Genomic DNA, 115,343 nt, shown 5'->3' with positions numbered 1-115,343 from the left:
TGGTAGAAAAGAACAAATAGTTGATTGTAGAGCAGTAATGGGTTTAGGTGAAGGGGGAGGTTTAGCCCAAAGAGGAACATTAGCAGAGGCTTTAAGGAATGATGTAATTGTTGTTGCCATGTCTCCGGGTAGGCGACATATAACAAAACCTGTTTGTGAAATAACCTATGGTATTAGAGAAACTGGAATACAAACTAGTGTCCTTGTATTAAATGCTGGATCTGGACAAGCTCCAGATGAAAGTGGAAGATCTTATGGTTCAACATTCGGTATCAAGCCTGAGGAAGCTGCTCAGATAAATAGACATAAACTCTGTGTTGTTCATTTCGGAAATGTTATTAGCCACATTGTTCATAAAGCAAGATTATTATTAAAATACGTGAAAATTCCCACAATAATTGTTTGTCAAGCTCCTTTAGATATGGAAGATCTTGCTAAAGCTGGGGTGAAGACAAGGGATGTTAAACCTGTTGAACCTCAAACTGTAGGGACAGTAGTTGATATAGTTACAGGAGTTGTTAGGGGAGAATCTTGCCCTCAGCACAAAATTGACGAAATTGTTATGAAGATAAAAAAATACTTGAGGTGATGGTTCATGGCATACAAGCCACAATTCTACCCAGGAAGTACAAAAATTGCTCAGAATAGGAGAAACCACATGAATCCTGAAGTCCAATTAGAGAAATTAAGAGATATTCCTGATGATGATGTTGTAAAAATAATGGGTCATAGACAACCAGGGGAAGATTATAAAACTGTCCATCCACCATTAGAAGAGATGGATTTACCAGAAGATTATGTTAGAGATCTTGTGGAGCCTATAAATGGGGCTAAAGAAGGACATAGAATTAGATATATTCAGTTTACTGATTCTATGTATAATGCCCCAGCTCAACCATATGATAGAGCAAGAACTTACATGTGGAGATTTAGAGGAGTAGATACTGGAACATTATCAGGAAGACAAGTTATTGAAATGAGAGAAAGCGACCTTGAAGCAATAGCTAAGAACTTCTTAATTGATACAGCGTTCTTTGATCCAGCAAGATGTGGAATTAGGGGAGCTACTGTCCACGGGCATTCATTAAGGTTAGATGAAAATGGTTTAATGTTTGATGCATTGCAAAGATATATTTATGATGAAAAGACAGGACATGTTCTGTATGTTAAAGATCAAGTTGGAAGACCATTAGATGAGCCTGTAGATGTGGGAGAGCCATTACCAGAAGAGAAATTAAGAGAAATTACAACAATATATAGAAAAGATAATATTGGTTTAAGACAAGATGAGGAGTTATTAACAGTTATAAAAAGAATCCACAGAGCTAGGACATTTGGTGGTTTCTTACCAGTAGAAGATGTCTTTGAAAAATTATAAAAAAATTTTTGGGGTGATAGGAATGGATGCTGAAAAAAGATTATTCTTAAAAGCTTTAAAAGAAAAGTTTGAAGAAGATCCAAGAGAAAAATACACAAAGTTCTATATATTTGGAGGTTGGAAGCAATCAAAAAGAAAAAGAGAGTTTGTTGAGTGGGCTCAAAAATTAGTAGAGAAAAGAGGAGGAATACCATTTTACAACCCAGATATTGGAGTTCCATTAGGGCAAAGAAAATTAATGCCTTATAAAGTTTCTAACACAGATGCTATAGTTGAAGGAGATGATTTACACTTTATGAACAATGCTGCTATGCAACAGATGTGGGATGATATAAGAAGAACTGTTATAGTTGGATTAGACACAGCTCATACAGTTTTAGAAAAGAGATTAGGGGTAGAGGTTACTCCTGAAACAATAAACGAATATATGGAAGTTATTAATCACGCTCTACCAGGAGGGGCTGTTGTTCAGGAGCACATGGTTGAAGTCCACCCTGGATTAGTTTGGGATTGTTATGCTAAGATATTCACTGGAGATGATGAGTTGGCTGATGAAATTGATAAAAGATTCTTAATTGATATAAACAAGCTCTTCCCAGAAGAACAGGCTGAACAAATTAAAAAAGCTATAGGTAAAAGAACATACCAAGTTTCAAGAGTTCCAACATTAGTAGGAAGATGTTGTGATGGAGGTACTATAGCAAGATGGAGTGCTATGCAAATTGGTATGTCATTCATTACAGCATATAAATTATGTGCTGGAGAGGCAGCTATAGCTGATTTCGCATATGCAGCTAAGCACGCAGATGTTATACAGATGGCTAACTTCTTACCTGCAAGAAGAGCTAGAGGACCAAATGAACCAGGAGGAATATACTTTGGAGTATTCGCTGATATAATACAAACTTCAAGAGTTTCTGACGATCCAGTTGAGCAGTCATTAGAAGTTGTTGGAGCAGGAGCTATGTTATTTGACCAAATTTGGTTAGGAGGATACATGTCTGGAGGGGTTGGATTCACACAGTATGCTACAGCATCATATACTGATGATATATTAGATGACTTCTCCTACTATGGTTATGACTACATACAGAAGAAATATGGAGGTTGTAACTCAGTAAAACCAACAATGGATGTTGTTGAAGACATAGCTACAGAAGTTACACTCTACGCTTTAGAACAATATGATGAATTCCCAGCACTATTAGAAGATCACTTTGGAGGTTCACAGAGAGCTGCAGTTACAGCTGCAGCTGCAGGTATATCAGTAGCATTGGCTACAGGAAATTCAAATGCTGGATTAAACGGATGGTATCTAAGTCAAATAATACACAAAGAATACCACAGTAGATTAGGATTCTACGGTTATGACTTACAAGATCAGTGTGGAGCTGCTAATTCATTATCCTTCAGAAATGATGAAGGATCTCCACTTGAGTTGAGAGGTCCAAACTATCCAAATTATGCAATGAACGTCGGACATCAAGGAGAATATGCTGGAATTACACAGGCAGCTCACTCAGCTAGAGGAGATGCATTTGCTCTCAACCCATTAATTAAAGTAGCATTTGCTGACCCAAGTTTAATCTTTGACTTCAGATATCCAAGAAAAGAATTTGCTAGAGGTGCATTAAGAGAGTTTGAACCTGCTGGAGAAAGAGATATCATTATTCCTGCCCATTAATCCCAATTTTTTTATTAATCTAATTTGTTTTAAATATTAAAACAAATAATAACCATCATTAAAAACGATATTAAAGAAAATCTAAACTTAAATCAAAAAAATTTTAACTAAAAATAAATAAAAATAGAAAAATATATAAGAAGAGAACATCTTCTAAAAATTATGAAGAAAGAGATAGCAATAGGTGAGATGTATGGACCCTATTTTAGCTTTAGGTGCAATAGCATTAAGTGGGGCATTGGCAACAATAGCAGGATGTGCTGAAGATATTGAATCTGATGTTGGTTCTCAATCAAATCCAAATTCACAGGTTCAATTGGCTCCACAGATGGGAAATATACACAGATATTACAATAAAGCTATTTCTGGAGAACCTGTAGCTTATGGCCTTTATGTAGCTGTTGCTGGAGGGGTAGCTTATGCTCTAATAAATATGGGACTGCCAATGTTATTAGCTTTAATAGCAGGTACTGGAGTTGCAGCGCTTGTTCATGGGGCTTATGCAATTTCTGCTTATTTGGGAAGAATTGTAGGGCAGTCAAAAAACTTTGGTCAGCCAGTTTATTGGGATATTGTTATGACACATATTGGTCCTATTGTTGGACACGGTTTTATAGCTGTTTTTTGTATGTTACTAATGGCTTATATAGCTAATACAATATTAGGAAACCCATTCCCATTACCATTAATAGCATTAATATTTGGAATTACAGTTGGAGCTATTGGTTCATCCACTGGAGACGTCCATTATGGTGCTGAAAGAGAATATCAAAAATACCCATTTGGAGGAGGAGTTCCAGTAGCTAACCATGGGGATATTGATATAAAAGCTGAAATTGGTTTAAGAAACAGTATGGACTCATCATATTTCTGTGTTAAGTTAGGAGGTCCATTAACAGGGTTATGTTTTGGTTTAATTGTTTTCTTAGATGGTTGGAGAGGAGTTATTGGTGATGTGATAAAAGGTAATGACATAATGGCTTCATCTATCATATCTATAATAATAGGATTAACCATAGTTGCTATATTAGCAATAATAAATAGAAAAGTAGAAGTGTTTGCAAGAGAAAAATATGGGCCATACAAATAGAGGTGATTATGAATGGATATAGCTAACTTAATTATCCCACTAGTAGAAATCACAGTTGCTGGAGCAATTATTAATTCCTCTGTTCATTTTGTTCCTGTTGGAGGAGCTCCTGCAGCTATGGCTACATCTACAGGGGTTGGTACTGGAACCACTCAGTTAGCTGCTGGAGCAGGATTTACAGGATTGTTAGCAGCTGCAGTAATGTATTCTAAAGTAGCTTCTTTAGGGGTTATTGGTTATATTTTAACCCTACTATCTGGAGCTGTAGGATCAATGATTATGCTTGGAGTAACAATGCTTATAGCCCAGCTTATCTATGTCTTTGGAGTAGGAGTTGTACCTGCAGCTGATAAATGTGAAGTAGATCCTATAACAAAAGATGAACAAAAACCATACATAACCCCTGGAACTACTGGACATGGAATTCCAACAGTTTGTTATATTAGTGGGTTAATTGGAGCTGCTCTTGGAGGGATTGGTGGAGGATTAGCATATATTGCTTTAGCTTCAATAGGCTTTAGTCCAGCAGTAGCGGGGATGATAGCTGTAGGATTTTTCTTTATTAATGCAGTACTTGCTTCATATAATATAGGAGGAACAATAGAAGGATTTCATGATCCAAAATTCAAAAAGATGCCTAATGGAGTTATAGCATCTACAGTAGCTTCATTATTATGTGGAATAATCATAATTTTAATGGCTTTATAAGGTGATATCTTATGGCTCATGGTGGAGGAGGTCATGCTGCTGAACTTTATCCAGAAGAACAAATATTTGGTATAGGTATAGCTTTAGCTTTAATTGGTTGTTATTTAGCACATTTTTTATCAGGTTATGGACTTTCCATGCTTATAGGAGGGTTGTTGGTTTCAGCTTCATGTGTTGCTGGAGCAAACACTGTTAGAAAGGTTGCTGCTTATGGTTTGGGTACTGGAGTTCCATCCATAGGTATGCTTAGTTTAGGTATGGGTACTGTATCTGCTATAGCCGGTGTTTTAATAACAAAATCTTTAAACATCCCTTACTTAGCAGGGCCAATATTAGCTTTGGTTATTTCTGCAATAGTTGGATATATAGTTGGAAAATTAACAGTAAAACCTGTAGGAATGAAAATTCCTATAATGGTTAGAAGTATGACTTTCTTATCTATAGCAGGAGCTATGGCATTGTTGGGATATTCTGTAGCTTATGCAGGAAGTTTAGATCCTAATGTATTTATAAATGCTTTAAATGACGGAATTATGGCTATTGCTTTCATAGCATCAGGTATGGCTATTCTACATCCATTTAATGCATGTTTAGGTCCAAATGAAAGCCATAAGAGAACATTAACATTAGCAATAGCTTGTGGATTATTAACATGGTTTATATTCTCTGTAATAAAATTAGATATCGTTTCAGTTGTGGTTTCTATAATACTATGGGCAATAGTTTATGTTAAGTTTGTAAAAATGTCATTTAATGATGCATGCTGTGTCCTTTACATTCCAGAAATTCCTAAAAAAGAACAATAATTTATTTTAAGGTGAAAAAACATGTATGTAGTCAAAATTTGTCCTGAAATTGATGTTGTTATGGATGTTGATTCTGGTCTAGTAGCTGAAATGAGAAAAGACATGTTTATGGTAGATATCATTCCTGTAGAAGAAAGGATTAAAAAATTAGAAACATTGGTTAATGCTTTTGAAAAATCTTTAGATCCTAGAAACCCACCATTGAATACATTCCCTAATAGAGATAGAGTTTATGAAATAGCAGGACATTTTAAAGGATTGTTCTTTGGGTTTTGGATAGCTTTGGTATTTATGTTAATAATTATAGTTGCACTCTATAAAATATTCCCTGGATTATTTAGATAAAAAGGTGAAATCATGGCTAATAAAAAAGAACCTGCTCCTGGATGGCCAATAGTTTCTGGAGAGTATGTGGTAGGAGATCCTGAAAGTTGTGTAGGAGTGGTTACATTAGGTTCACATGGTTTAGAAAAAGCATGTGTAGAAGCTGGAGCAGCTATAGCAGGCCCCTGCCATACAGAAAATCTTGGAATTGAAAAAGTTGTTGCTAACTATATTTCAAATCCAAACATTAGATTTATGATATTGTGTGGTTCAGAAGTTCAGGGACATTTAACTGGACAGTGCTTTAAAGCTTTATGGGAAAATGGTATAGATGAGACTGGAAAGATTGTTGGTGCTAAAGGTGCTATACCATTCTTAGAAAATGTTGGAAAAGAGGCAGTTGAAAGATTTAGAAGGCAGATTATTGAAGTTATAGATTTAATAGACTGTGAAGATATAAATAAAATAACTCAAGCTATAAAAGAGTGTATATCTAAAGATCCTGGAGCTATTGATGAAGAACCAATGATCTTAGAATTAGAAGGTGGAGCTAAAGGAGAAGAAGGGGAAGGAGAATTAAGGCCATTATCTGCAGAAATCGCTTTAATTGAAGCTAGAATGAGAATGATATATGATAAAATAAATGCTACAGCTTTATTAAATAAATATAATTCTGGTTATTACAATGGTAAAATCCAAGGAATTGCTATTGGGTTATTCCTATCATTATTAATATTCTCTCTCCTAAGTATTTAAAATTTAGAGGGATAATATGAGTGAGATTGAAGGCATTCCAAAAATTGTAAAGCCTGACTTAGAATACTGTGACAAAATGTTAGAGAGATTAGAATATAAAGTTGGGCTAATTACAAGAGATCTTGGATTATCTTCTGGAATACATACAAAATCCACTAGCGGATTTATCATTGGAGCAGCTCTAGCTATAGTATTAGTGGGAATTCCTATAATTATAAAAATACTATTATAAGGTGATTTAATGGCTGTCTTAACTCCTTCAAAAGAGTTTAAAGAATTGATGAAAAAATTGGATGAATTAGAGGAAAAAGTTGAAAACACAAATGCTGAAATATTTCAAAGAGCTGGAAAAAAAGTGGGTAGGGATATTGGAATATTGTATGGTTTAGTTTTAGGTATAATAATATTCTCAGTAATTCCTTACTTGCTAAAGTTTATATTATATTTAACAAAAGTTACCGTTGTTGTAAAATAAATTTAAGAGGTGATTTAAATGTTCAAATTCGATAGAGAACAAATGGTTGTTGAAATCGCTGGTAGAAAAATCGGAGGACAGCCTGGAGAATATCCAACAGCATTAGCAGGGACTATATTCTATGCAAGACATAAGATTGTTGAAGATGAAAGAAAAGGAATATTTGATAAAGCTGCTGCAGAAGAATTAATAAATAAACAGGCTGAAATGGAAGAGATTACTGGAAATCCTGCTCTTGTTCAGGTATTCGGAGCTACACCAGAAGCTATAGTTAAATATGTTGATTTTGTTGTTGAAATTTGGGATGGGCCTATATTATTGGATTCTACTGACAAAAAAGCTAGAATGGAAGCTGCTAAAAGAGCTACTGAGGCAGGGTATTCTAAGCAGTGTATTTACAATTCTATCAATGTTTCTATTGATGATGAAGAACTTAAAAACTTAATTGAAAGTGACTTAGAAGCTTCAATTATCCTGTGTTTTGATCCAATGGATTCTTCAGTTGAAGGAAAATTGAATGTTCTATTAAATGGAGGAAAAGCTGCTGATAAAGGGATGTTAGAATTAGCAGAAAAAGCGGGTATTAAAAAACCACTAATTGACGTAGCTGTTACACCTTTAGGAAATGGAGCTGGAAATGCTATAAGAGCTTCATTTGCTGTTAAAGCTAAATTAGGATTACCTGTGGGTAGTGGAATTCATAACGTTCCATCAGCTTGGGATTGGTTAAGACAGTTTAGAAAACAGTTAAGAGAAGCTGGAAAAACTCAATTAGCTAAAGATGTACATCATGTTTGTGATATAGGGGCTAATTTATTACAAGTAATGGCTGCAGGAGACTTTGTATTGTATGGGCCAATAGACAATGCTCAACTAGCCTTCCCAGCTGTTGCTATGGCAGATATGGCTATAGCAGAAGCTGCAAAAGATTTAGGAATAACTCCTGTAGAAAACCATCCATTCAACAAACTATTATAAAAATTTTTTATTCTTTTGAGAGCAACTCAACAACTTTTTTCTCTATCTCTTCTTGATTTTTATTTAATATATTAGCTAAAGCTTCAGCAAATATTTTAGCATATTTTAAAACATATTTTCTTTTCTTTTCCTCTTCAGCCTCTCTTCTTATTTTTGATAAATATTTCTCTAAAGCCCTTGCACATATCATTAGTGCATATCTTATTTCATTATAAATTTCTTCATTTTCATTTTCACTACAAGCTATAGCCTGTTTTCCTGCAGAAGTATATGGAATGAATGTTGATATTAAATTAACAAAAACAGTTATTGGTGCTTCTTCTTTTATTCCATATCTTCTCCAATTTATACTTTTAACAGCTTTGGTTATTCCACATGCTGATGCATCATAAAGTAGAGGAACATGATTAGCAAATCTCATTATTTCCATTTTTTTTCCTTCAGAAGAATCTTTCCCTGCATTACCTCCATATGCTATAGCAGCTTCAACAATAAAAGGAATTCCTTTATATGTTTTAGGATTTCTTGTTATGGCTTTAACAAAATCAGGTTTTAATAAATCTTTTAAAGATTTCTCTATATTCTCTGCACCTATAGGCCTTAATCCAGATGTTGGAGGAGCCATAAATTCCATATTCTGTAAACAATTAACAATTAATTCAGCTTCATCCCAACTTAAGTTTTTAGGATTTTTATCTAAAATCTCTTCAACTTTTTCTTTAAATTTATTCAATTCTTCCTTAGAAATTAATCTTCTCTTTTCTAATAGTTCTATAAATTCTTTTGGAGTTTTAACTATTTCTCTAACTTTTTTATTCAGCTCATTAACATGAGTAGTAGATAGATAATTTTTTTCAGCCCATTCTATAAAATTCTCAGGAATTTTTTTAAATTGATTCTTGTTATTTTCTATCTCATCTTTTGAAAGTTTCTTAAATAGATATTCCATATAGATATATTTTAATGCATATCTTTTAAGATCATCAAGGCTTTCTGGTAAGCTGTTAATAAGGACATTTACAAACTCTATTTCCTCATTACTTAGATAATCACTAAATTTCTTTAAATATTTCTCAATATCTATATTTAAATAACATTTAATCACATTTTTCCAATAAATTGTGTTTTTGAACTTTTCCAATAATAAGTCTCTTAACATATATTGCTTTAACTCATCTATCCTTTTTTGAGAAAACCTTGATAACTCAGAGACTAGCATAGAAGAAACTTTTTTAGCTTTAGTTTTTCTTGCTATATATAAAAGTTCATCAACTGTTAAACCGTGTGGATGTGGTTTCATTTCTTCTGGTTTTTTAGGCATCTCTTTAACTACTCTATCAAATACTACCTTTCCATAAGGATCTTCTAAAATAATTCTTGCATGTGGGGTAGCTAAGCTAATTCTTCTAAGATATTCATAAGCTGACAACTCTCCTCTATTATATGCCACTTCTTTAAATTCCCCTTCAACTCTTGTTCCTCTCCAATTTCCTTTTTTTACTTTTTTACTAACTATCTCTCCTTCATTCTTTTCAACATTCATCTTTACTTCAACTTCATATATCTTTCCATCTCCTAAAGAAGTTTTAATCTTAAGAGGTTTTCCTGTGGTTATTTGAGAAAATAGTAAAACTCCTGCAGCACCTATTCCCTGCTGCCCCCTTGACTGTATAAATCTATGCATCTTAGATCCTGCTAACATCTTTCCAAAGACTTTTGGAATAAATTCTAATGGTATTCCTGGCCCATTATCTTCAACTGCTACTCTATAATGATCACTACCTAACTTTTCTATCTCAACTTTTATCTCTGGTAGTATCCCTGCTTCTTCACATGCATCTAAACTATTTGTTACAAGTTCATGAACTACTGTAGTTAAACTTCTTATTTTTCCACTATATCCAAGCATGTGTTTATTTTTTCTAAAAAACTCTGCCACTGAATGTTCTTTAAATTCTTTAAAAATATCTGTACTCATAATCTCACCCTATTCATAATAATATTCTCCCTTCTCTTTTTGCATAATATCTCTTTGACTACCTTCTTTATTAGCTCTAGGTCTTCCTGTTTCTGGATCTCTTCTAAATGTAATATTCATCTCTTTTAGAAACTTGTTTGCTCCTTCTCTTTTATTTAAAGGTTTAGAGGCATATCCATATCTTCCAGGTTCTCCTGAAAATACAATAAATCTATCTGAGATATAGTCTTGGAATAAAATATCATGATCAACAACAAATATACCAGCCTCTTTCTCATCTGCAGTTCTTCTTATAACCTTAGAAACTCTCAATCTCTGCTCAACATCTAGAAATGCTGAGGGTTCATCTAACAAATAGATATCAGCATCTCTACTGAGACATGCAGCTATAGCAACTCTCTGCAACTCCCCTCCTGAAAGCTCATTAACTTCTTTATCTAAAAGTTTCTCTAATTGTAATGGATTTATTATTTCTGATTTGTAGTAAGAGGAATGTATGTTAGTTATAGAGCTTAAAAGATCTTCAACAGTCCCATCATAATCAGGAGATATGTATTGTGGTTTGTAAGAAACTTTAACTTTCTCATTTATCTCTCCATCATCAGGCTTTATAACACCTGCTAACAACTTTACAAATGTGGTCTTTCCAATACCATTAGGCCCCAAAATACCAATAACTTCTCCTTTATATATCTCTCCATTAGCAACCTCTAATTTAAAATCTCCTAGACTTTTTTTCATGTTAGGGTATTTTAATAATATAGGCCTATTTTTATAATCAATTATAGCTCTTTTTTCAAATATTATTGGCTCTCTTCTAAACTTTATATTCTCCTCTCTTAACTCACCATACAAATATTCATTTATACCCACTCTAACACTTTTTGGTAAAGAGACAATCCCATAAGCTCCCGGTTCACCATACATAATATGAACATAATCTGATAGATAATCTAATACAATTAAATCATGTTCAACAACAATGACTTTATTGAGCTCTCTAACTAGTTTTGCCATATTAAATCTCTGCCTAACATCCAGCCAAGATGATGGTTCATCAAAGAAATATATATCTCCCTCTCTTAAATATGCTGCAGCTATAGCAACTCTCTGCAACTCCCCTCCTGAAAGCTGATCCAAGGTTCTATCTAATATATTTTTTAATTCTAATTTTTCAACAACATAATTAAACTTCCCCTTTTCATCTATTCTTTTTAATATATCTTTTACTTTACCTTTAACTACCTTTGGTAGAACATCTACATATTGAACTTTGTGTATGGCCTTAATTTTTTTCTCTTTTAACATCTCAAAATAACTCTGAAGCTCAGTTCCTTTAAAATATTCTATAACTTTATCATAACTAGGCTCTTCACCATGTTTTCCTAGATTCGGAATAATCTCTCCAGCTAATATTCTTAAAACTGTACTCTTACCTATTGCATTCTGCCCTAATATCCCAACAACACCTTCTCTTGGAATCACCAAACCAAAAAGTTTAAATCTATTCTGTCCATAAGAATGGACTATTTTATCCTCTGTTAATTCCTCTGGAAGGCCTATTATAGATATAGCCTTAAATGGACATCTTTTAACACATATTCCACATCCAGAGCATAACACTTCAGAAATTACTGGCTTTCCTGTTTTTTCATCTATTACTATTGTTTTTTCACCCATCCTTACTCCAGGGCAGTATTTTATACATTCCAAGGAACATTTTTTTGGTTGGCATCTTTCATAGTCAATAATAGCCAATCTCAATCTCCCACCTGAATAGCCTTTAATTTTCTTTCTATAGTGTTTTCTTTATCCCTTCTCTCATCTATTTCTAAGAAACTAACTACCCTATCAACATAATTTAAAATCTCTGTGTGTGCTTCTTTGTAAGCTTTTAATATTTCATCAATATCTCCTTCTAATACAGTACCCATAGCTGATGGAGAAACCTTTAAATTATACTTCTTAAATATCTCTATAGCCCTTTTTATATACTTTGAGACACTAACTTCTCCCATTGGTATTATTTTTACTTCAGCAACAACTTTCCTCATAATAATCACCTAAAATAAATATAATTATTATAAACTATAAAATTTTTGAGTGATAATTATGAGAGTAGAAAGTGTTAAGAGATATTTAAAAAGAAATTATAACAGGTTGCCTGAAGGTTGTAAATACTGTATAAAAGGAGAAAAACTTGTTTTATTTATAACTGGTCTTTGTAAGAATAACTGTTATTATTGCCCACTTTCTGATAAGAGAAGAAAGAAAGATGTTATATATGCAAATGAAAGATTAATAAACTCTGTTAATGAAGCTATAGAAGAGGCTAAACTTTGTAGTAGTAGAGGAGTGGGAATTACTGGAGGAGATCCACTTTTAAAAGTAGATAGAACTATCAAATATTTAAAAGCTTTAAAAAATCACTTTAAAGAGTTCCATTCTCATCTTTACACAGTGCCTGAATCAATAACTGAAGAAAAGCTAAAATTATTAAGTGAATATTTAGATGAAATTAGATTACATCCTACAAAAATATTTAATGAAGGTTATGATGAAGAGTATATAAAATTTTTACTTGAAAAAATAGAACTCTGTAAAAAATATATAAAACATGTTGGGGTTGAAATTCCATCAATTCCAAACATGGAAAAGGAAATATTAAGTTTAGCTTATGCTATTGATGGTAAAGCTGACTTTATGAATATAAATGAATTAGAGTTTTCAGACACTAACTATGATGAACTTATAAAAAGAGGATTTGAACCAAAAGATGATATAAGCAACGCTATAAAAGGTAGTGAAGAAACAGCATTAAAGGTTATTAAAAAATTTAAAGGAAAAATGTTTATTCACTATTGCCCTTCAGTATTAAAAGATGCCATACAACTAAAAAACAGACTAATAAATAGGGCTAAAAATGTAGCTAAACCATATGAAGTTATAACTGATGAGGGTTTGTTATTAAGAGGAATTATGATATTTGATAAAGAGAAAGACATGAAAGAAATAATTGAAATATTAAAGGATAATGAAGTTGAGTTTGAAGTTAAAGAAAATAAAATTTATCTAAATCCATTTATTTTAGAAGATCTAATCAAAGAGATGAAAAGACAGAGATTCCCAATAAAGTTTTCTGCCTATATATCAGAAGTTTATCCTACAGCAGATGCTTTAGAGGTTGAAAGAATACCGCTAATAACTAAAAAATTAAGGCTGAGAAGATGCTAATATTAGCAGGTCTTGGACTTTATGATGAGCAAGATATGACATTAAAAACTCTAAATTTTGCAAAAAAGGCTGATAAAATTTATGCTGAATTTTACACATCCATATTAACTGGAACTAGTATTGAGAAGATAGAAGAAGTTATTGGAAAAAAAATTGAGATATTGTATAGAGAGGATATAGAGAATAGTTATAAAGTTGTTGAAGAAGCCAAAGAAAAAGATGTTATGTTATTAACTGCTGGAGACCCTATGGTGGCTACAACCCATATTGATCTTGTTATAGAAGCTAAGAAAAGAGGAATAAAAGTTATTATTATAAATGCTCCTTCAATATATTCAGCAGTTTCCATTACAGGCTTGCAAATATATAAATTTGGAAAAACAGCTTCTATTGTATTTCCTGAAAAAAACTATTTTCCTGAAACTCCCTATAATGTAATTAAAGAAAACTTAGAAAGAGGTTTACATACTCTTTGCTTATTAGATATAAGAGTTGAAAAAAATGAGAAAAAATTTATGACAGCAAATGAGGCTTTAAAAGTACTATTAGAAATAGAGAAAAAAAGAAAAGAAGGAGTTATTAATTTAGATACAAAAGCTATTGTTTTAGCAAGAGTTGGATCACTTGAACCATTAATTGTCTATGGAAAAATAAGAGATCTTATAGATTATAATTTTGGAAAACCATTACATTCCTTAATCATCCCTGGAAAATTGCATTTTATGGAAGAAGAGGCTTTAAAATATTTAGCTATAAATTTATAAATTTTATTTTTTGTATTCTTCTAGACAGTCTTCACAGAGATATTTACCTTGATAATATTTCACTCTTCCCTGAGCTCCACAGCTTTCACATATTCCTTCAATATACTCTTCTTCAGTTTCATATAAAGTAGGTTTTTCTTTTATAGAGGCATATTCAGCTAAGAGGTTTATAATTTCTGGAGAGACTTTGATAATATCACTTTCAGTTATTATCCCTACTAATTTTCCTTCTTTAACAACAGGCAACCTTTTAATTTTATGTTTAGCCATTAACTTTGCTGCATCATTTATTGAAGCTTCAGGAGAGACAGTAACAAGCTTCTTACTCATAACTTCTTCAACTAGAACATCTTTAGGTCTTAAATTTTTAGCAACAACTCTTTTTAAAATATCCCTCTCTGTTATTATTCCAATGGGATTATTATTTTCAACAATAACTACTGCTCCAATATCATTTTCAGCCATTATATTTGCAATGTCATAAACTGTTTTATCCTTAGTAGCTGTTATAACTGGAAAGCTCATAACTTCAGATACTTGAATATTATAGTCTATTTCCATATGATCACCTTTAATCAGTAAATTGTAATAGTTAAACCAAGATATCTATTTAATATTTAACAGTTTCGGAAAGGTAAAATATTTAAATAAGTTTCTGTTAATGATTTAGTGGTTTATTATCCTGACCCTCAAAAGAGGGTTGGGGTGGTTGATGAGGTAGTTAAGCCCCTCCCCTCTCCACCCAGGAGGGGAGAAAGGGTGATGAGACTACTGAAGCCTTTGGGGATAGAGGTTAAAGGTGAGATTATGCCAATAGCTAAGTTTGTTGTAGCTGATCCCAAAACTGGTAGATGCTATCAAATAGAGGCTGACAATACACCTTTAGTAGGTAAGAAGATTGGAGATATTTTTGATGGCTCTATTATTGGATTAAATGGTTATAAATTACAGATTACTGGAGGAACTGATGATAGTGGTTTCCCAATGAGACCAGATATACATGGTAGTGGAAAAGTTAGAGTTCTACTTTCAGGTCCTCCAGGATTTTGGCCAAAGAGAAAAGGAGAAAGAAGAAGAAAAACAGTGAGAGGTAACACAATAGCTCCTGATATTGTTCAAATAAACTGTAAAGTTATTGAGTATGGAGAGAAACCAATCCCAGAAATTTTAGGATTGGAAAGTAAAGAATAATTATTTTTATTTTTTTCAAAGTAATTTTTAAATACTATTAAAAAGTTTTATCATTATTAATAATGATAAATTTTGTGATTACCATGGAAATTGCTATTGGGCCTATACATTCAGCTATGCTTGAACCACACAGATTAAGGCTAGTTGTAGAAGATGAAATTATAAAAGATGCAGAAATAACAATAGGTGTTAATTATAGAGGAATAGAGTTAATAATGGAAGGACTACCTCCAGAGAAAATATCTATACTATCAGAAAAAATATGTGGAATATGCTCACATATACATGTTTGGACAAATGTTATGGTTGTTGAAAAAGGCTGTGATATAGAAGTGCCAGAAAGGGCTGAGTATATAAGGATAATTGTAGAGGAGCTTGAGAGGTTACATTCACATACACTATTATTTGGGCATATATATGAGGTTCTTGGCTTTGAAACTATGGCATATAGAGCTTTTATGGTTAGAGAACCTATTTTAAAAATACTTCAAGAAATAACAGGAGGTAGGGTACAATACTCTTGCCCTATAATTGGAGGAGTTAGGCCTAGATGTAATATTCAAGAAAACAAGATTCCTTCTATATTAGAAAGATTAGAAAAATTTGAAGAAGATTTAAAGAAACTGTTAAAAAGAACCTTCAATGATCCCATGATATTAGCAAGAATCAAAGAAGTTGGATATTTAGATAAGGAAACTGCAAAAAAATTCCATGCTACAGGACCAACAGCAAGAGGTTCAGGGATAAGAAGTGATATGAGGAAGCTACTTAAAGTGTCATTGTATGATAGGTTTGAATTTGATGAAGTGTTATTTGATGAAGGAGATGTTTATGCAAGATTGGCTGTGAGGTTTTATGAATGTTTTGAAAGTTTAAAAATTATAAGACAGGCTTTAAAAGATTTGCCAAATTTAGATAAAAAAATATATAATCCAAACTATGAGCTAAAGCCTTTTGATCCTATAGATGTATATAATGAGGCACAGAGAGGTCAGGTGTATTACAGTTATGGATTAGATGAGAATTTAAGAGTGAAACATGTAAAAGTTAGAACTCCAACAGCTACAAATTTAGCCTGTATGGAGGCTATTTTACCTGGACATAATGTTTCTGATGCAGAGCTTATAATAGTGAGTTGTGATCCATGTTTTACATGTACTGATAGAATGATAGTAATTAAAGAGTCAAGCCCCTAATACTCATAATGGAAACATTTGATGGTTTTTTTACAATTTTTTTATTTAAACAAATAATGTTGTTAATTTTATTATAAATATTATCTAATGTTTTTTGATCAATTGTTTTTATTAGAAGTGTATCAATGTTATCAAGGTTTGATAATTCATTAATCTTTATTTTCTTCTCCTCACCATTAATAATAATTATAACCTCATCATCTTTCAAACTTAGTAGTTTATTAGCATAATTATTATAATCATTATTCGATAAACTTTCAACTTCTATACTTTTAACTTCACTATTTACAGGTATTCTACTTTTCAAACATTTTATTATCTCCTTCTTAGTTAACTCTTCTACCTCTCTACCAAGAGGAGCTCTTGCTATATAGTCAATATCACATGACTGTAAGAGCTCTTTTAAAATTAGCTCCCCTCCTCTATCCCCATCTGTAAATGCTGTTGTTATTTTCTTTTTACTCAATTCTATAATAGTTTTTGGTACTGAAGCTCCTTCAACTGCTATAGCATTTCTTATTCCATATCTTAAAAGATTTAAAACATCAGCTTTTCCTTCAACTATTATTATCTCATCAGATTTATCTATATCAGGCCCTGCAGGAAGTTTATCTTCTCCATATTCAATAATCTCACTCATCCTTACACTCTCTTTCACCTCCTCTATTATTCTATTTATATCCACATTACTCATCATTTCTTTAAGTATCTCTTTTGCTCTATCTATGATATATTCTCTTTTCTTAATCCTAATATCTTCAATCTTTACAACTTTTAAACTTGCCATACATGGGCCTACTCTATCAACTGTTTCCAATGCTGCAGCTAAAATAGATGTCTCAACTCTATCCAAACTTGATGGAATGGTTAGTTTTGCTATTGATTTTCCATTTATATTTGTTAATTCAACCTCTATCCTTCCAATCCTTCCACTTTTCTGTAGCTCTCTTAAGTCAAATTCTTCTCCCAATAATCCTTCTGTTTGTCCAAATATAGCTCCAATAATGTCATTTTTTTCTACATAACCATCAGCAATTAGTTCAGCATAAATAATATATTTTGTAGTGCCGTAATCCATAATAATCACCAAAGATATTAAATATTAAAAATAATATTTAAAAAATAATAATATTTAAAAGGGTGGTACATTGGAATGTGACAGAAAAGATGCAAAAAAACTTCTGGAACAGCAAAATGCAAAAATTAGAGAAAGAATGAGTAAAATAAAACATAAAATAGCTATATTAAGTGGAAAAGGAGGTGTTGGGAAATCAACAGTAACAGCAAATTTAGCTGTTGGTTTAAGTTTATTAAATAAAAAGGTTGGAGTGTTAGATGGAGATATTCATGGACCAAATATTCCAAAAATACTTGGAGCTAATGGAGAACCAATGGTTGCTGGGGATGCAATATTACCAATAGAAGTCAGTGGAATAAAAACAATATCTATAAGCTATCTTCTACCTGATGAAGCTACACCTGTTATATGGAGAGGTCCAAGAGTTAGTGGGGCTATAAGACAGTTTTTAGCAGATGTTGCATGGGGTGAATTAGATTATTTGCTAATTGATACACCACCAGGAACAGGAGATGTTCAGTTAACAATTATGCAGAGTATTCCTAACATAGATGGAGCTATAATTGTTACAACACCAGATGAGATTTCTTTATTAGATGTGAAAAAATCCATATCTATGTGTAAAATGTTAAATATTCCAATAATTGGGATAATTGAGAATATGAGTGGATTTGTCTGTCCATACTGCAATAAAGAGATAGATATATTTGGTAAGGGAGCTGGTGAAAAAATAGCTAAAGAGTTAGGATTAAGATTTCTTGGAAGAATACCATTAGATGCCAAAGCAAGAGAAGCTCAAGAGAAGGGTAAGCCTATGGTATTAATTGATTGTAGGGCTGGAGAAGCATTTAAAGAGATTGTTAATAAAATTGTTGAAATTGTTGAAAATAAATAAAAATATTTTTTGGTGAAGTATGGTGTTTGATTATATAAGGGAAGAGATTGAAGAATTAAAAGAGGGAAAAGTATTTTCTTTAATTGATGAAGATATGGCATTAAAATTATTTAAATTAGATAATTGGAGAGATTTCTTAGAATTGTTTAAATTAGCTTCTGAAGTTAGAGATATTTTTAAAAAAGAGATTGAAATTACCTCTACAATACATGTAACAAACATATGCCATGTAAATCCAAAATGTCTTTATTGTGGTTTTGCTGCAGGAACTTCTAAGGAAGGCTATTATAATCCTTTTAGACTAACTGATGAAGAAATAAAAGAAGCTGCAATTGCTATAGAAGAAAGTGGGATAAGGAGAGTTAGTTGTTCAACAGCTCATGGTTATGGTGGTAAAGAAGCCCTTAGGGCATTAAAAATTGTTAAAAAATACACTAGTTTAGAAGTTTTAGTTAATGCTGGAGCTGATTTAACTGAAGAAGTTATAAAAGAAATGAAAAAATATGATATTAACACCATATGTTGTAATTTGGAAACAATAAATGAAAAATTATTTAAAAAACTAAAACCTGGTGAAGAGTTAGAGGATAGAATAAGAGTGTGTAAGCTTGTTAATAAATATGGAATAGAATTATCCTCTGGGTTATTAATAGGGGTTGGAGAGAGTTACGAAGATAGGGTAAAACATCTATTTTATCTAAAAAATGAACTTGAAGTAGGAGAAATACCAATAATGGGATTTAATCCATATAAAGGCACACCAATGGAAAATTTTCCAAGATGTTCAGCTTTAGAACAGGCTAAAACAATTGCTATAACAAGATTGATCTTTCCAAATATAAGAATAACCTCTCCCTCTCCAACTATTGGACCTGAATTAATCTATTTCTCATTATTAGCAGGGGCAAGTAATATAGCTACAGTAATTCCCAAAAATTACCCAAGAATAGTTAAAGGAGTAGGTAATCCAAAAGTAGCTAATTTAGATGATACAGTTAAAATAATAGAATCTCTAGGCCTAAAACCTAAGTTAGATTATAATAAATATTACATGTATTTAAAAAGTCAGAAATAGTTTTTTTATATGTTCCATCCTTGTTTTAATGGATGAGCGATTCAAACTCTCATAATAAATGGAGAAGCTTATAAAATCAGCATGTTTCCATCCTTGTTTTAATGGATAAGCGATTCAAACAACGAACAAATTACTGTTTTGGTGTGGTTCAATCCAAGTTTCCATCCTTGTTTTAATGGATGAGCGATTCAAACCTAATTTATCATTAAAATATGCACTTAACAAGATAATGTTTCCATCCTTGTTTTAATGGATAAGCGATTCAAACTTATAATGAAAACAAAAGCAAGAGGTGAAAGGATGGTTTCCATCCTTGTTTTAATGGATAAGCGATTCAAACGAAGATGAGAACACCATCACCCTCACAAGACTCAAGTTTCCATCCTTGTTTTAATGGATGAGCGATTCAAACCCTATGCAACCACTAACTATATTCGCCAAAACTCCTATATAAACCTTTCTTTTTCAACAAGATTTTTCTTACTACCCAATTATTAAAACCTTTATAAAGTTAAGAAAGATTATGCAAATTATTTATAAATATAACGCACAACTGTATCATAAAATATAAACAATTAGAACTTACCTAACTAAAATAAAAACAAACTAAAAATAAAACCATAAAAATAAAAATAAATAACCAAAATAATTAAAAAATCTCAATTTTAATTTGAAAAAATCATTATTACTTTTTCCCGATTTTCTCATACAATTTTTAACAAGAGGGTATATAAAGGCAAGAAAAGTTAATTAGAAAAATTGATAAGAGTTATTAGATAATCTATAATCTCCTTAAAATTCTAAGGCATTCAATAACAATTTTTTTAGCAATTTCATCTAATGTATATGGAGTTATTGGTTCAAAATCTTTGATAAACTTTCCAGTACCTACAACTATATGTCCTTCCCTCTCTAATTTTAATAGTTCAGCTGGACCTTTGCAATAGTAAGCATCTTCAACTTTAATATTCTCCTCTAAACCAAATACACCATTAGTTCCTATAGTCTTAATCCCTTTTTTCCAACAGTATTTTATTATCTCTCTTGTTATAGGTATTGTATCCCCACCTGCTATACATATTATAGTCACATCCCCTTTTATAAGATGAAGATTATCTTTCCCTATATTTACATTATAAGCTTCAACCCTGTTTCCAAAAAATCTCTTTAAAAACTCTACTTTATACTCTCCAACTAACCCACCTAATTTTCTATGTATTATATCATTCTCCTCTATTTTTGCTCCATCAAAAACATATAACTTTTTTACACCACCTCTATGAACCTCTAATAAGTCAAAAGCTACTCTTATTCCAAGCCTACCACAACCAATTAATGAAACTTCTCCTCTTGGCACCAACTTTTTTTCTAACTCTTCAACATCCATACTCCCACAAATTTTTAAATAATATTATTGTTAAAATATAAAGGGTTTGGACAAATTTAAAGGTGAGATTGTGGTTTGCTCTATAATAGTTGGAGGGCAGTGGGGGGATGAAGGTAAAGGAAAAATAATAAGTTATCTCTGCAGTGAAGATAAGCCAAATATAATAGCAAGAGGTGGAGTAGGCCCTAATGCAGGACATACAGTTACTATAGGAGATAAAAAGTTTGGTATAAGAATGGTGCCAACAGGATTTCCTTATAGAGAGGCTAAGTTATGTATTGGAGCAGGGGTTTTGGTAGATCCAGATGTATTATTAAAAGAAATTGAGATGTTAAAAGAGTTTAATGTTAAAGAGAGGTTAACTGTAGATTATAGATGTGGAATAATAGAAGAAAGACACAAAATAGAGGATAGAGAAGATAAGCATTTATCAGAAGAGATTGGAACTACTGGAACTGGTTGTGGGCCTGCTAATAGGGATAGGGTTTTAAGAATCTTAAAACAGGCTAAAGATATTGATGAATTAAAAGATTATTTAGGTGATGTATCAGAGATAGTTAATGATGCTTTAGATGAAGGTAAAGATGTTTTAATTGAAGGAACCCAAGGAACTTTTTTATCACTTTATTATGGGACTTATCCATATGTAACATCAAAGGATACAACAGCATCTTCTTTTGCAGCTGATATTGGAATAGGGCCTACTAAAGTGGATGAAGTTATAGTAGTGTTTAAAAGTTTTCCTACAAGAGTTGGAGCTGGACCCTTCCCAACAGAAATGTCATTAGAAGAAGCTGAAAAACTAGGAATAGTGGAATATGGGACAGTTACAGGGAGAAGGAGAAGGGTAGGGTATTTTGATTTTGATTTAGCTAGAAAAGCCTGTAGGTTAAATGGAGCTACACAAATTGCTTTAACTGGATTAGATAAATATGATAAATCCTGTTATGGAGTTAGAGAATTTGAAAAGTTATCAGATAAAGCTAAAGAGTTTATAGAAAAAATAGAGGATATTACAAAAGTGCCTGTAACTCTCATATCCACAGGTCCAGAGATGAAACAAATTATTGATTTAAGAAAAGAGAAACTTTAACCTTCCCAAATTATTTCTCCACAATTTTCAGGCTTTTTAAATGGTAATTTAGCCCTTTTTAAACTTCTAATAAACTTTTGAACATCATCATCTCCAAATCTTTCTTTTCTTATTAAGAAATCAAAATTTTCTTCACCAATTTTTATAAATTTTAATTTGTAATAATCAGCAACTGTCTTAATACCTATCCCTATATCTGCCCTACCCATAGCTACAGCTTTAGCTACAGAAGAATGAGTTTTAGCTTCTCCAACAATTTTTAATTCATTATAATTAATATTATGTTTCTTTAAAAAGTTTTCAAACAATATTCTTGTTCCAGCTCCTTTATTTCTGCTTATAATTTCAAAATTGTGGATATTTTTAATAATCTCATCTAAGCTTAAATCTTCTCTTAAAATAAATCCTTGCTCTCTAATATAACCCCTAATTAAAACAGCATTTTTTACATTATATTTTTTTAAGTATGGTATGTTGTACCCCTCCTTTTCATCTAATAAATGTATTCCTGCTATATCAGCTTCTCCCCTTTTTATAGCCAATATTCCTCCTAATGATCCTGTATTAATAACCTTAGCTTGAAGATTAGCATCCTTTAAAATAATATCAATCCCTATACAATGACTTCCTATAATGTTTAAAGCTGATGTGTAGCCAAATAAATGAACATCAACATCCTCTTCTTCTAAAATTTCCCTATTTTCGTCAATAACAACATATCCATCAGCTTCTGAAAGTGTGGTTATTGCTCCACTACCCTTAGTTATGGGATAACAAGAGTATTCCTTTCCTTTAACAAGCATGACTGGTAGATACTCAACCCTACCTTTTGCTGATATATATCTCCCTCTAAATTTAGCCTTTATCAAATTCTTCTCATTTCCAAACAATACATCAAAAACAGTTAGACATGATGTAGGATATCCAGGAAGGCCAATTACCAGTTTATTTTTAACTTTTCCAATAATTGTTGGCTTTCCAGGCTTTATTTTTAATCCATGTATTAATATTTCCCCACCTAACATTTCAATAGCCTTTTCTACTAAATCTCCTCTTCCTGCAGAAGTTCCACCACTTAATAGTATAATATCAGCCAATCCTAGCCCTTTATTAATCTTCTCCTTTATATCTTCTACATTGTCCCTTACTATACCTAAAAATACATAATCATATCCAAGATTTTTAATATAACTCATCAGTGTGTAGCTATTTATATCATATATTTTTCCATCTTCTAACACTTCCCCAGGAGAAACTAGCTCATTTCCAGTAGATATAATAGCAAATTTTAATTTTTTATAAACCCTAACTTTCTTCCTTCCTATAGCTGCCAACACACCAATATCTTTTGGTGTTAATAAAGTATTTTTCCTTAACACTAACTCTCCAACCATAACATCAGAACCTGCAAATTGAATGTTTTCCATAGGGGCTATAGGTTTATATATCTTAACTTTATCTCCTTCCCTTTCAGTATATTCAACCATAACAACTGCATTAGCATTTTTAGGTATCATAGCTCCTGTAGCTATTTCTACACATTCTCCTCTTTTTATTTCTATATTCTTAATTTCCCCAGCTCTTATTTCATCAATAACTTTTAATTCTACAGGCTTATCTTCATCAGCATTAAAAGTATCTTCAGCAATTACAGCATAACCATCTACTGTTGCCCTATCAAATGGTGGAATATCTATATCAGAAAAAACATCTTCGGCTAACACCCTATTAACAGCTTCTTCTATACTAACAGTTTCAACATCACCCATTAAATAATCTCTAACAATCTTTTTAGCCTCTTCTATATTTTTTAATGTTAGATACCTCATCCTCTCACTATTTCAAATCTTCCAGCAGAAGAATGCTTTGGAAGGACTTTAATATTTAAATCCATTAAATATCTTTTTGTCTCTGTACCCTCCCCATGGATAAATATCTCCCCAAGATCTTCAACAGTATTAACATCTATTGATAAATAGAAAGAATCATAAATATAATATTTTAACCCATGCTTTTTAAACTCATCAATATGCTTTAAAAAACTAAATCCTTCATATCTAACCTCTATTGACCTTTTATCTTTTAGATATAACAAATTTGTGCCCCCACCCCTTGATGGTGAGATTATGGCATCATAATTCTTTGATAAAATCATTATCTCATTAATATGTCTCTTTTTTATTAAAGGTATGTCAGCAGGGATTATTAAAACCTCATTTCCTCTAATCTCATTAAACCCTTGTTTTATAGCATTGTTTAATCCCTTATATTTTTCCTCTATAACCCTTCCTCCCAAACCTTTTACAAAATCTAATATCTCATTATCCTTACTAATAACATAAACCTCCAAACCTTCCAAAGCTTTAAAAATATCTTTTAACATGTTGAATAGTAAAAATTTTCTTTCTTCTTTATTTAAAAACTCTGAAAGTCTTGTTTTAAGAGAATCCAATGGTGACACTGGAATTAAAGCTTTCATAACTATCACAGGAAAAGTTTAGCATATTGAAATGCTCTTCTATCCCCTATTTCCCCATGTCCTGGATAGATATGTTTAATATCTCTCTGATTTGCTATCTTTTCTAACATTGCTATAGATTCTCTTAATTTTATAATATCTCCAGTAGGAAAATCTGTTCTTCCTACACCATAGGCAAATAAAGTATCTCCTGTTATTAATCCATCTCTATATAAAATTGTTATTGATCCATAAGTATGCCCAGGAGTTCTTATTATTTCTACATCCTCTAACTCAGAAATAGGTAACACTTCTTTTGGAGGTATGAGCTTAGAGTTAAAAAGCTCTGCAAGCACCACATGGTCAGCATTTTTAAGATGTCTTACTTCTTTATCATCTATATAAATTGGGCAGTTATATATTTCCTCTATTAAATGATCTACACCAACATGATCATAGTGACAATGAGTATTTATAACAAAATCTATCTTACTTGTATATTTCTCTATCTCATCAATAATATTTGCATACATTCCAGGATCTATTAGGATATGGTATTTATCTAAGATTAAGTATGTATTACAACTATAACCAAACCCACCTAACTTCACTATCATAACTTTCCCCTTTTTATAATTTAAACAGTATTAATATATAAGTGATAGCATGTTAGAAAAAATATTGAAAGCAGGAGAGATTGCTAAGACTGTTAGAGAAGAAGCAAAAAAAATGATAAAACCTGGAGTTAAACTTTTAGAAGTGGCAGAGTTTGTTGAAAGTAGGATAAGAGAGCTTGGAGGGGAGCCAGCTTTTCCGTGTAATATATCAATCAATAATATTGCTGCACATTACACTCCAAAGATAAATGATCCTCTATATTTTAAAGAGGATGATGTTGTTAAGCTTGATTTAGGGGCTCATGTTGATGGATATATAGCAGACACTGCAGTAACTGTTGATCTATCTAATAGTTATAGAGATCTGGTAAAGGCTTCTGAAGATGCTTTAAATACTGTTATTAAAGAGATAGAAGTGCCTATGAATGTTGGATTAATGGGAAAGATTATTCAAGAGGTTATAGAAAGTTATGGTTATAAACCAATATCTAACCTATCTGGTCATGTTATGCATAAATATGAGCTTCATACAGGGATAAGCATCCCTAATGTTTATGAAAAAACTGATAGATGTATAGATGTTGGAGATCTTGTAGCTATAGAGCCATTTGCAACAGATGGTTTTGGAATGGTTAGAGATGGAGATTTAGGAAATATTTATAAATTTTTACATAAAAGACCTGTAAGGTTGCAGAAGGCTAAAAAATTATTAGATATTATTGAGAAGAAATATCCATATTTGCCATTTGCTGAAAGGTGGATAATAAAGGATGAAAAAGAGAGAATATATTTAAAATCACTTTTAACCTCTTCTTCCATATATGGCTATCCAATGTTAATTGAAAAAAATAATGGTATGGTTAGTCAGGCTGAACATACAATATATATAAATGAAGATGGAAAAGTAATTATTACTACTAAATAAACTGTGATACTATGAAAGTTCTTGGTATTAGTGGAAGTCCAAGATTAGAGGGGACACATTTTGCTGTTAATTATGCTTTAAACTATTTAAAAGAAAAGGGGGCTGAAGTAAAATATCTAACAGTCCATAAAAAGAAAATAAACTTTTGTATTCATTGTGATTTTTGTATAAAGAAAAGAGAAGGATGTGTTTTTAAAGATGATATGCTTGAGTTTTATGAAGCTATGGAATGGGCTGATGGTATTATAATTGGCACACCAGTTTATCAAGGTACAGTTTCAGCACAAATAAAAGCAGTTATGGATAGGACAAGAGCTATATTAGCTAAAAATCCAAATATTTTTAAAAATAAAGTAGGGATGGCAATAGCTGTTGGTGGAGATAGAAGTGGTGGGCAAGAAATAGCTTTAAGAACAATTCATGACTTTTTTATAATAAATGGTATAATCCCCGTTTCTGGTGGATCTTTTGGAGCAAATTTGGGGGCATCTCTTTGGAGTAGGGATAAAGGTAAAGAAGGTGTTAAAGAAGATGAAGAGGGATTAAGAAGCTTAAGAAAGACATTAAAAAGATTTTTGGAAATGTTAGAAGTGAGACCATGATAGGAACACCTCTATTAAAGGGAGCTACAAAATTTTTAATTTTAGGTTCTGGAGAGTTAGGAAAGGAAATTGTTATTGAAGCCCAGAGGTTGGGGATAGAATGTGTGGCTGTTGATAGATATCAGAATGCCCCTGCTATGCAAGTAGCCCATAGAAGTTATGTTATAAATATGAGAGATTATGACGCTCTTTTTTCAATTATTGAAAGAGAAGAACCAGATTTTGTAATTCCTGAAATAGAAGCTATTAATATAGATGCATTATTAGATGCAGAGAGTTTTACTGAAGTTATTCCAAATGCAGAAGCAGTTAAAATAACTATGAATAGAGAACTATTAAGGAGGTTAGCAGCTGAAAAGTTAAAGTTAAAAACAGCTAAATATGAATTTGCAACAAATTTAGAAGAGCTAAAAGAAGCTGTTGAGAAATTAGGATATCCTTGTGTAGTTAAACCAATAATGTCTTCTTCTGGAAAAGGACAGAGCATTATAAAAGATGAGAAAGACATTGAAAAGGCTTATAATAAAGCTAAGGAAGCTAGGGGTTCTTCTGAAAAGCTTATAGTTGAAGAATTTATAGATTTTGATTATGAAATAACATTACTAACAGCAAAATCAGAGGATATAAAATTCTGCGAACCCATTGGACATATTCAAAAAGATGGAGATTATATAATGAGTTGGCAGCCTCATAATATGCCTGATGAGTTAAAAAATGAAGCAAAAAATATTGCAGAAAAGATAGTTAGTGCTTTAGGAGGTAGAGGGATATTTGGAGTAGAGATGTTTGTTAAAAATGATGAGGTTATTTTTAGTGAAGTTTCTCCAAGACCTCATGATACAGGAATGGTCACTATGATCACACAAGAGATGAGTGAGTTTGAAATTCATGTAAGATCTATTCTCACCCTACCAATATCAACAAAACTTCTAACTCCTGGAGCTTCTTATGCTATAAAGGCAAATATAAATAAATATGCTCCAAAATATGATATAAAAGATGCTTTAAAAGTAGAAAATGTTAAAATAAGGTTATTTGGAAAACCAAATGCTACTATAGGTAGAAGAATGGGTGTTATTTTAGCTCACGCTGAAAATGTTGATAAGGCAAAAGAGCTTGTTAAGAAAGCCGCAGAGTTAATAAAAATATGCTGATAAAAATGATACTGGAAAAGAGTAAGATTGAAGTAATGGAGAGATTCATATTTATCTTAGAAATATTAAACCAACATGTAGCAGGTGTAGATGAGAAAGTTATTATTAGACATTTGTTAGAGTATTTAGAAAAGGGAAATATGCTAGATGAAGATATCTTACCAATAGCCAATAAGATTTTAGAAATAGCTAAAAAATCTGGGAATTTTGAAATAAAAAGAGAAGTTAAATTATTATTGTTTGGAGAAAAAGAAAAATTAACAAAAGCTAAAAAAGAAAAAATTAGAAAAATTATTGACATTTTAGAACTTTTAAAGGGGTATATTGAAAATAAACCATATAAAGATTTTGGAGACAGATTAATATTGAATCTAATTAAATTAAAGATATTAAGGTTAGATGATGGGGTTATTTTAGATTATAAAACAGAAGTTAGAAGTTTGGCTAATTTAGCTTTAAATATTGGTAGCTATGAATTGAAGAGTGAAATAGAAAATTATTTATTAGGTAGAAAGAAAAGGAAATTAGATGAAAAATTTTTAGAGAAAAAGAGATTATTATTGGAAACATTAGAGATGGTTAAAAAATATATTGAGAGTAAAGAATATAAATCTGCTATTGATTATGAAGCTTTATTTATCATAACTCTAAAGACCTATAGGATAGAGGAGAATATTCTAAATAATTTTGACAGTGAGATTAATTCAATTCTAAATATAGCTAAGAAAGTTGGAGATTATAAGTTAAGGGAAAGGATAAATATTATTAAAGTTTCTCAGTAAAAGGTGAAAAAATATGAAAATAGCTATACTAGGAGGAACAGGAGATCAAGGATTTGGACTAGCTTTAAGATTAGCTAAAGATAATGAAATTATTATTGGTTCAAGAAAAAAAGAAAAAGCTGAAGCTGCTGCTGAAAAAGCTAGAGAGATATTAAAAAGTAAAAATATATTAGCAGAGATTAAAGGGCTTGAAAATAAAGATGCTGCTAAGGAAGGAGAGATAGTTATAATATCCATTCCTTATGAACATATACTATCAACAATAAAAGAGTTGAAAGATGAATTAAAAGGAAAAATAGTAGTTTCCATAGCAGTGCCTTTAGCTACAGCTATTGGAGATAATCCTACAAGACTACTCTATCCTCCAGATGGCTCAGTGGCTGAGATGATACAGAAAGTTTTAAAAGATAGTAAAGTAGTAAGTGCATTCCAGAACATCTCTGCTAAGATCCTATCAGATTTAGATAGTGAAATAGAATGTGATATCTTAGTTTGTGGAGACTATGAAGATGCTAAGAAGGTTGTTATAGATTTAATAAATAAAATGGGAGCTAGGGCTATAGATTGTGGAAATTTAGAGAAATCAAGGATTATAGAAGGAATAACAGCATTGTTAATAGCAATAAATAAGAAATATAAAATTGATAGAGCAGGAATAAAGATTACTGGGATATAATGCACTTTGGTACTGCTGGAGTTCCTTTAAGGGCTAAAAATGAGTTTGATGGTGCTAAAGTTTTAAAATCATTTAATTTAGATGCTATGGAGTTAGAGTTTGTTAATGGAATTTATATGAATGAAAACTATGCCAAATTCTTAAAAGATCTTGAAATTATATTCTCAGCTCATGCTCCACATTACATAAATTTGAATGCTATTGAGAAAGAGAAGGTTGAAAGGAGTATATATTATATTATAAAATCTAGTAAAGTTTTAAGACACTGTGGTAGAAATTTAGTTTTTCATCCAGGATATTATTTAAAAAAGAGTAAAGATGAAACTTACAAAAATATAAGAGATAACATTAAATTAATATTGGAAAAAATAGATAAAAATATTTCTTTAAGGCCAGAAACTGCAGGAAAAATTTATCAATTTGGAGATATTGATGAAATACTAAATTTGTGCCATGAACTTAACATATTACCCTGTATTGATTTTTCCCATATCTATGCAAGAAGTAGAGGGAAGGTAAATAGTTATGATGATTTTTATAAAATATTGGAGAAAGTAGAAGATATGTTAGGAAAAGAGGCTATAAAAGATATGCATATACACCTAACAGGAATAGAATTTAATAAATCTGGTGAAGTTAAACATCTTCCATTAGAGGAATCAGATTTTAATTATAAAGATGTATTAAAAGCTTTAAAAGATTTTGAAGCTGAAGGAACAGTAATATGTGAGAGCCCATTATTAGAAGATGATGCTAAATTACTAAAAGATTACTATCTCACTCTTTTTTAAACCACTCTGGATATTCTATTAACTTATATCCTCCAAATGGTCCAGATTTACTTTCTATCTTAAATCCCAAAGTTTTTAGATCTTTTATTCTGTTATGAACAGCCACTCTACTTTTCCTATTTATATAGTTTTTTAAAAATTCTCCTGACACATAATCAGAATTTTTTGTAAATATTCTATTTTTTTCTAAAATTTTTCTAGCTTCTTCTTCTCCTATCTCATTTATCAACTTTTTATATATATCTTTAACTCCAATTAGAAGGTTTAATAAAATAAAATGCCCTATATCCAATTTAATATCTTTTTCATAAGCTTTTTTTAGAAATGTCCAAAAATCATATTCCTTTTTTTCAACAAGTTTTTCTATCTCCTCTTTTATATTCATACTTTATCTCCTTTTTTTAGCTAATCTTCTAGCCAAGGCTACCATTCCTATCTCAATTAACCCTACAAAGAAATTTTCTAATCCTCCACAAGCCCATATAGCCTTTCCAAATGTAGTGTTTTTTATTCTCTTCTCATAATCTTCAGGAGTAATATCTTCTCCACTCATCTTTTTTGTTACTATAGCAGCTGCTTCCATTAATTCATTCCAATCTATATCAAGGTGCTCATGCAACTTCTTAAATATATTATAAACAGGGATCTCATATAACTTAGCAAGGGTTTTAACAATATCACAGTTTCTAACAATTCCTACAACCCTATCATCTCTTGATAACACAGGTATGCTAACAACTTTATATTTAACAAATTTTAGCACAACTTCTCTTGCTTCTTCATCTTCATAAGCAATTATAACCTCTTCTTTAGGAAGCATTATTTCTTTTATAGACTTTTTAAACTCAGTAACTCCTAAAAGATCTATTGTAGTTATCCATCCTAATAACCTATCCTCCTCATCTAACACTGGAGCAGAAAATTTTTTATGCTCTTTCAAAAGTTTAATAACTTTCTCTATAGGATAATCCTCATAGATCTTAACAAAATCTTTACTCATTAACTGTTTAACTTTCATGAATATCACTTGATATATATCCATTAATTGCTGAAATAGCAGCAACTTTTGGAGAACATAAATATATATAGCTTTTATCACTACCCATTCTTCCTTTAAAGTTTCTATTTGATGTGGATAAACAAACTTCTCCATCCCCTAGAACTCCTTGATGAGCCCCTAAGCATGGGCCACATCCTGGGCAACATATCATAGCCCCAGCTTTAACAAAAATTTCTATTAACCCTTCTCTTAAAGCATCTATAAAAACTTTTTTTGATGCAGGGATTATAATAAGCTTTACATCTTTATGAACTTTTCTACCTTTTAAATATTTAGCAGCCTCTTTCAGGTCTGATAACCTTCCATTTGTACATGAACCTATGAAAACTTGGTCAATTTCTAAACCTTCAACTTCTGATATAGGTTTTACATTTGCTGGTGAATGAGGTAAAGCAATCTGTTCTTCCATATCAGTTATATCAATTTCAATTTCTTTATCATAATTGTTATCTGACTTTACCACTTCCCTTTTAAGCTTGTTTATCTCTTCTTCATTCATTTTTCTTTCTTTTTTTAAAAATTCAAAAGTTTTTTCATCAGCTTCTATAATCCCTGTCTTAGCACCCATCTCGATAGCCATGTTACAGAGCACGAATCTTCCATCCATGTCCATATCTTTAACTACATTCCCTCCAAACTCTATAGCTTTATATATATTTCTTGTTCCTAGCTCTTTACAAACTTTTAATGCTATATCTTTTGCAGAAACTCTATTATTTTTTCCAACAATATTTACTCTAATAGTTTTTGGCACCTTTATCCATGTTTCTCCAGTAGCATATATATATCCCATATCTGTAGCCCCAAATCCTGTAGCAAAAGCTCCAAAGGCTCCGTGTGTGCATGTGTGAGAATCACCACCAGCAACAAACATGTTTGGTAGAACATAATTTTCTATAAGTATTTGATGACATATCCCTTCTCCTCCTCTATGAAAATATTTTATATTATATCTTTTAACAAATTCTAAAGCCATCTTTTGCATGTTTGCAGCTTTAACAGTGTTTGGTGGGACATTATGGTCAAATACAACAACAATCTTCTCCCTATCCCAAACACTGTCAGCCATCTCTCTCAAAGCTTTATAGGCTAAAGGTGTAGAGCCATCATGTGTCATTGCTAAATCAACTTTAACCTCTACAGTATCTCCAGCTTCAACCTTCTGACCTAACTTCTTAGATAAAACTCCCTCCACTAAACTCAATGTTTCACCTTTTTGTAATCTTCGATGAACATTTTTAACCTATCTAAAACTTTATCAGATACTACATGTTCTAACTTACAAGCTTCTTCATCAGCTTCCTCCTCATTTAAACCTAAGCAAATTATTAAAAATGTTTTTATTGTTTGATGTTTTTCTATTATTTTTTTTGCTATCTCCTCTCCCTCTTTGGTTAAACTTATTCCAACATATGGTTCATATTTAACATACCCAAGCTCTTTTAATCTTTTGGCCATGTTTGTAATAGCTGAAGGGTTTATATTTAACATCTTAGCTAACTCTGTAGTTTTAATTGGCCGTTTATTTTCTTTAACAAACAAATATATCTTTTCTAAATAATCTTCAATACTTCTTGACATTTTACCCCCAAAATTTTTAAATAAGATTTTTTTTCAAATATCCTACTAATTCATCAATCTTTACTCTCACCTGATCTTTAGTATTCCTATCTCTAACTGTTACTGTATTATCTTTTAATGTATCTCCATCCACTGTAATACAGAAAGGCACTCCAATTTCATCAGCTCTCATATATCTTCTACCTATAGATCCTGTATCATCATATTCAGCTAGAATATCATTATCTCTTAACATTCTAACAATATCTTTTGCTATCTCAGGTAATTTATCTCTATTAACTAAAGGAAAAACATAAGCCTTTATAGGAGCTATTTTTGGTTTTAAATTAAGATATATCCTTTCCCCATCTTCAACATAACTATGCTCTAATAGGCAATATATTATTCTATCAATTCCAAAAGAAGGTTCTATAACATGTGGTATAACCTTTTTTCCTTTTATTACTTTTTTAACTTTTTTTATCTTTAAATAATCTTTTAAAATTTCAAATTCTTTTCCATTTATATTTATAATAACTTTTCCTTTCTTATTTATCTCATCTACCAGTTTTTCCTTTTCATCTAAATTAAGGTTTTTTATATACTCATCAATTAATTTTGTATCTTTTTTAAATAACTTACCAACTAACTTATAATTAAGCTCAATATCATAAGTTTCAATAATCTTCTCTTCTTCTTCTATAAATATAGATAACTCTGTATTACTATGATTTGAATGACTTTTCAAGTCATAATCTGTCCTATCAGCAATACCCACACACTCAATCCATCCAAATCTTTCAGTATAAACTTCAGCATCCCAACAGTCTATAGCATAGTGTGCCATTTCATCAGGAAGATGTTGTCTGAATCTAATTTTCTTGTTGTCAATCCCTATACTTTCTAAAAACTCTTTTGTTAATGCTATAAAATAGGCTATAGTTTGATGTCTAATTATTCCTTTTTCTACAGCTTCTCCAAGTGTAATATTTATAACTCCTTTATTGTTGATCTGATTTTCAGCAGGTAATAATGGAACAACAGTGTCTTTTACTTCTAAAAATCTTTCATGATCTTTATTTTCAGGGTGAACAAAATATTCAATTTCAGCTTGTGTAAATTCCCTTAATCTAATAACTCCCTGTCTTGGGGAGATCTCATTTCTATATGATTTACCTATTTGAACTACACCAAATGGTAGCTTATTTCTAAAAAATTGGGCTAACCTTCTAAATTGTATAAATATACCTTGAGCAGTTTCAGGTCTCATAAATCCCTGTCTCTTTCCACTAGCTCCTATAAAAGTAACAAACATTAAATTAAATCTTTTAACATCTCCAAGCTCTCCTTTACATTTTGGGCATCTAATGTTATATTCTTTTATAATTTCATTTAACTCTTTTAGAGATTTCCCTTCAGTATTTATTTTTAAAACCTCTTCAATCAAATGATCTGCTCTATAACTTTCTAAACAATTTTTACATTCTACTACAGGATCAGTGAAGTTATCAACATGTCCAGAAGCTTTTAAAACTTCATAAGGCATTATTGTTGGAGTTTCAATTTCATAAAAACCTTCTTTTATAATAAAAATCTTTCTAAACTCATCTATTATGTTACTCTTTAACAAGCATCCTAAGGGTCCATAATCATAGAAACCTGCAATACCTCCATATATCTCAAAAGATGGCCATATATACCCTCTTCTTTTGCAAAGATCTATAACTTTTTCATACTTATCCATCCCTATCACCAAAAAATTTATATATCCCTTATTAATAACTACATATTACTATTTTGTGCAGGGGTAGCCAAGCCCGGCTAAGGCGCTGGACTTGAGATCCAGTGGGGCTTTGCCCCGCCTGGGTTCAAATCCCAGCCCCTGCGCCATTTTTAATATCTCAACTCAACTATACCTTTATCCCACTCTATATAATGCCCTTTTTGCCCTACTTTTGATAAGTTTATAATTGGAACTATTGATGGTGTGGGCTTTATTCCCATTCTCTTTTGAAAGTCTGTCTGTTCTTGGAAAGTTCCACTATTAACCATAACAATTCCTCTATAAATACCATAACCATTTATATGTATGTGTCCTGTGTGTAAGATATCAATATCTTTATCAATAACTAAATAATCTTTGTGTTCAGGAGCTATTGGACATCTTCCACCATATGTTGGGCATAGAAGTCTTCTTTTTATTAATTCTTTCATTATAGTTGTTGGATTCTCATAACTTGCAGTTCTCACTTGGCTAACAAGATCATCAAAACTTCTACCATGATAGAGAAGTGTATTAAAATCATGAATGTTTAAAACACATGGATTACCTACAAAATAGATATTATCTCTATTAAAGAGCTTAGTTATTTCATCAGGTAATCTTGGCTGTGGTTCAGCAGGTCTTACAGCATCGTGGTTACCTGGGGAGATAATAATGGCTATATGTTCAGGAATCTGTTCAATAAAATTAGCAATTTCTTCATACTGTTTAATAATATCTATCTCATAGAGATCCTCCTCCTGTCCAGGATAAACTCCAACACCATCAACCAAATCCCCAGCTATGCAGATATATTTTAATCTACTAACTATTCTTTCCTCAAAACCATTATTTGTTTCTCCATTTAAAAATCTAATAAATTTTTCAAAATCTTTCTTTAAGAACTCATTACTACCAACATGAATATCAGATAAAAAGCACATGTATATTTCTTCATCAATTCTTTTAGGTTCTTTTGGAGTAGGTGATGGACGAATTATTTCATTAACATACATTACCCCATTTTTAACCATTCCTGTAGCCCCAATAACTTCATCTAATAATATATCATCAGGAAGTTCTCCATTATTTATCTTATCTTTTTGTAGAATCAACAATATTTCATCTTCTAAATCTTCTATTCTAACTAATAAATCACCATTTTTTCTTTGGGATACATCACTGACAAGACCCACAGTAAAAACATCCTCTTCAACTTTCCTAATATCTTTAATTGCCTTAGCTTTCCTTTTAGCCTTTCTCTCTATAAACTTTTTTAGCCTTTCATATCTATCTCTAAAATACTTTATAAAATCCTCTATTGATCCTGTGCATGTTGATTTTCCAGAAACATCAGTGTCTTCATAAATTTTAACTTTAGTTTCTATGTCTTTAGCAATCCAATTAATTCTACTTTTAAAACTTTCTCTTATTTCAATTAAACTTTCATTTTTTGTCTTTTCTTTCTCTTCAATTGTTGGTAATTCTTCTTTAACTTCTTCCTTCTCTTCTTTAGTTTCTTCTTTTTCTTCTCTTTCTTTTATAACCTCTTCTTTTATTTCTTCTTTTTTCTCTTCTTTTTCTCCAGTGTAATAAGAAATAAAATCAAAATCTTTATATTTATTAATAATTTCATCAAGTGAGTTTAAAGTAAATATCTCTAAAAAATTTTTATCTAAGAGAATAAGCTTGTTATTATATCTTTTAAACTCTTTAATTTTTTTTATTATCATCTCTATATCTTCATTTTTTAGTTGTTTTAATGCTTTATAAACATCAGGGGTTAGCAAAACCTCTATTTCCAAAAATTTATTTATCATGTTTCTCACTCTTCATTTTATAGCAGAGGTAGTCTAATGGATGAATTATGAATTTTTTCATACAAATTTCATCAGGATTACAGTATTCTTTTAGACCTTTACCTTTATCATCTTTCCAATTTTTACAGTATTCACAGTGAGTAAATCTCTGATGCCCTACCTTATAACCAATGTTGTGCATTATATAATATCTTGTTTTCTCCTCATTAAAATCATCTACATTCTTAAATATTTCTATCATTTCATCTATAAATTTTTCTATCTCTTCTTCCTTAGCTATATCTAATGCTGATAAATTCACCAAATTTCCATCTTTATCTAAGGGTCTTAAATTAGGGTTAAATTTTGCTGCAAACCAATACACTACAAAACTCCTTCTTGCATAATGAGAAGGAGAACCACCACTTAGGATATCTTCTAAGATTTTTCTAATACATGGAGGATGCCATTCTAATGGGATATCTTTAACAACTTTATCAACTTTAACTCCTCCAAAAGAATATTTAACCTTATCTTTTAAATAAATACTAATCTCATCTAATAACTCTTTAATAATCTCTTCATTAGGAAGTTTTATCTTCCTTGCCATTTCTCCAAGCTCTTTTAGTTCAACTCTTATCATCTCTTTTGCATAAATATCTTTTACCTCACTTATATCAACATATCCATTATTGACATCTAACCTCTCTAAAAATAAATCATTGTTATTTGCTTTTCCAGCAACTTTTATAAATTCCCAAACTCTAACTTTTCTACTTATTTCAACATAATCTTTCATAAGCTCTGAATAGCTCTTAATGAAAAAATTATAATATGGAGTGTGAGACAGTAAAATTATTAGTAAATAATCAATTAAAAAATAAAATTCTCCATAAACTTTTTTTAAAACCTCCAACCCTTCCTTATCTTTATCAATAATAAATTTCAGTTTTTTTAAAATATCTTTTTTATATTTCTTTAAATCATTTAAAAAATCCCTATCCTTAAACTTTTCTAAATACTCTAATATCATTATTTCACTACCTTAATATGTGGATAAGCCAAAGATACATCTTCTTCCTTTTTAACTCTCTCTATAATCCTTTTATATATTTCAGTTTTAACACTGGCTTTTTCAAAAGTATCAACTAAATAGAGAACTCTTACAGCTATGCTAGATCTTGTTAATTTTATCCTTATTATTGGCTTATCCTTTAAAAATCCAGTTAAGATATATCTATTTTTAATCCACTTTTTATACTGTTCTTCCATTGTTTTTCCTACAACATCATAAGCTGAAGAAAAGACTATCTCTTCTATTTTCTTTAAATTACTATCATATGTAAAATGAACCTCTAAACGATCCCAAATATAAGAAGTACCTTTTGTAAAATTAACAATAGTTCTATCAAATATGTATGAATTTGGAACAATTAAAACTCTTCCAGTAGGATCTAATAGATTATCAAGCTCCCTTATATATATGTGTTGCATATCAATGTTAAACACATCTCCAATTCCTACATCTTTTATAGCCACCCTATCCCCAATCTTTATTGTTCTTGTAAAAACAATAATCATCCATCCAGCTAAGTTTAATATAGGCCTTTGTAGGGCATATGTTATAGCAGCACCAATCAGCCCCAAGGAAACGAACAGAGATGGTGTATTTTTATAGAAAACAGCTATTATTAACAAAAAAGTTATAAGATATATGAAATATTTTACTAAAATCTTAAGTGTAAGCACCTCCCCTATATCTCTATTTTTTGAATATTTATCTATCAACTCTGAGCACACATCAATTAAGATCATAGCAGAGATTATAATAATGCCTATGATAATTATCTGCTCTTTATAACTCAAAATTATTGAGATATAGGTGTAGAGGTTTAATAAATACATTAGCAATGTTATTAAAAAAAGTAGAATAACAATTTTTATAAACAGTCCCAGTTTCATAATTATACCTTTAAAGCTTCTTTAACTAACTTAACTCCTTTATCTAATAGTTCTTCAGCTTTCTCTCTACTCTTAGCTTCAACTCTTATTCTTATAAACTCCTCAGTTCCTGAAGGTCTTATCAATATCCAACCATCTTCTAAATTAAATCTCACTCCATCAACAGTTTCTGGCTTAGTTTTAAAAACTTCTTCTCCTTTTTCAATAATATAATTTATAACTTTTACTTTATCTTCTTCTTTACATGGTAATTTTTCCCTTATGTTAAAATAGCTTGGTAATCTATCTAAAAGCTTGTAGAGTTTTTCATCATAGTAATCTAACATTTCTAAAACTCTCAACCCTGTTAATATTCCATCAGGTGTTAAATGAATATCCCCATGTATCCAAGTTCCTGATGGTTCTCCACCAAATACTGCCCCCTCTTCTAACATCTTTTCAGCAACAAAAACATCTCCAACTTTTGTCCTTATAACTTCAGCTTTACCATCTAAAATTTCATCAATTATCATGGATGCATCTATTGTAGTTACAATTTTTTTAGTCTTAGTTTTTTCTACTATGTAGTTACAAAATAATGCCAAAATTTTATCAAAGTCAGCTAACCTACCTTTTTCATCTATTATTACAGCCCTATCTGCATCACCATCATGAGCTATACCAATATAACCCAAAGCTTCAACAACTTTCATTGTTTCCTTTAAATTTTTCTCATCAGGTTCTGGTAATCTTCCAGAGAATCTTCCATCTATGTGGCTGTTAAGGGATATAACTTTACAATTTAAATCAGCTAAAAGATAGGGTGAAACTAAACATCCTGCTCCATTAGCACAATCTACAACAACATTATAGCTTTTTTCCAAATCCACATTATTTAAAATAAAATCTCTATATCTTTTTATTGCTTTACTGTCATCAAAAACTTCTCCAACTTCATTCCAATTAACATACTTTAAATTATTATCAAATATTACCCTTTCTATTTTTTCCTCCTCATATTTATTAAATGCTACTCCATTTTTATTAAACATTTTTATTCCATTATATTCAGGTGGATTGTGTGAAGCTGTTATCATAACTCCTGCATCATACTCTCTACTATTGAAACCTAAAACTGGTGTTGGGGCTATACCTATTTTTGTAACCTCTCCTCCAGAATTTAATATTCCTGCTATAATTGCCGACTCTATCAATTTTCCTGTAGTTCTTGTATCTTTAGCTATAACTATATCTTCATACCCTAAACTTACTAATGCAGAACCCACTTTATAGGCTATTTTTGGGGAGAGATTTCTCATCCTAATTCCTGATGTTCCAAAAAGTTTCATTTTAATCACCTTTTATGTAGATAATAGAGAGAGATTGAAAGAGTTATTATACTTATTGACATGAGTAAAACATCTAATGTATTTTTTATTCCAATACTAAGGATTTTTTTAAATATGCCAACAATTAATGCTAAGATAACAACCTTCCCTAATTTATCTTTCAGATCATCTAAATTATTTATAACTAGTATCTTATTTCCTATCTCACTACATTCAGCAATATCTATTTTACTAATGAAAAGCTCATAAATTCCAAAAGAAAATATCAGCAATACAATAGCTATTAAGTATAAATCTATAGCACTAATAACTGTACCTATCAACTGATCATGAAAATTTTTAACATAATATCCAAATAAGTAAAGTATTACTTTAGGGAAAATTCTTATTATTTCATAACTTGCTATTAAAAATATCATTATAGCTCCCAAAAGACTAAATAAAACTGCTAAAATAGATACTACTTTTGATTTCCATAGAAAACTTTCAAATAATAATTCTATTTTTTTAATTTTTTTATTATCCATATTTATCACTGAAGACAAAATTTAAATATTCATTAATAATATTTCCTTATATATATGAGTTTAATTTTTGGTGAAAATTATGAATATTAAAATAGGAGATTATGTGATGTATATAAATACTGGAACTAAAGGAAAGGTTGTAGATATTGTAGAAGACTATGATGGATTATGGGTTGTTTTAGATAATGGATTAATGTATCGACCACATTTATTAAAAGTAATAGATGAGAAAGATGTCAAGAAAGAGGAGAAGAAAAAGATTGAAATAGAAGAGGAAGAGGACATTTGGGAAGATAAAGATTATGGAGATGCTTGTGGAGCAGGTTAGGTGGGATTTTGAAAGATATTGAAAGATTAGAAAGGGCTAAGAAGCTTATTTTAAAAATTTTAAATGAAAAAGGAAGAGAATATTTATATGATCTGAGTGGGTTATCTGGAGGGTTTCTTATAGAGGAAAATGATAAGGAGCTTTTAACAACATATATTGGTTCTCAATATTTTTTAGAGAAGGTTAATGATTTGGGATTGAAACATTTGGGAGGATCAGTAGGGGATAGATGTATAGCCTTAAATAGAACAACATCAGCTATATTAGCTACAGTGCTAACATTAAAACCAAAGCATATTTATCACTATCTTCCAGAACTCCCTGGACATCCATCTATAAGAAGAGCAGCTGAGATTGTAAATGCGTATTATGAAGAATCTGATAATTTAAATATATTAAAAAAAGCTAATGAGAATAGTTTAGCTGTTATAACAGGAACTACAATGGATTTAAAAGTTATTAACTTAGAGCTGTTTAAAGAAGCTATAGAAATTGCTAAAGAGAAGAGTGCTATTATATTAGTTGATGATGCTTCTGGAGCAAGGATTAGATTACTATATGGTCAGCCACCTGCCTTAAAGCTAGGGGCAGATCTTGTTGTAACAAGTACAGATAAACTTATGCATGGCCCAAGGGCAGGCCTTTTAGCAGGAAAAAAGGAGATTGTTGATGAAATATATATAACAGCATTGAAATATGGTTTGGAAGCTCAGCCACCTATATTAGCTGGTATTTATAGGGCATTAGAAAAATTTAATTTAGATCATCTAAAAAAAGTGTTTAATAGAGCAAAAAATTTAGATTTGTCTAAATTAGATGAACTAGATGTTAATTATGAAAGGACTGCTACAGGTTTTGTAGTTAAAGATGTGAATGAAGAAGTAGGTTTTTATTTATTAGAAAAGTATGGAATATTAACAATATTGGTTTTTGGTGCTCCAGGATCTAGTAGAAATTTGAGAATAGATTTATTTTCAAATGATGCTGAAAGGTTAAGTGATGAATATATAATTAATGCTGTAGTAGATGCTATTAAAAGGTGTAATTATGTATGATGTTATTATAATTGGTGCTGGTCCTGCTGGTCTTTCTGCTGGAGTGTATGCTATGAGAGGTAAGCTCAAAGCTATATGTATAGAAAAAGAGAACCCTGGGGGTAGAATAGCTGAAGCTGGAATAGTTGAAAATTATTTGGGATTTGAGGAGATAAGAGGATATGAATTAGCTGAGAGATTTAGAAAACATGCTGAAAAATTTAAACTACCAATAATATATGATGAAGTGGTAAAGATTGAAAAAGAGAATGGATATTTTAAGGTAATTACAAAGAAAAGTCAATATATAACTAAGAAAATAGTAATTGCTACAGGAACTAGAGCAAAAAAATTGAACATCAATGAAGATAAGTTTATTGGGAAAGGTGTTAGTTATTGTACAATGTGTGATGCATTTTTCTATTTAAATAAAGATGTTATTGTTTTAGGTAGAGATACTCCTGCTATAATGAGTGCTATTAACTTAAAAGATATAGCTAAGAGAGTGATACTAATAACAGATAAAAAAGAGTTAAAGGCAGCAGAACCTATTATGTTTGATAGGTTAAAAGAAGCTAAAAATATTGAAATTATATACAATGCTGAAATATTAGAAATTGTTGGAGATGAGAGAGCTGAAGGGGTGAAGATAAGAGTTAATGGAGAGGAGAAAATTATTAAAGCTGATGGTATATTTATTAGCTATGGACATGTACCAAACACAGATTTTTTAAAAGGCGTAGTTGAGCTTGATAAAAATGGTTTTGTTATTACAGATGAAAACTGTAAAACTAGTGTTAATGGTATTTATGCTGTAGGAGATGTTAGAGGAGGGGTTATGCAAGTAGCTAAAGCTGTAGGAGATGGATGTATAGCTATGGCAAATATTATTAAAGAATTACAAAGAGGAATGTAAAATGGATGTAGCTGTTCTCTATTCTGGAGGGAAAGATTCAAACTATGCTTTATATTGGGCTATAAAAATGGGACATAATGTTAAATATTTAGTTAATGTTGAGAGTGAAAATAAAGAGAGTTACATGTTTCACATTCCAAATGTTCATTTAACAAATTTATCTTCTAAAGCTTCAGGAATTCCTTTAATTAAAATTTACACTAAAGGAGAAAAAGAAAAAGAGGTAGAAGATCTAAAAGAAGGTTTGAAAGAGCTTGATATAGATGCAGTAGTCACTGGAGCCGTAGCAAGTGTGTATCAAAAATCTAGAATAGATAAAATATGTGAGGAGTTAAAAATAAAATCTCTTGCTCCATTATGGGGAAAAGATCCTGAGTGGATTTTAAGAGAGACCTCTAAGTTGTTTGAAGTTATTATTGTAGGAGTTTATGCATACGGTTTAGGAAAAGAATGGTTAGGTAAGGTAATTAATGAAGATAATATAGATAAACTAATAGATATATGTAATAAATATGGAATACATAAAGCTTTTGAAGGAGGAGAAGCTGAGACTTTTGTTTTGGATTCTCCGGTATTTAAAAAAAGGATTGTTATTGAAGAAGCAGAAATTGAATGGCATGAAACTTGGGGAGTTTATCACATTAAAAAAGCTAAATTAGTAAAAAAAGAATAATTATTCAACTTTTAAACCTTTTCTTTCTCTTATTTGCCTAATTAGTTGATCTTGCATTTCTCTTGGAACTCTCTCATATCCTGCAAACTCTAAACTCCATAAACATCTACCTTGAGTAGCTCCTCTAATAGCACCAGCAAATCCAAACATTTCTGCAACAGGACATTTTGCTTTTATAATTGCCATGTCTCCTTCTTGTTCCATATCTAATATTTGTCCTCTTCTGTTGCTTATCTCTCTCATTGCTGCTCCCATGTAATCTTGAGGAGTGCTTATATAAACCATTTGCATTGGTTCTAATAATACAGGTTCTGCCTGCATCATTGCCTCTCTAATTCCAAACCTCATTGCAGGAATCATTTGAGCAGGACCTCTGTGTATAGCATCCTCGTGTAATACTAGATCCATAATCTTAACTTTAACTCCTTGACATTTCTCAGCAGCTAAAGGTCCATTATTCATAGCTTCTTTAAACCCTTGAATTAAAAGCTCTCTAACCTCATCAAAGTGCACAATACCCCTTGTCATATTAACTAAAACATTTCCTTCATATATAGATATAACCCTTCTAGCCTCTTCTGGATCCATTCCAGCCTTTATTAGCTCCTCAACTGTTTTATCATCAGGTTTTTTCTTAAAATCAATATTGCTTAATCTACCTTCTTTATATGCTTGTAAAACTCCCTCTTCTAATGGTTCAACCATTAAGTAAATCTTATTGTGTTTGTTTGGAGATTTACTCTCAATTATTGGAGATGGTTTTGTTACAGTTTCTCTATAAACAACTATTGGTTGCCCTACTTCAACAGGAATTCCTGCATCTCTCTCTATTTTTAGTTTTGTTATAATTTCAATATGTAGCTCTCCCATCCCACTTAACAAGTGTTCTCCAGTCTCTTCATTAATTTCAACTCTTACTGTTGGATCTTCTCTTGCTATTTGTCTTAAAACTTCTATTAATTTTGGTAGATCTTTTGTATTCTTAGCTTCAATAGCAACTGTAATAACAGGCTCGCTTATGTGTTTAATAGCTTCAAATGGCTCTATTATCTTATCTGGAGAGCAGATAGTCTCTCCAGCAGAAGCTTCTTTCAATCCAACTATTGCACAAATATTTCCTGCAGCTATACTATCAACAGGAATTCTCTCTGGACCCATAAAGACAGCTACTTGCTGAACCTTTGCTTTTTGCTGAGCATTAACCATATAAACTTCCATACCTTGTTTAATTCTACCACTGAATAATCTACAAACTGAAACAGCTCCTGCGTGTTTATCCATAATAATTTTTGTTACAACTCCAGCTAAAGGTCCATTAGGGTCACAGTTTAGCATAGCCTTTCCTACATCTGAATTAATATCTCCTTTCCATAGGTGAGGTATTCTGTATTTCTGAGCTTCTGATGGGCTAGGGAGATGTTTAATTACCATATCTAAAACAACTTCATGTAATGGAGCCTTTTCAGCTAATTCTCTTTGTCTATCTTGATTACAATATTCAATAATATCTTTGAATGTTATTCCACTTTTCTTCATAAATGGGACAGATATAGCCCACTTGTGATAGGCTGAACCAAATGCAACACTTCCATCTTCAACTTTAACCAACCACTTGTCTTTAAATTCTTCAGGAGCCATTTTCTTTATTAAGTTATTAACATCTGTAATTATTTTTATAAACCTTGCTTGTAACTCTTCAGGAGTTAATTTTAACTCATTTATAAGTCTGTCTACTTTATTAATGAATAATACAGGTTTAACTCTCTCTCTTAATGCCTGTCTTAAAACAGTTTCTGTTTGTGGCATAACTCCTTCAACTGCACAGACAACCACTATTGCCCCATCAATAGCTCTCATTGCTCTTGTAACATCCCCACCAAAATCAACGTGTCCTGGAGTATCAATTAAGTTAATTAAGTAATCTTTTCCTTCATAGTTATGAACCATTGAAACGTTAGCAGCAAATATTGTTATTCCTCTTTTAGCCTCTTCTTCATCAAAGTCTAATGCTAATTGCTCTCCTGCTAACTCTTTTGAAATCATTCCTGCTCCTGCTAAGAGGTTGTCTGATAATGTAGTCTTCCCATGATCAATATGAGCACATATTCCAATATTTCTTATTCTGTCGTACTTTTCCATTAATTCTTTAATCTTAGCAATCATTTTTGCTCTTTTTCCCATATCCTATTCACCTTAAAAATTTATGAATTTATCTTGCAGATTGAGCAACTCTTTCTGTTTCTTCTTTCTTTCTAACAGCATAGCTCTTTTGTATATCTCCTTTAGCAGCTGCTATTATTTCTTCAGCTAAAGCTACTTCAATAGGTGTTTTACTCTTATGGGCTTTCATATAAGCTCCTAAGGCTATGTTTCTTAATGCTACATCAACTCTCCTGGAGGAGGAACAATCTACAGATTGTAAATATATAATTCCCCCATACTGAATCCTTGTTGTATCTTCTCTTGGACCAGCATTTTCAATAGCATCTACTAAAACTTGGATTGGATTTTGTTTTGTCCTCTTTTCAATAATTTCAAATGCTTCCTCAACAATTTTTAAAGCCTTTAATTTTTTTCCTGTATTTTCCTCTCTTCTCATAACTTTATTAACTAATCTCTCAACAATATTCATTTTATGCTTTTCAAACTGTCTCTTTGTGAATCTTCCTGCAGTATGTGGAACATAAATAGGTGTTAAATTAATATAATTCCTTAAACCTGGATCCCTAACAACAACATCTTTTGTACTCCACTTTCCAAATATCTTAATTTCATCCAATTCCATATTTTCACCTTTTTATCTCTTAATTTTTTCCTGTCTTCCTCTAACCAATTCTTTTAATGAGTTCTTACCAACCATAATTACTTTATATTTAACCCCAGGAATATCCCCTTTAGCTCTTGGCCCTTTAGGTCCACCAATACCCTCTATTATAACTTCATCGTGTTCATCTATAAAAGTTATAGCTCTGTTTCCAGGACAGAATGCAGTAACAACCCTACCATTTTTAATTAGTTGAACTCTTACACACTTCCTAATCCCAGAATTTGGCTGTTTTGCTTCTAAACCAACTTTTTCAATAACAATACCTCTAGCCATAGGAGCTCCTTCTAATGGATCATATTTCTCTTTTAATCTTAAAACTCTTTTAACATATCTATAATCATGCCATCTGCACCATTTTCTTTTTAATCTTAATTTTCTACCAGCAAATTCTCCTCTTGGTGACTTACTACCACTCATTATTATCACCTTCAGTTTTGTGCCTCAGCTAATTGTGATGTATTATTAATATTCCCTTCTTCTTTTATATCTTTCCCTTCTTTCTTTATATTTCTGTTAACTTTTTGTTGTTGTTTTTCATTAATAATAACTTTTATTTTTGTTATTTTTGTATGTCTCTTTAATATATTTAAAGCTCTTTCTAAGTTTTTTCCTTTTTCTCCAAAAACAGCTTTTCTAACTTTTGGACTAATTTTTATAAAAGCTACAACATCCTTTCCTACTCTTTTAACCCAAACATCATCTAACTTTATTGGAGCAAAAATATTCCTAATAAATTTTCTCCAATCATTTGAATATTCTATAATATCTACCTTTTTACCAAACTTTTCTTCAGCTTCTTTAACGTGTTCTCCTCCCTTTCCTATAGCTGCTCCAATATCACCTTCTTTTACAATAAAAGCTACTCTCTCATCAGTAATTACACAATCTAAAATAGGAACATTAGCAATTTTTTCAAAAAATCCCATTTTCATAATCTCTTCAGTAGTTAATCTAAGCTTTCCCATTATTCATCACCTTTCAAAACATCCATGATATTTGATAATCCCTCATCAATTATCAAGAGTGTTGACACAGGGAAAGGCTTACCACAAACAGCACCAAGTTCAAGAGATGTGAGATTATGCTGATAAACAGGAATATTTGAGAGTTTTGCATAATACTTAACATCTTCTTCCAACTCTTTTGGAACATTTCCTGCTATTATAACAAGCTTACCTTCCCCGTGTTTGAGATATTTTAAAGTTCTTCTTGATCCAAGAATAACCTTACCTGTATCTACAGCGGTTCTAATGGCTTTATTTACATCCATAGTATTACCCCTCCCTTATATTTTTTATTATAAATAGAGAAACAAATAACAAAAATTTTAAATACATAGAAAATTAGGTCAGTGAAGGGCGTGTTCATCATATACATCAGCACATCGATGTTTCATCATCCCTCACAAAATAGTTTGAATCTCTATTTAAGCTTTTCATATAAAAATCTTTCTACTATCTAATTCATATCTCCAAATATTCATAATATTTGCTTAACCAATCAACTATCCCTTTTCTCTCTTTACCTTCTTTTATAGCTTCTATTATCTCATTAACGATATCTTCCACATCTCTATTAGTTGTATCTATTTCATAAACTTTTCCTTTACTCTCACATAAACATACATCCAATATTTCTGCCTGAACATTCTCTAACACTTTCTTATCTTTATAACCTCTTTTTCTTAAACGCTCTTCTATAATCTTTGGATCACATCTTAATACAATAGTATAATCAGGATTTAACAGATGTGAAACATGACCATCTAAGATAATATTATCTTTATCTTTTAAAAAATTATTTAATTTTTCAAAGTCTATAACATATGATTCCATATCTTCATCATAATCTATATACAACCTATATCTCTTTACCACATCAGTTATGTCAATAACTTCCATATTTAATCTTTTTGCTAAAACTTTTGATACTGTTGTTTTTCCTACACCAGGGGTTCCTGTTATAGCAATTCTCATTCTTTAATCTCCTCAACATCTTCTTTTATTTTTGAAACATATTTATCTAATTCAACATCATTTCTAAAGCATAATAAAACATTTTCAGAAACTAATCCATATCTATAATTTATTGTATCTAAATAGCTTTTAAAATCTGTAATCTCTTTTATAATTGCTTCTTCAGGAACTTCTTCAAAGTTTATGATAATCACATCATAGTCAGGAATCTGTCCTTTAATCTCTCTAAAGTCTAAAGGATGCTTTATCCTAACAACAAAAAGTTTTGGAAGTATTTTTTCAATTTTAATAATTTCTTTAACCTCCTCCTTTTTCTCTTCTTCATCTAAAATTACTGTTTGTGTCTCTTCACCTATTACCTCATACTCTTCCTCTTCAGGAACTTCTACAGGTTTTGGAAGATCTTTATTTCCTCTTATCTTTTTTATTATTTTTTCAAAAACCATATTTATCACTCCACAGTAACACTCTTAGCCAATCCTCTTGGTTTATCTACATCTCTATTTAATTGTACTGCCTTATAATAAGCTAATAATTGATAAGCTGGAGCATATATTATAGGAGAGATTTCCTCTATAACATTTGGAGTTATGATATTATAATCAGCTGTCTCTATTTCTACAGGGGTTATAGCTATAACTTTTCCATTTCTTGCTTTAACTTCTTCAATATTTGATATAATTGAGTTAAAAACTCTGGAATTTTTTGGAGGAACAATAGCTATAGTATCCATTCTTTCATCTATTAAGGATATTGTCCCATGCTTTAACATTCCTGCACTCATCCCTTCAGCATGCAGATATGTTATTTCTTTAAACTTTAAAGCACCTTCTAATGCACTAACAATATTAATTCCTCTAGATATAAAGATATAATTATTAACTTTTAAATCTTTTGTTACTCTTTCAATATAATCTTTTTTATTTAAAACTTCCTTAACATACTTTGGTATCTTCTCTATAGCTCTTTCATAAACAGCCATATCCTTATTTAAAAGTTTTCCAAATTCAATGAATAGTCTATATATTATCATCAGCTGTGAAGTAAATGTTTTTGTAGCACAAACAGCAATTTCTAGTCCTGCTCCCATTAATACAGTTATATCAGCCTCTCTTGTGGCAGTTGATCCAAGGATATTTACTATAGCTCCAACTTTAGCTCCTCTTTCTTTAGCATACCTCATAGCTTTTAATGTATCATATGTCTCTCCACTCTGTGTCAAAGCTATCACTAAAGTTTTTTCATCAACAACTCCTTTATTTAAAAATTCTGATGCATCACAGGCTATGACAAGTTTCCCTAACTTAGAAAAGAGATATTCAGCATATATACAGGCATGATAAGATGTCCCCATTCCAATGAAATATACTTTTTCACTATCTTTTATTAGCTTAGCTAATTTTTTTATTTCTTCACTAGATATTTTAGATGAAATCTTCAGTATTTCTGGCTGTTCCATTATCTCTTTTAACATAAAATGGGGATAACCCTTTTTCTCTGCTTGGTTAATATCCCAATTTATTTCTATAACCTCCCTTTTAACATCTTTTCCATTGTTCTCAATTTTTATATCTAAACCATTTTCTCCTTTTTTTATAATAACAATATCTCCATCATATAATGGGATAGCTTTATTTGTATATTCTAAGAAGGCTGTAATATCACTACCCAAAAATGCTTCATCTTCTCCAATACCAACTATTAATGGACTTTCATTTTTAGCTCCAATAAGTATATTTGGAAATCTTTTATTTATAATAGCAACAGCATAACTTCCTTCTAATCTCTTTATAGCTTCTTTTACAGCTTTAATATATCCTTCTTCTGAATTATCTTCTATTAAATCTTCAATTAAATGAGCAATAATCTCTGAATCAGTTTCTGATTTAAACTTATGTCCTTTTTTAATTAATTCATCTTTTAACTCTCTGTAATTACTAATTATTCCATTATGAACTACAGCAATTTCATCTTTACAGTCTGTATGTGGGTGAGCATTCTCTTTACAAACTCTCCCATGTGTTGCCCATCTTGAGTTATGATTGATTATTAAATTTCCAATAAAATTTTGAAAATCTTCAACTTCTAAGTCATAAACATATTCAACATCTGACTCTACTTTCTCAATTTTAAATTTAGTCCAAACTATGTTTCCATTAAAGTATTTTAAATTTTCATTTCCTTCTATTTTATTTAACTTCTCCAATTTACTCTTTGAAGTAAAACCAATATACTTTTTAAAAGACTCTAATGATATCTTATCATCTATAATAATCTTAAACTTCCCATTTTTTGAATATGAGGCTAAAATTCCAAATCTTAAAAGTAAGAACTGAGTTTCTCTTAAAAACTCTTCAGAGTTTATTTCTAAGTAAATCTTATCATCAACATATGATGAGTCAAATACCCCTTTTAAATATGATGCTAATAAACTATTACTTAATTTAAATACAAAACTTGGAGTTTTTTCATTTTGATGAAATAGCTCTGGAACATTATTTTTAAACCAGTTAATTAATTCTTTGCTGTTTATTTCTAATAGATAATAATCTTCCTCTTTTTTAATAATTCCATTTATATTAAAAATCTTTGTAAATAACTCTCTATATTTTTCTAAAACTTCCCTTTCCCTGTCTCTTAAAAACAGTGTTCCATTTTTAATGTGTTTTTTAATAATAGTATATCCAATAATTTGTAATAGCTCGGGGTTCATTTCATTATTATCAAATTTATAATCTATTTTTCTAACAACTCCAACTAATTCATTTCCATTTAAATCTTTAACACATTTCTCTACTATTTTTCCTTCTTCTAAAACAAAAATCTTATGCTCTCCAGTAGTTAATAGCTCAGAAAAATCAGTTTTTATTTTATATAATATATTTGGAGATTTGTGCTTAAATTTTATAATCTTTTTCTTATATAATTTAAAATCATTAAAATTAACTGATAAAACCTCATCTTCATCAATTTCAGAAATCTTTTTTATTCTCCCATCTGATAAGACAACATATGTATCTGGATGTAAACAATGTCCTACACCAATATTACCATTAACACTTAAAAAATCTTCTTTCTTAGCAACCTCTTCAACTTTTCCAACATCTTTTTTTATTATTAAATCTTCATCAATTACCCCAATTCCACAACTATCATATCCCCTATACTCCAATCTTCTAAGGCCATTTAATAGAACTTCAGAAGCCTTTTTGTTCCCAATATATCCAATAATTCCACACATGTGTTACTCACCATAATCTTAATATTATTCTTTAAGCTTAACTATTAAATATAGCTATATAATATTAAAACTTGTAAGAGGTGAGAAAGATGGTATTTGGGACTGTGGCAAAAGATGAAAGATCTCCAGAAGAGATTTTAAAAGGAGTAGCTATGATGTTAGATGAAATAATAAATGATACAACAGTTCCTAGAAACATAAGAGCTGCTGCTGAGAAAGCTAAGAATGTTGTTTTAAATGAAAAAGAGGAACCAATAGTTAGAAGTGCTACAGCAATACATATTTTAGATGAAATAAGTAATGATCCAAACATGCCTTTACACACAAGAACTCAAATTTGGAGTATAGTTAGTGAGCTTGAAAGAGTTAAATAATTCAATCTCCCCTTATTTGTAACTTCTCTTCTTCTTTTAGTTTTGTAACATCAATCCCTTTCATAGGCATTCCAAGATTTTTACTAACTTCAGCTACAACTTCTGGTTTATCATAATTGTATGTAGCCTCAACAATAGCTCTTGCCATTTCTAATGGATTTTCTGATTTAAATATTCCTGAACCTACAAATATTCCATCACATCCTAAGCTCATCATTAATGCTGCATCAGCTGGTGTAGCTATTCCTCCAGCAGCAAAATTAACGACAGGTAATCTTTTTATCTTTTTTATTTCTAATAAAATTTTATATATTCCATCTATAATCTCGTTTAGAGTAAATCCTTCATATATAGGCTCATTTTCTAAAACTTCATGAGGGTAGCCCAAACTCTCTCTAACTTGCATTGCTAGTTCAGCATATCTCATTGAAAAGACTTTAGCTACTTCATATATTGACTCATCATCCATCTCTGATATCTGTCTTATAGCTTCATTCATTAATCTCATATGTCTAACAGCCTCAACAACATTACCTGTTCCAGCTTCTCCTTTAGTTCTTATCATTGCTGCCCCTTCCCATATTCTTCTAACAGCCTCACCTAAATTTCTAGCTCCACAAACAAATGGAACTGTAAATTTCTTCTTATATATGTGGAAGAATGGGTCAGCTTGAGTTAAAACTTCACTTTCATCAATCATATCTACACCTATAGCCTCTAACACCCTAGCTTCAGCTGTATGGCCGATTCTACATTTTGCCATAACTGGGATGGATACAGCATCCATTATCTCTTCTATTAAAGCAGGATCAGACATTCTTGCTACTCCTCCCTCTTTCCTAATATCTGCTGGCACTCTTTCTAAAGCCATTACTGCAACAGCTCCAGCTTCTTCAGCTATTTGAGCTTGTTCAACATTGGTTACATCCATAACTACTCCATGCTTTACCATCTTTGCAAATCCTCTTTTTAAAAGTTCAGTACCCTTTTTCATTTTTTATCACCTTCAATATTCTCTTAGCTACACTCTCTCCATCCAATCCATAATATTTTAATAATTCTTCAGCCTTTCCACTCTTTCCAAAAACATCATTTATTCCAATTCTTAGTAGTTTCTTATCATCATTAACTATAGCCTCAGCAACAGCTGAACCTAAACCACCAATAATATTATGGTCTTCAACAGTAACAATAAAATTATTACTCTTCTTTAGTATTTTCTCATCTAAAGGTTTTATAGTAGCCATTTCTATAATCTGTGCGGATATTCCATGCTCTTTTAAAATCTCTCTAGCCCTCAAAGCTTCAGGAACTTCTTCTCCAGTAGCTATTATTGTAATATCATCCCCATCAAATAATATTTTTCCCTCTCCTATTTTAAAACTTGCCTCTTCTTCACTTTCATAAATTATTTCAGTATCTCTCCTTGGCATTCTTACATATACTGGACCATTGTATTTTGCTATCTCTCTGATAACATTTTTTGTATGGTAATAATCTGTTGGAGCTATTACAACCATATTAGGGATAGCTCTCATTATAGCAATATCTTCACACATTTGGTGAGAAGCCCCATCCTCTCCAACAGTTATCCCTGCATGTGTAGCTACTATTTTAACATTTAGCTTTGGATATGCTATTAAATTTCTTATTATCTCCCAAGGTCTTCCAGCAGCAAACATAGCAAATGAGGAGGCAAAAACTATCTTTCCTGTAGTAGCTAATCCTGCAGCCATACCCATTAAATTTTGTTCAGCAACCCCTGCATTAAAAAATCTATCTGGAAACTCTTTAGCAAACATCGCTGTCTGAGTTGAACTAGAAAGGTCAGCATCTAAAACAACTAAATTCTCATACTTCCTACCAAGCTCTATCAGTGTTTCTCCATAACCTTTTCTCATTCCTTTATAAACTCCTGTTAATTTCATTTCTCTCACCTAAAGCTTTTAAAGCTGATTCTCTTAATTCTTTAACAGCCCTATTCACATCAGGATTTCTGAAGATAGCTGATGAAGCTATTAACCAATCTGCCCCAGATTTTACAGCTAAATAAGCTGTTTCTCTATTTATTCCTCCATCTACTAATATCTTTGTTTCTAAATTATTCTCTTCTATCAAATTCTTTAATCTTTTTATCTTTTTTAGCATAGGCATTATAAATTTCTGCCCAGAAAATCCAGGTTCAACAGTCATAAGTAAAACACCATAAACCTCTTCTAAGATATATTCAATCATATCTAATGGGGTTGCAGGATTTATAGCAACTATTGGCTTAGCACCCAGTTCTCTTATTTTGTTTATCATTCTAAATGGAAATCTTACAGCTTCAATATGAAATGTTATAAAATCCATATCCTTAAACTCATTTAAAAATATATCAGCATTTTCAACCATTAAATGGACATCTACTGGAAGATTTGTTATTTTCTTTACATAATTTGCTATTCCTATACCCATACTTATGTTAGGCACAAAATGACCATCCATCATATCCACATGTATAAAATCCACTCCCGCATTTTCTACTTTCTCAATCTCATGTTTTAAAAATCTGAAGTCAGCTGATAAGATAGATGCTCCAATTTTAATCATTTTTTCCCTCTTTTAATTCTTCTAAAGCTATTTTTAGCTGTTCTTCATTAGGGGCTTTTCCATGGAACCCTACATTACCTTCCATGAATGAAACTCCTTTTCCTTTTGTTGTATATGCAATAATCATCTTTGGCTTACCATTCTTTAGAGATTTTGCTTTTTCTATTGTTTCTATTATCTCTTTAAAGTTATGCCCATCTATTTCAAAAACATCCCATCCAAACGCTTTAAATTTTTCAGCTAAATTACCAAGAGCCATAACATCTTCTGTATGCCCATCTATCTGTAAGAAGTTTCTATCAACTATGGCAATTAGATTATCTAATTTATAGTGTGCAGCAGCCATTGCAGCCTCCCAAACTATACCTTCTTGACACTCTCCATCTCCTAGGAGGACATAAATGTGTTTATCTAATTTATCTATCTTATAACCTAAAGCCATCCCTACTGCTGCAGAGAATCCCTGTCCTAATGAACCTGTAGCTATCTCAACTCCAGGAGTGTCCATAGATGGATGTCCTTGAAGTTTTCCTTCCAACTTTCTTAACTTCCAGAGTTCTTCTTCATCAATAATATTAAGCTCTGAGAGTATAGCATATAAAGCTGGAGCAGCATGACCTTTACTTAAAACAAACCTATCTCTATCTTTTTTGTTTGGATCATAATCCATTATGGCAAAGTATAGAGCTACCATTACGTCCACAGCAGATAAACTCCCCCCAGGATGTCCAGATTTAGCTAAACCTATCATTTTAACAACTTTATACCTAACTCTCTTAGCTATCTTTTCAAGTGTTTTTATATCTACTTTATCTAATTTATTAACAGCCATCATAATGTTTCACCTTCTATAACTCTTAGTTTTTGTAGAGGTAGAGTATTATTTATATTTTTATAATTATACTAATAGTATATTTAAATATCATTAAGTGATGTTTATGAAAATCATACCAATAGCATCAGAAAGTTTAGGAGTTAGGTCTATGGCTACATATGTAGATACAAGAGATGTAAAAGTATTAATTGATCCAGGTGTTGCTTTAGCTCCAGATAGATATGGATTAAAACCTAATAAGATTGAATTTAAAGCTTTAGATAAAATTAGAGAAAAAATAAATAACTTTGCAAAAAAAGCAGATGTTATTGTTATTTCCCATTATCATTATGATCACTATACCCCATTTTTTGATGATATATATCTTGCTTCAAAAGACTATGCTAATGAGATATATAGAGATAAAATACTTCTAATCAAACATCCAGAGGAGTATATAAATAAAAGTCAAAAAGAAAGAGCTAAGAAGTTCTTAGAAAGAGTTAAAGATTTAGCAAAAAAGATAGAGTTTGCAGATAACAGAATGTTTGATTTTAATAAAACAATTATAAAATTCTCTCCTCCATTTCCTCATGGAAAGGATGATAAGTTAGGGTATGTTATTATGACTACAGTTAAAGAAGATCAAACATTTTTACACACTTCAGATATACAAGGTATTTTGTTTGATGAAATAAAAGATTATATTATAAAGGAAAAACCTGACATTATCTTTATAGGTGGTCCTCCTACATATCTAATCCATAGATATGGAAAAAAGAATTTAGAGAAGGCTGTTGCTAATATAAAAGAGGTTAAAGACAAGACTGGTGCAGAGATTATAATGGATCATCACTTGTTGAGAGATAAAAACTTTAGAAAGAAGATCAATATAGATTTTAAAACAGTTGCTGAATTTTTAGGGAAAGAGAATTTATTATTAGAGGCATATAGAAAAGATATTAAAGATGGAAAAGTAGTGGTGGATGATAATGCTTTGGAAAGATGTTTGTAAAATTTTTGACAATATTGAAAAAACTACAAAAAGATTAGAGAAAAGGGATTATTTTATAAAACTTATTGAAATGGTTAAAGATCCTGAAGATTTAAAAAAGATTTGTTACATTGCTATAGGAAGAGTGTATCCTGAATATGATGAGAGAGAGTTAGGAATTGGAGAAAAGCTGTTAATAAACTCTGTAGTATCAATAGGTATAAATAAAAATGAATTGTTGGAAGAAATTAAAAAAACTGGAGATATTGGTTTTGCTATTGAAAGACTTATAGGAAAGGTAAAACATGGATATCTTCTCTATCAGCCTTTAACTGTTGATGAAGTTTATAAAACTTTAAGAAGAGTTGGTGAAATAGAAGGAGAAGGTTCTCAAAAAAAGAAAATACGGCTTATTAGTGGGCTATTTTTAAGAGCTACACCTATTGAGGCTAGATATTTAGCAAGATTAATATTAGAAGATATGAGAATTGGAATGAATGTCCCTACAATATTGGAGGCACTGTCTATTTATTTTAATATACCAAAGGAAAGGTTGGAGAAGATATATGCAATTACAAATGATATTGGTTTGTTAGCTGAAAAACTTTTAAAAAATGAGCTTGACAGTGATGAGCTAAAATTAAAGCTTTTTAGACCAATAAAACCTATGCTTGCTCAAATAGCCCCATCTATAGAGCAGGCAATATTGGAAATGGGAAAAGCACAGTTTGAAACAAAATTTGATGGGGCAAGGGTTCAAATTCATAAAAGTGGAAATAATGTGAAGATTTATAGTAGAAGGTTAGAAGATGTAACTAATGCCTTACCAGAGATTGTCAATGCTATAAAGGGAATAAATGTTGATAAACTTATAGTTGAAGGAGAGTGTGTAGCTATAGATAAAAACACAGGAAAACCAAGGCCATTTCAAGATATACTAAGAAGGTTTAGAAGAAAGTATGATATAAGTAAGTTTATGAAAGAGATCAATTTAAGAGTGTATCTCTTTGATATTCTTTACAAAGATGGTGTTTCTTATATAGATGAGCCATTTAAAAAAAGGAGAGAAGTTTTAGAAAGTATATTTGGGTATGAAAATGATTTTAAAAAGGATAGAAAAAGAATAGAAGAAGAATTAAAAGCTGATAAAATTATAGATCTTTCTTATAAGCTTGTTACAGATAATCCTGAAGAAGCTAGAGAGTTTTACAATTGGAGTTTATCTATAGGACATGAGGGAGTTATGATAAAAAATCTTAATGCACCATACACTCCAGGAAGTAGAGTAAGAACTATGTATAAATTTAAACCGACTTTAGAAAGTTTGGATGTTGTAATTACTAAAGCTAAGAGAGGAATGGGCAAGAGAAAAGACTGGTATGGTTCTTTTGAAATAGCTGTTAGGGATGAGGAGGGGAATCTTTATCCTATTGGCCATGTTGGAACAGGATTAACTGAAGAAGATTTAGAATATCTAAAACAGAGAATTGACAAAATCATCATTAGAGATCTTGGGGAGGAAGTTGAAGTTAAGCCTGAAATTGTTGTTGAAGTAGCATATGAAGAAATCCAAAAATCTGATAAATATCCCTGTGGTTTTGCTTTAAGATTTCCAAGAGTTGTTAGGTTTAGAGAAGATAAAGGGGTTGATGATATAAATACATTAGATGATGTTAAAGAGATTTATATGATACAGAGAGGTAGGAATTAACAAATTTAATATCTGCAATTAAATAATCTTATCCGATTTTCGTAATTATGGTTATGAAACAGTTATGAACTACGCACCATAAGGCAAATATATTAATAAATTACAATAATTAAAAACGTAAAATATAACAAGGTGAAAAGATGAAAGCAGATGCTGTAAAGATTGCAGACGGAGTTTATTGGGTAGGAGTTTTAGATTGGGATATAAGAGTTTATCATGGGTATACATTAAAGGGAACTACTTATAATGCATATTTAGTCTTTGGAGATGAGAAAGTAGCTATAATAGACAACACCTATCCAGGAACTTCTGCTCAAATGTGGGCAAGAATAAAAGATGCATTTGAGAAAGAAGGAAGAGAGTTTAAGATAGATGTTATAGTACAAAACCATGTAGAAAAAGATCACAGTGGAGCATTACCAGAGATTCATAAAAAATTCCCTGAAGCACCAATATACTGTACAGAAGTTGCTGTTAAAGGACTGAAGAAGCATTACCCATCATTAGAAAATGCTCCATTTAAAGTAGTTAAAACAGGGGATACAGTTGATTTAGGAGGTAAGACATTAACATTCTTAGAAGCTCCTCTATTACATTGGCCAGACAGTATGTTCACATTCTACAATGAGGGAGGAATATTATTCTCAAATGATGCATTTGGACAACACCTATGCTACCCAGCCCATAAGAGATTTGATAAAGACATTCCTGAATATGTATTAATGGATGCTAATCAGAAATTCTATGCTAACTTAATAACACCTCTATCAAAACTTGTATTAAAGAAATTTGAAGAGGTTAAAAACTTAGGATTATTAGAGAAAATAAAAATGATAGCTCCTTCACATGGTCAAATATGGACAGATCCAATGAAGGTTATTAAGGCATATCAAGACTTTGCTACAGGAAAGGCTGCTAAAGATAAAGTCACAATTGTATATGATACAATGCACTACTCAACACAAAAAATGGCTCATGCATTTGCTGAAGGATTAATGAGTGAGGGAATTGATGTAGTTATGTACTTCCTACACTATGATGAGAGAAGTGAAATAGTTAAAGATATATTAGATAGTAAAGCCCTATTATTAGGAGCTCCAACAATCTATGATGAACCATATCCAAGTGTTGGAGACTTAATTTATTACTTAAGAGGTTTGAAGTTCAATAGAGCAGGATTTAAGAGACTAGCTTTAGTCTTTGGATCTATGGGTGGAGAAGGAGGAGCTGTAAATAGATTAGAAGAAGAATTAAAATCTTGTGGATTTGAAGTTATTGATAAATATGAACTTTACTATGTCCCAACAAAAGATGAATTAGAAAACTGCTATAATATGGGTAAGAGATTAGCAGCTAAAATAAAAGATATGAAGATTTAAATCCTTTTTTATGAAATTATTTTTTCTATCATGTTTAAACTTAAAGCTAATTTTATTTCTCTTGCTATTCTCTGACCCATACTTAGAGGTTCTCCATTATAGAGGAATGAGTATGGACTACCATTCATAAAACTGTTACTTCCTCCATCTATTCTTGCTGACATTTCAAAGACTACTATCTCTAAGCTGTCAGTACATAAACTCTGTAAGCAAAATGGTCCAATGATACCTGGAGGAACTATAGATTTTGAAGCTTCAACTAATTTATCACCCATATCAAAAACTTTTGGTAAGAGACTCTCTCTAATAACAACAGGTATATTTCCAGTTATTACATAACTAGGATTAATATTTGATTCTAATTGATCCTTAGCAGGAATTCTTATTAATCCATCAATATTACTCTCATATCTTTTATCAATTCCTAATAATTCAACTTCATTTTTTAGTGGTGAGTAGAAGTAATGGAAACAAAAGTTTGTTCCAATAATATATTCTTCTATATGTGCTTTCTTTAAGTCCTCATCTGTTAGTATACCTTTATCAATTAATTCATTAGCTTTTTTATAGAATTCATCTTTGGAGGATGCTATGAAATATCCTTTTCCTCCCCTTGCCCCAGGAAATTTAACAATTACACATCTATCTATATCATTTGGATCCTCAAATTTTTTAGGCACTCTTATCCCAGCTTCTTCTAATAACTTCCTCTCCAAATCCCTCTCTGCCTCCCATCTTAATATCATTCTATTTCCAAACATAGGAACATAGAAGTTTTTCTCTATATTATCTAACCCACAGTAGGCTATAAATGATCCATGTGGAATAATTATAGAGTTCATCTCCCTGAGCTTCTCTTGAACTTCTTCATCCTTTATCTCTGAGAAATCATTTACATATATAAATTTATCAGCTACTCTAAACCTTTTATATGGGATATCTCTACCCTTCACTGTTATACATACTGTGGAAAACCCTTCTAATTTAGATCCTTTTAATATATGTAAGGCTGTATGGCTACCTAAAGTAGCTATAGTTATTTCATCTTTATTATATTCATTAAATATCTCTATAATCTCATCTTTTTTTATCATTTTACCACCCTAAAAGAAAGTAAGAACATTAATATCCATATGATCATTAGTATAGTTATTAATATAGAGAATATAATTAGATTTTTTGAATTGCCAAAAACTATTGGAATAGGGCCTATCATGATAATTCCAGCGTATTCTACATTCTCTTCTTTTTTCTCTTTATCTGGTAAAATCATACCCAATGTTACTAAAAAAAATCCTATGAATATTAACAATATCCCTAAAAATATTAATGCCCTCATCATCTCCCTAATGGGTAGTTAGGAGCTTCATTAGTTATTAGTATATCATGTGGATGGCTCTCTCTTTGACCACTTTGGGTTATGATAACAAATCTTCCTTTTTCTTGTAACTCTTTTAAATTCTTAGCTCCACAATATCCTAAGCTTGCTCTTAAACCCCCCAATAGTTGGAAAATAACTTCACTTACTGGACCTTTATAAGGTACTGCTCCCTCAACACCTTCAGGAACTAGTTTAACATGTTTCATATGACTTTTATCAACAGTTTGGAAATACCTATCTCCAGAACCAGACATCATAGCTCCCAATGACCCCATTCCTCTGTACTGTTTATACTTTCTACCATTTATAACCATCAACTTACCAGGAGCTTCATCAGTACCTGCTAATAATGAACCAAGCATTACAGCATCAGCACCAGCAGCTATAGCTTTAGCAATATCCCCACTATATCTTATCCCTCCATCAGCTATTACAGGTATTTCATAATTTTTTGCTACATCTGCAACTTTAGCAATAGCTGTTAATTGTGGCACTCCTACACCAGCAACAATTCTTGTAGTACATATACTTCCCGGCCCAATACCCACTTTTAAAACATCAGCACCAGCAGCTATTAGATCCTCAGCAGCCTCTTTTGTAGCTATATTTCCGGCAATTAAAACAGTGTCACCACAAAGTTCTTTAAATTTCTTAATATTCTCAACAACTCTCATGTTGTGGGCATGGGCACAATCAATAACAAGGGCATCAACTTCAGCTTCTATTAAAGCTTTAGCCCTCTCAAAATCATGCGGTCCACAGGCTGCTGCAACTAATAACCTACCTTTTTTATCTCTTGCAGCTTGTGGATACTTCCTTCTTTTTAAAATATCTCTTAAAGTAACAATACCTATAAGATTCATCTCATCATCAACTATTGGTAGCCTCTCAACTCTATTTGAGTACATTATATCTAAAGCTTCTTCTTCAGTTATATTTTCTTTAGCATAAACAATATCTTTTGTCATTACATCTTTAACTTTTTTGTCTTTATCTTTAATAGCTTTAACATCTCTATGTGTTATTATCCCTACTAACTTTTCTCCATCTACAACTGGTAAACCACTTATAGAATATGTTTCCATCAGATTTATAGCAGTTTTTACAGTTTCTTCTGGAGATATAACAATTACATCTTTAATTACAATTTCATCAGCTTTTTTGACTGCTAAAACTTGATGAACTTGCTCTTCAATACTCATATTTCTGTGTATAACCCCTAACCCCCCCAATCTTGCTAATGCTATAGCCATCTCTTTTTCTGTAACTGTATCCATAGCAGCAGAGAGAATAGGGATGTTTAATTTTAAACCTGATAAATTTGTAGAAACATCAGTTTCTTTTGGTTCTACATAAGAGGCATTAGGTACAAGTAGAACATCATCAAAAGTATAAGCTACTTCAGCCTCTTTAAGCTTTTTAAAAAACAATGTCTCACCTTAATAACCTTTTTATTTATATTTCAGTAAGAGGTATTTATACTTTAAAGATTCTAAATTATTTATATTGTTGGTGATGTTAATGAGTTATGTTGCAAAGTTTTCAGGGAGGGGCGTTGTGATAACCAAACATCATCGAAAATTATATAGTTTTTTGTATAAAAAATGGGAACCTTTAGATATCACATTATATAGGGATAAGATAGTATTTGATTTTGGAGATAATAAGATTGAACTAAGTTTAGATAATATTATTGATATAGGGGAAAGAATACCTGAGGAGATTATAAAAACTTCAAAATACTGTCTTGAAGGTATAGAGTATTATTCAACAGTGACCACATATATAAATTTTGAGAAGACTGTAATAGCTTTTGCTACAGAATCAATGATTTATGAAAAAACCCTAATAATAAGTTTTTTAAGGAAGCTATTCCAAATACTTTTAAATAATAAAGATGTTATGGTTAGGTATAACATAAAGGAGAATTTTTACTGGGAAAAAGGAAAAATTAAGTTTGTTGATAAGAAAATTAGAGATAAAGGAATTATGAGAGTTGAACATTATATCACAGTTGAGACAAAAAATGATAGATACTATTTATTTACAAATATTAAGGACTTGAAAATTAGTGAAGACAAAATAAAAGATAGGGTTTTACCTGTATTAGAGATAGTTCAAAAAATGTGGATAAAAAATATTTCTTCCTATTTTTACTCTGATGATTGGAAAGTAAAGTTGTTTATTCTTAGGTACTTAAGGGAGATAATGGGGTTGGATATAGGGATTTTAAAATATTTAGACTAATTTTTTTGATAAGTAAATCATAATTGCTACTCTTAAATTAGTATATATAGCTAAAATAAGATACATAGGTTTTATTAAATTCAAAATTACCATAATCATGATAAAAAATATTCTCTCATCTCTTTTTCCTGGAATCTTTTTTAGTATTTCTATACTTTCATACATATCTTTTCCATAAGCACCTCTAAATCTCTCTGATGTGTAACTTATCATTATACACCCTATCAAAGCAACCATAGCTATAAAAAACCAAAGATTGCTTGAAAGTGTTTTATAAGCTAATATAGATAAAAAAGCTCCATCAACATACCTGTCTAATATAGAATCCAAATATCCTCCAAATTTACTAGTTTCTAATCTAGCTCTGGCTATTTCTCCATCAACTCCATCAAGTATAGAGCTTATTTGATAAAGTATTGCTCCTAATATGGGATTATATAAAACTGTTAAAGCTGATAGTATCCCAAATAAGAATATCCATATAGTTAATGTATTTGGGGAAAAATGATCTACTAAAAAATAACTTATCTTTGTAGATATTTTTCTATTTATATATCTACTTATAAACCCATCTTTATCCCCTTTAACAGCAGTTTCTATTAACATCCTTTTAGCCTTTTTTATATCTTCTGGTATATCAACATCTGTCCAAGGTTTTCCATTAACAAATGTTACTCTTAATTTAGCTCTTTCAACAACTTCTCTCATTTCAATAATTTCCTTTTCTTTCTCCAATTCTTCAGTAATTTTAAATATTCCACTATCTAAAATAAAAAATCCAGTGTCAATAGCATCAAAGTTCTCTAACTCTTTACCAATTTTTTCAACTCTTCCATCTTTTACTTTCACTTTTGTGGCTTCATCTATATCAACATATTTTGGATATTTATCAACTATTAACCCCTCACCCTTTATAGCATCTTCAATAAATTCTTTTGTATAGATGTGGTCACTCATAACTAATATGAATCTGTCTTTAACATGGTTTTTAACAATATGTAAAGAATAACCATTACCTCTTTCAGGATTATTATTTATTATTAAATGAGCATTAAAATTATGCTTTTTTAGAAAATCTTCAAAATCTTTTCTATATATGTTATTTACAACAATATAAAACTTATTAACTCCACACTCAGACAAGAGTTTCATTGTCCTATAAAGTATCTCTTTTCCACATATTTTTAATAGAGATTTAGGGATATTTCCCATTCTTGAACCATAACCTGCTGATAAAATGACAGCTTCCATTATTTCACCTCTTTGATAATATCTACAACATGTTTAACATCTTCACTTAAAATAATGTATAAATCAGATGTCATTACAGCAGGCTTTGTTTTTAAAATAGAATCACAGTTTTTAACACAGAGTACTTTACCTTTTAAATTCATTTTTTCTATCTTTTCTCTAATCCTTCTGGCTAACTCTCCACTTTTAGAAACTTGAGCATCCAAATATATACAAAATTCTTTATCTTTTAAAACATTTAATAGCAATTTAATAGCTTTCTCAGTATATTCTCCAATTTTATATTTTCCATAAACCCTTTCTAAGTCCCTATATATCCCATCATCACATAAAAAAACTCTATTCTTTAAAAAAGCTTCAATTGTTATAAGAACATTAAATCCATCTACATACACTCTTTTTAACTCTTTTAATGGAGTTAATTTATTCTTAACAATTTCTATTTCTTTATCACTGTGCACTTCTCTTAAAATTCTTAATCTTTCCAATTTTGTCAATTTATAATGATTTCCTACAAAATTTATTGCCACTTCTTTTTTATATCCCCTGTTTATTAAATATTTAAAATCTTTTTTAGCCTCTTCTATTTTTTTATTGGACATACCTCTTCACACATCCTACAAAATATACAACTTTCAACATCAACTTTAATGAACATAGATTTAACATACTCTTCAGGAGTAATTATAGCTTTTAATGGACATTTTTTAACACATTCTAGACAAAATTTACACTTGTTTTCATCAATTTTTTTATTCTTTAAATCTATAGCTTCACATGAACATAAACCACATTCATTACATTTGTATTCTAAAATTATAGGAGTTTTTGGTTTTGGGACATTATTTTTAATTACAGGAATGGAACAGAAAAGTAGGCAAATTCCACATTTTTTACATTTGCTTTCATCTATAGAAAATCTATTCCCTATAATAGCATCACATATATCTAAACAAACTCCACAGTGCTCACAAATTATATTTCTAAATTTAAATATTTTTATAGCCTCTGTAGGGCAGTGTTTTGTACACAATCCACAACCTATACATTCATTTATATCTAATTCTTTAGTTTTTGAATATTTTTTATCCACATTTAAAAATAGACATTTTATTAAGCTAGAAATTTTCATTTAAAATCACTAAATTTAAATTTTTAAATATAATGTGATAAAATTAAAAATTGGCGCCCTGGCCGGGATTTGAACCCGAGTCACGGGAGTGACAGTCCCGTATGATAGGCCGGGCTACACCACCAGGGCATATAAGCCAAGGATAACCTAAAAATAAAAAGTGGCCGGCAGCGTCGCCCCTTTCCCGCCAAAAGGCAGTACTCGGGGCATCGCTGGGGGGCTTAACTTCCGTGTTCGGGATGGGAACGGGTGTATCCCCCCCGCTATGGCCGCCGTACCACAAAGAAGTGGCGGGCTCGGAGGGATTTGAACCCTCGACCACCTGGTTAAAAGCCAGGCGCTCTGCCAGGCTGAGCTACGAGCCCACCTTAATGTGCGTTACATAAATAATGTTTTTCTTATATATATACTTTTCGGTTAGAAGATTTTGAATGGTCCGGCGGGCCGGATTTGAACCAGCGACATGGGGATCTACAGTCCCCCGTTCTACCAGGCTGAACTACCGCCGGACACAAGTGGTGGGCCTGCCCAGATTTGAACTGGGGTCCCAGGATCCCAAATCCCAGAGGATAGACCAGGCTACCCCACAGGCCCACATAAATGGAGCCCCGGGGGGGATTTGAACCCCCGACCGCCTGATTACAAGTCAGGCGCTCTACCAGGCTGAGCTACCGAGGCAACAACAGCAGATAAATTAAATTACATAAGTAGTATATAAACTTTTCTATTTAGTTTATTTAAATATTTTAAACTTAAAATTATAGAAAAATATATATAAATTAAAAATATTTTAAGAAGTTATAAAGTTTTTTTGAAATGGTGATACTATGCACATTATGGAAGGTTTCTTACCACCTATGTGGTGTGCATTTTGGTATATATTGTCAGGTATTGTTTGGATTTATGGGGTTATGCAACTGAAAAAACTGTTTGATGAGATGCCTGAAGCTAAACCATTGGTTGCTATAGCAGGTGCATATATGTTTATCCTCAGTTCTTTAAAAATGCCTTCAGTTACTGGAAGTTGTTCTCATCCATGTGGTAATGGTTTAGGGGCAGTATTATTTGGTCCTTCTGTTACTGCAGTGTTAGCATCTATTGTTCTACTGTTCCAAGCATTATTTTTAGCACATGGAGGGATTACAACATTAGGAGCTAATGTTTTCTCAATGGGTATTGTTGGACCATTTGTAGGATGGTTGATATATAAAGCTCTAAAAGGAAAAATGGATTCTACATATGTTGTAGGTTTAGCAGCAATGTTTGCTGATTGGGCTACTTATGCTACAACATCTCTTCAACTAACATTAGCCTTTCCTGGAAAAGACCCTATAGCTACATTTACAGCATTTGCTACAGTATTTGCAATAACACAAATCCCATTAGCTATAGCTGAAGGTTTATTAACAATGATAATTTGGGATTATCTAAAGAAATTAAAACCAGACTTATTATTAAAGTTGGGAGTTATTGATGAAAGTGAAATTAATGTAAATGTAGCTCCTGCTGGAGGTGAATAAATGGAAACCAAACATATTGTTCTATTAGGGATAATTATTCTCCTATGTGTCATCCCTTTAGCATTTGTTAAAGGTAGTTTTGAAGGTTCTGACGATCAGGCTGAGGATGTAATAAAAGATGTTAATCCACAATATCATCCATGGTTTCAACCAATATGGGAACCACCTAGTGGAGAGATAGAGAGTTTATTATTTGCAGTACAAGCTGCTATTGGGGCAATAATTATTGGATACTTTATAGGTTACTATAAAGGTAAAGCTGAATCCACACACTAAAAAATTTTTTTGGTGATCTTTTTTGAAATATAGTATAGATACATTAGCTTATAACAACAATTTAAAGAATGTAAATCCAAAATTGAAGGTTTTGTTTGCTATTTTATGTTTAATAACTTCAGTTATCTCAACATCAATAGTTGTTCCAATTGTTATATTTTTTGTAATGAGCTATCTTATAATATTTAAAGCAAAAATACCAAAAAAAATATATCTCTATCTTATAACTCCAGCTATTGGCTTTGGAATATTTACATTAGTGTTTATGAGTATTTGGTATGGAACTAATGAGATCTTCTCTATTCCTATCTTTAGTTTTAAAATATCTTTTCATAAATATGGATTAAATTTAGGACTGTTAGTTTTTAGCAGAATGTTAGGGGGAGTTTCATCAATGTTATTCTTAGCTTTAACTACACCAATGCCTCAACTTTTTTATGTTTTAAGAGATTTAAAGTTTCCATCAGTGTTTATTGAAATGTTAATGATGATCTATAGATACATCTTTGTATTGTTAGATGAAATGATCAGAATAAAATTTGCCCAAGAAACAAGGTTAGGTTATAAAGATTTAAAAACATCATATAGATCTCTTGGTATATTAGCTGCACAGCTTTTTATTAGGGCTTTTGAAAAAGGGGAGAAAGCTTATTTATATATGCTTAGTAGATGCTATGATGGAAAGTTAAGAACATTGGAAAGTATAGAAAATCCAAAATTGAAAGATGTGTTATTAATTTTTATCTTTGAATTTATTTTATTAATTTTAGTATTTATCACAAAAGACATCAGAATTTTTTAAATATTTATTTTCTTTAATAAATAGCAACTATTATATAATCTATTTTTCTAACAAAAGGATAAAAACCCACTGGGTGAGATGTTTGCACTTTGCTATAAAATATTTGAGGGAAGATAGATTACCCCACATATTTTGTCCAGGATGTGGAAATGGAATTGTAATAAACTGTTTTGTAAAAGCTTTAATAGATTTAAATATAAAGCCTGAAGATTATATAGCTGTTTCTGGAATTGGATGTTCTTCAAGAATACCAGGATATTTATACTGTGATTCCCTACATACAACACATGGTAGGGCTATAGCCTTTGCTACTGGTGTGAAGATAGCTAGGCCTGATAAATATGTTGTAGTTTTTACTGGAGATGGAGATTTGGCAGCAATAGGGGGGAACCATTTTATACATGGATGTAGAAGGAATATTGATTTAACTGTTATATGTGTAAATAACAATATTTATGGAATGACAGGAGGGCAAGTTTCTCCAACAACTCCACATGGGAAAAGAGCCACAACAGCACCTTATGGCAATATCGAAAATGAACTTGATTTATGTAAATTGGCAATCTCTGCAGGAGCATCTTATGTTGCAAGATGGACAACAGCACATCCTATACAGCTAGTTAGATCAATAAAAAAGGGATTAAAAAAGAAAGGATTTGCCTTTATTGAGGTAATTTCACAGTGTCCAACATACTATGGAAGGTTAAATATTTCAAGAAAGCCTGTTGATGTGTTAAAGTATATTAAAGATCATTCAATTAATATTAACAAAGCTAAAAATATGGATGAAGAGGAGCTAAAAGATAAAATTATTGTTGGAGAGTTTTTAGATGTTGAGAAGAAGGAGTTTGTTGAAGAGTTAAATAAGTTAATAGAAAAAGTGAAACAATGATCTTAATAGTTGGTTGTGGAAATGTTTTATTTGGTGATGACGGTTTTGGCTATGAAGTTATAAAAAGATTGGAAGAAATAAAATTACCTGAAAATGTTAAGCTTATTGATGCTGGGGCTAGTGGAGCTTACTATTTAATGGATATAGTAGATGAAAATGTAGAGAAAATAATAATTGTTGATGCCATTGATTATGGATTAAAACCTGGGGAGATAAAGATTTTAAGTGTAGATGAGTTACCTAATATAAGAAAATATACTTTTGATGCTCATGCTGTCCCTTTAGCCCCATTTTTAAAAGACTTGGCAGAGAAAGGGATTGAGGTAAAGGTTATTGGATGTCAGGTAAAAAATTTACCCATCCCAGAAATAAACCCAGGATTGTCAGAAGAGGTAAAAAAAGCTGTGGATAAAGCTGTGAAAATTATATTAGAAGAGATACTATGATAAGAAATATTATTCTGGGCTATGCTAATAAAGGACTCTTAACACAAATATATGGTCAGCCAGGAGCTGGTAAGACAAATATTTGTTTGTTAAACACTATAAACTACTCCAAAGAAGGAAAAGTTGTATATATTGATACTGAGAGTGGATTATCTATAGAGAGATTAAAACAAATAACTGAAAATTACAAGGATGTATTAAAAAATATGATTATTTATAATGTATTTGATTTTTTTGAACAAGATAAGGTAATTCAAAAAGAACTGATAGAGATATGTAAAAATAACATTAGCTTAGTGGTTGTTGATAATATCTCTTCTTTATACAGATTAGAGCTAACTGACAAAGCTGAAAAAAATATTGTTTTAAATAGAATGTTAGGGAATCAATTAAAGGTTTTGGCTAAGATAGCTAAGATTTATAACATTCCTGTTATCATAACAAATCAAATAAGAGAGACAATAAATGGATTTGAAGCTTCTGGTGGGCATTTATTGGAGTATTGGAGTAAATGTATAATAAGATTAGAGAAGTTAGGTGAAGATAGATTAGCTATTTTGGAAAAACACTTATTTGCTGGAGAAGATAGAGTTAGATTTAGAATAGTTGATAATGGAATTGTTATTTTAGATTAGAGAAAATTTATATAAATGTTTTAATAGAAAAGATATTAATAATATTTAAGAGGGAAAGTATGAAGTTTATTGCATGGTTAGATGAGTTATCAAATAAGGATGTATCTATAGCTGGAGGTAAAGGAGCTTCATTGGGAGAGATGTGGAATGCAGGCTTACCAGTACCTCCAGCTTTTGTAGTTACTGCTGATGCATACAGATACTTTATTAAAGAGACTGGATTGATGGAGAAGATAAAGCAAGTGTTAAAAGATCTTGATATAAACAATACTAAAGCTTTAGAAGAAGCTTCTAAAAAGATAAGAAGTATGATAGAATCAGAAAAAATGCCTGATGATTTAAGATTGGCAATAATTGAAGCATATAATAAGCTTTGTGAAATGTGTGGGGAAGAGGTTTTTGTAGCTGTTAGAAGTTCAGCAACTGCTGAAGATCTCCCAGATGCTAGCTTTGCTGGACAACAAGAGACTTTTTTAAATGTAAAAGGAGCAGAAAATGTTGTTAAATATGTCCAGAAATGTTTTTCTTCACTATTCACCCCTAGGGCAATATTCTATAGAGAGCAGAAGGGATTTGATCATTTTAAAGTAGCTTTAGCAGCAGTTGTTCAAAAAATGGTAAATGCTGATAAAGCTGGAGTGATGTTTACTGTTAATCCAATAACTGAGAAAGAAAATGAACTTGTCATAGAAGCCGCTTGGGGTTTAGGAGAAGGAGTGGTTAGTGGAGCTGTGTCACCTGATACATACATTGTAGATAAGAACACATTAAAGATTCTTGATAAGCATATAGCTAAAAAAGAGATTATGTATGTTAGAGATGAGAAAGGAGAAACAAAAGTTGTAGAAGTTCCTGAAGATATGAAAGAGAAGCAAGTTTTAACAGATGATGAAATAGTTGAACTAACAGAAATGGGTATAAAAATAGAAAAGCATTATGGAATGCCTATGGATGTAGAATGGGCCTATGAAGGGAAGAAATGTTATATGTTACAAGCTAGACCAATAACTACATTAGGTAAGAGAAAAAAGAAGGTTAGTGAGGAAGTTGAAGGAAAGATATTATTAAAAGGTATTGGAGCTTCTCCAGGGATAGCATCTGGTAGGGTTAAAATAGTTATGGATATAGAAGAGATAGATAAAGTAGAAGAGGGGGATATATTAGTTACTAAAATGACTACTCCAGATATGGTCCCTGCTATGAAAAAAGCTGCTGCTATAGTTACTGATGAAGGAGGTTTAACTTGTCATGCTGCTATTGTATCCAGAGAGTTAGGAGTTCCTTGTGTTGTAGGAACAAAATATGCTACTAAAATATTAAAAGATGGAATGTTAGTTACTGTTGATGGAGAAAAAGGAGTGGTGTATGAAGGAATTATTAAAAAAGAGGAAGAAGAGAAGAAAGAAGTAATTGTTAAAGAATCTCCAACAATAATAACTGCTACTGAAGTTAAAGTTAATGTTTCAATGCCAGAAGCTGCAGAAAAGGCTGCTAAGACTGGTGCTGATGGAGTAGGATTGTTAAGAGCAGAGCATATGATTTTAGGTTTAGGAAAACATCCAAAGAAGATATTAGAAGATGAGGGAAGAGAAGCTTTAATTAATGCTTTAATGGAAGGAATTAGAAAAGTTGCTGATGCCTTTTACCCAAGACCTGTTACATACAGAACATTGGATGCTCCTACTGATGAGTTTAGAAACTTAGAAGGTGGAGATAGAGAACCAATAGAACATAATCCAATGCTTGGATGGAGAGGAATTAGAAGAAGTTTAGATGATCCAGATATACTAAAATGTGAGTTAGAAGCTATAAAAAGATTGAGAGAAGAGGGGTATAAGAATATAGAGATAATGATTCCATTGGTAACACACCCAGATGAAGTTAGGAAAGTTAAAGAAATAATGAGAGAAGTTGGTTTAGAACCTGGAAAAGATATAAAGTTTGGAATAATGGTTGAAACCCCTGCTGCAGCTTTAATTATTGAAGAATTTATAAAAGAAGGTATAGACTTTATTAGCTTAGGAACAAATGATTTAACACAATATACAATAGCTATAGATAGAAATAATGAACTTGTAGCTAAATATTATAAAGAAGACCATCCAGCAGTTTTAAAATTGGTAGAATATGTTATAAAGACATGTAAAAAACATGGTGTAAAGACATCAATATGTGGGCAAGCAGGATCAAGGCCACATATTGTTGAAAAGTTGGTAAGATGGGGAATTGACAGTGTTTCAGCAAATATAGATGCTGTTGAAACAATAAGAAGGGTTGTAGCAAGAACTGAGCAAAAGGTTATCTTGGATTATATAAGAGATTTACATGAAGAAAAAACTAAAAACAAAAAATTATAATCTATTAAATTCTAATAAATCTTTTAATTTCCCAAATTCTAATAATCCAATTTCTGTTATTCCAAACACTTCCCCATCTAAATAATCTTTTTTTATTATTGGAGATGAAGGATAATTATTAACCAAATCATTTCCAGGAGATAAAGGATTAAAAGCAGGTAAAACAATATAATTTTTATTTACTAAATATATTGGAAATTTATATGTTGTAATCTCATCTCTTATTTTTATAGAAGGATGTTCATGAGCCAAAATTAAAAAATCTCCTTCTACAACTTTGTGTCCATGAGTTACAGTGTATTTACCTAATTCAAAATAATCATATGTCTCTGTAATTTTACTTAAATAAGTATCATGGTTCCCTTTTATTAAAATTAGTTCAACATGTTCATTTAATAAATTTAAAAATTCATTTACAAACTCTATTTCTCTTTTTATAGGATAAAAATTATGTTTTAGATCCCCATTAATTATTAATGATTTTATTTTATAATTCTCAATAAGTTTTAGAATGTTATTTATAACTCTATCTTTTTGTATTAATGGAAAATTAGCTCCTGATTCATTGAATGAAATATCAAAACCAATATGGGTATCAGCTATAATTCCATATTTTTTATAAATAATAGCCCTATCCTCTGTTAAAGTTAAATTTTTTATTTTCATAATAGACTCTCTAAAAAAGTTTGTATCTGCCCTTGGAAAACCGGGATATTTCATTGAAGGCCTATGCCTCCTCTACCCGGCCGCCATGTGGGCAGATTGCCGCGGTGGTGTCATCCCCTGCGGAAGGTCACCACCTGGATTATAGTTAAAAAATGATTTAGTTAAAAAATGATAGGGCGGCGGGGATTTGAACCCCGGACCTCTCGGTTATCAGCCGAGCGCTCTAACCAGGCTGAGCCACCGCCCTACAATAAAAGTTAGTAGATTATGCATAAGTAAAACTAGTATATAAACTTTTCTCCTATAGTTTTTAAATATAAAAATTAAATGATTTATAGACAAACTCTTAAAAACTTTAAAAGATATATTATTTTTGGTGAGTTTTATGGAAAAGGCATGTGAAATTTGTGGTAAAAAAGCTGAGATTTTCTTATATGGGATGCATTTATGTAAAGATATTAAATGCTGGGAAGAAGCTAAAAAAATAAGTTTAGCTAGACATAAAATGAGAGTAGTAGCATTAGGATCAAAAAATCCTATTAAAGTTAAAGCTACAAAAGAAGCATTTGAAAGAGTTATAGGTTATTCTGAGATAATTCCTGTAGATGTGGATAGTAAAGTTTCTCCTCATCCTATTGGGTTAGAAGAAACATATAAAGGTGCTTTAAATAGAGCTAAAGAAGCATTTAAAAAGATTCAGTGTGTTTATTCTGTTGGTATTGAAGCAGGAATGATTGAATTAGATGGGCATTATTTGGATATACATGTAGCTGTTGTTTATGATGGAATTAGAGAAACTGTTGGATTATCTCAAGGATTTGAATATCCAAAGATTGTAGCTGAACATATAATGAAAGGCATTGAAGGAAAAATAATAGCTGAAAAAATATCAGGGATAAAAGGTATTGGTGAAAGTGTAGGAATGATAGGATATTTAACAGATAATCATATAAAAAGAGAAGATCTTTGTAGAGATGCAGTAATTATGGCACTTATTCCAAGAATGAAAAGAAATGTTGAGTTATATTGAGGGTGGTTATTATTAAAAAAGAAAAAATTATTGAATGGATAGTTTTTTTAATAGTTTTGTTCTTGATTTGGAGTCATGTAAATGTTGTTGTATCTAACAGTATGTATCCTATAATGAAAAGAGGAGATTTGGTAATTGTTGAAAATGCAGGTTTTGAGTTTAACCCAAATGATGTTAAAGTTGGAGATATTGTTGTTTATTCAGCACATTGGGATGCCTATCAATATATCTTATATGCCATATCTCAAAAATTAGGTTATGATTTTAATAATACACTATTTATTTTTAATAGAGGTGATGATAAATTAGAAGCTAAAGTTTTAGGAAAGTTAAAAACAGATGTTGGAGAGTTTGTAATTATAAACTTCTCTACACCAAAATTGTTTGAAAAACCAGTTATACATAGAGTGATTGATAAAGTGGAGTTTGATAATAGGACATACTTTATTATAAAAGGGGATAATAATTATATGCATGATCCTGAACTTGTTTCAATTAATCAGATAAAGCAGAGAGTGTTAACTATAGATGGACATCCTTTAATAATCCCATATTTAGGATACCTCTCTATATATGCAAAGGAATATTGGTATATTATAGTTCTTATAATTATATTTGATATACTTTATAAGCAATTGAGAGGGAAAAAATGAAAAAGTTATTAGCTATTGTTATTCTCTTTACTCTCTTATCTTTATGTATAAACAAAAATTTGGATATATATAAAGATGAATTAACTTTTTACTATAATGGACATCCCATAGATGTTAAACTAAGAGTTCCAATAAGTATGGCTTTAGAAACAGAGTTAGTAAATACAAGTGATAAGGAAATATATTATCTCTACCATACTAAAAAAAATCTCTATATTATTTCAAATTTATCTGTGTCACCAAAAGGTGGAGGAGTTGCTATATTAGAGTTATTAACAAAAATTTCATGGTTAAATAATTTTTACCCTCATAACATAATTCTTGAACTTAATAGATCAAATAATACTGTTTATTTAGAATTTAAGCTAGTTAATGGTAAAGAAGGGGAAGCTAAATTAAAAATAAATGAATGTGAGGCTATAATGAATAGTAACAATACATTGGTAATATTAGCAAATATTAGTGACAAAAAAGCAAGAATATCAAAGGTAGGAAACAAGATTATTATAGAAGGGGATTCTTTAGAAGAAATGGATAAAGCTGTTGCAAGATTCATTATTGATATAATAAATTATACAGTTATTGGTGATATTAAATGATAACAAAGATGCATGGGGCTGGAGGAAGGTTAATGATTGAATTTATAAAAAATCAGATTTTAAAAAATATTGAATTAAAGAAAGTTAATGGTTTAGGTTTAGATGATTTAGATGATGCAGGGACAATTAAATTGGATGACAAGCATATTGCTTTTACAACAGATAGCTATACTGTTAAACCAATATTCTTTCCTGGAGGAGATATTGGAAGATTAGCAGTTTCAGGGACTGTCAATGATTTATCTGTTGTAGGAGCCAAACCTTTAGCTTTATCTTTAGCCTTTATCATTCCAGAAGGTTATGATGAAGAAAAGATAGAAAGGATTATTAAATCTATAAATAAAACTTCTAAAGAAGCTGAAGTAGCAATAATAGCTGGAGATACTAAAGTTACTGATGGGTTAGATGAGATAATAATAAACACTTCTGGTGTAGGGGTAGCTGAGAAGGTAATTAAAGATAGTGGGGTTAAAGATGGTGATGCTATTATTGTGTCTGGCAACATAGCTGAACATGGATTGGCTATTTTATTGTCTAGGGAAGAGTTTGAGTTTGAGACAAATATAAAATCTGATGTAGCTCCTCTTAATAAAATGATAGAAAATATTTTAGATCTTGAAATAAGTGCTATGAAGGATCCTACAAGAGGAGGATTAGCTGAAGCCTTAAATGAATTAGCAGAAAAGAGTAGTGTAGGAATAACAATTTTTGAAGATAAAATCCCTATATCTGATGAAGTTTCATCTGTCTGTGAAATTCTTGGTTTAGACCCTTTAACAATAGCTAATGAAGGAAAAGTTGTTATAGCTGTTGATAAAAAAGATGCTGAAGAATGTTTAGAAAGGCTTAGAGAACACCCACTTGGCAAAAATGCTGAAATAATTGGTTATGCTACAAAAGAACATAAAGGGGTGTTAATGGAAACAGGAATAGGAAAAAGGATAATAGACTATCCAATTGGAGATCCAATACCAAGAGTGTGCTGATTATGATTATTGGTAATATTGGAAGAGGAAAGAAAGAAATTAATGAGGATGACAAATTTAACATTATTTTAGATAAGATAGCTAAAAAAGTTAATGTATCTGAAGGTAGAAGAGCTGTTGAGGATATAATAAGAATTATTTTTAGAGAACAGCCAATATCAACAAAAAAGATAGCTCAGAAAACAAGACTACCTTTACCAATAGTAGCAAAAGTTAGGGCTATGTTAGAAAGAGAAAAAATATTAAAGAGAAATAAGGGAGCAATTTTAACAGATCTTGGGGAGAAATTAGCTAAGGAGTATTTAAAATTGAGATATAGAGGATCATTAATATGTGATAAGTGTAAGGGTAGGGGAATAATTTTAGATGAATTTTTTAAAGAGATTTTAAATAAAGCAGAAAAATATTTTAAAAAAAGACCTTCTCCAAATACATTAATAGATCAATCATTTGCCACATTAGAAACATCTGTTTATAGGGTAGCTTTGATGTGTGAGAGAGGGGATTTAGAAGGTAGAAGGATAATGTTTGTTGGTGATGATGACCTCACATCCATCCCTGCAGCTCTTACAGGTTTTGCTGATGAGATTGCAGTAGTTGATATAGATGAGAGGATATTAAGAATAATAGAAGAATTTTCTAAAGAAGAGGATGTTAAGATAAAGATAGTGAAGCATGATTTAAGGAAGCCACTACCAAATGATTTAAAAGATAGTTTTGATACAATATCAACAGATCCACCATATACATTAAATGGGTTAAGACTGTTCTTATCAAGAGGTATTGAAGCATTAGGTAAAGAAGGAGTAGCTTATCTTTCTTATTCTCACAAACCCATAGAAGAGTTTCTATTAGTGCAGAAGGCAATAAATGAAATGAACTTTGTTATTTCTGAATTAATTCCTAATTTTAATTATTATGAAGGTTCTGAAATTATAGCTAATACAACATTCATAGCTAGGTTAATAGGAAAAGACTTAAAACCAAATATAGGAGATACTGAAAAGATATATACTGGCTTAGTTAAGCCTGTTATTAGATATTATAAATGTTTAAAATGTGGAAAGATTTATAAGTTATTAAATGAGAGGATTGAAGATTTAAAATGTTCATGTGGATCAAGAAAGTTTAGGATGGTTAAGAGGGAGAAATTATGAAGCATGTTATTTCAGCACTAGTTTTGAATAAACCAGGAGTTCTACAGAGAATATCAGGTTTATTCTCAAGAAGGGGTTTTAATATTTCATCAATAACAGTTGGTACTACAGAGAACCCAAATATATCAAGGATGACAATAGTTGTTAATGGAGATGATAAAGTTTTGGAACAGGTAGTTAAACAGTTAAATAAGCTTATTGATGTTATAAAGGTTAGTGAGTTACAAGAAAAGAAGTCTGTTCAAAGAGAATTATGTTTAATAAAAATATATGCCCCAACTGAAAGTGCTAAATCACAAGTTATACAATATACAAATATTTTTAGAGGGAATATTGTTGATATCTCTCATGAATCATTAATAGTAGAAATAACAGGTAATGAAGACAAAATAAATGCATTTATAGATCTTGTTAAACCACTGGGAATAAAAGAAATAGCAAGAACTGGAATAACTGCTTTAACAAGAGGACCAAAAGTTCTGAAACCAAGGGGATAACCATGGAAGATGTAGAAATGAAATGTGGGTTAGAAATACATGTTCAGATTGATACTGAATCTAAGCTATTTTGTAAATGCCCAACAAATTATTTAGATGCTGAACCAAACACAAATATTTGCCCAATTTGTATGGGTTTGCCTGGAGCTAAACCAATGGGTGTTAATAAAAAAGCTTTAGAAGTAGCCATAATGGTAGCAAAAATGTTAAACTGTAACATTGTTGTAGATCAAGATATTTATTTCCAAAGAAAACATTATGACTACCCTGACTTACCAAGTGGATATCAAAGAACTTCAACACCTATTGGTGTGGATGGAGAATTTTTAGGAATTAGAATAAGAGAAATTCATTTAGAAGAAGATCCTGGGCAGTATAATCCAAGTTTAGGATTAGTAGATTTTAACAGAAGTGGGACTCCTCTTATAGAAATAGTTACAGAGCCTGACATAAAGAGTCCTGAACAGGCAAGAGAATTTTTAAAAAATTTAATGACTTTGTTTAGATATCTTGGCTGTCTTAGAGGAGAAGGAACAATGAGGGCTGATGTAAATATCTCCATAAATTACATGGGTGTTCAAGGTGAGAGGGTAGAAGTAAAAAATATTAACTCTATTAAAGGAGTTTATAAAGTGTTAAAATATGAATTAATAAGGCAGAAAAATATAATAAAAAGAGGAGGGAAGATAAAAAGAGAAACTAGAGCTTTTTTAGAAAGCCAGATGATAACTAAATCAATGAGAGAAAAAGAAACTGCTGAAGATTATAGATACATCCCCGACCCAGATATACAACCAATAGTAATAACCAGTGATTGGGTTAAAGAAATTGAAGAAAAGATGCCAGAAACTCCTTTAGCTAAGAAAAAAAGATTTGTTGAACAATATGGGATAGATGAAAGAGATGCTGAAATTTTAGTTGCTGATTTAGATATGGCAGAATTATTTGAGAAAGTAGTTAAAGAATTTCCAAATGATGTTGAGTTAGTAGTAACATGGATTAGAAATGAGCTTAGAAGATCATTAAACTATCATAAAGTTAATTTATATGAAAGTGGGATTAATGAGAAGCATATGATAGAGCTTATTAAATTAATAAAAGATGAAGTTATATCTCAAAAAATAGCTAAAGAGTTAATTGATGAACTTGTTATAAACAGAGGTAAAAAACTACCAACAGAAATTGTTGAAGAAAAAGGGCTTAAAGTTATAAAAGATGACAACTTCTTAGAGAAAGCTGTAGAACAAGCTATAAATGAAAATCAGAAAGCTGTTGAAGATTATCTAAGTGGTAAAAAAGAAGCTTTAAACTTTTTAGTAGGGCAAGTAATGAAATTAACAAAAGGAAGAGCAGAACCAAAAAAAGTTGTTGAGTTATTAAGACAAAAATTAGTTAAATAAACTTTTTTTATTTTTTATATTTAAAATTTATTTTTTATATTTAAAATTTATTTTTTATATTTAAAATTTATTTTTTATATTTAAAATTTAAAGATAGCTCTTTTATTTTTTAATGTTTTTTATCCTTGTTTTAATGGATAAGTGATTCAAACAGGAAATAGACCCGGTAGTTGCGGCGTTACATGAAAGTTTCCATCCTTGTTTTAATGGATAAGCGATTCAAACATTTTTAACAAACTCCTTTATTCCTATATTTTCTATAGTTTCCATCCTTGTTTTAATGGATAAGCGATTCAAACTGAATTATCCAATATTAATATCGAAGATGGATTTAGTTTCCATCCTTGTTTTAATGGATAAGCGATTCAAACATATTGTGGAGGCGAGAGTTTGTGTCAGAATGTCAAGTTTCCATCCTTGTTTTAATGGATAAGCGATTCAAACTTGAATGATAATAATGAGATTGTTAATGTTCTTGTTTCCATCCTTGTTTTAATGGATAAGCGATTCAAACTGACAGAAAGACATGTAGACGACCAAGGAAATGCGGGTTTCCATCCTTGTTTTAATGGATAAGCGATTCAAACCCTATGCAACTACTAATTATATTCGCCAAAACTCCTATATAAACCTTTCTTTTCCCATGCGATTTTTCTTACCACCTAATTATTAAAACCTTTATAAAGTTAAGAAAGATTATGCAAATTATTTATAAATATAACGCACAACTGTATTATAAAATATAAACAATTATAGCTTATCTAACTTAAATAAAAACAAACTAAACATAAAACTATAAAAATAAAAATAAATATCTAAAATAATTAAAAAATCTCAATTTTAATTAGAAAAAATCAGTAATACTTTTTCCCGATTTTCTCATACAAATTTTAACAAAAGGGTATATAAAGGCAAGAAAAGTTAATTAGAAAAATTGATATAGTTATTAGAAAAGTTAATTTAACTTTATAATAAATAACAAAAAATTAATTTTTAGGTGATATAATGGGTGTTCCTATAGGAGATTATATACCTAAAAAACCAATCTCATTTGAAGACTTAAAAGGAAAAAAGATAGCTGTTGATGCCATGAATATCCTTTATCAGTTTTTAACTTCAATAAGGTTAAAAGATGGGTCTCCATTAAAAAATAAAAAAGGAGAAATTACCTCAGCATACAATGGTTTATTTTATAAAACTATTAACTTGTTAGAAAAAGGAATAATACCCATATATGTTTTTGATGGGGAGGCTCCAAAATTGAAAGAGAGGATTAGAGAAATAAGAAGAGAAATGAAAGAGAAAGCAAAAGAAAAATTAAAAGAAGCTTCTGATGAAGAGAAAGTAAAGTATGCTAAAAGAATAGCCTATCTAAACAATAATATGGTTGAAAATTGTAAATACTTATTAAAGTTGATGGGTATTCCTTATGTTGAAGCTCCATCTGAAGGAGAAGCACAGGCTAGTTATATGGCTAAAAAAGGAGATGTTTATGCTGTTTTAAGTCAAGATTATGATTCTCTATTATATGGAGCTCCAAGAGTTGTTAGAAATTTGACAACAAATGATCAGCCTGAAATTGTAGAATTGAATGAGGTTCTCAATACTCTTAGAATAAGTTTAGATGATCTTATAGATCTTGCTATATTTTTAGGTACTGATTATAATCCTGGAGGAGTAAAAGGAATAGGATTTAAAAGAGCATTAGAGATTATCAGAAGTGGAATGGCTAAAGAGTTATTAAAGAAAGAAGTTAAAGAATATGATGAAATTGTTAATATATTTAAAAATCCCAAAGTTACTGATAATTACTCTCTAAATTTAAGACTACCAAACAAAGAAGGAATAATAAAATTTTTGGTAGATGAGCATGACTTTAACTATGAAAGAGTAAAAAAGCATGCTGATAGATTATACAGAATAATTGAAGGCATGACTAAACAGAAAACTTTAGATGCATGGTTTTAATTAGATCTCTTTTAAAATATAATATAACAAGTCTGCAGTCTTTTGTAAATCTCTTTTATCTATAACTTCAACTGGAGTGTGTATATATCTTGCTGGAACTGATAATACTCCAGTAGGTACTCCTTCTCTTGTAAGATGTATAGCTGTTGCATCAGTAGTTCCTCCCTCACTGACTTCAAGCTGCACATCTATATTGTATTTTTTTGCAGTTTCTATCATTAATTTTAACACTTCAGGATGTGCAATTAAACCCCTGCCAGAAGCATCAGCAATATCAATAACAGGACCCTTTCCAAGCTCTACAGGTGCATCCTCTTTCTTAATTCCAGGATGATCTCCAGCAATTGTTACATCAATAACTATAGCCATATCAGGATTTATTTTATAAGCTGAAACTTTAGCCCCTTTTAATCCAACTTCCTCTTGAACTGTAAATACTGCATAAACTTCACAATTTGGCTCTATCCTATTCATTACATCTAATAAAATAGCACATCCTACCCTATCATCAAAGGCCTTCCCAGCTAATCTGTTTTTTCCAAGCTCATAAACTTCTGATACAAAAGATACCCATGAACCAATATTTACCCCCATTTCTATAGCTTCTTCTCTACTTTCAGCTCCTATATCAATAAACATATCCTCATATTTTATTAACTTATTTTTCTCTTCTTCCTTCATCCTATGGGGTGGTTTTGAACCAATTACCCCAAATATATCTCTCTCCCCATGAACAATAACCCTCTGGTTTAACAACATCTGATCATATATTCCCCCTATCTTTGTAAATTTTAGAAACCCATTTTCATCAATATATTTAACCATTAAACCAATCTCATCCATGTGTGCTGCTAACATAACCTTTTTATTTCCCTCTCCTTTTTTGGCTATTAAGTTACCAAATTTATCAATTTCTATCTCACAATCCTTCAACTCTCTCATTATATATTCTCTAACATTATCTTCTCTTCCAGATATTCCATGTAGTTGGGATAACTTTTTTAAATAATCTACTACCATATTATTTCACCTTAAAAACAATTATACTTACATTATCCATAGTCTTTTTCAATGCAATTTTTAACAGATTTTCAACAATATCTTTTGGTTCTTCATATTTATTAATTACTTCCAATATCTCTTTCTCCCTCACATAATCATGTAATCCATCAGAGCTCAATAGCAAAATATCTCCACTTTTTAACTCTTTTTTATAAATATCTACTGCAAAATCTATTCCAAGAGCATGTTTAAGCACATGTTTATATGGGTGATACATTGCCTCTTCTTCTGACAAATATCCTTTATCAATAAGCTCTTGTACATAGGTATGATCTTTAGTTTTAAAAATTATTTTTCCATCCCTTATTATATAAGCTCTTGAATCTCCACAATTAGCTATAATAGCTTTATTATCTTTAATAACTACAGATGTAAGTGTTGTTCCCATCTCCTCTCTATCTCCATAAGATTGATTTAGAATAGCATTGTGCACTTTTTTAAAAGCTTCTTTTAAAATAGTCTCTATTTCTTCATATAAAAGTGATTTATAACAGTTTTTTTCAAAGAATTTTTCTAATTCCTCAATAGCTATTTTTGATGCAATATCTCCTGCATTATGCCCTCCCAAACCATCAGCAACTGCTAATAAATAAATATCCCCTATTTTTTTAATTAGTATATGGTCTTCATTTTTATCTCTCCCACCTCTGTGGGTTATTCCAAAAACTTTCATATTTTCACACTTTAAGAGCTTCACTAAGACATTTTATAAACTCCTCTTTATTTTTTATATAAGCTCCAGAAGCAAATTTATGTCCTCCTCCAGATCCATTAGCCTTCTCAGAGGCAATCTTTATAGCTTTTCCAAGATCTATATTTTCGGCAAAACATAATAATTTTGGACATCTTGCAGAAACTTTATAGCTATTTTCATCTTCAGCTATAGCAAATATGGGTTTTTGCCAATCAATTTCATCTATAGTATAACTCATCCCAGCTACAATACCAATAATATTAGGTTTAATTTTATCTGTTTCAAAATATTGGAAATTCTTTTCTTTCTTAATTTCTACTTCAGTTTTGATATGATTTAAAGCTTCTCTTAAATTCTTTCTATGCCTTTCAAGGTTTTTAATCATTTTATTGTAATATTTTTTATTTCCTAAAAGAATATTAATAGCTGTTTCATAATCCCCATACCTTGAACAAGAGTTTATACATGTTGATAACTCTTCTAAATCTTTTAAATAACTCCCTTCATCTTCATAACTTAGCTCATAAACTTCACCAAATATCACTTTTGGCACATACTTAGCCCAGTGAGGTGGAACATATTGAAGAGATTTTATTAATAACTCATTACCAATGATTTTCTTATAACTATAAGGTAGTTTTGCTAAAGATTTTGTAGGATCAATATCAATACCATACTTTTTATTGATATAATTTATATATTTAATTATATTTAAATCATTATCTAAAAGGTCTGTCCTAACATCAGCCCAATATCTAAGTGAAACAAACAGAGGTCGTGTCTGCCTTCCATAAAGTTGTAAATCATTTTTAATAACCACATCTCCTGCAAAAATAGCATCACAGAGGATTTCTCTATTTAAACTTTTTAATTTTCCTTCAATATTTTGAACATCTCCAACAGCTCCAATAACAGCATATTTGGCTAAATCTATCCAATTACTATTAATAGCTTTAGCAAATAGGTAACAAACTCCTGCCCCACAAGTTTCTTTATTTTCTGTTAATGGGTTAACAAGGATAATGTTCTCAACTCTTTCTTTTTCTATTTGATGGTGGTCTAAAATAATAATTTTTTTATTATATCTCACTTCCTCTATTTTCTCTTTAATTATACTCAGCTGCCCACTACCAAAATCAGCTAATATAATAAGATCATAATCAAAATCAATATCATCAATTGTTTCTTCATTAATTTGTTTTAAAAAAATAAAATCAGCATCTACTTCTAACCTTTCAACAATCTTTTTTAATATAACCATTGATGTTAAACCATCAGTATCTATATGTGTAGCTATTAGCACTTTGTTATTTTTGTTTTTTAAAAAAATCTCTTTAGCTTTATTTAATTCTTTAAACATTCTACCCCTTTGCCAACACAAGTTTCTATAACATTTCCATAATACTCCTTTAACACCTCCTTAACTTCATTTGCACAATCTTCCTTAGGAAATGCTATTATAGCAGGCCCAGAACCACTAATAGATATGGCATAAACTTTATCTTTAAGAATATTTTTAACCTCAAAATAATTTGGAATAAGCTTCCCCCTATATGGCTCTGCTAACTTATCATCCATAATATATTTTAATCTTTCTTTATCTTTTAAAAAGGCATAGACTACTGCTGAAGCTTTACCTAGATTGTTAACAACATCTTCTAACTTATAACACTTTGGTAAAATTTCTCTTGCCTTTTTTGTATTTATTGTTATATCAGGTAGAGCTATAATAATATTTAAATCAACATCTATCTTTATAATATCTAACGGTTTTTTATTTGCTATTATTGTAAAACCTCCAAAAATAGCTGGGGCTACATTGTCATAATGTTTATCTCCTGAAGCTAACTCTTCACCTAATGAGGCATACTCTACTAGCTCTAATTTACTAAGTTTTAAATTATATAATTCATTTATAGCTACAGCAGTCCCTGCAGATGATGCAGCTGAGCTACCTAAACCACTTCCAGGTTTAACTCCTTTTTTGATTTTTATCCTTACACCTTTTAATTTAAAATCTTCTATCATCTTTTTTGCCACAACATAAGCTACATTCTTTTTTTGTTCTATATTTAAATCAGATTCTATAATAATTCCTTCATCTTCCTTAATTTCTATTATATCATATGGTTCATTTAGACATAATCCAAATACATCAAATCCTACTCCTAAATTAGCTGATGTGCATGGAGCTTTAAATTTCATTTTTCCCCTCTAAACATTCTTCTTATAATTTCAGATTTATCTTTTTTAACTAAAACTAACACCCTATCTCCTGGTTTAAGAACTGTTTCTCCAGAAGGGATTTTTAAATTATTACCTTCATATACAGCAATGATTAGATAATCTTCAGGCTTTTTTAACTCTTTAATCTTTTTATTAGCTACTTCAGAATCTTCAGGTATAATTAACTCTATTATCTCTGCTTCTCCTCTACCAATAATAGTTAAATCTAACACTCCTGGCCTTTCTATAAGTTTTTCTATATAGTGGGCAGCTATTAGTTCAGGAGAGATAACTATATCTACACCCAATCTTTCAAATATGTCTTTATATTCTATTTCAGAGATTCTTGAAATAGTTTTTTCTACACCATAATATTTCTTTGCTAATAAGCAACTTATTAAATTAACTTCATCCTTCCCAGTAACAGCAATATATATGTCAGCATCATCTATTCCTGCATCTTCTAAAGTCTTAGTTTTTGTACAATCACCATTTATAACTAAAGCATCTATCTCTTTAGCAACTTTATCACATATTTTTTTATTTATATCTATTAATACTACATCATATCTCTCTGAAAGAGATTTTCCTAATGTATAACCAATCCTCCCAATCCCTGCTATTATAATATACACTTTATCCCACTATTATCTTTTCATAAAACTCATCATAAGCTGAATGGAAATGTTTTAATTTCTTTTTTAATTCTTCTTCTAATTTTAATATTTTTTTAAACTCTTCCTCATCCATATAACCTAAAAGCCCATTCTTCATAGCCATTTTACATTTCAAACTACATGGAATAAAACCAGAAGTTATAACTATAGCATAAGTATTTATCTCTTTTGCCTCTTTTAAATGTTCTCTATCAATAGCTATTCTAAAATCCTCTGAAAATGATTTTATGCAACATAATGGATAGTTTAATAATTTACCTATTTCATAGTCATCTAACCTTCTATACACTCCTAATTCAAAAGAAATTACTGGATCAAGAGCAGGTCTAACCTTTGGTTTATATTTATTAACAATTTCTATTTGTGTTTTTAACCTGTTTATTAAATACTCAAATTTTATATCATCCATATTTTTTATATTTTCCTCTAATTTTTTAAATTCTGATTTTCCTTCTCTCATTTGTAAAATCTTTTTTAAAATATCCTCCATCATATTAAATCCTTTCTGTTTGTGTTTCCATCCTTGTTTTAATGGATAAGCGATTCAAACCTTTTGCCCCGGCACCTTGGGAGGTGGAGCTAGGCGTTTCCATCCTTGTTTTAATGGATAAGCGATTCAAACGAAATATTAGAGGAAAAAGAGATAGTAATGAATAGTTTCCATCCTTGTTTTAATGGATAAGCGATTCAAACTCAGCACCGCAGGGATGAAAAAAATAAAAAAACAAGAGTTTCCATCCTTGTTTTAATGGATAAGCGATTCAAACGGCGGGGTGAAAAAATGGAGTGGTTAAATGAGGAAATAGTTTCCATCCTTGTTTTAATGGATAAGCGATTCAAACGTTGCAATACAGCCCCACTTTCGGGGGCTGGGAAGGTTTCCATCCTTGTTTTAATGGATAAGCGATTCAAACCAAACAAGGGAAGATCCCAGACGATAGTGAACTAAGTTTCCATCCTTGTTTTAATGGATAAGCGATTCAAACACTTAGAATACGCATTAATCGAGATCAGAAAAGAAGAGTTTCCATCCTTGTTTTAATGGATAAGCGATTCAAACCCTATGCAACTACTAACTATATTCGCCAAAACTCCTATATAAATCTTTCTTTTTCAACAAGATTTTTCTTACTACCCAATTATTAAAACCTTTATAAAGTTAAGAAAGATTATGCAAATTATTTATAAATATAACGCACAACTGTATTATAAAATATAAACAATTATAGCTTATCTAACTAAAATAAAAACAAATTAAACATAAAACTATAAAAATAAAAATAAATATCTAAAATAATTAAAAAATCTCAATTTTAATTAGAAAAAATCATTATTACTTTTTCCCGATTTTCTCATACAAATTTTAACAAGAGGGTATATAAAGGCAAGAAAAGTTAATTAAAAAGATTGATAAGAGTTAATATAAATTTTATTAACTTCCTTAACTAACTCATCAATATCATAAAACACTTTAGGATAATCCAATTTTGGCTTTTCCACAATAATAACTTTAGCATTAGCTTCTATAGCTCCATAAACTTTCTCTTTAAATCCCCCAAATTCCCCACTTTCTTTTGTTATTATAGCATCACATTTATAGTTTAAAATAAGCTCTCTATTTAAACCCTTTGAGAAAGTTCCATACATTGCCACAATGTTTTGCTGTGGCAGTAACTTTAAGGCTTCCATAACAGAAATAGGCAAAACTCTTGCAATTATTTTATCCCCAAGAACTTCAACAGCCCTTTTTAAGTTCTTAATACCTGCCATAAAAAATATTCTATTGAAATTTTTAGCTATATTAAAAGCCTCCTCAAAGTTTTTCACATATATAACATTTTCATGATTTATTTTTTCACACTCTCTTTCAAATCTTATATATTCAATCCCTAACTCCTTACAAACATCAATAGCATTCCTACTAGCATTTACAGCAAATGGATGGGTAGCATCAATTAGTAGTTTAACCTTATAATCTTCTATAACTTTCTTTAAATCTTCCTTATCTAATGGTTTACTTATTATTTTATAGGCAAAATCCTTACCTAACATTGCTCCATACTCTGTAGTGGCTGTGTATATAATTTTATACTTTTTTAATTTTTCTCCAATAATTTTGCTATCTCTAGTTCCTCCCATCAATAGTATCATAACCACTACCCTTATAAAATTAAGTTCAATTTATATTTCTTAGCTAATTCCATAGCCATATCCATCTCTTCATAAGTTAATGGCCTATTAATATCATTATAAAACTTTGCTTTATATTCTGGCCTATATTGAAACATTACATTAACTAAAATATTTTTCCTATCTAAATTTTCTTTAATAAATTTAAATATTCTTTCTGTACAACATTGTAAATGGTTTGGCATTACAAGATGCCTAATTATCATATCATATTCTTTAACAAAAATGTGATTTCTCTTTACAATATCAAAATAGTTTTTAACCTTTGAGAGTCTTTCAGCACAAGTGTTATTTCCAAATTTAAAATCTGTCAAATACAAATCAACTACCCCATCTAACAATTTCAATGCTTCAATAGTTAGATACATATTAGAATTCCAAACAACAGGAATATTTAAATTTACATATTTCAATGTTTCTAAGATGGATAACAAATGTGGTGTAGGTTCTCCACCAACAAAATTAACATTTTTGGAATAAATTCTCTTTCTCTCAATTATCTTAGCCATATCTTTTGGATTATAAGGATGACAATAACAAGGTATCTTTTCAAAATAGACTTGAGATATATCCCAATTTTGGCAGAAGACACATTTAAAATTACATCCACAGAAAAATATTGTATGTGATGGAATTAATATTCTCTCCTCCCCCATATGTAAAAATTCAGAAGAGTAATAACTCTTTCTAATTTTACAAAACCCTCTATCTTTTTCTCTATTGACATAACACCTATGCTCACAGAAGTGGCAGTTTTTAAAAATATTTCTAGCTATTTCTATCTTTAAATCTAATAAATTTGGTTTTTTAAATTCTCCATCAAAGTATTTTTCTTTGACTTTAATACTATTATGAATCTCCCAGAGATCTTCTAATTTCAATCCACCAAAATCTTCAACTTCTATACATTTAGCTATTAAAAAATTTGATATAGCTTCATTCTCAGCTTTTTTTAGAAATATCATAAATAATCCCTTACATTATAGCATCCCTTCCTCTCTCACCAGTTCTTATCCTTATAACCTCTTCCACAGGGAGAATAAAGATTTTTCCATCTCCAAATTCTCCAGTTTTAGCATTCTCACAGATTATATTGACTATCTTATCAACATATTCATCATCAACAACAATCTCTATTTTTACCTTTGGTAGTAGATCTACAACATACTCCCTCCCTCTATATCTCTCAACTACTCCTCCTTGAACCCCTCTACCTTTAACTTCACTAACCGTCAAACCCCTACAACCTGCTTTAATCAATGCATTTTTCACATCTTCCAATTTTGAAGGTCTTATTATTGCCTCTATTTTTTTCATTATTTTCACCAAATTATTATATAAATTACAAAAAAATTTAAAAATTTATTTAATTGTATAGGCACTCACATGTAAAACTCCTTCATCCAATCCCATCTCTTCAACATCTTTTGGAACTCTTAATCCAATAACAATATCTAACCCCTTATATAATACCCATCCACCAATTATAGCGATTAAACTTATTATAATCGCCCCAAACACCTGCCCAATAAATGATGTTGTTGGTTCCCTTAATAAGAATGGAATTCCTGCACATATAACCCCAATTAAACCACTCATTGCATGAACTGGTCCAATAGCGCAGACATCATCTATTTTTAATTTTTCTTCAATAAACTTATATGTGAATGGTTGTTGTAAACCTGCCAACAATCCAACAATTAAAGCCCCTATTGGAGTGTATAAATCTACCCCACTACAAACAGCAACTAATCCTGCACACATACCATTAGCAGTGTATAATGGATCATTCTTTGAGCTTATAGCACCTCCTATAATTCCTCCAGCAAGAGCCACTGTTGTTGCCACTGCAACCCTTGTTAATTCTAAACCATCTCCAACACTTGCCGCACTTCCAATGTTAAACCCATACCATCCAAATGCTAGCATAAATGCTCCTAAAACAGCCAATGGAATGTTATGCCCTGGAAGTGCTTGTGGAATACCATTTATATACTTCTTAGCCCTTGGTCCCAACACCCATGCAGCCATTAAACCAACCAAACCTCCAAACAAATGAACTGCTCCACTTCCTGCATAGTCATGAAAAGCTATTCCTAAAGCATTAAATCCCCCTCCCCACACTAAATGTTCAACAATTGGATATAAAATACTTCCAACAATTAAAGCCCCTATAAAATAAGGCAAGATTTTTATTCTCTCTGCAACCCCTCCTGTTATGATTGTCACTGCAGCAGCAGCAAACATAACCATTTTCATGAACCATGCTCCTAACTCAACATTAAAATTACCAAACAATAGAGGAACAATGTTTTCAAATCCATAAGAGATTCCATAACCAATTACTAAATAACCAATAAATACTGCAGCTAAATCTAACAACTTAAGAACACAATGATAAGCAACATTTCTATGGCTGAATTGGCCTATCTCTAATGCAACAAAACCAGCCTTCATAAAAAATATCAATGATGCAGCCCATAAAAAGAAAAAAACATCAATACCTTCCAACATTTCACCTCTGTAAATTTATTTTTATATAGGAACATGTCTTCCTATATCCTAACTTCCTATTTCCTATATAAATATTTTGTTATCACAATCACAACAGTTCTATGAATAATTTTTAATCTAGGAAATTGAAAAAATTATCAAAAATTTATTTATATCAAAAAATAAGATTGTATATTTAGGTGAAAATATGGAAAGAGAGACAAAAATGTTCTGCTTCCAATGTCAAGAAACTGCAAAAAATGAAGGATGTACTATAAGAGGAGTTTGTGGGAAAGATGACAAAGTAGCTAATTTACAAGATTTATTAATATATTTAATAAAAGGTTTATGTCTAATTTGTGAAAAATCAGGATACTCAGATGAAAAAATAGATAAATTTATTGTAGAATCTCTATTTGCTACAATAACTAATGTAAATTTTGATGATAGTGACATTATAGAAAGAATAAAAAAATGTATAGAGCTTAGAGAAAATATAAAATATAATTCTGAAAATCTACCAGATTGTGCAACATGGAAACCTGAAAATGATGAAGATATTATTAAAAAAGCTTACACTCATGAAGTTTCAGTTTTAGCTGAAAGGGATGAAGATAAAAGATCACTGAAAGAGCTTATAACATATGGAATTAAAGGAATCTCTGCCTATTTATATCATGCTATGAATCTTGGATATAACGATGAGGAGATTCATAAGTTTATAAAAAGCACCTTAGCTAAACTCACTGAAGATCTATCTGTAGATGAGTTATTCAATTTAGCCATGGAAACTGGAAAATATGCTGTAAAAACTTTAGAGTTGTTAGATAAAGCTAATACTGGAACTTATGGACATCCAGAAATTACTGAGGTAAATATTGGTGTAAGAAATAGGCCAGGAATATTAATTAGTGGGCATGATTTAAAAGATCTTGAACAGCTGTTAGAACAGAGTAAAGATAAAGGTGTTGATATCTACACCCACTGTGAAATGCTACCAGCTAATTATTATCCATACTTTAAGAAATATGAACACTTTGTTGGCAATTATGGAGGGGCTTGGTGGAGACAAAGAGAAGAATTTAAAAAGTTTAATGGACCAATAATAATGACTACCAACTGCTTAGTCCCTCCAGATGAGAGTTATAAAGATAGATTATATGTTACAGGTCCTGTAGGATATCCTGGAGTAAAAAGAATTCCTGAGAAAGATGGGGTTAAGGATTTCTCTGAAGTTATTGAGCATGCTAAAAAATGTAATCCACCAGAACCATTAGAAGAAGGAAAAATTATTGGTGGATTTGCACATAATCAAGTTATAGCCTTAGCAGATAAAATAATAAAAGCTATAAATGAAGGAAAAATTAGAAAGTTTGTTGTAATGGCTGGATGTGATGGTAGGTTTAAAGTTAGAGAGTATTATACAGAATTTGCTAAAAAACTACCAAAAGATACTGTTATACTTACATGTGGATGTGCTAAATATAGATTTATAAAATTAGATTTAGGAGATATTGATGGAATTCCAAGGGTTTTAGATGCAGGGCAGTGTAATGACAGTTACTCTTTAGTAAAAATAGCTTTAACATTAAAAGATGTCCTTGGTTTAAAAGACATTAATGAGTTGCCTATAGCATATAATATCTCATGGTATGAGCAAAAGGCAGTTGCTGTATTATTAGCACTTCTATACTTGGGAGTAAAAAACATTATCTTAGGTCCAACACTTCCAGCCTTCTTATCTCCAAATGTAGCTAAGGTGTTAGTAGAGAAGTTTGGAATTAGCCAGATTTCCACAGTAGAAGAGGATATGAAAAAGCTTGGAATAATTTAAATTATTTTTTATGTGATATTTATGGAGGAGATTGAAAAAATAATAAATGAGAAGGTTAAACTTTCTATTTTAGCTAGATTTAAAAGTTTGGAAAAATATGAAAATAAATTATTAAAAGATCTAGCTGAATTTGAAATGTACTCTGCTGAAGACCTATATCAGAGATATCTAATAAGTTATAACAAAAAACCAAATATTAATATTACTCTAAAAGATGATGACATAGTTGAGATATTAGAAAATATAGTTAAAAAGGAGAGTGAGGTAATAAAAAAAGCTGAATTTATTGTTAGACAAGGATTGATTCATAGTTTATTAGAAGATAAAAAATATCTATACTTTTTAAAAAATAAAGATTAACCTTGTTCAACCAGCAACCTTGCTGTTTCTGGTGTGTATCTCCAATCTTGTGGTAAAACTCCTTTTCTTTTGTAATATTTTACTAATCTCTTAATTTTTGATTCAATTAACTGTAGCCCTCTTTTTGAGTGTAAATCCTTTGGATGTTGTTCAAGGTGTTTTCTTAAATTAACTGCTCTTCTCATTAAGTTTAATAAATCCTCAGGAACTTTTGGATATAACCCATGCTCTTTCATTATTCTGCTAATTTTCTTCCCAGTTATTAATTTGACATCAGGAATTCCATATGAGTCTCTTAGTATTAAACCAATTTGTGCAGACTGATAACCTTTTTTAGCCAACTCTACAACTAAATTCTCTACTTCTTCAGGTGTGTATTTTACCCATTCTGGAACCTCTTTTCTTGGAGGTCTTTTTGATCCTGATTTTCCTCTTTTCCTAGCATGCATTCTTGCCATGCTGCCACCTATTAAAAGATTGATAAAAATAATTTTAAATATTAGACCTACCATAAGGAATAAAGAATAAAGATATTTATAATTTTTGGTGATAAAATGTTATTGAAAGTTGAAGAGTTATATCTAAAAAAAGGAAACAGACAAATTTTAAATGGTGTTAATTTAGAAGTTAATGAAAATGAGATTCATGCCATTATTGGCCCAAATGGTGCTGGAAAGAGTAGTTTGGCATATACACTAATGGGAGTTTCAGGATATGAGCCATATAAGGGTAAGATTGTATTTAAAAATGTAGATATAACAAATAAGCCTATTTATGAAAGGGCAAGGATGGGATTAACATTAGCCTGGCAAGAGCCTGCTAGATTTGAAGGAATCACAGTTAAGAAATATCTTAAAATAGGAATGAATAAAAAATATCTAAATAATCCTGAAGATAAAATAAGAGAGGCTTTGGATTTAGTAGGTTTGAAATGTAATAAATATATGGAAAGGTTTGTTGATGACTCACTAAGTGGTGGAGAAAGAAAGAGAATAGAGTTGGCATCAATTATATGTATGGAGCCAGATTTGGCAATATTGGATGAGCCTGACAGTGGAATAGATATGGTGTCTATTGACGAAATACTTAATGTTTTTGAATATCTGAAAGAGCAGGGATGTTCTTTATTGGTCATAACTCATAGAGAAGAGATGGCAAAAAATGCAGATAGAACATCTCTAATATGTAATGGAGAAGTGATTCTTACAGGAGATCCAAAAAAGGTATCTGAATTTTATAGAAGAAGATGTGGAAAGTGTAAATTCAGGTGATTAAAGATGAAAGAAGAAATATTAAGAGATATTGAGTTTTTAAAATATACTATGAAAAATCCAGAAGAAATTGTGCATGGTAAAGGAGCAAGAATAATAATTAAAGAAGGTAAAATATTAGATATTAAAGAAACTGAAGGTATAAAAATAGAGGGTAAAGAGGAAGATGGAAAGATATTAGCAAAAATAATTGTTAAAAAAGGATATAAGTTTAAAGAACCAATACATATGTGTACAGGGATAACAGAAGATAACGTATCTCAAATAATTGATGTAGAAATTATTTTAGAAGATGATTCTGAGATCATGTTATTATCTCATTGCTCATTTCCAAAGGGTAAGAAGTTAAAGCATATAATGAATGGAAATATAAAAATAGGCAAAAATGCTAAATTTATATATAAAGAGACACACTACCATGGGGAAGAGGGGGATATATTAGTTAAACCCACTATGAAAGTTAATATAGGTGAAAGAGGGGTTTATATTTCTGAATTTAACCTTACAAAAGGTAGAATAGGAATTTTAGATATACATCAAGAGATAGAAGCTGATAAAGAGGCATTAATTGATATAATAACTAAAACTTATGCTATTAAAGATGATAAAGTAAATGTAGATGAGATTGTTAGATTAAATGGAGAAAATGCCAAATGTATGATAAGAGGTAGGGGAGCAGGTAAAGATAATTCAAAAATAACTTTAAAGTTTAAAATAGAAGGTAATGCCCCATATTGTAAAGGACATATAGACTGTGCTGAAATTATAAAAGATAAGGCTGAAGTAGAATCTATTCCTATTGTTTTAGTTAGAGATGAAAAAGCAAGGATTACTCATGAAGCAGCTATAGGTAGTGTTGATAAGAAACAGTTGGAAACATTAATGGCTAAGGGATTAGATGAAGAAGAGGCTACAGAAGTTATAATTAAAGGTATGATAGGCGATGATGAGAATTTCGCTATCTGAATGATGATGACTACTCCCGCGGCTGAGCCTTTAAAATTAAATATTAAAGGTGATTATTATCTTAACAGTTCTATCTGGTGGTACTGGGACTCCTAAGCTTTTACAAGGTTTAAAAAGATTTTTAAGTGAAGAATTAAATATTATTGTTAATACTGCTGAAGACACTTGGATTAATGATTTGTATGTTTCTCCAGATGTTGATACTGTTCTCTACACATTAGCTGATTTGATAAATGAGGATGTATGGTATGGTAGGAGAGATGATACATTCACCACACATGAAACTTTAAAAGCCTTTGGAATAGATGAGCTTTTAAGAATTGGAGATAAAGATAGAGCTTTAAAAATGCATAAAGCTTATTATTTAAAGAAAGGATATAAGTTGTGTGAAATTATAGATATGGAAAGAGAACTGTTTAACATAAAAGCTAAAGTACTTCCTATGAGTGATGATAGAGTAGAAACTAAGATATTAACCAAATTAAATGGTAAGCTGGATTTATTAAAATTTCATGATTTTTGGGTAAAAAGAAAAGGAAATGTAGATGTTATAGATGTAATTTATGAAAACATCACTTATGCCAAACCATGCGAAAAAGCTTTAAGGGCAATAGAAAAAAGTAAGGCTATAATTATAGGCCCTTCAAATCCTATAACATCTATAGGGCCTATATTAGCTTTTGATGAGATAAGAGAAGGTATAAGTAAAAAGAAGACTATTGTAGTTTCTCCAATAGTAGGAAATTCTCCTATATCTGGACCTGCAGGAAAACTTATGAGAGCTAAAGGTTATGATTCATCTATATATGGAATTTATGAGTTTTATAAAGATCTTGTAGATATTTTGATTATAGATATAAGTGACAAAGATAAAGCCAAAGACTTTGATTGTGAGGTAATAACAACAAATATAATAATGAGAACTTTAGAAGATAAATTAAGATTAGCTAAGGAAATATTGGAGTTAGTATGATGCTTATAACAACAAAACCTGGATTTGAGCCATATTTAATGAAAGAGCTAAAAAAGAGAGGTTATAGAGTAAGATATACAATATTTAGAGGAATTTTATTATTGGAAGATGATCTTAAAGATTTTAATATTAACTATATTTTTAAAGCTATTCCTATTGAAAGAGCCTGTAGCTTAGAAAATTTAAAAGAAACTATTTTTAATTTAATAAAAGAGAAAAATTTAAAAGGAAAATTTGTAGTTAGAGTAAATAGGAGAGGAAGACATAAATTTACTAGTGAGGAACTTGAAAAATTTTTAGGAAAAGAGATTGTTGATAATTTCAACTTAAAGGTTGATTTAAAAAATTATGATTTTAAAATTAACATAGAAATATTACAAGATAAAGTTTATGTATCTATTTTTGATAAAAACTTTAAAGAGATTGTTTTTAAAAAGAACATTGAAAAGTTAGAAAAAATAAATAGATATAAGGAGAGACCATTAAATAGATCAGAAAGGAAAATGTCTGAACTTATGGAGAAATTTCCTTTTATTTTTGAGAATCTGAATACGGTTTTAGATATTGGATCTGCTCCTGGAGGGTGGGTAAAGGTTCTCTCAAAAAGAGCTAAGAAGGTCTATGCTATAGATAGAGCCGATTTAAAGGTGAAAGCTGATAATATTATCCATATAAAAGAAAAAGCTGAAAATGTTAATATTGATGAAGAAGTTGATTTAATAACAAATGACACCAACCTATATCCCAAAGAATCTATGATTCTCACTTTAAAGTTTTTAAAGAATTTAAAGAGTGGAGGTTATATAATACAAACTGTAAAATCATGTAAAGAGAATATAAAAAATGATATAAATGAGGTTATTAATTTAGCAAAAGATTTAGAACTTTTTAAGGTAGTGAAACTAAAAGCTAATACAAAAAATGAAATAACATTAATATTTAAAAAGCATTAATAATCCCACTCCCAATATAAAGCATCAAATAAAACAGCTACTGGGTATGATATTTTTTCCATATATTCAGAAGCATATTTTATAATTTTATATGCTTTTTCTGGAGTTTTTGGTTTATAATATGGTATCTCACAGACATCTAATAACTTTGTAACCCATCTTCCCATAGGGATTTGAGCAGGTATTTTTTCTTTTAGTTCTCCCCTATGGCTTATAATTAATAATGTAGGGATTTGATATATTTTATATAAAGAAGCAATTGCATTTATACTATTCCCCAATCCAGAATTCTGCATTAATATAGCAGTCTTTTTTCCTGCCATGTGAGCTCCTGCACAAATCCCAAAAGCTTCTTCTTCTCTGGTTGCTGGAACATGTAAGAAATATTCATCCTCATCTACAAGCTTCAAAAGATTCTTTAAATTTGCACATGGTACTGAGCATATAAACTTTATTCCACTATCTTTTAAAGCTCTATATATAGCTAAACTACCCTTCATCCTCAAACACCTTGCTCATACAGCCTGCTAATAATCCTGCTATAGCATCATCTAAAAACATATATCCTTCTTTATCCAATCTTCCAATAACACCAGGTTTTTCCTTATCATAAAATCTAAAATTAAATATTGCCTTTGTACCTGCTATTTCATTTGCTATAGCCAAACCAATAACTTCATCAACATAAACATAATTTGGATCTTCTTCATAGTTGAATGGTAATTTATTTTTTCTACCTTCCATATCTAATAAATAGGCTGCTATTATTAATGTAGAGACATTTGGATTGTTTAATGATTTTATTATTATATCTTTTAACTTATCCCTAACCTTCTTATAATCTTCTCCAATATACAATTCCATTGCCGAATTTATTAGATCATCCAAAGATATTCTCAATTTTTCTAAAATTAACATATTTTCACACTTATATCCCTGTCAGTATTTTTTAACAATGCTACTCTACTATCCTCAGCATCATCTATGAGCTTATATTTACTTTCTTCTTCCAACATTTTAGCTAATTTTAATATTTCATCATGCTTCAACATGTGTTTTTTTTCTAATCTTCTTTGGGAATATCCAACATGCATATAGGACTTTAACTCAATAAAATGGACATCAGCTCTTTCATAAAGCTCAACAAATTTCAAAATATCATCATTATAACCTCTAACAAGTGTAGTTCTTATACAAGTTCTCTTTTTCTTTTTTAAAATATCTAAAGTTTCCAGTATATTTTCCCAATACTCTTCTTTTCCTCTACATATTTTCTTATAACTCTCTAAATCATATGCATCTAAAGAAATATACAACTGTGTAGGCTCTATTTTTTCTATAACATCTGTTAATATCCCATTAGAAACAACAAATGTTGTAAAACCATTTTTATGAAAGATTTTTATAAGCTCATCTAAATATGGGTATAAAGTAGGCTCCCCTGATAGAGATATAGCCACATGTTTTGGATTTAATGCTTCATTAAACTTCTTTTCACCAACTCTATTTAATATACCCTTATACCCCATTATTGCCCTTCTATGTAACTTTAAAATCTTCTCATAAACTACTTCAGGTTCTTCCCAATTTGGTTCTTCTATTTTAGCATCTATATCTGAAGGTAATACTCTCCAACAGAAAATACAACTCTGCTGACACCACATAAATGCAGGACTACATTGTATGCATCTATGTGTTTCTATTCCATAAAATTTAGATTTATAACAATTTTTATCTTCTAACATTTTTTTTCTAACCCATCCACACAACTTAACTGCTGTATGGTTATCTATTTGGTATCTCTGTTTTCTTAATAACTCTATCATTTTCATATTTGACCACAGTTTATTAATAATTTTTAACACTTTATTTTAGTAATAAAAGATATATAGGGAATCTAAACAATATATTTATATAGAAAGTTATTTTTAAACATATCTCTAATTATTAGTTAATCTAATTTTATTGATGTTCTATTATCACTTGCTAATCTTATCAGGGTAAACAATAAATTATAAATAAGAAATAGATTTGTAGGTGATATTTATGAGGGAGATGTTAATAGCTGAATGTATAGAATTACTGAAACACCATAAATTTATAGTATCCAAACCTCTTGGAAGGAGCTGCTTTGATATTATAGCAAGTAAAGATGATGTAAAGTTGATATTAAAAATATTAAAAAATATAGATAGCCTAAGTAAAGAACAATCTATTGAATTAAAGAAGATTAGTAAGATATTGGCAGGAACTCCTTTAATAATAGGATTAAGAACAAGAAATGCTCCAATGGAATATGGAATTGTTTATGATAGATATAATATAAAAGCTGTAACATTTGAAACATTCAAAGACTTCTTAGAAGGTAATCCTCCAATTGTTTATGTCCAAAGGGGAGGATTGTTTGTAAAAATAGATGGGCAAGTTCTTAGAGAAGTTCGGGAAGCTCTTGGTATATCTGCTGGAGAATTAGCTGATGCTGTAGGGGTTTCAAGAAAAACAATATATAAATATGAAGCAGGGCTAGCCTCTCCATCATTAGATATAGCTATAAAAATAGAAGAATATTTGGATGTGCCATTAGTAAAAGCTATTGATTTATTTGAACCTATAAATGATGAAAATATAGAGGATAAAGTAGAAAAATTAGAAGATTATAAAAGAGAAGCTATAAATTTTTTAAGTGAACTTGGTTTTAGGTCAATTGTTGTTAATAAAGCCCCATTTGATGCTGTTGCTGAGAAAAATGTTGAAGAAATGCAAAATATACTATTAACAAATATAGAAGAGAAAATTGATGAAGAAGTTTTAAAAAAAGCTATTATAGTTAAAGAGATTTCTAAGATGTTAAACAGCTATTCATTATTAATATTAGAAAAAAAAGAGAAAGAATTAAAAAATATTCCAACAGTTAGTATGGAAGAGTTAAAAAAGATGGATGATGCATTAGAGTTAATAGAACATATAAAGAAAATGTTATCATCATAAATCTAAAGGTTCCCCTATCTCAGGAATTATTACCTCAACACCTAATGACTCAGCACCTTTGACAAATGCTTTCAGCTCCTCTTCAGTAACCTGTATTTGAGGAAATGTGTTATAATGCATTGGTATAACAACTTCAGGATATATTAGTTCTAAAGCTGTAAGAGCTTCCTCTATTCCCATTGTGTATCTTCCACCAATAGGTAATAAGACTACTTCAGGGCTATATAGCTCTCCTATTAATTCCATATCTCCAAATAATCCAGTATCTCCTGTATGGTAAACTCTATCATTCACAATATAACCTGCTGCAACTCCACCAGATACATTTAAATTAATATCAGATGAATGTTCTGCTTTAACCATTGTTAGTTTTGCCCCATTTATCTTTATACTTCCTCCAATATTCATTCCTTCAGCATTAACTCCTCTTTCAGCTAAATAACATGCAATCTCATAGATAGCAACAACAGGAACATTGTAACTCTTTGATAGAGTTTCTGCATTTCCAAGATGATCAGAGTGTCCATGGGTTACTGCTATAACATCAACACCTTCCATTATCTCATCAAATGGTAAATTACAAAGAGGATTTGGTACAAATGGATCTATTAATACATTATCAACTTTAAAACATGCATGGCCATACCACACTATCATTGTCATCACCTCAAATAATTATTAACCTTTGAAGTATATATTATTTAAGGTGGTATTTTTGAAAATTATAGATCTTTTCTCTGGATGTGGGGGATTCTCAAGAGGATTTGTTGAAGAAGGTTTTAAGCCAGTTTTAGCTATTGAGTTAGATGAAGATGCTGCCTTTTCATATGCTTTAAATTTTAATGGCATAATATATGAGAAAATAGGAGATAAATTTAAATTAAAAGAAATGAAAGGTTATGTGGGAAGTTATCCATTTAGGATGCCATTAGATGATGAAAGTATAAAGTGGTTAAAATATTTTGGAACTTATAGAGATGATATAAATCCTATTGTATTAAATAATGATATTAGAGAAATACATAGCTTAGATATTGAAAGATTTGTTAAGAAGGTTGATGTTATTATTGGTGGCCCACCATGTGAAGGTTATACTGGAGCTAATCCTAAGAGAGAGAAAAATCCACATGATAGATTATATAAAGATGATGTGGGAAGATTAGTGTTAGATTTTATTAGGATTGTGGGGGATTTACAACCAAAAGTATTTGTTATGGAAAATGTTCCTGCTATAAGAGATGTTAAGGGAGATATAATAAAAGAGTTTAGAGATGTTGGATATGAGGATGTATATTTTAATATTTTAAGGGCAGAGGATTATGGTAACCCTTCTGTAAGAAGAAGAGTATTTGTCTCAAATATAGAAATTATTCCTGAAAAAGAAAAGCCTAAAACTGTTATTGAGGCTATAGGAGATTTAATGTATAAAGGTAGAGATGTTCCAAATCATGAATATGCTGCTTTACCCAGAAGATTTTGGAGGAAGGTTCATTACCTTGGATGGGGTGATGCTTTTATCTATTTTAAAGGAGCCAGTAGAAGATTAGGCAATTATATTAGATTACATCCCTTAAAGTTAGCTGAGACCGTTATGGGTAAAAGATTTTTTATCCACCCATATGAAGATAGATTATTAACTCCAAGGGAACAAGCAAGATTGATGAGTTATCCTGATAATCATCTATTTGTAGGAGGTATAAGAAGTTGTTTAAATCAGATTGGGGAGAGTGTTCCTCCCTGCTTAAGCCGGGCAATAGCAAAAGTTGTTAAAGAAAATTTATGAATTATCCATAGTAAAAACTCTTTTATCTCATTATCTTAATTAAATCCTATGAAATATATAACTAATGCAATTAAATGCAAAATATAAATTAATGTTGGAACATTTGAGATTATCTGAGATAATAATGATGCATATATCATAGTTAACATGCCATTGTCATAGCTAATTTTAAACAACTCTATAACTCCTAACCTTTTCAAACCTTCAATATCAATGGTCTTATTAGGAAAATAGAAATAATATTTAAATAAAGATAAAAAAATAAAAATATTGTCTCATCAATGTTAATTCTAACCATAGCATTATTCCTTCCATTTGTTATAATATTTTAAAAATGTTTCATCCTTAGTTAAATTATAAAGCCATAACATTTGCAATCTATGAAGATGTTCATAATGTTTATTACACCTATGGCCTAAGGTATCGTAATAACTCCAATCATTATCATCATAATCAGAAATGAAAGCTTTTATTGATTTAATCCCCTCTCTATATAAAAATATTGATTTAATCCCCTCTCTATATAAAAAATTTGCATCTTTATTGTTGGTTTTATTTGCAAATTCCCCAATCCATATAACAGAGGTTATAAATCCATTTAAAACATAAGGTGGGTTATTTGATGCATATTCTGGATACCAATAGTAAGTTTTATTATTTCCTTATTTTTAATAACCCTCCTTTCTCAACTGGAACTTTAAAGGCATTTAATGCTTTATTAGCCAATATTAAATATCTTTCATCCCCAGTTATGGTATATGCTAAGTATAATGTTTTTAAGCATCCTGCCTGACATAATGAGCCTGCCCATCCTTTTGATAAATTATATTCAGGATAATCAAAATTATACCTCCAAATAATAAGGATAATATTTGTTCCATTTAAATTAACGGTTTCTTCTTCTGATTGAGATATTAGATATTCGGTTAAAAATAAACCCCCTTTTTAAATAATTTTCTGCTTCCTCTTGATCTTCATTTTTTAATTTAAGATATTTATAAAAACATTTCCTTGCTTCATCATTTACATTGTGGGGAGTTATTTGATAGCCTATGTATTTTCCATTTATAGTCCCATAATAAGTTACTGGCATATTGACATTTTCAACTGTAAATGGTTTTGGATTCTTAATATATTGAATAATTGGATTTTCAGAATATGTTATCTGAGAAATTCCAATAAAATAACCAAAAATAAATGATAATACCAATGATAACATTACAGTAAATATTAAAACATACTTTTTAATATTTTTAAGCATAATTCCTCCACATTATTTGTTAGTCTAAGAATTAACCCCCCATTCCTAATTAAAGCACTCCCATGTATTTATGCATTTGGACTGTTAGCATAACATCTACATACTCTCCACAGATTTTTAATATCTCAAATAGTTTTTTATTTGAAGGCTTTAAATCTTTATTAAATACAGGCTGGATACATAAAGTTATATCTCCTATATCACATAGATCTTTTGCCACCTCTCTTAGCCTTTCTAATTTAGTATTTTTTAATATAACCACTTTAGCATAAACATCAGAACCCATATTATAAAATTTTTTTATAGTTTTTAACTCATTTCTATATATTTTATTATAATTTTTAATATCATTAAAGTGTTCTCTTAATTTTATATCAACTGAGGCTATGTCAAAGTAAAAAACTCTATTTGGGAATATCCCATTTGTTTCTAAAAATGTAATTTCATCTAAGTTAGATACTATTTTTCTAATCTCTTTATGATATAATAAAGGTTCTCCACCAGTAAAAGAAATAGCAAACACATCAGGAGTTTTTAATCTCTTTATATGATAAACTATCTCCTCCAAACCTAATTCTTCTTCAATAAAATCCCCAGATCCAGGTGTTTTTTCTACCCTATTTAGATAATTTTTTATATTTTCATCACAATAGATACATTCTAATGGACATCCTGCAAATCTTACAAATATAAACCTCCTACCTATATATTTTCCTTCACCCATTATAGAGTTAAATATCTCTCTAATCATTTCTTCTCCCTTTTCTTTTTAAATCTCTTTTCTTTTTTCTTTTTAAATTTCTTTTTTACTTTTTTCTTCTTTGGAGGTTTTGGATATTTTTTTCTAATTTCTTCTACTCTTTTCATTAATTTTTCATAAAGTTCATCAGCTATATCATCTCCTAAATAATCTGCTCTAGCTGCTATAGCTAATTTACATGCTAAAGCTCTTGCTATTTTACCTCTCTGCCATTTTGGTGCATTCTTTATTAATGGATGATTATATATAACCCCATGCTTTGGTGGATCTACTTTTAACCTGAGATGTGCAAACAGTGCTTTTTCTGCACCTAAAACCTGAATAGTTGATGCTGGAAGTTTGGCTAATTTTTCTAAACCTCCTGCTAAACATATGAGTTTAGCACCTAAACTAACTCCAGCCAATTTTGTTAAGTTTGGAGCTTCTTCTTTCATTAATTTTTCCAAATATTCATATAAATCTTTTCTCTTTTCATATAAATGTGATATTTCCTCAGCAAACTTAACAACAGCTTCTAAATCATAATCTTCAAACTCTCCTCCCATTGAAGATTTTGCATTTTCAGCTATTTTTTCAGCTACTTTTGATGAAAAATATTTTTTTAATTGGCTTTTTGTAAAATTTTCTCTTTTTTTTAGTGTTGTTATAAGTTTAACATATGTTTCATGTTTTTGAATACTATTTAATTCTGGAAAATATAGAGAATACCATTCTCTTAACCTTTCAGAAAGGAGGTTTAAAACTTTATCTAAATCAGATATTGCCTCAGCCACCTGTATAATAATTTTATCTTTTTGTTGTGCATAACTTTTTATTAGCCTTTTTGTTAATTCAAGATTCCAATAGTTCATTTTTCTTTTAAAATCCTCATAGTCAGTGAAATATTTTAATTCCTTTCCAATTTCAAATAAATGTTCTCTTAAATAATTTCCAACACTATTGGGCCCCGAGAAAAACTCAAATTTAACTTCTCCCCAATCTTTTATCTCATCTAAAAGTTTTCTTGGATTTGTCCTCATTAAATATAGTTTATCAACAATTTCATCCTCTTTAAATAATTTTCTATAGTTTATGTCACTAAACTTCTCTACTTTTTCTTTATCACTCCCAAATAAACCTATAGGTGTTATTGCTACATAAACCAAAATAATCACCTTAAAAACTTTTCAACTAATAATAAAGCACAAAAGTCCCCACATATTGAACATGCTTTTTTATCTTTTGAAGGAATTTCTTCTTTCATTTTTCTTGCTTTTTCCCCATCTATGGCTAAATTAAATTGTTTCTCCCAGTCATGATTTTTTCTAGCAAATGCCATTTCCTTTTCAAGTTCTAATGCTAATCTATTTCCTTTAGCAACATCTGCTGCTTGAGCAGCAATTTTTGTTGCTATTACTCCCAATTTAACATCTTCAATAGTTGGTAGTCTTAAATGTTCCGCAGGGGTTACATAGCAAAGGAAATCTGCTCCATAATAGCCAGCTAATGCACCACCAATAGCCGCTGCAATGTGGTCATAACCTAAAGCAATATCTGTAACTATAGGTCCTAAAACATAGAATGGTGCATTTTTACAAACACTTTTTTGTAGTCTTATATTAGCCTCTATATTATTTATTGGCACATGTCCAGGACCTTCAACCATTGCTTGAACTCCAAATTCTCTACATCTTTCTACAAGTTCTCCTAAGATTAATAATTCTTCTATTTGAGCTCTATCTGTATTATCCAATATAGCCCCAGGTCTTAAACCATCTCCTAAGCTTATAGTTATATCATATTCTTTTAAAATCTCTAATAAATAATCAAAATTTTTGTATAATGGATTTTCTTCATTATGATAGATAATATATGCTGTTAAAAAAGCCCCTCCTCTACTCACTACTCCTAACACCCTCTTACTCTTTTTTAGCCTATCTACTGACTGTTTTGTAACTCCACAATGAAGGGTCATAAAATCTACTCCTTCCTTAGCCTGATTTTCAATAACTTTAAAAATAATGTCTTCATTCATATCAATAACTTTTCCAAACTTTTCTTTGGCAATTTTAGCAGCCTCATATATAGGGACAGTTCCTATTGGAACATTAACTGCTTCCATAATAGCTTTTCTTATTTTACTTAAATCCCCACCTGTACTTAGATCCATTACAGTATCTGCTCCATATTTAACTGCTACTTTTGCTTTTTCTACCTCTAACTTAATATTAACAAAGTCTGGAGATGTGCCAATATTTGCATTAACTTTTGTTCTAAGATTTTTTCCAATACCTACAGGTTTTGTGTCTCTATTTATATTTTTAGGAATAACAACATAACCTTTAGCAATATATCTTCTTAATTTTTCTTCATCTATACCTTCATTCTTTGCAACAACTTTCATTTCTTCAGTAATGTTTCCTTTTTTAGCTTCAGTTATCTGTGTCATAATAATCACCTTAATCTTAATTATTGAATAGAAAATATAATATATAAAAAATTATAACTATCAATTGAAATTTGTTATAGGGTGAAACTATCATGCCATCAGAGAAAATCCAGGAAATTTTAAATGAGTTAAATAACATAATGAATGTTGAAAAAAAATATATTGAGCTTGTTGCTACTGTTGAGTATTTATTAAATCTAATTGAACCATCAAAAAGAGAAAAATTTAGAGAAGCTTTAAATGATGCAGAATCTGTTGAAGATGTTTATGAGCTTATAAAAGCTATAAAGCTACAGTTAGGTATACAAGGGGCTAAGAAGTATGTATTAAAAATAGAAGAAGGTTAGATTGATAACATTATAACTCCAATCATTATTAAAACTATTCCTATAATTTGATTTATTGTTAAGCTTTCTTTTAAAAATATTATTGATAATACAACTGTTATAGCAGGACCTACAGAAGAGATTGGTACAACTATACTTGCTTTTCCTTTATAAAGTGCATAATATAATAATAAAGAACCAAAAACTACAAACACAGCTGATAATATAGCAAAAATTAAAATTTTTTTGTCAAAAACAAATACATCTTTAAAATATAGGAGTAATATTAAGCATAGAATTATTCCTACAATATTTACAACTACCCATTGGAATATAGGATTTTCATTACAAACTATTTTTGCAAAGAATGTGCTAATACCATAAAATATAGCTACTAATAAACCCAAAATTATCTCATCCATAATTTCACAAGTTTTTAACAAATTCTTTTAAAAATTCTCTAAATTCAGGGATTTTCTCAGAAGCTATTTCAACATTTGCTTTTAACCAGCCAAGCACATCTCCTATATCATATCTTTTACATTTTATCTCTACTCCTACAATATCTTCCTCCTTTAGTAGTAGATTCATAGCATCAGTTATTTGAATCTCTCCTCCTTTCCCTGGAGAAGTTTCCTTTATTTTCTCAAATATCTTTGGAGAGAAAAGATATGCTCCAGTTATTATTAAATTTGATGGAGCTTCTTCAACAGAAGGTTTCTCAACCATGCTTTTTATTTTATAAATTCCATCTTCTATCTTCTCTCCTTCTATAACCCCATATTTATAAACCTCTTCTTTTGGAACTCTTTCTAAAGCTATAACTGAACATCCATATTTTTTATAAGCCTTTAATAGATCAAAAACAATATTTTCTGAATATATTGTATCTCCAACCATAACTATAAAATACTCATTACCTACAAAATTTTCTCCATATAGAATTGCATCACCTAAACCTTTAGGCTCTTTCTGTCTAACATAATAAATATTTCCCAAATTATCAATTTCCTTTAATATTTTTAAAAGAGAGTTTTTCCCTGATGCCTTTAACTTACATTCTAATTCATAGTTAATATCAAAATGATTTTCAATAGCTTGCTTTCCTTTTCCAGTTACAAATAGTATATTTTTAACTCCAGCTTCTACAAGATCTTCAACAACATATTGGACTATAGGTTTATTGACCACAGGTAACATTTCTTTAGGTTGAGCTTTTGTTATAGGTAACAATCTTGTTCCAAACCCCGCTACAGGAATAATAGCCTTCTTAACCATCCTCCCCCCTTAAATGATTAATATTTTATATAATATTATTTAATACTTATAAATAATTTTAGGTGAGATTTTGAAAATAAGAATAAAGAGAGGAAATAAAATAGAAAGTTATGAAGTACCTGAAGGGTTAACAGTTTTAGAAGCTTTAGAATATATAAATAAAAAATATAATGCAAACATATTATTCAGATATGGTTGTAGGAATGGACAGTGTGGTAGCTGTGCTTTAACTATAGACAACGAGCCAAGACTTGCATGTATTACAAAGGTTAAAGATAACATGCTCATTGAGCCATTAAAAGGCTTTAAGGTTATAAAAGATTTAATAGTTGACAGAGAGGTGTATAATAAGAAACTTCTAAGTATTAAAAATTATGTTGTTAGAAGAAAATATCCTGAAGGATTGGAGAATATTAATGAGGATGATGTTGAAAAAACTAAGGAATTAAGAGCATGTATTGATTGTCTTTCTTGCCTATCTCAGTGTCCAGCAAGAGATTTTAACTATTCAGGAGCTACAATAATGAGACAACTTTTAAGGTTTGCTTATGATGTCAGAGATGAAGAAGATAGGGAAAGAATAGCATTTTTTGAAAATATATATAACTGTACCACATGTGCCAAATGTGTAGAGGTTTGCCCACAAGAAATAAATCTTGTTAAAGCTATTGAAAACTTAAGAGAGTTGTGTTTTAAAAAGGGTTATTATTTAGATGAACATTTAAAGGTTAGAGAAAATATATTAAAAGGCAATAGATCAGTTGTTAAGGAAGGAGCATCTTTATTAGATGAAATAGAAGAAGAGTATTTGGTTAAAGATGAAGATCTTAGAGTAGCTTTCTTTACTGGATGTTTGATAGATTATAGATTAAAAGATGTTGGTAAAGATACAATAAAAGTTCTAAACCATTACAATATTTCAGTAATTATTCCAAAAGATCAGGTATGTTGTGGTTCTCCAATGTTTAGGACAGGTCAGAGAGATTTAGCAGAGAAATTAAAAGAAAAAAATATTGAGGTGTTTGAGAAGTTAGATGTTGATTATATTATCACTGTATGTGCTGGCTGTGGAGCTACATTAAAGAAAGATTATGGATTAAAAAATGTTAGAGATATAACAGAAATAATTTATAAAAAAGTAAAAGAAAATAGAAAAAATATTAAAGTAACATATCATGATCCATGTCATCTTTTAAGAGGGCAAGGAATTTATAAAGAACCAAGGGAAATACTAAAAAAAACATCAAATTTCATTGACTTAAAAGCTTGCTGTTGTGGAGCAGGAGGGGGTTTAAGAAGTGGAAGGAGAGAGATAGCTGATGCTATAGGTATGAGAAGGGCTAAGATGATTTACAATACTGATGCTGAGATTGTAGTTACTGTATGTCCATTTTGTGAATATCACTTAAGAGAGTGTTTAGAAAAATATAAAAATATAAATAAAATTGATAAGGAAATTAAAGTTATGAATATAGCTACATTTTTATCTAAATATCATTTATGATGGTAAAATGCAAAAGATAAAAAATATATTAACAATAATTAAATGGACTATACTTTCTGCAGCAATTGGGTTAGTTGGAGGTTTAAGTTCTTTATTAATGGCCATTATTATAAAATATTTTCCAGAAAAAAATAATATATTTTTAATTCCAATTATATTTTTTATATCAGGATTTTTTGTTGATAAAATTTATGAGTTAAAAGGTTCTGGTGTTGATAGAGTATTAAAAGCTCTAAACTATAATATAAATCTCAGTTGGAAAATAGGGATATTAAAAACTATTTTATCAAGTTTAGTTATAGCTGTAGGGGGGAGTTGTGGAAAAGAAGGACCTTGTGTTCAAAGTAGTGCATCTTTTGCTGATGAAATTCATAGAATGTTGAAGTTAAAAAATAGAGAGTTGGTTATAATAACAGGCATAGCTGGAGGATTAAGTGGGGCTTTTTCAGCACCATTAGGAACAGCTATATTAGCTTGTGAAATTATAGAAAAAGAGGATTTTAGATATGTAAACTTAATTCCTCCAATGATGGCTAGTGTTTTTAGTTATGCTGTTTTTTATGTTATCACACATAAGAAACATTTATTTGAATATCTTCCACACTATTGTTTTGACCCAATTGACATATTTTGGTTTTTATTTGGAGCAATTTTCTGCTCTATAATAGCTTCTTTTTATATAAAAACATATAAAACAATTTCAAATTATTTTGATAACATAACTATCCCCTATGCCATCAAATCTCTATTAGGTGGAATTGTCGTAGCAACAATTGGATATTTTCTTCCAGAAATTTTAGGAATGGGGGTTATTTTAGTAAAAGAACTATTTATGATAAAGTTTTCTTTGATATTCTTACTGTTCTTATTAATAGGTAAGGTATTAGCCACTTCTTTTACAGTAGGATCAGGAACTCCTGGAGGTTTAGTGTTCCCATCTATTTGTGTTGGGGCTATTTCAGGAGCACTTTTTAGCTCAATTTTTGCTTTAAATCCTACACCCTTTATTGTCTTGGGTATGGCTACTGCACTTTCTGCTTCATTAAATGCCCCATTAGGATCTGCTGTCCTCTGTACAGAGATGTTTGGCTTTGATTTTGCAATACCTTCTTCTATCGGAGCAGTTATAGGTTATCAAGTGACAAGGTTTGAGACAGTATTTAAATATGTGAGGTTCTAAAATTAGATATTTATAATAGAATTTAATGTTAAGATTAATTATCATAATAAAATATGGTGGTGAATGTGAGGAACATAATTGTTAAAGAATTAAAAGATGTCCCAATAGAAGAAAAACCTATTGAAATAGTAGAAAGAAAGGGTTTAGGACATCCAGATAGTTTAGCTGATGGAATTGCTGAAGCTGTGAGTAAAGCACTCTGTAAAATGTATATGGAAAAGTTTGGAACAATTTTACATCACAATACTGACCAAGTAGAAGTTGTTGGTGGACATGCTTATCCAAAATTTGGTGGAGGGGAGATGGTTAATCCTATTTATATCCTACTTTCAGGAAGAGCAACAATGCAAATTTTAGATAAAGAAAAGAATGAAATTATAAAACTTCCTGTTGGTACTGTAGCTGTAAAAGCTGCTAAGGAATATTTAAGAAAAGTTTTGAGAAATATTGATGTAGATAAAGATGTTATTATAGATTGTAGAATTGGTCAAGGTTCAGTAGATTTGGTAGATGTGTTTGAAAGGCAGAAAAATAAGATTCCATTAGCTAATGACACTTCTTTTGGAGTAGGTTATGCTCCTCTCTCAATAACAGAGAAATTAGTATTAGAAACAGAAAGATTATTAAACAGTGAAGAAACTAAGAAGGAGATACCTGCTTTGGGAGAAGATATAAAGGTTATGGGACTAAGAAATGGAAAGAAAATAAGTTTAACAATAGCTGCTGCTATAATAGATAAGTATGTTAGAGATATTGATGAATATAAAAAAGTTATAGAAAAAATTAGAGAAAAGGTTGAAAAATTAGCTGAAGAAATAGCTAAAGGGTATGAAGTTGAAATATTTATAAATACTGCTGATGATTATGATAGAGGAGTGGTTTATCTAACTGTAACAGGAACTTCTGCAGAAATGGGTGATGATGGTTCTGTTGGTAGAGGAAATAGAGTTAATGGATTGATAACACCATTTAGACCTATGAGTATGGAAGCAGCAAGTGGTAAGAATCCTGTTAACCATGTTGGAAAAATATATAATATTTTAGCTAACCTAATTGCTAATGATATATCAAAATTAGAAGGGGTTAAAGAGTGTTATGTAAGGATATTAAGCCAAATTGGTAAGCCAATAAATGAACCAAAGGCATTAGATATTGAATTAATATTAGAGGAAGGATATAAAATAGAAGATATTGAAAAGAAAGCTAAAGAAATTGCTAATAAGTGGTTAGATAATATATTGGAAGTTCAAAAGATGATTATTGAAGGTAAAGTTAATACTTTCTAAATCTTTTTTGAATAATTCTACTAATTATTATTAATACTGATGAAATAAGACCAATTTCTATGTAACTAACTATTTTAAATGTTGAGAATAATAAAGCTATAAATGCTAACCACATTCCTAGTAAAGTTAAAAATATGGCTATTTTGTTAATATTAGATCACCTTTGCTATTTTGAGTATTATATAAATTTTAAAATATATATAAATATATTTTATAGTTGTTTAACCGAAAATTATATATATGATAAAATTTAACTATAGTTAAAAATTTTAAGTGAGGTTAAATTATGATGAGTTTAGCTGATGTAGAAGAAGGGAAGGTTGTAGTAATAAAAGATATACTAGCTGGACATGGTTTAAAAAATAGGTTACAGTCAATGGGTTTAGTTATTGGTGATAAGGTTAAAGTGTTAAAAAACAGTCATGGTCCAGTAATTGTAGAAAATAGAGGTGTGAAGATAGCATTAGGGAGAGGAGTGGCTATGAAAATTATTGTAGGTGATATTAAATGAGGATAGCATTAATAGGAAACCCTAATGTGGGGAAATCTACTTTATTTAATCTTTTAACGGGTGGTAGAGTTTATGTAGGTAACTGGCCAGGAGTCACGGTTGAGAAAAAAGAAGGAGTTTTCATATGTGGAGATGAGAAAATTGAAATTATTGATCTTCCAGGAGTTTATAATCTCTCAGGTAGTGCTATGGATGAAATAGTAGTTAAAAAATACTTCCTAACAGAGAAGCCAGATTTAATTGTTAACATAGCTGATATAAATACCCTTGATAGAGATTTATATTTAACCTTAGAGTTGTTAGATACTGGTTATAATGTTCTATTAGTGTTAAATAAAATAGATTCTACAAATGTTATAGTGGATGAAAAAAAGCTAAAAGAGTTATTGGGTATAGATGTTGTAAAAATCTCTGCTAAGAAAAATATAGGAATTGAAAATCTAAAGAAAAAAATTTTAGAAAATTTAAAAAATAAAAGAAAACCTAAAATAAGATATAATAAGGAAATTGAAGATATTATTAACAAAATTATTGAAATATTAAAGAGAGATGAGAATTTAAAAAATTATAATTTAAGATTTTTAGCTGTTAAATTATTAGAAAATGATCAAATTGTAAAAGAAATAGTTAAAAATTCTAAAGTTTCAAAAGATATTGAAGAGCTTTTAAAAAATATTAAAGTAGATATATCTAAAGAGAGGTATAAGATTATTGATAAGATTGTGAAGGAGTGTATAAAAAGGGAGGAAAAGAGAGATATAACAGATCTATTGGATAGAATCTTCACTCATGAAGTTTATGGTATCCTCGCTTTAATCCCAATAGTCTGGATTTTATTTAAAATAACCTTTGATTTTGCTCAGCCTTTTGTAGATATTATTGATTACTTCATTAGCTACTTAGCTGACTATGCTTCTAAAAGTATAAGTGATAAAGTATTAGCCTCATTAGTGGCTGATGGTATTATAGGGGGAGTAGGATCAGTTTTAACATTCTTACCAAACATTGCCTTCTTATTTATAAGCTTATCCATATTAGGAGAAACTGGTTTATTAGCAAGATTACCTCTATTAACTGAAAAGATTTTAAATAAATTTGGACTGCCAGGATTGGCAATATTACCAATAATAATGTCATTTGGTTGTAATGTTCCTGGAATTTTAGCTACAAGAATAATAGAGAATGAGAGGGATAGGTTAGTAACTATCTTAATAAATCCTTTCATAACATGCCCTGCAAGATTACCAGCATTAATTATACTCTCAGCTTTACTATTCCCAAAAAATCCTGGATTAGTTCTATTATTAATGTATTTTGTAGGAATAGCCGCAGCTTTATTTTCAGCTTTACTGTTTAGAAAAGCAATATTTAAAGATCAGCCAGAACCTCTAATAATAGAGCTTCCTAAATATCACTTTCCAAATATAAAAATGGCTTTAAAAAATGCTTGGGAAAATATATATTCCTTTATAAGAAAGGCAGGAACAGTAATTTTATTTGGATCTATATTAATATGGTTCCTATCAAGCTTTGGACCCAGTGGTTATGTGTCGGATATCTCACTCTCATATTCAGCTATTATTGGTAAATACCTCTCATACATATTCCAAATATTTGGTTGGGATTGGAAGCTGTCTTCAGCTTTACTATATGGTTTTATAGCTAAAGAGAATGTAGTTAGTACATTGGCAATACTGTATGGTGTTGGAGAAGAAAGTTTAAAAGCCACACTATCCACTCTACCAAAAGCCTCTCTACTCTCATATATGGTGTTTTTTACACTTTACATCCCATGTTTAGCCACAATTGCTGTCATTAAACAGGAAGCTGGGTGGAAGTGGGCTATATTCTCTGTAATATATAGCACATTTGTAGCTTTCATAGCAGCTCTAATAGTTTACATTTTGGGAATAATAATACTCTAAAATAATAAAATATTTATATTCTATTTTCCAAACCAATATTAAAAATTTTAATAGTGGTATTATGTTAAAGGTTGGATTAGGGCAGTCAGAGGATATAGATGATGCTATAGAAATGGTTTTACAGAATGTTTCTAAACCTAATCTAACATTTGTTTTTTCATCAAGCTGTTTTAACCCTCATGAAGTTTATAATAGAGTTAAAGAAAAAATTTCTGGGCATATAATAGGAGGAACCACTGCTGGAGAATATACAAGCTTATTTAAAAAACCAAAAAATAATACTATAGCAATTATGAGCTTAGAAAGTAAAGCTCTAAAAGTTGGCTTAGGTGTAGGAAAAGACTTAGTTGTAAATCCTGAATTAGCTGGAAAAAATGCTGCAAAAGAAAGTTATAAAAACATAGTTAGAGATCCACTATTAGCTCATCTCATTTATCTTGGTTTGATAAGATCTAAAGAAATAAAAAATCTGAATATAAATCCATTTGTTTCTATAACATTAATTGATGGATTGTCTGGATTAGAAGAACCTGCTATGAGAGGAATACTATCTATTTTAGGAAGAAATATCAGGATAGTTGGAGGTTCAACAGGAGATGATTTAAAGTTTAATATGACATATCAATATGCAGATGGAGTTTACAATAATGCTATCATTAACACAATAGTGGCTGGTTTAAAGATGGGTACAGGAATGGGTCATCCATATAAACCAACTGATAAAGGGGCTGTAGTTACTAAAGCAAGAGGTAGAACAATTTATGAGTTAAATAATAGACCTGCTGCTGAAGTATTAAAAGAACTTTTAGATGTTGACTCATTAACTCCTGAAATTCTATCTGAAAATCCATTTGGTTTAAGAAGTTCTGATATTTATGGAGATTATATTATAAAAAGTGCTATGCGCGAAAATCCTGATGGGAGTGTTAGCTTATACTCAGAAATTTATGAAGGTAGCTATTTATCTATAATGGAAACTGACAGAGAGACTGCTATAGAAAGTTTTAAGAAGGCAATAATGATGGCTATTGGTGATGCAAATATAGAAAAAGAGGATGTAGGGGCTATTGTTATATTTAACTGCATTTTAAGACACTTTTTAAAAGAAAAATTAAAAATAAATGATGTAGATATTATTAAAGAAGTTGTTGGAGATGTACCTGTTATAGGGTTTAATACTTATGGAGAGCAGGGATCTACAAGAGGTGGAGCTATAGGGCATTACAATCAAACTTCTACTATCTTAGTTATTAGTAAAAAAGTCATTTCTCAATAACTTAGAAAAATATATATACTCTATACTTAAATTTTAAATAAGCTCATTATTATTAACACTTTTAGGTGGTAGAAAATGGCAGCATTAAGACCAAACAGATGTTATAGAGATGTAGATAAACCACCATATACTAGGAAAGAATATATAAAAGGAGTTCCTCAGCCAAAAGTTGTACATTATATAATGGGTAATCTATCAGCTGACTTTCCTGTTCAAGTAGATCTTGTTGCTACAAGGCCAATACAAATAAGACATAATGCATTAGAAGCAGCAAGAGTTGCGGCTAACAAA

The 115,343-nt window shown here is 30.5% G+C and carries 126 protein-coding genes, 7 tRNA genes, 1 rRNA gene and 3 CRISPR repeat arrays (2 of these 137 only partly in view); of the genes, 65 read left to right on the top strand and 69 right to left on the bottom strand.

Annotation, left to right across the window (positions count from 1 at the left end):
• The 11 genes from mcrC to mtrH form a co-directional block, all read left to right on the top strand.
• Window positions 1-589, top strand: the 3' portion of a protein-coding gene (gene mcrC, locus METVI_RS0105945) for a methyl-coenzyme M reductase I operon protein C (protein ID WP_004590265.1). 8 nt of this gene lie to the left of the window's left edge; the window shows 589 of its 597 coding nt (coding positions 9-597); its start codon lies beyond the left edge, outside the window; its stop codon occupies window positions 587-589.
• 6 nt (window positions 590-595) lie between these two features.
• Window positions 596-1,378, top strand: coding sequence for a coenzyme-B sulfoethylthiotransferase subunit gamma (gene mcrG, locus METVI_RS0105940; protein ID WP_004590264.1), 783 nt, complete (start codon window positions 596-598; stop codon window positions 1,376-1,378).
• Between the two features lie 22 nt (window positions 1,379-1,400).
• Window positions 1,401-3,062 (top strand): coenzyme-B sulfoethylthiotransferase subunit alpha, encoded by a 1,662-nt coding sequence (mcrA, locus tag METVI_RS0105935; protein WP_004590263.1) that lies wholly within the window; start codon window positions 1,401-1,403, stop codon window positions 3,060-3,062.
• Between the two features lie 193 nt (window positions 3,063-3,255).
• Window positions 3,256-4,152, top strand: coding sequence for a tetrahydromethanopterin S-methyltransferase subunit E (gene mtrE, locus METVI_RS0105930; protein ID WP_004590253.1), 897 nt, complete (start codon window positions 3,256-3,258; stop codon window positions 4,150-4,152).
• 12 nt (window positions 4,153-4,164) lie between these two features.
• A complete protein-coding gene (gene mtrD / locus METVI_RS0105925) occupies window positions 4,165-4,860 on the top strand; it encodes a tetrahydromethanopterin S-methyltransferase subunit D (protein ID WP_004590243.1) in 696 nt (231 codons plus the stop codon).
• A gap of 11 nt (window positions 4,861-4,871) precedes the next feature.
• Entirely contained in the window at window positions 4,872-5,666 is a 795-nt protein-coding gene (gene mtrC / locus METVI_RS0105920) for a tetrahydromethanopterin S-methyltransferase subunit MtrC (RefSeq protein WP_004590240.1), read from the top strand.
• 21 nt (window positions 5,667-5,687) lie between these two features.
• A complete protein-coding gene (locus tag METVI_RS0105915; protein ID WP_004590238.1) occupies window positions 5,688-6,011 on the top strand; it encodes a tetrahydromethanopterin S-methyltransferase subunit B in 324 nt (107 codons plus the stop codon).
• Between the two features lie 12 nt (window positions 6,012-6,023).
• Entirely contained in the window at window positions 6,024-6,746 is a 723-nt protein-coding gene (mtrA, locus tag METVI_RS0105910) for a tetrahydromethanopterin S-methyltransferase subunit A (protein WP_004590236.1), read from the top strand.
• A 16-nt stretch (window positions 6,747-6,762) separates the two neighbouring features.
• Window positions 6,763-6,978 (top strand): tetrahydromethanopterin S-methyltransferase subunit F, encoded by a 216-nt coding sequence (locus METVI_RS0105905; RefSeq protein WP_004590234.1) that lies wholly within the window; start codon window positions 6,763-6,765, stop codon window positions 6,976-6,978.
• Window positions 6,979-6,987: 9 nt separating this feature from the next.
• A complete protein-coding gene (gene mtrG / locus METVI_RS0105900) occupies window positions 6,988-7,221 on the top strand; it encodes a tetrahydromethanopterin S-methyltransferase subunit MtrG (protein ID WP_004590232.1) in 234 nt (77 codons plus the stop codon).
• 18 nt (window positions 7,222-7,239) lie between these two features.
• The gene (mtrH, locus tag METVI_RS0105895) at window positions 7,240-8,199 is read left to right on the top strand and encodes a tetrahydromethanopterin S-methyltransferase subunit H (RefSeq protein WP_017981118.1); all 960 of its coding nucleotides are present in this window, start codon (window positions 7,240-7,242) and stop codon (window positions 8,197-8,199) included.
• Window positions 8,200-8,206: 7 nt separating this feature from the next.
• On the opposite strand, the gene METVI_RS0105890 is transcribed toward mtrH, so the two are convergent.
• From METVI_RS0105890 to METVI_RS0105880, 3 genes are read right to left on the bottom strand one after another with little or no spacing between them, the layout of a single operon-like run.
• The gene (locus METVI_RS0105890) at window positions 8,207-10,177 is read right to left on the bottom strand and encodes a DNA topoisomerase VI subunit B (protein ID WP_004590227.1); all 1,971 of its coding nucleotides are present in this window, start codon (window positions 10,175-10,177) and stop codon (window positions 8,207-8,209) included.
• Between the two features lie 9 nt (window positions 10,178-10,186).
• On the bottom strand, window positions 10,187-11,941 hold the full coding sequence (locus METVI_RS0105885; RefSeq protein WP_004590226.1) for a ribosome biogenesis/translation initiation ATPase RLI: 1,755 nt from the start codon (window positions 11,939-11,941) through the stop codon (window positions 10,187-10,189).
• Complete coding sequence (locus tag METVI_RS0105880; protein WP_004590225.1) at window positions 11,938-12,231, bottom strand: MTH1187 family thiamine-binding protein; 294 nt, start codon at window positions 12,229-12,231, stop codon at window positions 11,938-11,940. The genes METVI_RS0105885 and METVI_RS0105880 overlap by 4 nt, the downstream gene beginning before the upstream one ends.
• A 58-nt stretch (window positions 12,232-12,289) precedes the next feature.
• Here METVI_RS0105880 and METVI_RS0105875 point away from each other — a divergent pair, with 58 nt between their 5' ends.
• Window positions 12,290-13,411: a radical SAM protein gene (locus METVI_RS0105875; RefSeq protein WP_004590224.1), complete on the top strand. Its 1,122-nt coding sequence runs from the start codon at window positions 12,290-12,292 to the stop codon at window positions 13,409-13,411.
• Entirely contained in the window at window positions 13,405-14,175 is a 771-nt protein-coding gene (gene dph5, locus METVI_RS0105870; protein ID WP_004590223.1) for a diphthine synthase, read from the top strand. Before METVI_RS0105875 ends, dph5 begins: the two co-directional genes overlap by 7 nt.
• 3 nt (window positions 14,176-14,178) lie before the next feature.
• On the opposite strand, the gene METVI_RS0105865 is transcribed toward dph5, so the two are convergent.
• A complete protein-coding gene (locus METVI_RS0105865) occupies window positions 14,179-14,736 on the bottom strand; it encodes a CBS domain-containing protein (RefSeq protein ID WP_004590222.1) in 558 nt (185 codons plus the stop codon).
• Between the two features lie 246 nt (window positions 14,737-14,982).
• Between METVI_RS0105865 and METVI_RS0105860 the strand changes: the two genes are divergently transcribed.
• Together METVI_RS0105860 and METVI_RS0105855 are read left to right on the top strand one after the other, a co-directional pair.
• Window positions 14,983-15,366: a 30S ribosomal protein S6e gene (locus tag METVI_RS0105860; RefSeq protein WP_026152914.1), complete on the top strand. Its 384-nt coding sequence runs from the start codon at window positions 14,983-14,985 to the stop codon at window positions 15,364-15,366.
• Window positions 15,367-15,449: 83 nt separating this feature from the next.
• On the top strand, window positions 15,450-16,562 hold the full coding sequence (locus METVI_RS0105855; RefSeq protein WP_004590220.1) for a hydrogenase large subunit: 1,113 nt from the start codon (window positions 15,450-15,452) through the stop codon (window positions 16,560-16,562).
• Here METVI_RS0105855 and dnaG read toward each other — a convergent pair.
• Window positions 16,543-17,640 carry a DNA primase DnaG gene (gene dnaG / locus METVI_RS0105850; protein WP_004590219.1) on the bottom strand — a complete coding sequence of 366 codons (1,098 nt, stop codon included), beginning with the start codon at window positions 17,638-17,640 and terminating at the stop codon, window positions 16,543-16,545. The two genes, METVI_RS0105855 and dnaG, sit on opposite strands and share 20 nt — an antisense overlap.
• 70 nt (window positions 17,641-17,710) lie before the next feature.
• Here dnaG and METVI_RS0105845 point away from each other — a divergent pair, with 70 nt between their 5' ends.
• Entirely contained in the window at window positions 17,711-18,535 is an 825-nt protein-coding gene (locus tag METVI_RS0105845; protein WP_004590218.1) for an Mrp/NBP35 family ATP-binding protein, read from the top strand.
• 19 nt (window positions 18,536-18,554) lie between these two features.
• The gene (gene hmdB / locus METVI_RS0105840) at window positions 18,555-19,610 is read left to right on the top strand and encodes a 5,10-methenyltetrahydromethanopterin hydrogenase cofactor biosynthesis protein HmdB (RefSeq protein WP_004590217.1); all 1,056 of its coding nucleotides are present in this window, start codon (window positions 18,555-18,557) and stop codon (window positions 19,608-19,610) included.
• Window positions 19,611-19,620: 10 nt separating this feature from the next.
• Window positions 19,621-20,022: direct repeats of the CRISPR family, unit length 37 nt; unit sequence GTTTCCATCCTTGTTTTAATGGATAAGCGATTCAAAC.
• A 369-nt stretch (window positions 20,023-20,391) separates the two neighbouring features.
• Here the strand turns inward: hmdB and METVI_RS0105835 are convergent.
• Complete coding sequence (locus METVI_RS0105835) at window positions 20,392-20,997, bottom strand: ThiF family adenylyltransferase (RefSeq protein WP_004589696.1); 606 nt, start codon at window positions 20,995-20,997, stop codon at window positions 20,392-20,394.
• Window positions 20,998-21,067: 70 nt separating this feature from the next.
• Here METVI_RS0105835 and METVI_RS0105830 point away from each other — a divergent pair, with 70 nt between their 5' ends.
• Window positions 21,068-22,090 (top strand): adenylosuccinate synthetase, encoded by a 1,023-nt coding sequence (locus METVI_RS0105830; RefSeq protein WP_017981116.1) that lies wholly within the window; start codon window positions 21,068-21,070, stop codon window positions 22,088-22,090.
• Here the strand turns inward: METVI_RS0105830 and METVI_RS0105825 are convergent.
• The 3 genes from METVI_RS0105825 to METVI_RS0105815 are packed head-to-tail and all read right to left on the bottom strand — an operon-like array spanning window position 22,087 to window position 25,165.
• Complete coding sequence (locus METVI_RS0105825) at window positions 22,087-23,919, bottom strand: molybdopterin biosynthesis protein (protein WP_004589697.1); 1,833 nt, start codon at window positions 23,917-23,919, stop codon at window positions 22,087-22,089. The genes METVI_RS0105830 and METVI_RS0105825 overlap by 4 nt on opposite strands.
• Window positions 23,916-24,569, bottom strand: a complete 654-nt coding sequence (gene cofC / locus METVI_RS0105820; RefSeq protein ID WP_004589698.1) for a 2-phospho-L-lactate guanylyltransferase — start codon at window positions 24,567-24,569, stop codon at window positions 23,916-23,918. The genes METVI_RS0105825 and cofC overlap by 4 nt, the downstream gene beginning before the upstream one ends.
• Window positions 24,570-24,574: 5 nt before the next feature.
• Window positions 24,575-25,165: an MBL fold metallo-hydrolase gene (locus tag METVI_RS0105815; protein WP_004589699.1), complete on the bottom strand. Its 591-nt coding sequence runs from the start codon at window positions 25,163-25,165 to the stop codon at window positions 24,575-24,577.
• Window positions 25,166-25,214: 49 nt separating this feature from the next.
• On the opposite strand from METVI_RS0105815, the gene map reads away from it, so the two are divergent.
• Genes map through METVI_RS0105785 form a run of 6 tightly spaced genes read left to right on the top strand, consistent with a single transcriptional unit; the run spans window position 25,215 to window position 30,095 of the window.
• Entirely contained in the window at window positions 25,215-26,090 is an 876-nt protein-coding gene (gene map, locus METVI_RS0105810) for a type II methionyl aminopeptidase (RefSeq protein WP_004589700.1), read from the top strand.
• A gap of 11 nt (window positions 26,091-26,101) precedes the next feature.
• Complete coding sequence (locus METVI_RS0105805) at window positions 26,102-26,692, top strand: flavodoxin family protein (RefSeq protein ID WP_004589701.1); 591 nt, start codon at window positions 26,102-26,104, stop codon at window positions 26,690-26,692.
• A complete protein-coding gene (gene purT / locus METVI_RS0105800) occupies window positions 26,689-27,846 on the top strand; it encodes a formate-dependent phosphoribosylglycinamide formyltransferase (protein WP_004589702.1) in 1,158 nt (385 codons plus the stop codon). Before METVI_RS0105805 ends, purT begins: the two co-directional genes overlap by 4 nt.
• Before the next feature lie 5 nt (window positions 27,847-27,851).
• The gene (locus METVI_RS0105795) at window positions 27,852-28,628 is read left to right on the top strand and encodes a hypothetical protein (protein WP_004589703.1); all 777 of its coding nucleotides are present in this window, start codon (window positions 27,852-27,854) and stop codon (window positions 28,626-28,628) included.
• Between the two features lie 13 nt (window positions 28,629-28,641).
• The gene (gene npdG / locus METVI_RS0105790) at window positions 28,642-29,304 is read left to right on the top strand and encodes an NADPH-dependent F420 reductase (RefSeq protein ID WP_004589704.1); all 663 of its coding nucleotides are present in this window, start codon (window positions 28,642-28,644) and stop codon (window positions 29,302-29,304) included.
• On the top strand, window positions 29,304-30,095 hold the full coding sequence (locus METVI_RS0105785; protein ID WP_004589705.1) for a TIM barrel protein: 792 nt from the start codon (window positions 29,304-29,306) through the stop codon (window positions 30,093-30,095). Before npdG ends, METVI_RS0105785 begins: the two co-directional genes overlap by 1 nt.
• Here the strand turns inward: METVI_RS0105785 and METVI_RS0105780 are convergent.
• Genes METVI_RS0105780 through glyS form a run of 5 tightly spaced genes read right to left on the bottom strand, consistent with a single transcriptional unit; the run spans window position 30,082 to window position 34,459 of the window.
• Window positions 30,082-30,480 carry an HTH domain-containing protein gene (locus METVI_RS0105780; RefSeq protein ID WP_004589706.1) on the bottom strand — a complete coding sequence of 133 codons (399 nt, stop codon included), beginning with the start codon at window positions 30,478-30,480 and terminating at the stop codon, window positions 30,082-30,084. The genes METVI_RS0105785 and METVI_RS0105780 overlap by 14 nt on opposite strands.
• 3 nt (window positions 30,481-30,483) lie before the next feature.
• Window positions 30,484-31,113 carry a CBS domain-containing protein gene (locus METVI_RS0105775; RefSeq protein ID WP_004589707.1) on the bottom strand — a complete coding sequence of 210 codons (630 nt, stop codon included), beginning with the start codon at window positions 31,111-31,113 and terminating at the stop codon, window positions 30,484-30,486.
• Window positions 31,103-32,359 (bottom strand): homoaconitase large subunit, encoded by a 1,257-nt coding sequence (gene hacA / locus METVI_RS0105770; protein ID WP_017981115.1) that lies wholly within the window; start codon window positions 32,357-32,359, stop codon window positions 31,103-31,105. The genes METVI_RS0105775 and hacA overlap by 11 nt, the downstream gene beginning before the upstream one ends.
• Window positions 32,356-32,736: a metal-dependent transcriptional regulator gene (locus tag METVI_RS0105765; RefSeq protein WP_004589708.1), complete on the bottom strand. Its 381-nt coding sequence runs from the start codon at window positions 32,734-32,736 to the stop codon at window positions 32,356-32,358. The genes hacA and METVI_RS0105765 overlap by 4 nt, the downstream gene beginning before the upstream one ends.
• Window positions 32,737-32,752: 16 nt before the next feature.
• Complete coding sequence (gene glyS, locus METVI_RS0105760) at window positions 32,753-34,459, bottom strand: glycine--tRNA ligase (RefSeq protein ID WP_017981114.1); 1,707 nt, start codon at window positions 34,457-34,459, stop codon at window positions 32,753-32,755.
• 57 nt (window positions 34,460-34,516) lie between these two features.
• Between glyS and METVI_RS0105755 the strand changes: the two genes are divergently transcribed.
• Window positions 34,517-34,605: transfer RNA gene (locus tag METVI_RS0105755), tRNA-Ser, on the top strand.
• A 3-nt stretch (window positions 34,606-34,608) separates the two neighbouring features.
• Here the strand turns inward: METVI_RS0105755 and METVI_RS0105750 are convergent.
• The 5 genes from METVI_RS0105750 to METVI_RS0105730 are packed head-to-tail and all read right to left on the bottom strand — an operon-like array spanning window position 34,609 to window position 40,093.
• Window positions 34,609-36,297 (bottom strand): DNA-directed DNA polymerase II small subunit, encoded by a 1,689-nt coding sequence (locus METVI_RS0105750; protein ID WP_004589709.1) that lies wholly within the window; start codon window positions 36,295-36,297, stop codon window positions 34,609-34,611.
• Complete coding sequence (locus METVI_RS0105745; protein ID WP_004589710.1) at window positions 36,287-37,309, bottom strand: DNA primase large subunit; 1,023 nt, start codon at window positions 37,307-37,309, stop codon at window positions 36,287-36,289. The genes METVI_RS0105750 and METVI_RS0105745 overlap by 11 nt, the downstream gene beginning before the upstream one ends.
• Complete coding sequence (locus METVI_RS0105740; protein ID WP_004589711.1) at window positions 37,309-38,238, bottom strand: mechanosensitive ion channel family protein; 930 nt, start codon at window positions 38,236-38,238, stop codon at window positions 37,309-37,311. The genes METVI_RS0105745 and METVI_RS0105740 overlap by 1 nt, the downstream gene beginning before the upstream one ends.
• Before the next feature lie 2 nt (window positions 38,239-38,240).
• On the bottom strand, window positions 38,241-39,566 hold the full coding sequence (glmM, locus tag METVI_RS0105735; protein WP_004589712.1) for a phosphoglucosamine mutase: 1,326 nt from the start codon (window positions 39,564-39,566) through the stop codon (window positions 38,241-38,243).
• Between the two features lie 5 nt (window positions 39,567-39,571).
• Window positions 39,572-40,093 (bottom strand): YqhA family protein, encoded by a 522-nt coding sequence (locus METVI_RS0105730; protein ID WP_004589713.1) that lies wholly within the window; start codon window positions 40,091-40,093, stop codon window positions 39,572-39,574.
• A gap of 79 nt (window positions 40,094-40,172) precedes the next feature.
• Here METVI_RS0105730 and METVI_RS0105725 point away from each other — a divergent pair, with 79 nt between their 5' ends.
• From METVI_RS0105725 to METVI_RS0105710, 4 genes are read left to right on the top strand one after another with little or no spacing between them, the layout of a single operon-like run.
• Window positions 40,173-40,421 (top strand): DUF2098 family protein, encoded by a 249-nt coding sequence (locus METVI_RS0105725; RefSeq protein WP_004589714.1) that lies wholly within the window; start codon window positions 40,173-40,175, stop codon window positions 40,419-40,421.
• 8 nt (window positions 40,422-40,429) lie between these two features.
• Window positions 40,430-41,476, top strand: coding sequence for a TIGR03576 family pyridoxal phosphate-dependent enzyme (locus METVI_RS0105720; RefSeq protein ID WP_004589715.1), 1,047 nt, complete (start codon window positions 40,430-40,432; stop codon window positions 41,474-41,476).
• Window positions 41,466-42,371 carry a F420-dependent thioredoxin reductase gene (gene trxR / locus METVI_RS0105715; RefSeq protein ID WP_026152912.1) on the top strand — a complete coding sequence of 302 codons (906 nt, stop codon included), beginning with the start codon at window positions 41,466-41,468 and terminating at the stop codon, window positions 42,369-42,371. Before METVI_RS0105720 ends, trxR begins: the two co-directional genes overlap by 11 nt.
• A 1-nt stretch (window position 42,372) precedes the next feature.
• Window positions 42,373-43,044: a diphthine--ammonia ligase gene (locus METVI_RS0105710; protein WP_004589717.1), complete on the top strand. Its 672-nt coding sequence runs from the start codon at window positions 42,373-42,375 to the stop codon at window positions 43,042-43,044.
• Here METVI_RS0105710 and METVI_RS0105705 read toward each other — a convergent pair whose 3' ends face one another.
• The 8 genes from METVI_RS0105705 to glmS form a co-directional block, all read right to left on the bottom strand.
• Window positions 43,045-45,225, bottom strand: coding sequence for an elongation factor EF-2 (locus tag METVI_RS0105705; protein ID WP_004589718.1), 2,181 nt, complete (start codon window positions 45,223-45,225; stop codon window positions 43,045-43,047).
• Between the two features lie 28 nt (window positions 45,226-45,253).
• A complete protein-coding gene (gene rpsG, locus METVI_RS0105700; protein ID WP_004589719.1) occupies window positions 45,254-45,829 on the bottom strand; it encodes a 30S ribosomal protein S7 in 576 nt (191 codons plus the stop codon).
• A 12-nt stretch (window positions 45,830-45,841) separates the two neighbouring features.
• Window positions 45,842-46,288, bottom strand: coding sequence for a 30S ribosomal protein S12 (locus METVI_RS0105695; RefSeq protein ID WP_004589720.1), 447 nt, complete (start codon window positions 46,286-46,288; stop codon window positions 45,842-45,844).
• A gap of 11 nt (window positions 46,289-46,299) precedes the next feature.
• Entirely contained in the window at window positions 46,300-46,836 is a 537-nt protein-coding gene (locus METVI_RS0105690) for a NusA-like transcription termination signal-binding factor (protein ID WP_004589721.1), read from the bottom strand.
• Window positions 46,836-47,141, bottom strand: a complete 306-nt coding sequence (locus tag METVI_RS0105685) for a 50S ribosomal protein L30e (RefSeq protein WP_004589722.1) — start codon at window positions 47,139-47,141, stop codon at window positions 46,836-46,838. Before METVI_RS0105685 ends, METVI_RS0105690 begins: the two co-directional genes overlap by 1 nt.
• 193 nt (window positions 47,142-47,334) lie before the next feature.
• Window positions 47,335-47,847, bottom strand: a complete 513-nt coding sequence (locus tag METVI_RS0105680) for an adenylate kinase family protein (protein WP_004589723.1) — start codon at window positions 47,845-47,847, stop codon at window positions 47,335-47,337.
• Complete coding sequence (locus METVI_RS0105675) at window positions 47,844-48,293, bottom strand: hypothetical protein (RefSeq protein WP_004589724.1); 450 nt, start codon at window positions 48,291-48,293, stop codon at window positions 47,844-47,846. Before METVI_RS0105675 ends, METVI_RS0105680 begins: the two co-directional genes overlap by 4 nt.
• Window positions 48,294-48,298: 5 nt before the next feature.
• Window positions 48,299-51,088: a glutamine--fructose-6-phosphate transaminase (isomerizing) gene (glmS, locus tag METVI_RS0105670; RefSeq protein WP_004589725.1), complete on the bottom strand. Its 2,790-nt coding sequence runs from the start codon at window positions 51,086-51,088 to the stop codon at window positions 48,299-48,301.
• Window positions 51,089-51,177: 89 nt separating this feature from the next.
• Between glmS and METVI_RS0105665 the strand changes: the two genes are divergently transcribed.
• Window positions 51,178-51,462 carry a UPF0147 family protein gene (locus METVI_RS0105665; protein ID WP_004589726.1) on the top strand — a complete coding sequence of 95 codons (285 nt, stop codon included), beginning with the start codon at window positions 51,178-51,180 and terminating at the stop codon, window positions 51,460-51,462.
• A 1-nt stretch (window position 51,463) separates the two neighbouring features.
• Here METVI_RS0105665 and pdxS read toward each other — a convergent pair whose 3' ends face one another.
• Genes pdxS through METVI_RS0105645 form a run of 4 tightly spaced genes read right to left on the bottom strand, consistent with a single transcriptional unit; the run spans window position 51,464 to window position 54,889 of the window.
• A complete protein-coding gene (gene pdxS, locus METVI_RS0105660) occupies window positions 51,464-52,456 on the bottom strand; it encodes a pyridoxal 5'-phosphate synthase lyase subunit PdxS (protein ID WP_004589727.1) in 993 nt (330 codons plus the stop codon).
• A complete protein-coding gene (locus METVI_RS0105655) occupies window positions 52,440-53,390 on the bottom strand; it encodes a transketolase family protein (RefSeq protein ID WP_004589728.1) in 951 nt (316 codons plus the stop codon). The genes pdxS and METVI_RS0105655 overlap by 17 nt, the downstream gene beginning before the upstream one ends.
• Window positions 53,368-54,054, bottom strand: a complete 687-nt coding sequence (gene rpe / locus METVI_RS0105650) for a ribulose-phosphate 3-epimerase (RefSeq protein WP_004589729.1) — start codon at window positions 54,052-54,054, stop codon at window positions 53,368-53,370. Before rpe ends, METVI_RS0105655 begins: the two co-directional genes overlap by 23 nt.
• Window positions 54,047-54,889, bottom strand: a complete 843-nt coding sequence (locus METVI_RS0105645; RefSeq protein ID WP_004589730.1) for a transketolase — start codon at window positions 54,887-54,889, stop codon at window positions 54,047-54,049. Before METVI_RS0105645 ends, rpe begins: the two co-directional genes overlap by 8 nt.
• A gap of 103 nt (window positions 54,890-54,992) precedes the next feature.
• On the opposite strand from METVI_RS0105645, the gene METVI_RS0105640 reads away from it, so the two are divergent.
• From METVI_RS0105640 to METVI_RS0105630, 3 genes are all read left to right on the top strand, one after another.
• On the top strand, window positions 54,993-55,883 hold the full coding sequence (locus METVI_RS0105640) for an MBL fold metallo-hydrolase (RefSeq protein ID WP_017981112.1): 891 nt from the start codon (window positions 54,993-54,995) through the stop codon (window positions 55,881-55,883).
• Window positions 55,861-57,573 (top strand): ATP-dependent DNA ligase, encoded by a 1,713-nt coding sequence (locus tag METVI_RS0105635; protein WP_004589731.1) that lies wholly within the window; start codon window positions 55,861-55,863, stop codon window positions 57,571-57,573. Before METVI_RS0105640 ends, METVI_RS0105635 begins: the two co-directional genes overlap by 23 nt.
• Window positions 57,574-57,713: 140 nt before the next feature.
• The gene (locus tag METVI_RS0105630) at window positions 57,714-58,952 is read left to right on the top strand and encodes an FprA family A-type flavoprotein (protein WP_004589732.1); all 1,239 of its coding nucleotides are present in this window, start codon (window positions 57,714-57,716) and stop codon (window positions 58,950-58,952) included.
• An 8-nt stretch (window positions 58,953-58,960) separates the two neighbouring features.
• Here METVI_RS0105630 and METVI_RS0105625 read toward each other — a convergent pair whose 3' ends face one another.
• Genes METVI_RS0105625 through guaB form a run of 3 tightly spaced genes read right to left on the bottom strand, consistent with a single transcriptional unit; the run spans window position 58,961 to window position 61,763 of the window.
• Window positions 58,961-60,046 (bottom strand): formate--phosphoribosylaminoimidazolecarboxamide ligase, encoded by a 1,086-nt coding sequence (locus tag METVI_RS0105625; RefSeq protein WP_004589733.1) that lies wholly within the window; start codon window positions 60,044-60,046, stop codon window positions 58,961-58,963.
• The gene (locus METVI_RS0105620) at window positions 60,043-60,291 is read right to left on the bottom strand and encodes a TIGR00304 family membrane protein (protein WP_004589734.1); all 249 of its coding nucleotides are present in this window, start codon (window positions 60,289-60,291) and stop codon (window positions 60,043-60,045) included. Before METVI_RS0105620 ends, METVI_RS0105625 begins: the two co-directional genes overlap by 4 nt.
• Window positions 60,291-61,763, bottom strand: coding sequence for an IMP dehydrogenase (gene guaB, locus METVI_RS0105615; RefSeq protein ID WP_004589735.1), 1,473 nt, complete (start codon window positions 61,761-61,763; stop codon window positions 60,291-60,293). Before guaB ends, METVI_RS0105620 begins: the two co-directional genes overlap by 1 nt.
• Window positions 61,764-61,854: 91 nt before the next feature.
• Between guaB and METVI_RS0105610 the strand changes: the two genes are divergently transcribed.
• Window positions 61,855-62,580 (top strand): CheF family chemotaxis protein, encoded by a 726-nt coding sequence (locus METVI_RS0105610; protein WP_004589736.1) that lies wholly within the window; start codon window positions 61,855-61,857, stop codon window positions 62,578-62,580.
• Here METVI_RS0105610 and METVI_RS0105605 read toward each other — a convergent pair.
• The 9 genes from METVI_RS0105605 to METVI_RS0105565 form a co-directional block, all read right to left on the bottom strand.
• Window positions 62,572-63,831: a bifunctional L-myo-inositol-1-phosphate cytidylyltransferase/CDP-L-myo-inositol myo-inositolphosphotransferase gene (locus tag METVI_RS0105605; RefSeq protein ID WP_004589737.1), complete on the bottom strand. Its 1,260-nt coding sequence runs from the start codon at window positions 63,829-63,831 to the stop codon at window positions 62,572-62,574. The two genes, METVI_RS0105610 and METVI_RS0105605, sit on opposite strands and share 9 nt — an antisense overlap.
• Window positions 63,831-64,433, bottom strand: coding sequence for a DUF434 domain-containing protein (locus METVI_RS0105600; protein WP_004589738.1), 603 nt, complete (start codon window positions 64,431-64,433; stop codon window positions 63,831-63,833). Before METVI_RS0105600 ends, METVI_RS0105605 begins: the two co-directional genes overlap by 1 nt.
• The gene (locus tag METVI_RS0105595) at window positions 64,415-64,963 is read right to left on the bottom strand and encodes a 4Fe-4S binding protein (RefSeq protein ID WP_004589739.1); all 549 of its coding nucleotides are present in this window, start codon (window positions 64,961-64,963) and stop codon (window positions 64,415-64,417) included. Before METVI_RS0105595 ends, METVI_RS0105600 begins: the two co-directional genes overlap by 19 nt.
• 51 nt (window positions 64,964-65,014) lie before the next feature.
• A tRNA-Asp gene (locus METVI_RS0105590) sits at window positions 65,015-65,092 on the bottom strand.
• Window positions 65,093-65,125: 33 nt separating this feature from the next.
• Window positions 65,126-65,240, bottom strand: a 5S ribosomal RNA gene (gene rrf / locus METVI_RS0105585).
• An 11-nt stretch (window positions 65,241-65,251) separates the two neighbouring features.
• Window positions 65,252-65,328, bottom strand: a tRNA-Lys gene (locus METVI_RS0105580).
• A 67-nt stretch (window positions 65,329-65,395) separates the two neighbouring features.
• Window positions 65,396-65,472: transfer RNA gene (locus METVI_RS0105575), tRNA-Tyr, on the bottom strand.
• A 7-nt stretch (window positions 65,473-65,479) separates the two neighbouring features.
• A tRNA-Pro gene (locus tag METVI_RS0105570) sits at window positions 65,480-65,557 on the bottom strand.
• Between the two features lie 7 nt (window positions 65,558-65,564).
• Window positions 65,565-65,641 (bottom strand) — tRNA-Thr (locus tag METVI_RS0105565).
• Window positions 65,642-65,790: 149 nt separating this feature from the next.
• Between METVI_RS0105565 and METVI_RS0105560 the strand changes: the two genes are divergently transcribed.
• From METVI_RS0105560 to ppsA, 7 genes are all read left to right on the top strand, one after another.
• A complete protein-coding gene (locus METVI_RS0105560) occupies window positions 65,791-66,483 on the top strand; it encodes an energy-coupling factor ABC transporter permease (RefSeq protein ID WP_004589740.1) in 693 nt (230 codons plus the stop codon).
• A complete protein-coding gene (locus tag METVI_RS0105555) occupies window positions 66,484-66,759 on the top strand; it encodes an energy-coupling factor ABC transporter substrate-binding protein (RefSeq protein WP_004589741.1) in 276 nt (91 codons plus the stop codon). It abuts the gene before it with no gap.
• A gap of 22 nt (window positions 66,760-66,781) precedes the next feature.
• A complete protein-coding gene (cbiQ, locus tag METVI_RS0105550) occupies window positions 66,782-67,561 on the top strand; it encodes a cobalt ECF transporter T component CbiQ (protein ID WP_004589742.1) in 780 nt (259 codons plus the stop codon).
• 82 nt (window positions 67,562-67,643) lie between these two features.
• The gene (locus METVI_RS0105545; protein ID WP_004589743.1) at window positions 67,644-68,453 is read left to right on the top strand and encodes a 2-oxoacid:ferredoxin oxidoreductase subunit beta; all 810 of its coding nucleotides are present in this window, start codon (window positions 67,644-67,646) and stop codon (window positions 68,451-68,453) included.
• Complete coding sequence (gene frhD, locus METVI_RS0105540; RefSeq protein WP_004589744.1) at window positions 68,450-68,899, top strand: coenzyme F420-reducing hydrogenase, FrhD protein; 450 nt, start codon at window positions 68,450-68,452, stop codon at window positions 68,897-68,899. Before METVI_RS0105545 ends, frhD begins: the two co-directional genes overlap by 4 nt.
• Window positions 68,896-69,534, top strand: coding sequence for a DNA repair and recombination protein RadB (radB, locus tag METVI_RS0105535; RefSeq protein ID WP_004589745.1), 639 nt, complete (start codon window positions 68,896-68,898; stop codon window positions 69,532-69,534). Before frhD ends, radB begins: the two co-directional genes overlap by 4 nt.
• A 59-nt stretch (window positions 69,535-69,593) precedes the next feature.
• Window positions 69,594-71,891: a phosphoenolpyruvate synthase gene (ppsA, locus tag METVI_RS0105530; RefSeq protein WP_017981111.1), complete on the top strand. Its 2,298-nt coding sequence runs from the start codon at window positions 69,594-69,596 to the stop codon at window positions 71,889-71,891.
• Here the strand turns inward: ppsA and METVI_RS0105525 are convergent.
• Both METVI_RS0105525 and METVI_RS0105520 read right to left on the bottom strand, forming a co-directional pair.
• A complete protein-coding gene (locus METVI_RS0105525; RefSeq protein ID WP_004589748.1) occupies window positions 71,886-72,611 on the bottom strand; it encodes a metallophosphoesterase in 726 nt (241 codons plus the stop codon). The two genes, ppsA and METVI_RS0105525, sit on opposite strands and share 6 nt — an antisense overlap.
• A gap of 118 nt (window positions 72,612-72,729) precedes the next feature.
• A tRNA-Ile gene (locus METVI_RS0105520) sits at window positions 72,730-72,804 on the bottom strand.
• A 138-nt stretch (window positions 72,805-72,942) separates the two neighbouring features.
• On the opposite strand from METVI_RS0105520, the gene yjjX reads away from it, so the two are divergent.
• From yjjX to fen, 8 genes are all read left to right on the top strand, one after another.
• Window positions 72,943-73,587 (top strand): inosine/xanthosine triphosphatase, encoded by a 645-nt coding sequence (yjjX, locus tag METVI_RS0105515; RefSeq protein ID WP_004589749.1) that lies wholly within the window; start codon window positions 72,943-72,945, stop codon window positions 73,585-73,587.
• Window positions 73,584-74,240 carry a S24/S26 family peptidase gene (locus METVI_RS0105510; protein WP_004589750.1) on the top strand — a complete coding sequence of 219 codons (657 nt, stop codon included), beginning with the start codon at window positions 73,584-73,586 and terminating at the stop codon, window positions 74,238-74,240. Before yjjX ends, METVI_RS0105510 begins: the two co-directional genes overlap by 4 nt.
• The gene (locus METVI_RS0105505; RefSeq protein ID WP_004589751.1) at window positions 74,237-74,839 is read left to right on the top strand and encodes a hypothetical protein; all 603 of its coding nucleotides are present in this window, start codon (window positions 74,237-74,239) and stop codon (window positions 74,837-74,839) included. The genes METVI_RS0105510 and METVI_RS0105505 overlap by 4 nt, the downstream gene beginning before the upstream one ends.
• Window positions 74,836-75,825, top strand: a complete 990-nt coding sequence (gene hypE / locus METVI_RS0105500; protein ID WP_004589752.1) for a hydrogenase expression/formation protein HypE — start codon at window positions 74,836-74,838, stop codon at window positions 75,823-75,825. The genes METVI_RS0105505 and hypE overlap by 4 nt, the downstream gene beginning before the upstream one ends.
• 2 nt (window positions 75,826-75,827) lie before the next feature.
• A complete protein-coding gene (locus METVI_RS0105495) occupies window positions 75,828-76,982 on the top strand; it encodes a bis-aminopropyl spermidine synthase family protein (RefSeq protein WP_004589753.1) in 1,155 nt (384 codons plus the stop codon).
• Window positions 76,979-77,479 carry an acetolactate synthase small subunit gene (gene ilvN / locus METVI_RS0105490; RefSeq protein ID WP_004589754.1) on the top strand — a complete coding sequence of 167 codons (501 nt, stop codon included), beginning with the start codon at window positions 76,979-76,981 and terminating at the stop codon, window positions 77,477-77,479. The genes METVI_RS0105495 and ilvN overlap by 4 nt, the downstream gene beginning before the upstream one ends.
• 2 nt (window positions 77,480-77,481) lie before the next feature.
• Complete coding sequence (gene gatB, locus METVI_RS0105485) at window positions 77,482-78,879, top strand: Asp-tRNA(Asn)/Glu-tRNA(Gln) amidotransferase subunit GatB (protein ID WP_017981110.1); 1,398 nt, start codon at window positions 77,482-77,484, stop codon at window positions 78,877-78,879.
• A 115-nt stretch (window positions 78,880-78,994) separates the two neighbouring features.
• Window positions 78,995-79,466: a CRISPR direct-repeat array (repeat unit 37 nt; unit sequence GTTTCCATCCTTGTTTTAATGGATAAGCGATTCAAAC).
• Between the two features lie 418 nt (window positions 79,467-79,884).
• Window positions 79,885-80,847 (top strand): flap endonuclease-1, encoded by a 963-nt coding sequence (gene fen / locus METVI_RS0105480; protein ID WP_004594209.1) that lies wholly within the window; start codon window positions 79,885-79,887, stop codon window positions 80,845-80,847.
• On the opposite strand, the gene METVI_RS0105475 is transcribed toward fen, so the two are convergent.
• The 10 genes from METVI_RS0105475 to METVI_RS0105430 form a co-directional block, all read right to left on the bottom strand.
• Window positions 80,848-81,867, bottom strand: a complete 1,020-nt coding sequence (locus METVI_RS0105475; RefSeq protein ID WP_017981109.1) for a M42 family metallopeptidase — start codon at window positions 81,865-81,867, stop codon at window positions 80,848-80,850.
• Window position 81,868: 1 nt separating this feature from the next.
• Window positions 81,869-82,582: a PP2C family protein-serine/threonine phosphatase gene (locus METVI_RS0105470; RefSeq protein ID WP_004594210.1), complete on the bottom strand. Its 714-nt coding sequence runs from the start codon at window positions 82,580-82,582 to the stop codon at window positions 81,869-81,871.
• Between the two features lie 4 nt (window positions 82,583-82,586).
• The gene (recJ, locus tag METVI_RS0105465) at window positions 82,587-83,963 is read right to left on the bottom strand and encodes a single-stranded-DNA-specific exonuclease RecJ (RefSeq protein WP_004594211.1); all 1,377 of its coding nucleotides are present in this window, start codon (window positions 83,961-83,963) and stop codon (window positions 82,587-82,589) included.
• On the bottom strand, window positions 83,948-84,808 hold the full coding sequence (locus METVI_RS0105460; protein WP_004594212.1) for a homoserine kinase: 861 nt from the start codon (window positions 84,806-84,808) through the stop codon (window positions 83,948-83,950). The genes recJ and METVI_RS0105460 overlap by 16 nt, the downstream gene beginning before the upstream one ends.
• The gene (locus METVI_RS0105455; protein WP_004594213.1) at window positions 84,805-85,464 is read right to left on the bottom strand and encodes a potassium channel family protein; all 660 of its coding nucleotides are present in this window, start codon (window positions 85,462-85,464) and stop codon (window positions 84,805-84,807) included. The genes METVI_RS0105460 and METVI_RS0105455 overlap by 4 nt, the downstream gene beginning before the upstream one ends.
• 1 nt (window position 85,465) lies before the next feature.
• On the bottom strand, window positions 85,466-85,999 hold the full coding sequence (locus METVI_RS0105450; RefSeq protein ID WP_017981108.1) for a DUF483 domain-containing protein: 534 nt from the start codon (window positions 85,997-85,999) through the stop codon (window positions 85,466-85,468).
• A 20-nt stretch (window positions 86,000-86,019) separates the two neighbouring features.
• Window positions 86,020-86,566: direct repeats of the CRISPR family, unit length 37 nt; unit sequence GTTTCCATCCTTGTTTTAATGGATAAGCGATTCAAAC.
• Window positions 86,567-86,904: 338 nt separating this feature from the next.
• Complete coding sequence (gene cobK / locus METVI_RS0105445; RefSeq protein WP_004593666.1) at window positions 86,905-87,645, bottom strand: precorrin-6A reductase; 741 nt, start codon at window positions 87,643-87,645, stop codon at window positions 86,905-86,907.
• 23 nt (window positions 87,646-87,668) lie between these two features.
• The gene (locus METVI_RS0105440; protein ID WP_017981107.1) at window positions 87,669-88,661 is read right to left on the bottom strand and encodes a radical SAM protein; all 993 of its coding nucleotides are present in this window, start codon (window positions 88,659-88,661) and stop codon (window positions 87,669-87,671) included.
• A 10-nt stretch (window positions 88,662-88,671) separates the two neighbouring features.
• Complete coding sequence (locus METVI_RS0105435) at window positions 88,672-89,013, bottom strand: P-II family nitrogen regulator (protein WP_017981106.1); 342 nt, start codon at window positions 89,011-89,013, stop codon at window positions 88,672-88,674.
• Window positions 89,014-89,058: 45 nt separating this feature from the next.
• The gene (locus METVI_RS0105430; protein ID WP_004594234.1) at window positions 89,059-90,207 is read right to left on the bottom strand and encodes an ammonium transporter family protein; all 1,149 of its coding nucleotides are present in this window, start codon (window positions 90,205-90,207) and stop codon (window positions 89,059-89,061) included.
• Window positions 90,208-90,397: 190 nt separating this feature from the next.
• Here METVI_RS0105430 and hcp point away from each other — a divergent pair, with 190 nt between their 5' ends.
• The gene (hcp, locus tag METVI_RS0105425) at window positions 90,398-92,023 is read left to right on the top strand and encodes a hydroxylamine reductase (protein ID WP_017981105.1); all 1,626 of its coding nucleotides are present in this window, start codon (window positions 90,398-90,400) and stop codon (window positions 92,021-92,023) included.
• Between the two features lie 21 nt (window positions 92,024-92,044).
• Window positions 92,045-92,383, top strand: coding sequence for a hypothetical protein (locus tag METVI_RS0105420; RefSeq protein WP_004594238.1), 339 nt, complete (start codon window positions 92,045-92,047; stop codon window positions 92,381-92,383).
• Here METVI_RS0105420 and METVI_RS0105415 read toward each other — a convergent pair.
• Window positions 92,380-92,841 (bottom strand): 30S ribosomal protein S15, encoded by a 462-nt coding sequence (locus tag METVI_RS0105415; protein WP_004594240.1) that lies wholly within the window; start codon window positions 92,839-92,841, stop codon window positions 92,380-92,382. The genes METVI_RS0105420 and METVI_RS0105415 overlap by 4 nt on opposite strands.
• Before the next feature lie 96 nt (window positions 92,842-92,937).
• Between METVI_RS0105415 and METVI_RS0105410 the strand changes: the two genes are divergently transcribed.
• From METVI_RS0105410 to METVI_RS0105395, 4 genes are read left to right on the top strand one after another with little or no spacing between them, the layout of a single operon-like run.
• On the top strand, window positions 92,938-93,654 hold the full coding sequence (locus tag METVI_RS0105410; protein WP_004594242.1) for an ABC transporter ATP-binding protein: 717 nt from the start codon (window positions 92,938-92,940) through the stop codon (window positions 93,652-93,654).
• A gap of 6 nt (window positions 93,655-93,660) precedes the next feature.
• Window positions 93,661-94,620, top strand: coding sequence for a SufB/SufD family protein (locus tag METVI_RS0105405; RefSeq protein ID WP_004594244.1), 960 nt, complete (start codon window positions 93,661-93,663; stop codon window positions 94,618-94,620).
• Window positions 94,621-94,669: 49 nt separating this feature from the next.
• Window positions 94,670-95,593: a 2-phospho-L-lactate transferase gene (gene cofD / locus METVI_RS0105400; RefSeq protein ID WP_004594246.1), complete on the top strand. Its 924-nt coding sequence runs from the start codon at window positions 94,670-94,672 to the stop codon at window positions 95,591-95,593.
• Window positions 95,590-96,546, top strand: coding sequence for a THUMP domain-containing protein (locus tag METVI_RS0105395; protein ID WP_017981104.1), 957 nt, complete (start codon window positions 95,590-95,592; stop codon window positions 96,544-96,546). The genes cofD and METVI_RS0105395 overlap by 4 nt, the downstream gene beginning before the upstream one ends.
• Here METVI_RS0105395 and comD read toward each other — a convergent pair.
• From comD to twy1, 3 genes are read right to left on the bottom strand one after another with little or no spacing between them, the layout of a single operon-like run.
• A complete protein-coding gene (comD, locus tag METVI_RS0105390) occupies window positions 96,543-97,046 on the bottom strand; it encodes a sulfopyruvate decarboxylase subunit alpha (protein WP_004594250.1) in 504 nt (167 codons plus the stop codon). The genes METVI_RS0105395 and comD overlap by 4 nt on opposite strands.
• A complete protein-coding gene (locus METVI_RS0105385; RefSeq protein ID WP_004594251.1) occupies window positions 97,036-97,464 on the bottom strand; it encodes a phosphatidylglycerophosphatase A in 429 nt (142 codons plus the stop codon). The genes comD and METVI_RS0105385 overlap by 11 nt, the downstream gene beginning before the upstream one ends.
• The gene (gene twy1 / locus METVI_RS0105380; RefSeq protein ID WP_004594253.1) at window positions 97,458-98,378 is read right to left on the bottom strand and encodes a 4-demethylwyosine synthase TYW1; all 921 of its coding nucleotides are present in this window, start codon (window positions 98,376-98,378) and stop codon (window positions 97,458-97,460) included. Before twy1 ends, METVI_RS0105385 begins: the two co-directional genes overlap by 7 nt.
• Window positions 98,379-98,592: 214 nt before the next feature.
• On the opposite strand from twy1, the gene METVI_RS0105375 reads away from it, so the two are divergent.
• A complete protein-coding gene (locus METVI_RS0105375) occupies window positions 98,593-99,534 on the top strand; it encodes a transcriptional regulator (RefSeq protein WP_004594256.1) in 942 nt (313 codons plus the stop codon).
• Here the strand turns inward: METVI_RS0105375 and METVI_RS0105370 are convergent.
• The gene (locus METVI_RS0105370; protein WP_004594258.1) at window positions 99,529-100,191 is read right to left on the bottom strand and encodes a metal-dependent hydrolase; all 663 of its coding nucleotides are present in this window, start codon (window positions 100,189-100,191) and stop codon (window positions 99,529-99,531) included. The two genes, METVI_RS0105375 and METVI_RS0105370, sit on opposite strands and share 6 nt — an antisense overlap.
• A 58-nt stretch (window positions 100,192-100,249) precedes the next feature.
• Between METVI_RS0105370 and METVI_RS0105365 the strand changes: the two genes are divergently transcribed.
• Complete coding sequence (locus METVI_RS0105365) at window positions 100,250-101,317, top strand: DNA cytosine methyltransferase (RefSeq protein ID WP_004594260.1); 1,068 nt, start codon at window positions 100,250-100,252, stop codon at window positions 101,315-101,317.
• A gap of 35 nt (window positions 101,318-101,352) precedes the next feature.
• Here the strand turns inward: METVI_RS0105365 and METVI_RS07290 are convergent, their stop codons facing one another.
• From METVI_RS07290 to thiC, 7 genes are all read right to left on the bottom strand, one after another.
• Complete coding sequence (locus METVI_RS07290; protein WP_236610579.1) at window positions 101,353-101,517, bottom strand: hypothetical protein; 165 nt, start codon at window positions 101,515-101,517, stop codon at window positions 101,353-101,355.
• Window positions 101,518-101,619: 102 nt separating this feature from the next.
• Complete coding sequence (locus METVI_RS07415) at window positions 101,620-101,907, bottom strand: D-glucuronyl C5-epimerase family protein (RefSeq protein WP_236610580.1); 288 nt, start codon at window positions 101,905-101,907, stop codon at window positions 101,620-101,622.
• Between the two features lie 64 nt (window positions 101,908-101,971).
• Window positions 101,972-102,175, bottom strand: a complete 204-nt coding sequence (locus tag METVI_RS07410; protein ID WP_236610581.1) for a D-glucuronyl C5-epimerase family protein — start codon at window positions 102,173-102,175, stop codon at window positions 101,972-101,974.
• Window positions 102,176-102,203: 28 nt separating this feature from the next.
• Window positions 102,204-102,578: a hypothetical protein gene (locus METVI_RS07375; protein WP_004594262.1), complete on the bottom strand. Its 375-nt coding sequence runs from the start codon at window positions 102,576-102,578 to the stop codon at window positions 102,204-102,206.
• Window positions 102,579-102,627: 49 nt separating this feature from the next.
• A complete protein-coding gene (locus METVI_RS0105350) occupies window positions 102,628-103,329 on the bottom strand; it encodes a 7-carboxy-7-deazaguanine synthase QueE (RefSeq protein ID WP_004594264.1) in 702 nt (233 codons plus the stop codon).
• Window positions 103,326-104,483 (bottom strand): hypothetical protein, encoded by a 1,158-nt coding sequence (locus METVI_RS0105345; protein ID WP_017981102.1) that lies wholly within the window; start codon window positions 104,481-104,483, stop codon window positions 103,326-103,328. Before METVI_RS0105345 ends, METVI_RS0105350 begins: the two co-directional genes overlap by 4 nt.
• Before the next feature lie 5 nt (window positions 104,484-104,488).
• Entirely contained in the window at window positions 104,489-105,766 is a 1,278-nt protein-coding gene (gene thiC, locus METVI_RS0105340; protein ID WP_004590994.1) for a phosphomethylpyrimidine synthase, read from the bottom strand.
• Window positions 105,767-105,858: 92 nt separating this feature from the next.
• Between thiC and METVI_RS0105335 the strand changes: the two genes are divergently transcribed.
• Window positions 105,859-106,113 (top strand): hypothetical protein, encoded by a 255-nt coding sequence (locus METVI_RS0105335; RefSeq protein WP_004590992.1) that lies wholly within the window; start codon window positions 105,859-105,861, stop codon window positions 106,111-106,113.
• On the opposite strand, the gene METVI_RS0105330 is transcribed toward METVI_RS0105335, so the two are convergent.
• Window positions 106,110-106,514: an EamA family transporter gene (locus METVI_RS0105330; RefSeq protein ID WP_004590989.1), complete on the bottom strand. Its 405-nt coding sequence runs from the start codon at window positions 106,512-106,514 to the stop codon at window positions 106,110-106,112. The two genes, METVI_RS0105335 and METVI_RS0105330, sit on opposite strands and share 4 nt — an antisense overlap.
• Window positions 106,515-106,518: 4 nt before the next feature.
• Window positions 106,519-107,370, bottom strand: a complete 852-nt coding sequence (galU, locus tag METVI_RS0105325; protein WP_004590987.1) for a UTP--glucose-1-phosphate uridylyltransferase GalU — start codon at window positions 107,368-107,370, stop codon at window positions 106,519-106,521.
• Window positions 107,371-107,440: 70 nt separating this feature from the next.
• Here galU and tfrB point away from each other — a divergent pair, with 70 nt between their 5' ends.
• The 7 genes from tfrB to rplJ all read left to right on the top strand — a co-directional run.
• Entirely contained in the window at window positions 107,441-108,874 is a 1,434-nt protein-coding gene (tfrB, locus tag METVI_RS0105320) for a fumarate reductase (CoM/CoB) subunit TfrB (RefSeq protein WP_004590985.1), read from the top strand.
• A 7-nt stretch (window positions 108,875-108,881) separates the two neighbouring features.
• Entirely contained in the window at window positions 108,882-110,054 is a 1,173-nt protein-coding gene (locus METVI_RS0105315; protein ID WP_004590983.1) for a chloride channel protein, read from the top strand.
• Window positions 110,055-110,119: 65 nt separating this feature from the next.
• Entirely contained in the window at window positions 110,120-111,340 is a 1,221-nt protein-coding gene (locus METVI_RS0105310; RefSeq protein WP_004590981.1) for a methionine adenosyltransferase, read from the top strand.
• A gap of 286 nt (window positions 111,341-111,626) precedes the next feature.
• Window positions 111,627-111,851, top strand: coding sequence for a FeoA family protein (locus METVI_RS0105305; protein ID WP_004590979.1), 225 nt, complete (start codon window positions 111,627-111,629; stop codon window positions 111,849-111,851).
• Window positions 111,848-113,776, top strand: a complete 1,929-nt coding sequence (gene feoB, locus METVI_RS0105300; RefSeq protein ID WP_004590977.1) for a ferrous iron transport protein B — start codon at window positions 111,848-111,850, stop codon at window positions 113,774-113,776. The genes METVI_RS0105305 and feoB overlap by 4 nt, the downstream gene beginning before the upstream one ends.
• A 61-nt stretch (window positions 113,777-113,837) precedes the next feature.
• Complete coding sequence (locus METVI_RS0105295) at window positions 113,838-115,052, top strand: FIST signal transduction protein (protein ID WP_004590975.1); 1,215 nt, start codon at window positions 113,838-113,840, stop codon at window positions 115,050-115,052.
• Between the two features lie 75 nt (window positions 115,053-115,127).
• A protein-coding gene (gene rplJ / locus METVI_RS0105290) for a 50S ribosomal protein L16 (protein WP_004590973.1) crosses the window boundary here: on the top strand, window positions 115,128-115,343 show its 5' end (the start). Its footprint extends 309 nt past the window's final position; only the first 216 of its 525 coding nucleotides appear in the window; it begins with the start codon at window positions 115,128-115,130; the stop codon falls past the right edge of the window.

The organism is Methanocaldococcus villosus KIN24-T80 (genome assembly GCF_000371805.1).
Taxonomy (GTDB): Archaea; AGJL01; Methanococci; order Methanococcales; family Methanocaldococcaceae; genus Methanocaldococcus; species Methanocaldococcus villosus.
The sequence above is the reverse complement of the archived record's forward strand: the minus strand, read 5'-3'. Positions and strand labels throughout refer to the sequence as shown.

Coding starts and splice junctions, on each gene's coding strand:
- mcrG (WP_004590264.1), top strand. CDS start 596: ATGGCATACAAGCCACAATTCTACCCAGGAAGTACAAAAATTGCTCAG.
- mcrA (WP_004590263.1), top strand. CDS start 1,401: ATGGATGCTGAAAAAAGATTATTCTTAAAAGCTTTAAAAGAAAAGTTT.
- mtrE (WP_004590253.1), top strand. CDS start 3,256: ATGGACCCTATTTTAGCTTTAGGTGCAATAGCATTAAGTGGGGCATTG.
- mtrD (WP_004590243.1), top strand. CDS start 4,165: ATGGATATAGCTAACTTAATTATCCCACTAGTAGAAATCACAGTTGCT.
- mtrC (WP_004590240.1), top strand. CDS start 4,872: ATGGCTCATGGTGGAGGAGGTCATGCTGCTGAACTTTATCCAGAAGAA.
- METVI_RS0105915 (WP_004590238.1), top strand. CDS start 5,688: ATGTATGTAGTCAAAATTTGTCCTGAAATTGATGTTGTTATGGATGTT.
- mtrA (WP_004590236.1), top strand. CDS start 6,024: ATGGCTAATAAAAAAGAACCTGCTCCTGGATGGCCAATAGTTTCTGGA.
- METVI_RS0105905 (WP_004590234.1), top strand. CDS start 6,763: ATGAGTGAGATTGAAGGCATTCCAAAAATTGTAAAGCCTGACTTAGAA.
- mtrG (WP_004590232.1), top strand. CDS start 6,988: ATGGCTGTCTTAACTCCTTCAAAAGAGTTTAAAGAATTGATGAAAAAA.
- mtrH (WP_017981118.1), top strand. CDS start 7,240: ATGTTCAAATTCGATAGAGAACAAATGGTTGTTGAAATCGCTGGTAGA.
- METVI_RS0105890 (WP_004590227.1), bottom strand. CDS start 10,177: ATGAGTACAGATATTTTTAAAGAATTTAAAGAACATTCAGTGGCAGAG.
- METVI_RS0105880 (WP_004590225.1), bottom strand. CDS start 12,231: ATGAGGAAAGTTGTTGCTGAAGTAAAAATAATACCAATGGGAGAAGTT.
- METVI_RS0105875 (WP_004590224.1), top strand. CDS start 12,290: ATGAGAGTAGAAAGTGTTAAGAGATATTTAAAAAGAAATTATAACAGG.
- dph5 (WP_004590223.1), top strand. CDS start 13,405: ATGCTAATATTAGCAGGTCTTGGACTTTATGATGAGCAAGATATGACA.
- METVI_RS0105865 (WP_004590222.1), bottom strand. CDS start 14,736: ATGGAAATAGACTATAATATTCAAGTATCTGAAGTTATGAGCTTTCCA.
- METVI_RS0105860 (WP_026152914.1), top strand. CDS start 14,983: ATGCCAATAGCTAAGTTTGTTGTAGCTGATCCCAAAACTGGTAGATGC.
- METVI_RS0105855 (WP_004590220.1), top strand. CDS start 15,450: ATGGAAATTGCTATTGGGCCTATACATTCAGCTATGCTTGAACCACAC.
- dnaG (WP_004590219.1), bottom strand. CDS start 17,640: ATGGATTACGGCACTACAAAATATATTATTTATGCTGAACTAATTGCT.
- hmdB (WP_004590217.1), top strand. CDS start 18,555: ATGGTGTTTGATTATATAAGGGAAGAGATTGAAGAATTAAAAGAGGGA.
- METVI_RS0105835 (WP_004589696.1), bottom strand. CDS start 20,997: ATGGATGTTGAAGAGTTAGAAAAAAAGTTGGTGCCAAGAGGAGAAGTT.
- METVI_RS0105825 (WP_004589697.1), bottom strand. CDS start 23,919: ATGAGGTATCTAACATTAAAAAATATAGAAGAGGCTAAAAAGATTGTT.
- cofC (WP_004589698.1), bottom strand. CDS start 24,569: ATGAAAGCTTTAATTCCAGTGTCACCATTGGATTCTCTTAAAACAAGA.
- METVI_RS0105815 (WP_004589699.1), bottom strand. CDS start 25,165: ATGATAGTGAAGTTAGGTGGGTTTGGTTATAGTTGTAATACATACTTA.
- map (WP_004589700.1), top strand. CDS start 25,215: ATGTTAGAAAAAATATTGAAAGCAGGAGAGATTGCTAAGACTGTTAGA.
- METVI_RS0105805 (WP_004589701.1), top strand. CDS start 26,102: ATGAAAGTTCTTGGTATTAGTGGAAGTCCAAGATTAGAGGGGACACAT.
- purT (WP_004589702.1), top strand. CDS start 26,689: ATGATAGGAACACCTCTATTAAAGGGAGCTACAAAATTTTTAATTTTA.
- METVI_RS0105795 (WP_004589703.1), top strand. CDS start 27,852: ATGATACTGGAAAAGAGTAAGATTGAAGTAATGGAGAGATTCATATTT.
- npdG (WP_004589704.1), top strand. CDS start 28,642: ATGAAAATAGCTATACTAGGAGGAACAGGAGATCAAGGATTTGGACTA.
- METVI_RS0105785 (WP_004589705.1), top strand. CDS start 29,304: ATGCACTTTGGTACTGCTGGAGTTCCTTTAAGGGCTAAAAATGAGTTT.
- METVI_RS0105780 (WP_004589706.1), bottom strand. CDS start 30,480: ATGAATATAAAAGAGGAGATAGAAAAACTTGTTGAAAAAAAGGAATAT.
- METVI_RS0105775 (WP_004589707.1), bottom strand. CDS start 31,113: ATGAAAGTTAAACAGTTAATGAGTAAAGATTTTGTTAAGATCTATGAG.
- METVI_RS0105765 (WP_004589708.1), bottom strand. CDS start 32,736: ATGTCAAGAAGTATTGAAGATTATTTAGAAAAGATATATTTGTTTGTT.
- glyS (WP_017981114.1), bottom strand. CDS start 34,459: ATGGATAAGTATGAAAAAGTTATAGATCTTTGCAAAAGAAGAGGGTAT.
- METVI_RS0105750 (WP_004589709.1), bottom strand. CDS start 36,297: ATGATAAATAAATTTTTGGAAATAGAGGTTTTGCTAACCCCTGATGTT.
- METVI_RS0105745 (WP_004589710.1), bottom strand. CDS start 37,309: ATGATATTAGAGTATTTAGAAAAGTTTAAGGATAGGGATTTTTTAAAT.
- METVI_RS0105740 (WP_004589711.1), bottom strand. CDS start 38,238: ATGAAACTGGGACTGTTTATAAAAATTGTTATTCTACTTTTTTTAATA.
- glmM (WP_004589712.1), bottom strand. CDS start 39,566: ATGAAACTTTTTGGAACATCAGGAATTAGGATGAGAAATCTCTCCCCA.
- METVI_RS0105730 (WP_004589713.1), bottom strand. CDS start 40,093: ATGGATAATAAAAAAATTAAAAAAATAGAATTATTATTTGAAAGTTTT.
- METVI_RS0105725 (WP_004589714.1), top strand. CDS start 40,173: ATGAATATTAAAATAGGAGATTATGTGATGTATATAAATACTGGAACT.
- METVI_RS0105710 (WP_004589717.1), top strand. CDS start 42,373: ATGGATGTAGCTGTTCTCTATTCTGGAGGGAAAGATTCAAACTATGCT.
- METVI_RS0105705 (WP_004589718.1), bottom strand. CDS start 45,225: ATGGGAAAAAGAGCAAAAATGATTGCTAAGATTAAAGAATTAATGGAA.
- rpsG (WP_004589719.1), bottom strand. CDS start 45,829: ATGGAATTGGATGAAATTAAGATATTTGGAAAGTGGAGTACAAAAGAT.
- METVI_RS0105695 (WP_004589720.1), bottom strand. CDS start 46,288: ATGAGTGGTAGTAAGTCACCAAGAGGAGAATTTGCTGGTAGAAAATTA.
- METVI_RS0105690 (WP_004589721.1), bottom strand. CDS start 46,836: ATGGGAAAGCTTAGATTAACTACTGAAGAGATTATGAAAATGGGATTT.
- METVI_RS0105685 (WP_004589722.1), bottom strand. CDS start 47,141: ATGGATGTAAATAAAGCCATTAGAACCGCTGTAGATACAGGTAAGGTT.
- METVI_RS0105680 (WP_004589723.1), bottom strand. CDS start 47,847: ATGAGAATTGCTATAACAGGAACCCCTGGTGTAGGAAAAACAACAGTA.
- METVI_RS0105675 (WP_004589724.1), bottom strand. CDS start 48,293: ATGGTTTTTGAAAAAATAATAAAAAAGATAAGAGGAAATAAAGATCTT.
- glmS (WP_004589725.1), bottom strand. CDS start 51,088: ATGTGTGGAATTATTGGATATATTGGGAACAAAAAGGCTTCTGAAGTT.
- METVI_RS0105665 (WP_004589726.1), top strand. CDS start 51,178: ATGGTATTTGGGACTGTGGCAAAAGATGAAAGATCTCCAGAAGAGATT.
- pdxS (WP_004589727.1), bottom strand. CDS start 52,456: ATGAAAAAGGGTACTGAACTTTTAAAAAGAGGATTTGCAAAGATGGTA.
- METVI_RS0105655 (WP_004589728.1), bottom strand. CDS start 53,390: ATGAAATTAACAGGAGTTTATAAAGGAATGAGAAAAGGTTATGGAGAA.
- rpe (WP_004589729.1), bottom strand. CDS start 54,054: ATGATTAAAATTGGAGCATCTATCTTATCAGCTGACTTCAGATTTTTA.
- METVI_RS0105645 (WP_004589730.1), bottom strand. CDS start 54,889: ATGATGGCTGTTAATAAATTAGATAAAGTAGATATAAAAACACTTGAA.
- METVI_RS0105640 (WP_017981112.1), top strand. CDS start 54,993: ATGAAAATCATACCAATAGCATCAGAAAGTTTAGGAGTTAGGTCTATG.
- METVI_RS0105635 (WP_004589731.1), top strand. CDS start 55,861: ATGCTTTGGAAAGATGTTTGTAAAATTTTTGACAATATTGAAAAAACT.
- METVI_RS0105630 (WP_004589732.1), top strand. CDS start 57,714: ATGAAAGCAGATGCTGTAAAGATTGCAGACGGAGTTTATTGGGTAGGA.
- METVI_RS0105625 (WP_004589733.1), bottom strand. CDS start 60,046: ATGATAAAAAAAGATGAGATTATAGAGATATTTAATGAATATAATAAA.
- METVI_RS0105620 (WP_004589734.1), bottom strand. CDS start 60,291: ATGAGGGCATTAATATTTTTAGGGATATTGTTAATATTCATAGGATTT.
- METVI_RS0105610 (WP_004589736.1), top strand. CDS start 61,855: ATGAGTTATGTTGCAAAGTTTTCAGGGAGGGGCGTTGTGATAACCAAA.
- METVI_RS0105605 (WP_004589737.1), bottom strand. CDS start 63,831: ATGGAAGCTGTCATTTTATCAGCAGGTTATGGTTCAAGAATGGGAAAT.
- METVI_RS0105600 (WP_004589738.1), bottom strand. CDS start 64,433: ATGTCCAATAAAAAAATAGAAGAGGCTAAAAAAGATTTTAAATATTTA.
- METVI_RS0105595 (WP_004589739.1), bottom strand. CDS start 64,963: ATGAAAATTTCTAGCTTAATAAAATGTCTATTTTTAAATGTGGATAAA.
- METVI_RS0105560 (WP_004589740.1), top strand. CDS start 65,791: ATGCACATTATGGAAGGTTTCTTACCACCTATGTGGTGTGCATTTTGG.
- METVI_RS0105555 (WP_004589741.1), top strand. CDS start 66,484: ATGGAAACCAAACATATTGTTCTATTAGGGATAATTATTCTCCTATGT.
- frhD (WP_004589744.1), top strand. CDS start 68,450: ATGATCTTAATAGTTGGTTGTGGAAATGTTTTATTTGGTGATGACGGT.
- radB (WP_004589745.1), top strand. CDS start 68,896: ATGATAAGAAATATTATTCTGGGCTATGCTAATAAAGGACTCTTAACA.
- ppsA (WP_017981111.1), top strand. CDS start 69,594: ATGAAGTTTATTGCATGGTTAGATGAGTTATCAAATAAGGATGTATCT.
- METVI_RS0105525 (WP_004589748.1), bottom strand. CDS start 72,611: ATGAAATATCCCGGTTTTCCAAGGGCAGATACAAACTTTTTTAGAGAG.
- yjjX (WP_004589749.1), top strand. CDS start 72,943: ATGGAAAAGGCATGTGAAATTTGTGGTAAAAAAGCTGAGATTTTCTTA.
- METVI_RS0105505 (WP_004589751.1), top strand. CDS start 74,237: ATGAAAAAGTTATTAGCTATTGTTATTCTCTTTACTCTCTTATCTTTA.
- hypE (WP_004589752.1), top strand. CDS start 74,836: ATGATAACAAAGATGCATGGGGCTGGAGGAAGGTTAATGATTGAATTT.
- METVI_RS0105495 (WP_004589753.1), top strand. CDS start 75,828: ATGATTATTGGTAATATTGGAAGAGGAAAGAAAGAAATTAATGAGGAT.
- ilvN (WP_004589754.1), top strand. CDS start 76,979: ATGAAGCATGTTATTTCAGCACTAGTTTTGAATAAACCAGGAGTTCTA.
- gatB (WP_017981110.1), top strand. CDS start 77,482: ATGGAAGATGTAGAAATGAAATGTGGGTTAGAAATACATGTTCAGATT.
- fen (WP_004594209.1), top strand. CDS start 79,885: ATGGGTGTTCCTATAGGAGATTATATACCTAAAAAACCAATCTCATTT.
- METVI_RS0105475 (WP_017981109.1), bottom strand. CDS start 81,867: ATGGTAGTAGATTATTTAAAAAAGTTATCCCAACTACATGGAATATCT.
- METVI_RS0105470 (WP_004594210.1), bottom strand. CDS start 82,582: ATGAAAGTTTTTGGAATAACCCACAGAGGTGGGAGAGATAAAAATGAA.
- recJ (WP_004594211.1), bottom strand. CDS start 83,963: ATGTTTAAAGAATTAAATAAAGCTAAAGAGATTTTTTTAAAAAACAAA.
- METVI_RS0105460 (WP_004594212.1), bottom strand. CDS start 84,808: ATGAAATTTAAAGCTCCATGCACATCAGCTAATTTAGGAGTAGGATTT.
- METVI_RS0105450 (WP_017981108.1), bottom strand. CDS start 85,999: ATGATGGAGGATATTTTAAAAAAGATTTTACAAATGAGAGAAGGAAAA.
- cobK (WP_004593666.1), bottom strand. CDS start 87,645: ATGGGAGGAACTAGAGATAGCAAAATTATTGGAGAAAAATTAAAAAAG.
- METVI_RS0105440 (WP_017981107.1), bottom strand. CDS start 88,661: ATGATATTTCTAAAAAAAGCTGAGAATGAAGCTATATCAAATTTTTTA.
- METVI_RS0105435 (WP_017981106.1), bottom strand. CDS start 89,013: ATGAAAAAAATAGAGGCAATAATAAGACCTTCAAAATTGGAAGATGTG.
- hcp (WP_017981105.1), top strand. CDS start 90,398: ATGGAAAGAGAGACAAAAATGTTCTGCTTCCAATGTCAAGAAACTGCA.
- METVI_RS0105420 (WP_004594238.1), top strand. CDS start 92,045: ATGGAGGAGATTGAAAAAATAATAAATGAGAAGGTTAAACTTTCTATT.
- METVI_RS0105415 (WP_004594240.1), bottom strand. CDS start 92,841: ATGGCAAGAATGCATGCTAGGAAAAGAGGAAAATCAGGATCAAAAAGA.
- METVI_RS0105410 (WP_004594242.1), top strand. CDS start 92,938: ATGTTATTGAAAGTTGAAGAGTTATATCTAAAAAAAGGAAACAGACAA.
- METVI_RS0105405 (WP_004594244.1), top strand. CDS start 93,661: ATGAAAGAAGAAATATTAAGAGATATTGAGTTTTTAAAATATACTATG.
- METVI_RS0105395 (WP_017981104.1), top strand. CDS start 95,590: ATGATGCTTATAACAACAAAACCTGGATTTGAGCCATATTTAATGAAA.
- comD (WP_004594250.1), bottom strand. CDS start 97,046: ATGAAGGGTAGTTTAGCTATATATAGAGCTTTAAAAGATAGTGGAATA.
- METVI_RS0105385 (WP_004594251.1), bottom strand. CDS start 97,464: ATGTTAATTTTAGAAAAATTGAGAATATCTTTGGATGATCTAATAAAT.
- twy1 (WP_004594253.1), bottom strand. CDS start 98,378: ATGAAAATGATAGAGTTATTAAGAAAACAGAGATACCAAATAGATAAC.
- METVI_RS0105375 (WP_004594256.1), top strand. CDS start 98,593: ATGAGGGAGATGTTAATAGCTGAATGTATAGAATTACTGAAACACCAT.
- METVI_RS0105370 (WP_004594258.1), bottom strand. CDS start 100,191: ATGATAGTGTGGTATGGCCATGCATGTTTTAAAGTTGATAATGTATTA.
- METVI_RS07375 (WP_004594262.1), bottom strand. CDS start 102,578: ATGCTTAAAAATATTAAAAAGTATGTTTTAATATTTACTGTAATGTTA.
- METVI_RS0105350 (WP_004594264.1), bottom strand. CDS start 103,329: ATGATTAGAGAGATATTTAACTCTATAATGGGTGAAGGAAAATATATA.
- thiC (WP_004590994.1), bottom strand. CDS start 105,766: ATGACACAGATAACTGAAGCTAAAAAAGGAAACATTACTGAAGAAATG.
- METVI_RS0105335 (WP_004590992.1), top strand. CDS start 105,859: ATGCCATCAGAGAAAATCCAGGAAATTTTAAATGAGTTAAATAACATA.
- METVI_RS0105330 (WP_004590989.1), bottom strand. CDS start 106,514: ATGGATGAGATAATTTTGGGTTTATTAGTAGCTATATTTTATGGTATT.
- galU (WP_004590987.1), bottom strand. CDS start 107,370: ATGGTTAAGAAGGCTATTATTCCTGTAGCGGGGTTTGGAACAAGATTG.
- METVI_RS0105315 (WP_004590983.1), top strand. CDS start 108,882: ATGCAAAAGATAAAAAATATATTAACAATAATTAAATGGACTATACTT.
- METVI_RS0105305 (WP_004590979.1), top strand. CDS start 111,627: ATGATGAGTTTAGCTGATGTAGAAGAAGGGAAGGTTGTAGTAATAAAA.
- feoB (WP_004590977.1), top strand. CDS start 111,848: ATGAGGATAGCATTAATAGGAAACCCTAATGTGGGGAAATCTACTTTA.
- METVI_RS0105295 (WP_004590975.1), top strand. CDS start 113,838: ATGTTAAAGGTTGGATTAGGGCAGTCAGAGGATATAGATGATGCTATA.